Genomic DNA, 115,343 nt, shown 5'->3' with positions numbered 1-115,343 from the left:
ACGGAGTAGTACTCTGCACGTTTAATATCTTTTAGTAATGCGTGTTCCGGACCGACACCGGGATAATCTAATCCGGCTGAAATAGAATGAACTTCGGAAATCTGTCCGTTATCATCCTGCAGAAGATAAGTATGCATCCCTTGGAAAATTCCTTGAGAGCCAACAGTTAAAGTGGCACAGTGTTTACCCGAATCAATTCCATAACCTTCGGCTTCAACGCCGATTAATTTAACCGAATCATCATTTACAAAAGGATAAAATATTCCGATCGCATTAGAACCGCCGCCAACGCAAGCAAGAATGTGAGTCGGTAATTTATTTTCTTTTTCTTGTAATTGCTGCTTAGTTTCTTCACCAATGATTGATTGAAAGTCACGTACTATCATCGGATAAGGATGCGGTCCCACAACTGACCCTATGATGTAATGAGTATCGTGAACATTTGTTACCCAATCACGAATCGCTTCATTTGTTGCATCTTTTAAAGTACGGCTTCCCGATTTAACTGTTCTGACTTCAGCCCCAAGCAACTTCATTCGAAATACATTTAAACTCTGTCGTTCAACATCAACTTCACCCATATAAACAATACATTTCAATCCGAACTTTGCACAAACAGTAGCAGTAGCAACTCCGTGCTGACCGGCACCGGTTTCGGCAATTATTCTTTTCTTACCTAACTTCTTTGCTAAAAGTATTTGTCCAATTGCATTATTTAATTTATGAGCTCCGGTATGGCAAAGGTCTTCACGCTTCAAATATATTTTACCTCTGCCGAAATGTTCGGTTAACCTTTTTGCGTATGTGAGGGGAGTGGGACGACCATTGTAATCTCTCTGAATTACACTTAACTCTTTTAAAAAGTTATCATCATTTCGCAACTCATGATACATGGTTTCCAATTCATAAAGAGCCGTCATTAAAGTTTCCGGAACGAACTTACCGCCGTAAATTCCATACTTACCTTTTTCATTTGGAAAAGCATATTTAGATTTTTGTTCATTCATTATGCTAGCTCCTTTCCGACTATCGGAGCGAGTTCTTTTATTTTTTCGAGTAATGATTTAAATCTTTTCGGGTCAAGCGATTGATAACCGTCCGATAATGCTTCATCCGGACGTTGATGGACTTCAATCATTAGTCCGTCGGCACCGGCAGCAATTGAAGCCAAAGCCATCGGCGGAATTTTATCCCAAATACCGACACCGTGTGAAGGATCTACAAAAACGGGAAGATGACTTTCTTTTTTAAGAACGGGAACTGCATTTAAATCAAGTGTATTACGTGTTGCAGTTTCAAAAGTTCTTATACCTCGTTCACATAGTATTATATTATAATTATCTTGTGAGATAATGTACTCAGCGCTCAACAGCAAATCTTCAACCGTGGCAGACATACCGCGTTTAAGTAGAATCGGTTTTTGTGTCTTACCGGCTTCCTCGAGCAAGGTAAAGTTCTGCATATTTCGTGCTCCAAGTTGAATTATATCGGCAACTTCGGCAACAGCATCAACCGTATGCTGATTTAAGAGTTCCGTGACAATCTTTAAATCAAATTCCTTTTTTACTTCTTCGAGATATTTAAGTCCCTCTTCCTTCAGACCTTGAAATGAATAGGGACTTGAACGGGGTTTATAAGCACCGGCACGCAAAAAGTTGATTCCCATACTTTTCAATATTTCTGCAATTTCAAAAATCTGATCGCGTGATTCAACCGAGCAGGGTCCGGCGATAATCTGTAATTTATTTCCACCGATCGATTTATCTCCGAAATCAATTATGGTATCTTCGCTTTTCATCATTCGAGAGACGAGCTTGTATTTTTTCGAAACCCTAACCACATCTTCAACTGAAGGCATCAAGCTGAAATCCTCTTGTTTTAATTTGTGAGTTGGACCTGTAATCCCGATTGCCAGTTTTGTCGCACCCGGAATTTCGTGTGGTGTACAATTCAATTGTTTAACTTTCTTTTTTACTTTTTCTATATTCTCACGCGGTGCATTCAAATCCATTACGACTAACATTGATGGTTCCTCAGTTTATTAATTTTTAAGAAAAATGATTTAACTTTTTCGTGATCTTTAATTCCAAGTTCTTTTTCAATCGATGAAGAAAGATCAACCGCCTGTGGTTTAACTCTGTTAAAAATATAGTCGATATTTTCTTCCGAAACTCCGCCGGCTAAAATAATTTTGTCCCGATAATTTTCCGGAATAAGTTCCCAATTGAAACGTTTCCCAGTTCCACCATATTCTTTCTCATCTTTTGAATCAAGAAGAATTGTATAGTTTGAATATTTTTCTAGATTCTCATTCAATTTTTCATCAACTCGTATTGCTTTAATAACCGGAAAATTTATTTTTTCGCGATGGTCCAAATTTTCATCACCGTGTAATTGAACAGCACTCAAACCGATTTCTTTTGCAATGGAATCAACCTTTTCAAAATTCTCATTAACGAACACACCAACTTTCATAACTAAGAAGGGCAGTCTGTCAATTATCTGTTTTGCTTTATCAGGTTCGATGTATCTTTTGCTTTTATTATAAAAAATAAATCCAAGCGCATCCGCTCCGCACTCAACGCAAACTTTTGCATCGTCTATATTTGTTATTCCGCATACCTTAACTTTCACGATTGCACCAATCTTTAAATTTTCTTAGTTCATCTGAAATATTTTCCGCTCGCATAAAATGTTCGCCGACTAAGAGAGCATCGATTTTCTCATTCTTAACTTTGTCGACAGAAGTTTTATCACTAAATCCGCTTTCCGCGACAACACAAACATTTCTCGGAATTTGTTTGCATATGTCGATTGAATTATTGATGTCAACTTCAAAAGTTTTGAGATTACGATTATTTATTCCAACTATATTATGAATCTCGAAATCAACTTTATTTAATTGTTCTTCCGAGTGAAGTTCAAGAAGCACTTCTAAATTTAATTCGTTTGCAGCGTGTGTTAATTCTCTTACTTGTTCTTCGGATAAAATTTCACAAATTAAAAGAATAACATCTGCCCCGTTTGCTTTTGCTTCGTACACTTGATATTCATCAATTATAAAATCTTTACGGAGAAGGGGAGCAGATTTGATTTTTGCAATGCTGTTTAAGTATTCTATCGAACCTTTGAAAAAGTTATTATCTGTTAAAACAGAGATTCCGGAAACTTCGTTTTCAAAATAAATTTTTGCAATATCTGTGTGATTAAAATATTCTCTAATAATTCCTTTTGACGGAGATGCTTTTTTTATTTCTGCAATGATTGAAAGGTTTTTGTCGGAAGAAATTCTTTTATACAAACTCATTGTTTCACTTTCAAAAAATTGAAAATCCGAAAAACGGGAGAGCGTAAATTCCCTTCGAAGTTTTTTCACTTCCTCTTTTTTGACTTCAACTATTTCATCAAGAATTGTCATTTGTGATTCTCACCGAATTCTCTTAACTCTTTTAACTTTCTCAAAGTAGCTCCGGATTTTATAGAATCTTCAGCAAGATTTTTACACTCCGCTAAATCATCCGACATGCCGGAAGTTTTCAATGCCATTGCAGCATTTGCAACTACTACTTCATATGCTGCCCCGTTAGTTTCGCTGCTAAATACTTTATAAATTATTTCGGCGTTTTCTTTTGCAGAACCTCCTTGAAGCTGCTCGAGCGTTGCTTTCGGATAACCGAAGTTTTCGTTCGTCAATGAATAGAAATACATTGAATGGTCACGATTAACTTCGTAAACTTTTGTTATGTCGGTAAGTGTAATTTCATCATATTGATTGCTTGTGCAGAGAAATGCAACTTTTTCCATTTCCAATAATCTGATAGCATCGGTCATTAATCTGGCAACATCATCATTGAATGTTCCGATTAACTGGCGCTTAACTCCGGCTGGATTTGTAAGCGGACCGAGTATATTAAAAATTGAGCGGAACTCTAATTCTTTTCTTATCGGTGCAACATGTTTCATTGCGGGATGATATAGAGGTGCAAACAAGAATGCAATTCCGATTTCGTTCAAAGCTTTTTCGGAAAGTTCAGGATTCAACTGCACATCAACACCGAGTTCGTGAAGTACATCCGAACTACCGCTTTTACTTGAAATAGAACGGTTGCCGTGTTTTGCAACACTTACTCCTGCACCGGCAACAACAAATGAAACGGCGGTTGAAATATTAAACGTTCCGGAGCCGTCTCCGCCTGTACCGCATACGTCGATTACTCTTTCGTTTTCACATTTAATCTTAATCACTTTTTCGCGCATTGCCTTTACGAAGCCTGCAACTTCTTCAGAAGTTTCACCTTTTATTTTAAGTGCAGTTAAAAGAGAAGCAATTTTTGAATTGTTTTCATTGCCGCTCATTATAGAATACATAACTTCGTAAGCTTCATCGAATGTTAAGTTGTGTCCATCAATTACTTTTTCTAATTCTACTTTCATAATTCCAACCAATTTTTAATTAGATTGTAGCCTTGTGGAGTTAAAACCGATTCTGGATGAAATTGAATTCCTTCTATCGGGTATTCTTTGTGTCGAATTCCCATTATTACATTATCACTTGTATGGGACGTTATTATTATATCATCTGATAGTGAATGATTTTTTATTGCGAGTGAATGATAACGTCCAGCTTCAAAATTTTGCGGAATGTTCTTATAAATACTTTGATTATCGTGAATAATTGTTGATGTTTTGCCGTGCATTAAAGTAGGTGCGTTTGTTACTATGCCGCCGAATGTTATTCCAATTGCTTGATGACCGAGACAAACACCGAGTATTGGAATTTCTTTTCCCAATTCTTTTATTACATCGAGAGAAATTTTGGAGTCTTCCGGTTTACCGGGACCGGGGGAGATTACAATTTTATCAACATCCATTTTGCGAATCTCACTAACCGTTGTTTTGTCGTTTCTTTTTACGATAATATCGTTCGTAAAACTTCCGATAAGTTGAACGAGATTAAACGTAAACGAATCATAATTATCTATTACTAATATCTTCATCCAAGTCCTCTGCAAACTTTAACGCTTTCTTTAATGCGGCTGATTTATTTTGAATTTCATAGAATTCATTTTCAGGAATACTGTCGGCTACAATTCCAGCTCCGGCCTGCCAATAAATTATCGAACCTTTTGAAAAGAGTGTACGTATTGCAATGCACAAATCTAGATTGCCGTTAAAGTCAATGTAACCGACCGCACCGGCATAAACATTTCGAATTAAATTTTCGTATTCGTTAATTAATTGCATTGCTCTAATTTTCGGTGCACCGGTAACCGTTCCGGCAGGAAAACTTGCTTTGAGTGCATCGATACAGTCTTTATCTTTTTGCAATTTACCCGCAACTCTCGAAACGATATGCATAACGTGAGAGAATCGGTTTACTTTCATATTTTCTGTAATATTTATTGAACCGTAATCACATACTCTGCCGAGATCGTTTCTTGCTAAATCGACAAGCATTGTATGTTCTGCAATTTCTTTTGGATCGGAAAGTAAATCTTTTTCTAATTCGATATCTTCTTCTAAAGTTTTTCCTCGTTTGCGTGTACCGGCGATTGGCAATATTTCAGCGGTTCTATTTTTTACTTTTAACAAATCTTCCGGCGAAGTCCCGATTACGACTTTCGATTCTGGAAATTCCATATAATACATATAAGGCGAAGGGTTGATGATTCTAAGTGCACGGTAAACATTCAGTAAGTCGCCTTCGAATTCTGTGTTGAATCTCTTTGATAAAACTATTTGAAATACATCGCCATTGTATATGTTTTCTTTTGCTTTTGTAACTAATTTTTCGAAATCTGATTTGTCTTCTTCAAAGTACGATTCATTTATTATTTTGAATGATTCGGAATATTCAACTGTCTTTAATAATTGTTTATGAAGGAGATCAATTTCTTGATTAGCTTCTTTAAATAATTGTTCGATATTGGAATCATCTTCAACAAATACATTGCTGATTATAATTATCTGATGTTTATAATGATCGAAAGCAACTATGTTTTTATAAATACCAAATATTGAATCGGGTGAATCGTAGTCTTTTTTACCGGTGAAATTCAGAACGTCTTCAATTAATGCAATGTTTTCATAACCAAAATAACCAACAATACCACCACTGAAATCGGGCAAATCATCAATCTTGGTGCAATTATATTTTTTGATCAAAGATTGTAAATAATCGAGAATGTTTTCTTTACGCGATTCGATTTTATTTTCGGTTGTAATAGTTAATTCATTCCCTACGTTTGAAATTATTTGATGTGGATTCTTTCCAATGAAAGAATAACGCGCAAGTCTACCGATACCTTCAACAGATTCAAGAAGAAATGATGATTCACTTAACGTACGCAGTTTTATATAAGCTAATACCGGTGTAAGTAAATCAGCAGTGATTCTTTTGTAAACCGGAATTACATTATGTTGTAGTGCAAGTATTTTGAATTCCTCAATTGTCATTTAATATCCATATAATAAAAAAACCCTTCCCAGTGCTTGACTGAGAAGGGTTCTTAAAAATTTTATTTGCTCAGTTTTACACAGGAGTCCCGCAGCTTTTATTAAACCAAAACCAAGCCCAAGTAAAACCGAAATATTTATTTTTGTTCTTCATCATGTTGACTGCAAAGATAGAGAATTAATCTCTTTTTTGTCAAGGACTAATTTTCCCGAATCAAATAAAATGTTTGATGTGGTTAAAGCTCTTGTTCTAGCTTGTCTATTCAGCCGTCCACTGAAGTGGACGGCAATAAAAATCAAAATCTCTCTTCATTATTGCCGTCGCTTTTAAGCGACGGACAACTAAAACCACAAAAACATTTGGGCTTTAGCCCCATATTCAAAACCTAAATCTCAAACCACTTCTCAATTACTTTGTGCTGATTGTTACCTGAGATATGATAGTACTCATTTGTTTTGGGAGAATAAGTATAATCCTGTTCCCACGTATTAACATTATCGATTATCTCTTTAATTGCATTGAGAATAAAGTACAATTCATCGTTTGTCATAGTTGGATGAAGTGATAAACGAACCCAACCTGGTTTTTCTGAAAGATCACCATGGTTAATTTTGTCGGTGATTCTTTTTGAACGTGTTGGATCAACGTGAAGTAAATAGTGACCATAAGTTCCGGCACAAGAACATCCACCGCGAACTTGTATACCGAATCTGTCATTAAGAAGTTTTACCATGAGATTGTAGTGAATATCTTCAACATAAAAAGAAATAACACCAAGTCTGTTTTCAAATTCCGGGGCAAGGATATGGACACTCGGTAAATTATGAAATTCTTCAAACGCAATTTTTAGTAACTCATGTTCACGTTCGAGAATATTTTTAGTACCCATTTCTTCTTTCAGTTTAATTGCTAAAGCTGTTTTGATAGTTTGAAGAAAACCGGGAGTACCGCCATCTTCGCGTAATTCAATATCATTTACATATTTATGTTCACCCCAAGGATTAGTCCAATCTACCGTTCCACCTCCTGGATGATCCGGAATTTTTCTTTTGTAAAGAGATGAGTTGAATACAAGAACTCCGCTAGTTCCTGGTCCGCCTAAGAATTTATGAGGTGAAAAGAAAATTGCATCAAGTTTTTCTTCGGGATCTTTAGGATGCATATTCATATCAACGTAAGGAGCTGCAGCAGCGAAATCAATAAAACATAATCCACCATGTTGATGCATTATCTTTGCCATCTTGTGGTAATTGGTTTGCACACCGGTAACATTTGATGAGGCAGTAAATGAACCGATTTTTAGTTTTCTATCTTTATAAACTTCTAATTGTTCTTCAAGATGTTTTAAGTCAATATAACTTCTATCATCCGGTTCAATAATTACGACATCACATATAGTTTCCAGCCAAGAAGTATGATTGGAATGATGTTCCATGTGTGTAATGAAAACAACGGGTTTGTCTTCCTTTGGAAAGTTGAGATAAGTTTCAAGTTGTTCGCATACACGTAAACCTAAAATTCTTTGAAGTTTATTTACCATACCGGTCATACCGGTACCTTGAGTAATTATTACGTCATCATCTGCGGCGTTGACATGCTTTTTTATAATTTCTTTTGCATGATGATAAGCTAATGTCATGGATGTGCCGGTAAAACTAGATTCCGAATGTGTGTTTCCTACATTGGGGTAAAAATCGTTTATTAACTTTTCTTCAATCGGTTTATACAATCTTCCGCTTGCAATCCAATCGGCGTAGATTAGTTTTTGTTTTCCATAAGAAGTGGTAAATTCTTGGTCTATTCCGATTATGTTTGATCTAAAAGCTTTGAAATAATTTTGTAGATTCATATTTATTACATTAAAATCATTTGTCAGATAGGGAAATATAGGCAATTAAAAGATATTTTGAACATTAATCCTATTTGAAAGACTTAACTTTATTTGACAATTTATATAAAAAATTCGTATCTATCAGAAACATACAACAAAAAAAGATACAAAATTTTTTGAGGGATTATATGAAAAGGCAAGCAGAAATTAATTTTAGAATCAATCTTGATGACGATAAAATGCCTTCACAAATTCAATGGGATGCAACCGATGCCGAGAATCCCGGAACAAAATATTGTGAAGCGATGTTAATTTCTCTCTGGGATAGCCAAGTTAAAAACACATTAGGTATCGATCTGTGGACAAAAAACATGCTTATCGATGATATGAACATATTTATTTACCAAAGTATAAAGAAACTCGCTGATACATATTCAAACGCGACTAATGATCCGGAGGTTGCTGATATTATCTATAAATGTGCGTCGGATGTAGCTAACAAATTGAAACTTTTGAACAAATAAGGAGGATATATGCACAATCACGAAAATGACAAGTTCGGTTATTTTGCAAGCGGAATTTTATTAGGTGCAGTTATTGGTTCAGTTGTTGGGTTGCTTTTTGCACCGGATAGCGGTAAAAGAACTCGTAAAAAAATACAACGAAAATCGGACGAACTAATGGACGATGTTGTTGATTATGCAAAATACAGCAGAGATAAAGCAGAGGAGATTTTAGAAGAAGGGAAAAAACGAGTTGAAGAATTAATGGATGAAGCAAAGGCAACTTTGAAAAAGAAATAAAACAAAAAACCCCGACGAAAGTCGGGGTCGTGGTTATCCTAAATAAGCTTTGAGAGCTTTACTTCGAGATGCATGACGCAATCGTTGTAAAGCTTTTTCTTTAATCTGACGAACTCTTTCACGAGTTAAATTTAATCTTTCACCAATTTCTTCTAGAGTTGCGGGATGTTCGGAGTTCAAACCGAAATATAATTTTACAACTTCGGCTTCTCTATCAGTTAAAGTAGAAAGTGCACGTTCAATATCGTTTTTTAATGATTCATCGTTAAGTGCGTGATCCGGTTTTGGTTGTTCTTTATTTTCAAGAACATCTAACAAACTGTTTTTACCATCATCACTTTGAGAGAAGGGTGCATCCATTGAAATGTGTCGGCCTGCCATTTGCATAGCTGCTGCAACTTCTTCAACATCCATATCAAGTTCTTTAGCAATTTCTTCGGGGCTAGCATTTCTTTCGTAATCTTGTTCAAGCTTGCTTGCGGTTTTACCGACTTTAGTTAAAGCACCAACACGATTTAAAGGAAGACGAACAATTCTAGATTGTTCGGCAATTGCCTGCATAATCGATTGACGAATCCACCAAACGGCATAAGAGATAAATTTGAATCCACGAGTTTCATCGAATCTTTTACCTGCTTTAATTAAACCAAGATTTCCTTCGTTAATTAAATCAACCAACGGTAGGCCTTGATTTTGGTATTGCTTGGCAACACTGACAACGAATCTTAAATTGGCTTTAACTAATTTCTCAAGTGCGGCTTCGTCGCCTTTTTTTATTTTTATCGCAAGTTCAATTTCTTCGTCAGGATGAAGGAGATCAACCTTACCAATTTCTTGCAAATACTGATCTAATGATTTACTTTCTCGGTTCGTGAATTGCTTAGTAATTTTCAAGCTTCACCTCTCCAATTTAATGAGTTAGTGAAAATGTTATTTCTTTGTTCGTAGTTTGTGTGAAACAATTCGATTTTATCTTTGTTCCGATTATTTTTGAAGGTTATTTCTGCGGAACTTCAAAATTTACAAACACTAAATATATGTAAAAATTTTCTTAAAATGAAACAGAAAATTTTGTAAATTTCATTCAGGCGACAAAACATCCATTAAATTAGGGGGATATATGGTTACCAGATCATTCCATAGATTTACATCAGTTTTATTTATTCTTATACTCGTCATAAATACCGTAGTTTTGGCTCAAAATCAGTTAACCGTTCCCAGAGTTAGCCCACATGCGTCAATAACTCAAACAATTGGACTTTCAACTATCACGGTTGATTATCACCGTCCTGCTGTGAACGAAAGAGAGGTCTGGGGGAATTTAGTCCCTTATGGTTTAACAAATCTTGGGTTCGGAAACGGGAATCCTGCACCTTGGCGAGCCGGAGCTAATGAAAATACGACAATCTCATTTTCGCATGATGCAATGGTAAATGGAAACAAAGTTGATGCCGGAACTTATGGACTTCACATGATTCCTTCAAAAGGTGAATGGACAATAATTTTTTCCAACCAGACAACCGCTTGGGGTAGTTACTTTTACGATGAAGCCGAAGATTATCTTCGATTTAATGTGTCACCGCAAGAGACAGATTTTACCGAATGGTTGACTTACACTTTCGATGATATCACCTCAAATTCGGTTATCGCTTCTTTACGTTGGGAAAATTTAATGATCCCTTTTAAAATTGAGTTTGATCTTCACAAGATAGTTATTGAAAGTTTTGAGGATGAGTTAATCGGTTCTGCCGGATTTTTTTGGAATGCATATAATCAAGCAGCAACGTATTGCATTAATAATAATGTGTATTTGGATAAAGCAATGGTTTGGGCGGATAAGGCGATTTCGTTAAACAGAACACTGCCGACATTGATTACTAAATCCAGAATTCTAGCTGCTTCCGGCAAGGAAGAAGAAGCAGACAAACTGGTTGACGAAGCGTTACAAATCGGATCAGAAAATGAAGTTAATATGTACGGTTATCAGTTGTTGGCTCAAGGAAATATCGATAAGGCAATTGAAATATTTGAATATAATATTGATCGAAATCCGGAATCATGGAATGTTTATGATAGTTTGGGAGAAGCGCTTAAGAATAAAGGTGAAATTGAAAAATCTAGAGATGCTTACAAGAAAGCAAAATCACTTGCGCCGGAAAGTCAAAAAGCAAGAATCGATCAGATTTTGTCTACACTTTAGTTAAATGAGAGGAGTTATGCTCCTCTCAAAATCTTAACTCAATTGCGAGTTCTATAGATTTTTCTGATGGAAGATCAATACCATTGAAAGAGTTGATATCATAATCAATCAATATTTTATTACTACCGAGAAAATGATAAACTATTCCAAAAATCAATCTCTTTTCTTCATAGAGATGAGAAAAAAAATCATATCTGGCGATTAAACTTGATGAAAGAGGTGCGATTTTTATCTCGCTGAATAAAGAATAGCCATCGGTGGTGACACTATTATTGTTTACCAAGTACAATTTACCAGATTGATCTCCTTCGCCTTTCATATAAGAAAATAACAAAGTAATAAATTCATTTTCAAAGGACATGCTGCCCAAGTCTAAATTGAAATTTGGCGATAATTCAATATTACCTTTACCAAATACTTTTGTATAGCTCAATTGTAATCCGGTTAAAAATTCCGGAAGCGGTCTTATTGATAATCTTCCTTCAAAAAGTTTATTTTGATTTTTCTCGATTGCATGGTAACCACCGCCGTTATAAATACCAATCGTTAAACTGCCATATTTACCGGGGTAATCTTTGTTTACTTTCTTTTTGTAATCGGCATCAACTTCGCCACCTAATAATGATGTAATTGTAATCCCATAATCCGCTGAACTAAGTATGTCATTTCTATCGAGGAACATTGAACCTTGAACTCGATATCGATTTATTTTTTGTTCAAAATCAATCCATGGGCGATGTACAAGACCAAACTCAATAAATGGTTTTGTGAATATGAAAAAGTCATCGGCATAATATCTTAGGTAACCGTACTTAAGTCTTAATTCTACATCGCCTTCACCATCACCTTCCTGATCTACGGAAATATCTTGAGTAATTCTACCAATGAAATTATTAGAAAACTTTTTCTCGAAAGTTATGTAGCCACGTTTGAGTAAGAACTCATTACTTTTTTTATTGTTTATATCATTGGATTGAAAACCTAAGAACCACTGTCCAGAAATATTAATGTCCTCTAAATGCTGCAAAATTTTTGAGATTGCAGTTGAATCAGAATTTACCTGAGCGAGTGAAATGTTGATACTGAGTAGAAAAAAAATGAGTAGAAACAGAAATCTGTTGAATACCATAGTTTACCGTTAAATTTATCAAGATTTCAGCAAACTTAATGATTTCTTAACATTCATAAAAATAAAAAAACCCGTCCAAGGACGGGTTTTTGTTTCCCCAAACAAGAAGAAATTTTAGTTAACTGTTTCTTCTTTTAATAAAACATTGTCAATGGCTTCTTTTAGTGCATCTTTTGGTAATGCTCCTTGAGCCATTTGTGGTTGATCATCTTTTGGGATAAAAAGTAAGGAAGGAATACTTCTTATACCAAATGCAGCGGCTAATTCTTGTTCAACTTCTGTATCTATTTTATAGATATTAATTTTACCGGCATATTCTTCGGATAATTCTTCTAAAACAGGAGCAACCATTTTGCATGGACCGCACCAGTCAGCGTAAAAATCTATTAATGCAGGTAGTTCACCTTGGTATTTCCATTCTTTATTGTTTTCAAAATCAAAAACTTTTTCGAGGAAAGTTTGTTTTGTTAAATGCTCAGTCATTAATACAACTCCATTTTTTGTGATTTTAATGAGTTTGATGAAAGAAAAAAGAAAAGGATTCAGAGTTTATTAACTTTTATCCAAGAATTTTTTCTAGGGGGATTTTTTCGAACACAAAATTATCTGCTAGATCTTTGGCTTTAGCTAATTGCGACTCAGTTTTGATTGTCCATGCTAGTATCGGAATTCCGTAATTTCGGTATAATTCCACCGGTAAATAGGGAAGATCATCAATATTATAATTTATGAAATGTGGTTTCGCCGAAAAGTTAAGAGTGAGATTCCTCAACATGTATTTGTAATGTAAAGGAACCGGCATCTCTCTAAATCTTGATGAAATTTGTCCGCGCGGAATTTCCGGTTTATTAATTTTTAGCCACCTAATCGTCAGCGGATTGAAAGATTGAAGCGCATATTGACCTTGGTAATTACTCAAGGTCTCTATTACAATTTCTTCAAATTTTCCCGGGCGTGCGAAATTTTTTATTTCTATTAGTATTGGAACTCTGCCATTAATATATTCCAGAAATTCAAGAAAGAAAGGAATCTTTTCGGACGTATTTACCAATTGAAATTTTCTAATTTCTTCAGAAGTTACTTGGTTGACTTGTTTATCCAAACCAACCATGCGAAGAAAATTATCATCGTGAAAAACAATTAATTTATTGTCAGAAGTAATTTGTAAATCAATTTCGATGGGTAAATTATTTTTGAGTGCCGCATCAAAAGCTGAAAATGAATTTTCCGGTTTGTCAGTAGTATTATGTAACCCACGGTGTGCAATCGGAGTTTCTTTTATCCAATTTAAAGTAGACTGAAAATTCATAGTTAATTTTGTAAATTGATTCCGGTAAAAGAGATTGTTTTAATGTTTAAGATAAATATTTTTTTCGTAATTCTTCTTTTGTCAGCAATAACAATTTCCGCACAGACGGATACTACAAATTCGTTACAAAATGATCCAGACGAAAGCATTTATCAATTATATATTAATCCTTTACTTAACCAACATAAGCTTTTTTTAGGTCAAGATGAATTCGAAATTTATGAAGAAGAAAGTTTCTACATTGATAAATTTGCAGGCAGGTTATCAGATTCAAAAAGTATAACGGAATTAAAATTGGAGATGACCGAATATCTTAAACGCAGACAAACACTAATTCCAAATTATGATCTTGGTGATTTTGGTAAGTACCTCGGTTACGCTCAAACATTTGCAGTTGTTTTAATGGCTATCGCGCATATTTCAAAATATGGTTTTAAATGAGAATCTTTTTTTATTCTTTCTCATCACATATTCATCATAAACGGAGGTTGTATGAAAGAAAATGTTGGTGGATTTGATAAGTATTTAAGAATTGCAATCGGAGTTGTAATTCTTATTGTTGGATATATCTACGAATCATGGTGGGGATTAATAGGAATTATTCCGCTACTTACCGGTTTAGTTAATCGTTGTGGTTTATACTATTTGATCGGAGCATCTACTTGCAAAACAAGTGACAGCAAAAAATAAATAATTGGGGGCTAATTATGCTCCCAATATTATTTTATTTGTAAAATATATAAGTAAATTCCGATCACTCTTGATTAGTCAAATCTTCTTTAATTTTATCAAGTTCAACCCATCTTTCGTAAAGAGTTTTTACTTTTTCTTGTGAGATCGTGAGTTTGTCCTTTAACTCATTTATCCGGTTGCTATATTCTTCATAAAAATTGGGTGAAGAAAATATTCTTTCAATCTCTTCAACTTCACTTTCTGCTAATACTATCTTTTGTTCAATTTGTTCAAGTTCCATTGCATCTTTATAACTAAGTTTTTTTCGTTTTGGTTTTTCACGGACTACTTTTTTTGTAGAGTCTATTTTGGCTGATTCATGTTCACTTTTACGATTGCTACGTTTTTGAATGTAATAATTATAATCGCCTTCACTATAATAAATCTTTCCATTTCCTTCGAGAGCAATTATTCCATTACATACTCGATTTAAGAAATAGCGATCATGACTGACTATTAAAACACATCCTTCGAATGAGATTAAAGCTTCTTCCAACATTCTAAGGGTTGGAAGATCCAAATCATTCGTTGGTTCATCCAGCATAATAAAGTTGCCGCCTTTGCTTAAAATTTTTGCAAGTGTTAGTCGACTTTTTTCACCACCGGATAAACGTCCAACAAGTGTGTTAATCCTATCATCAGTGAAAAGAAAACGCTTGAGATAAGACCAGATTGATAATTGTTGTTTGCCAAATAAGATAGAATCACTTCCTTCACCAATTGCTTCGACAACAGTTTCTTCATCATTAAGAAGGAGTCTGGCTTGATCAATATAGTTGAACTTAGTTGTCTCGCCAATCTCGACCTTACCATGATAAGTAGTTATTTCACCTAAAATTAATTTTAATAAAGTCGTTTTTCCGGTTCCGTTTCTTCCGACAATTCCTATCTTGCTTTTTGGTTGGAAAATGTGATCAAATCCTTGAAATAGAATTTTGTCACCAAACTTAACTCCGACATCCTTTAGCTCAACAACTTTGTTACCTAATCTTTCTGAAGGGGGAATGATCAAATCAACTTCAAGTTCCGGTTCAAAGTTTGAATTTGACGCAACCTCATAAAAATTATCAATACGGCTTTTCGCTTTAGTTCGTCTTGCTTTCGGTCCCGTTCTTATCCAATCAAGCTCACGTTTTAAAAAGTTTTGGCGTTTTCTTTCCTCAATTTCCAGCAGCTTTTGGCGTTCAGCTTTATTAATTAAGTATGCAGTGTAATTGCCTTGATGAGAAATAAATTTTCCCGAGGAGAGTTCAACAATTCTATTTGCAATTCTATCAAGAAAGTAACGGTCGTGTGTAACAAAAATACAAGTTCCGCTATAGGCAGCTAGAAAGTCTTCAATCCATTCAATCGATTCGGTATCAAGATGATTTGTTGGTTCATCAAGAATAAGTAAATCCGGATTTGAGATAAGCGCACGGCATAAAGCGATACGACGTTTTTCACCACCGGATAGATTTGTTATTAAAATTTCTTTTGCCGGAGCTCCCAATGTTTTAATTAAGTATTCTATACGCTTATTAAGATTCCAAGAGTCTTTTTGAATAATAATTTCTTCAAGCAAATGTTTCTTTGGCGAATCGAATGGAGTTTCTTCATACCTTTTAATTAAATTCAATTCGTTTTCTGCACCGGCTAAAATATTTTCATAAACATTTTTGTCTTCATCAAGGGTAAAGTCTTGAGAAAGGAAACTAACATTAAGCTCTTTCTTTTTACTTACAAATCCGGAATCCGGTTCAATTAAACCGGTAATGATCTTTAAGAAAGTAGATTTCCCGGCACCATTCTTACCAATTAAACCGATGCGGTCTCCTTCATGTACACTTAGAGAAGCTTGATCTAGAATTATATGCTCACCAAAGTGAACTTTTAATTCCAGCGCAGTTAGAATGACCTCAGTTACATCATTAGCCATGTTTTCACAATAAAATGAAAAATTAATTATTTAGAGAATGTTAATATAATCAATGTTGATGTTCCGATTGCCGGTTAGTTTTTTCTTCAGAAGTTTTATAGCTATCTATTGCACTAATTTTTTTTGTAACTTCTCCACAAGTTAACATCATATCACCAAAATATGGATTTCTTATTTCTTCAGATTCACTTAACCAATATGCACCTTTATCGTCAAAAGCCATAGGACAGTATTGAACGTATACCCAATCAATGTTAACTCCAAATAATTCTGTAGCTTTAATTAATGCTTCTGAAACTATTTCAAAATGTTTTCTTTGTTCTTCTATTTCGTTGGTTTCTATTACAGAAGAAAGTGAACTACTTACATTATTTTCTATTTCCATCCATTGATGATGCGGCTCGTCTTCAAGTAAACTCATATTTACATTTTTTAGAGAACGGTTAACTTTTTGTGCTTCTTTTTTTACTTTAGCCACATCGCTTTCTACAAAGGCATTTTTAAGAAGAAAGTAATTATTTACAACATCTGTTAATTGTGTTTTGAATGTATTATTAACTTCAAGACGTTTGCTTTCAGGTTGATTCATCATACTATGTTTGCCACTGAGCTGCGCTGCAGCATCGACGGCGAAGACTCCATTAACAACTATTTCTTCACCATCGGTTAAACCTTTTTCGACTATGTAATTATTCCCGGCTTGTGGACCTAAAATTACTTCACGCATTTCAAAAGTAGGGGATTCGGCTCTTGGTGTTTTTACATAAACTACCGAACGCTTGCCAGTCCACAACACAGATGTTTTAGGAATCATCAATGATTTTGATCCACTGTTCCTGGACATTGTTAAATTTGATGAAGTTGATTTCAAAATTGCATTAACAAACATGCCCGGCTTCAACAATAAACCGGGATTACTGGTTTCGGTTCTTACAGAAGCTGTTCTTGTTTGAAGATTGATTAACGGATCAACGAATGTAACAGTCGAACTAAATTCTTTACCGGGTAGCGAAGCTACATTAAAATTCACTTTACTTCCAAGATTAATCCAAGGAAGATCACTTTCATAAGCATCAAGCATAATCCATACAGAACTCAGGTCTGCAATTTCAAAAAGAATATCTCCTTTATTTGTATAGTCTCCAGTTGAAATATTTCTTTTTGTGACAATCCCGGAAACATCAGCATAAATATCTAATTCTGTAAATACTTCGCCTGCAGATTCAATATAAGAAATCTGTTTTTCTGTCATTTTCCATAAACGAAGCTTTTCTTTAACTGCTGAATAAATAGAAGGATTGCTTTCTTTGTTCTTTGCAGCTTCAAGAAGTTCTTTTTGTGCGCTTACTAATTCAGGTGAATAGATCGTTCCTAGTTTTTCATCTTTTTGTACTGTTTGCCCGGTGAAATCAACAAATAATTTTTCAATTCTACCGGAAAAGTCGGCAGTTATTGAAACAAGTTTTCTTTCATCGGGAAATACTTTACCTGTTAATGCTATTTCATATTCAGGAATATTGTAAGTTACTTTTTTTGTTTGGACATTTGCTAAAGCTGCTGCTTCCGGTGACATTGAATAAGTAAAATTATTTTGAACCTCTTGATTATTATTGGATAGGGGAATCAAATCCATTCCACAGATTGGACATTTGCCCGGTTCATTTTGCCTAATTTGTGGATGCATTGAGCAAGTCCATATTGTTTCTTCAGCAACTTCATTATTATGCAGATGAGTTTCAGAATTATTGCCGCCAAACAGAAACCAGCCGATTAAAAGTCCTGCCGATAGCACCAGAAAAAATTGGAATATCCGGTTTTTAAATATTGTTTTCATAATTTTTTTCTCACTTATTTAATTCATTTCATTGATTTTTTTAATAGCTGAGCATTAATTGCAACGATGATAGTACTCATGCTCATTAATACTGCTCCGATAGCCGGACTTAAAACTATTCCAAAGTTATACAACACACCTGCAGCCAAAGGAATAGCAATAATATTATAACCTGTAGCCCAGACTAGGTTTTGCATCATCTTTTTATAAGTCGCTCTGCCGAATAAAATAAGATCAGCTATATCTTTCGGATTTGAGTTTACAAGAATTATATCGGCTGTTTCGGCAGCCACATCAGTTCCCGAACCAACAGCTATACCAACATCTGCCTGTGCAAGTGCAGGTGCATCATTTACACCATCGCCTGTCATTGCAACAAACTCACCATTGTTCTGAAGTTCCTTAACTTTTTCAAGTTTTTGATGAGGCAGGACATTTGCCATAAATCCATCCATTTTTAATTCATCACTGACTTTCTTCGCAACTTTTTCATTATCACCAGTAAGTAATAAGTTTTTAATTCCCTCGCTCTTTAGAGTTTTTATTGCATCGAAAGATTCCTCACGTATCTGGTCTGCAAATGTGAAATAACCGACAAGTTTGTTACTAATCAAGATATATACGATTGTTGCTGCGGTTGCGTTTTTCGCAGAATCCGGTATCTCAATTTCCTTCTCTTTTAGGTAATTTGGTCCAACAACTTTTATTTCTTTACCTTCAACAATTCCTTCAATGCCTTTGCCCGGAATACTATCGAATTTTTCGGATTCAGGAACTTTAATTCCTTCTTCTTTAATTTTATTCATGAATCCTCTTGCTATATAATGTTCAGAGTGTTTTTCAATTCCTGATGCAAATTTGAGGAGTTCTTTCTCATCATATTGATTATCAATCACTATTATTCCAGATAATTCGTGTGAACCTTTAGTTAAAGTTCCGGTCTTATCAAAAACTATTGTATTAATTAGCCGTGCATTTTCGAATGCAGTGCGGTTACGGATAAGCAATCCTTTTTTTGCAGACATTGTTGTTGAGATTGCAACTACCAAAGGCACAGCAAGCCCTAGTGCATGCGGACATGAGATAACCATAACAGTTACCATCCTTTCCAGTGCATAAACAAATTCAAATCCAAGTGCAAGCCATACAATCAAAGTGATAACACCACCGATTAGAGCTACAAATGTTAAAATTTTTGCAGCACGATCGGCAAGATTTTGAGTTTTCGATTTTACTTTTTGCGCATCTTCAACGAGCTTTATTACTTTATTGAGGTAGCTGTCTTTACCTGTATGCAAAACTTTTATTTTTAAAGAACCGTTACCGTTGACTGAACCACCGATAACGTGATCATCTTTTTTCTTTTTAACCGGTTTGCTTTCACCTGTTAACATACTTTCATCGAGGTGACTTTCGCCGTCAATTACAACTCCGTCAACTGGAATTTTTTCTCCCGGTTTAACTGCTACAATGTCATTTTCTTTTAAATCTTCAACCGGAACGTCTTTCATCTCACCATTTAATACAAGGTGAGCATTCGAAGGCATCATTTTAACTAGAAGTTCCAACGCACGCGATGCACTTTTAACTGATTTCATTTCAAGCCAATGACCGAGAAGCATAATATCAATCAAAGTTGCCATCTCCCAGTAAAAATCCATCCCTGTAAGTCCGAGTGTAACTGCAAAGCTGTAAGCCCAGGCTGCGGTTATAGCAACTCCAATTAAAGTCATCATCCCGATACTTTTTGTTCGGACTTCATCATACAATCCCTTTAAGAAAGGAAATCCGCCGTAAAAGAATATGAAAGTTGCAAGAGCACTCAAAACATATTTATCACCGATGAATGTCAATTCAAAACCAAGCCATTGTTGTATCATATGCGATAATGCAAGAACCGGTATTGTTACGATAGTGTTGATAATAAATTTTTTCAAAAAACCTTCCACCGAATGACCGGCGTGTTTATCATGTCCGCCATGATCATGTCCATTTTGTTTTTTGTTATGCTCTTGCATATCATGTTCATCATGTTTCTTATGATGTGTGTGTTTTTCTGGTTCTTTATTATGAGGATGATGTTCATGACCACTGTCTTTATGATTATGTTCGTCCATATAATTCTCCTTAATTAAAAACACAAATTAATTCTTTAGAAAAACCCTTATTCAAAAACACAAAAAACAAATTCCAAATATCTTTGATTCCATTTCCCATCAACAATTTTTCATTAGTAAGTTTATCTTCCCAACAACCTTTCAAGCATTGCCACAGCTTTTTTTTGATCAACAATAGCATTTAAACTTCGTAAACGATAATCTAATATCTGTTGCTGTATTCTTAGTACTTCTTCAAACTGTGTACCCGATGTTGAATATTGAACAATAAGTAAATCAAGAGTTTGTTGTGCAATATCCCTTTGTTTTTGATACAATGTCATTCGTCTTTCTGCATCATTGAAATATTTTATGATGTTTTCATAGCTCGAAATTAATTGATTACTTGTTTCAAGTCTAAGTTGAGAGATTTCTTTCTGTCGAATTACTGATTCATCGATAGCTCCATCGTACTTGCCTCGCCATAGAGGAATACTAATTGTCGCCATCGGCATTACCATATTATTCGGTTCCATCATCGATCCGGGTCTCTGTTGAAAAATAGAATATTGCAAACCCAGACCAATCATCGGGTAACCCATTTTTTTATTCATTTCCTCTTTTGCAATTAATGCTTCTTCTTCTTTTTGAAGCATGCGAATCATCGGATTTAGAGAGCGAATATTGTTTGCTAATTCATTATCCTTCCCGGGTAATTGAGAAGGTTGGAGTGTATCGGGAATATTTACAAATTCATCTTCTGACCGGTTTAATAAATTATTAAACCGTACCATTAGTGGGTGCATACTATCGTGCATTAGTTCTAATTTATTTTGTAATTCGTTTATTTCAAGCTGCACACGAAGTACATCAATCATTGAATTATCAGCATTCATCGCAGACATACTACTCATACTTGATTTACCGGAAGTGGGCGTTGAGCTGGAACTTTGATTACTCATACTCATTCCACCCATACCGTTTGATGAAGCAGAAGATTGTTTGGAATTCATTGACGGGGTTTTTGAACTTCTTGTTTGACTTGTTCCACCGCTTTTTAATCTATTGATTGCAAGCTTTTCCAATGTTTGAAGGATCTCTAAATTCTCTTCGGTTATTCTTATTTCTTCCTGAAGCAGGTAAAGTTCATACCAAGTTGACTTAACTTCAAAGAATAACATACTTTTTGCATCGTTGAATGCTTCATATTTAGCTTTAGCCATAAGAGCGGCTTCTTCCTCAGCAGCTCCAAGTGTACCAAACCATGGAAACATTTGCATAAGAGAAATATCTGCTACCTGGTTGCCCATATATCTTTCCATCGGTTCAAGGAAGTAACCGAAAGTAAGTTGTGGATCAGGCAGGCTACCAACTTGATTGATTTTTTCTAATGAAGCTTGGTATGAATAAAATTTTGATTTTAATCCGGGGTTATTTTCAGCCGCAATATTCAGGTAATCATTAAGAGTTTGTGAATGAACAGTAATAACATTTACTGAAAATATTATAATAGCAGAAATTGACCATCTGAAAGATTTATAAGGATTAAAACTGTTGAAACAGTTGGAATTATGTTTTTTTTGTTCAATTACCCAACGGATTAATCCGTTGGTTAATAAGAGGTAAATTAAGTTTAAGAACCGTTTCAACGGTTTATAAGTTATTTTTTTCATTATTGATTCTTCCTTAATAAAAATTCTTCACGGGCAGAATAAAGTACGGGTACAACAAACAATGTAATCAACGCAATCGTCATTCCGCCGAAAGCCGGTATTGCCATAGGTATCATAATATCCGAACCTCTTCCGCTTGACGTTAAAACAGGTAACAGCGCTAACAATGTTGTTGCAGTTGTCATCAAACAAGGACGAACTCTTTTAATTCCCGCTTCTAATACTGCGGTATGAATTTCTTCTAAGCTTTCAGGTTTATTTTTTTGAAAACTCTGCTTCAAGTAAGTTGCAATTACTACTCCGTCGTCGGTAGCAATTCCAAACAATGCAATAAAACCGACCCAAACAGCGACACTTAAGTTAAATGTTCGCATTTGGAATAATTCTCTCATGTTAGTCCCGAATAATGAGAAATCCATAAACCAGTTTTGTCCATAAAACCAAAGCATTACAAAGCCACCAGCAAATGCAAGTGCTATTGCTGTAAAAATCATGAGAGATGTGGTAGATGATCTAAATTGGAAATATAATATCAAGAAGATAACAGCAAGAACAAGCGGAACAATGATGCTTAAACGCTTTTCAGCACGAAGTTGATTTTCATAACTTCCGGAAAATTTATAACTAACTCCCGCCGGTATTTCCAATTCACCGGAGGCAATTTTAGACTCAAGGTATTTCTGAGCTTCTTCAACAACTGTTACTTCTGCATAGCCGGGATTTTTATCCAACAAAACATAACCGACAAGGAATGTATCTTCACCCCTTATCATTGCCGGACCTTGGCGAAATTCGATCTTTGCAATTTGTGCAAGCGGAATTTGCGAACCGGTTGGTGTGGGAATTAAAATTCGTCTAATCATTTCGGGATTATCTCGCCATTCTCTTGCATATCTTGCTCGTATATTAAAACGTTCACGTCCTTCAACCGTCTGTGTTAAAGGAATACCACCGATCGCAACTTCGATATACATTTGAACATCACCGATACTTAATCCGTAACGAGACATTTCCGTACGATCAAGATCAATTTCAAGATAAGGCTTACCTAAACTTCGGTCAGCAAATACTGCTTCGGGTTTAACTGAAGGAACTTCTTTAAGAAGCGATTCTAATTTTAGACTGAAGTCTTCAATAGTTTTTAAGTCTGGACCATAAACTTTAATTCCCATCGGGGCACGCATACCGGTTTGCAGCATTACAAGTCGAGTTTCAATCGGCTGCAATTTAGGCGCTGAAGTTACACCGGGAATATCATTTGTAGCTTTTACAATTTCGTCCCAAATATCATCCGGTGATTTAATGTGATCACGCCATTGACGAAAGTATCTACCATTATTATCTTCGATTAAATTATCTTTTTCATCTCTAACGAATTCGTCGTTGTCGTCAATCTTGAAACGGATAGGATAACCGTTTTCATCAGTTATATATTCGTTTTTATAAAGGATAACATTTTCAAACATCGAAAGAGGTGCTGGGTCAAGTGCACTTTCAACCCTACCGGCTTTACCAACAACTGTTTCTACTTCCGGAATTGCTTGTACACGCATATCAAGTTGTTGCAAATATTTTTGGTTTGCTTCAACCCCGGAATGCGGCATTGAAGTAGGCATCAATAAAAACGAACCTTCATCAAGAGAGGGCATAAATTCTTTTCCCATTCCGGGAAATGAATGTGATAGAGTACTCCAAAGAGTTGTAGTGCGAATGTTTAATCCAACTGCATCAAACCCTTTGGGAATGATTCCAAAAAATTTGTCGAATCCGAGCCAAATATTTATCCCGAACAAAATTATAAAGATCGGAATTGTTAAGAATATCTTTTTATTATCAAGACACCATTTTAAAATCTTGGGATAATAATTTATGAATACTTTGAAGATGCCAAGCACGAGAGCAATAATGAGAATTATAAAAAAGAAATTAATTAACAAAGGATTCTTCACACCTAGCGGCATCCACTCTCCGGCAAGTAGCCAAGCAACAGCACCAGTAATTATTGCTACTGTAATTTTTTCGTGATGTTTTATTAGAAAGTCAATGTATAAACGGTATCGGGAAAGATTATATTTTTTGTAAAATGGATTTTCTTTTATTTCCTCATCATTAAATAGATTGTAGAGAGTATTGTTTAATCCAAGTAAAATTAAAACAACACCTGCCCAAGTGATCCAGAATAATGAAATAAATCCGAATACAATCAATGCGATGTTAAGATAAACTCGATGAACATTTTTACGTGTCCTTAACGAAAATAACCAATGAGCAAATGCCGGCATCATAAATAATGTTATAATTAGAGCCGCGACCAATGCAAATGTTTTTGTGAAAGCGAGTGGTCCGAATAATTTTCCTTCTGCTGCTTGCAATGTGAACACCGGAAGAAAACTAACAATTGTTGTTGATACAGCAGTAATTATTGCCGATGATACTTCAGCCGATGCATTGTAAACAGTCATCAACATTGATTGTCCCGGAGGGGCTTCGTCTTTATGCCGAAGAATATTTTCACTAAGAATAATACCGAGATCAACCATTGTACCTATCGCGATAGCAATACCGGAAAGTGCAACAATGTTGGCATCTACATTAAAATATTTCATCATTATAAAGACCATCAACACTGCAATAGGGAGCAGGGCAGAAATCATTAAAGAAGCTCGCAGATGCATTACCATAATAATGATTACTATAATTGTTATTAGAATTTGAAGACTAATTGCTTCATTTAACGTACCGAGTGTTTCATATATTAAATCGGTGCGATCGTAGAATGGAACTATTGTAACTTTTGATATTCTTCCGTCATCAAGTTTTTTAGAGGGAAGTCCCGGAGAAATTTCTTTTATTTTCTCTTTAACATTCTGAATAATCTTAAGCGGATTATCACCATAACGAGCAACAACAACTCCGCCAACCGCTTCGGCGCCGCCTTTGTCCAAGAATCCGCTATGACCTCGCGGTGCTGGCCCAATGTTTACTTTAGCAACATCAATTATTCTAATGGGAATGTTATCTGTTACCTTTACTACTGCCTGCTCAATATCTTCTAAAGATTTTACATAACCCAATCCGCGCACATAATATTCAGCCAAGTTTAACTCGATAGTGTTTGCACCGACATCAAGATTGCTTTGTTTAATTGCGTCAACAACATGCATCATGCTTACATTGTGTGCTTTTAGTGCAACGGGATCAAGATCTACTTGATATTCTTTTATAAATCCGCCAATTGATGCAACTTCTGAAACACCTTCCGATGCTGTCAATGAGTAACGAACATAGTAGTCTTGTATTGTTCTCAATTCGTGAGGATCCCAACCGCCAATTGGGTTCCCATCTTGATCTCTTCCTTCGAGTGTGTACCAAAATATTTGTCCCAATGCAGTTGCATCCGGGCCCAATGTAGGGGAAACTCCTTCTGGCAGCAAATCACTTGAGAGCGAATTTAATTTTTCGAGCACACGAGTTCTACTCCAATAGTATTCAACATCTTCATCAAAGATTATATAAATACTTGAGAAGCCGAACATCGATGTACTTCTTATACTTTTAACTGAAGGCAAACCAAGAAGAGAAGTTGTTAACGGATATGTAATTTGGTCTTCGACATCTTGGGGACTTCTTCCCATCCATTCGGTAAATACGATTTGCTGGTTTTCACCAATATCCGGAATTGCATCTACAGGAACTGGATCACGTGGAAGAAGTTCAATATCCCAATTAAAAGGAGCCGTTACGATGCCCCATCCCACAAACAAAATGAGAAGCAGCACCGTAACAAGCTTATTTTCGAGAAAGAATTTTATTAGTGTATTTATCATTGTCTTCTTAGTTAAATATATAAACGATTAGTTTTCTTCTTGTTTACTTTTACTTTCCTTTTTCTCATCTGATTTTAGTTCTTCTCTATCGAATTTGCAGCAGTTTGGAAGCTTTGAGTAAACTTCATCTGAAGCTTTATATTTTTCTGTATCATGTCCGACTTCTACAACGTTTTTATGTAGTTGATCTTCGCTAATTTTTCCTTTGAGATAAACAACAGTTGCCATCTTGGATTCTTTATCCCAGTCAGCCGATTCAACTCCATCGACCATTAAGGCTTTCTCGATTCTTTTTTCACACATCCCGCAATTACCAAAGACTTTAAACTCTGTGGTAACCTTTGCAACTTCTTCTTGTGCAGAGACATTTATAAATGACAACATTAATAATGATAAAAACAGAACGATAGATTTATTTATAGTTTTCATGGTGATACTCCTTTTTATTTAGTTTGATTGTTAATGTATGTTTGATTGATAACCGCTTAGGCAAGTAATTTTAAAAATTAATTGAGATTAGGATTAAGAGTAAGATTATGATTAACATAAAGACTTAATCAATTTACTAAGATTATGCTCTGAATAGCGATTAAAAACTAGAATACACTCATTAAGTCAATCGGAATAAATAATTCTTACTTACTTAATACTAAGCAGTTATAATTGTGTAAGTATCAAATTAGAAATACGGAAATGGAGAGATAGATTTTATTACTTGAAATCAGTGGGGGAGAGTGAACATTAAAAAATTCATTTCTTGTTAAGTTTAACTCAGTATCAAAACTTTCAGATGAAAGCAATGAAAAAACTTCGTTTGCAATATTCAGTTGAGTTTTGGAAGAAAGGAATGTGTCTTTTATCGAATTATCAACAATCAAATCTTGGCAGCAATTGTCTATATACTTCATCAGTGTGGAAAGTTCATCAGTTTCAGACTCACAGCAAGAAACTTCTTCAACCTTTGGAGAATGCATTGCACATTCTTCCCCAAATTGAATCGAGTCCCAGAAACTGATTGAATCCATCGAACCGCAGAAATGAGCTATTACTGGCATTCCTGTTGTGGATATTGTAAAGAGAGAAATTAGAAATAATATAGATAGTTTTTTCTTGATCATAGCAATAGAATAATATAATCTTTTTTACGTTACAATAAAAATAAAAATACTAACAATTTATTTATGTTTAGGATCGACAGTATAATCTATACAAGTTTTTATAACCTTATATCTGGAAAATATTTATTTTATCAGTAAATTCAAATGCATAAACAGAATTAATTTAACATTCTGAAGAAAGGAAAGTTTCAACAGGAGTTTTTTTGATGACTAAGACGCAGCATAATCTTTATGTTGGAGTTTTCATTTTAGCAGGTGTTGCCTCGTTTGTCTTGTTAATTTATAACGGATTTGATTACTATACCACCTCTCTAGAAGAAAGATTTTTTAATCCTTCACACACTTCTTTAAAACCGAGCGGTTCAGTAGGGCACGGTCTTGGAATTATTGGTTCATTAATGATGCTCATCGGAGTTGGAGTTTATATTGCTAGAAAAAGAATAAGACAATTCGGAAGAATTGGTTTGTTAAAACATTGGCTCGAATTTCACATTTTTTTGTGCAGTGTTGGTCCTATGTTTGTTTTATTTCATACTGCATTCAAGTTCGGTGGAATTGTTGCTGTAAGCTTTTGGAGTATGATCGCCGTTGTTTTAAGTGGTGTTATTGGAAGATATATTTATATTCAAATTCCTCGAAGTATTTCGGGTAAAGAATTATCGTTGAACGAACTCAGATTAATTGATGAAGAAATGGCTGAGAAATTAGAAGGGGAAAAAGGTCTTTCTCAAGATCTAAAAGATGAAATAAATAATTTTGATTTTAAAAATTATATGAAATCCGAGAGCGGTATTTTTACATTTCTTCTGAAAGGATATTGGATAACTTCAAAAATACTTTATAAAGTGAATAAAAATTTAACCTACAATAAAGTTTCAAAACAAAACAAAAAAACAATTTTAAAGCTTACCAAAACTAAACTGACTCTCAATAGAAGGATAAAACTTTTGAGATCAATGCAAAGTATCTTTAGGTATTGGCACATCTTTCATTTACCGTTTGCAATAATTATGTTAATAATAATGTTAGTTCATGTTGGAGTAACATTGGCATTCGGTTATAAATGGATTTTCTAAAAAGGAGTAAAAATGAAAATAAGACCTATTCACATATATCTTGGTGCTTTTATAATTATTATTATTTCACTAGTATTAATAACTTCGGAAGATACCTCATCTTCTTCATTTCAAGGGAATACAAACCAATCTCAATTACCGCAGGATGATATTCATCAAAATCTCGGGAATGCACCGGGCAGCGGAAATGTTTCAAGTGAATTTAAAGAGAACATGGCTCGTCTAAAAGCAGGATATGAGAATAATCCTTCCGATACTCTAAATGCTCTTGAATATGCACGGTTATTAGCGGCAGCACATCAGCCAGATGAAGCATTGGAGGTATATAATAAAATATTAGAATTTGATTCAGGAAGAACAGATATCCGACTCGAAGTTGCCACAGTTTACTACAATATGCAAAACTTTACCGAAGCGAAAAAACAAATGGAAGCAGTTCTGGCAAAAGAACCGGACTCACCCGATGTTCAATATAATTTAGGTGCTATTGAAGCAGCACTTGGTAATCTAGTCAAAGCAAAAGAGATTTGGGAAAAAGTAATGACTGAGTATCCCACGAGTGAAGCTGCAAAAATTGCTAGCTCTTCTTTACAAAACTTGAATTGAGAAATTGGAAGTTATATTAGAAAATACCGCAGCGTATCTATTTGTAATTATTCTAGCCAGTGGCATAATATATTTCTATCTAAGTCAGAATAAAAAGAAATCACAAGTTGTTGAAAAAAAGATTGAACGGGCAAAAGCACTTGGTTTTCATGATCCTGTTTCATTGCATCCAGTTATAGATTATGATATTTGCATCGGTAGCGGTGCTTGCGTGAAAGCTTGTCCCGAACTAGATATCCTTGGGTTGGTTAACGGCAAGGGAAATCCGGTTAATGCATCTAGATGCGTTGGTCACGGTGCTTGTTTCCACTCTTGCCCTGTCGAGGCTATATCTCTCGTGATGGGAACTGAAAAGCGGGGTGTCGAACTTCCTCACGTTTCCCAAAAATTTATGACCAATGTTGAAAACGTTTACATTGCTGGTGAACTCGGCGGAATGGGCTTAATTAAAAATGCAGTAGAACAGGGGAAACAAGCTGTTGAAAATATTTATTATTCTCTCAATAAAAAGCATAAGGCAGAATATGATTTGCTAATAGTTGGTGCAGGTCCTGCCGGTATATCGGCAACATTAAAAGCTCAGGAACTTGGATTAAAATATAAGACTGTCGAACAAGATACTTTAGGTGGGACAATTTATTCATTCCCTAGGGCAAAAATTATTATGACTTCTCCAATGGATTTACCACTCTATGGTAAAATCAAACTTGTAGAAACAAGCAAAGATGAACTTTTAGAACTTTGGAAAAATGTACTCATAAAAAACAAGATTACAATCAGCGAGGAAGAAAAAGTTCAGTCGATCCTAAAAAAAAATGAAATTTTTGATATAGAAACATCAAAAGGAAAATTTAGTGTGGCCACAATTTTACTAGCCATTGGAAGAAGAGGCAGTCCTCGCAAATTAGGTGTACCTGGAGAAAACAAACCGAAAGTTTATTATCGTTTATTGGAACCTGAACATATACACAATAAAAATATTTTGATTGTTGGAGGGGGCGATTCTGCAATAGAATCAGCTTTGCTACTTTCTGAAGAAAATAACAAAGTTACTCTTTCTTATCGAGGTGATTCGTTTAACAGATTAAAGCCACGTAATCTTGAAAAATTGGAGAGTGCCTTGAAAGAAAAATCAATTGATGTGATTCTAAATTCAAACGTTAAAGAGATTAAAGATGATTCGGTTTTACTTGTTACTTCTAATGATGAAAAAGTCCTGGAAATTAACAACAACTTGGTTTATGTTTTTGTTGGTGGTGAATTACCTAATAAGTTTTTAGAATCGATTGGAATAGAAATTACGAAAAAGTATGGAGAAACCGTTTTAACCCATCGAAAGGAGTGAAAAAGTATTTATATATATTATTAGTGTTTTCCGTCTCCCTATTAGCACAAATTTCACCGGGAGATTTGACTGAGGCACACAAGCACCTCGAAGGAATTAGCAATTGCACAAAGTGCCATGAGCTGGGAGAAGAGGTTAAAAATGAGAAGTGTCTGGATTGTCATTCGGATATAAGAAATTCTCTGCAAACCAATTCCGGTTATCACTCTCATCCGATGGTAAAACCAGAAAAATGCTATACATGCCACAGCGAGCATCACGGAAGAAAATTTGAAATAATTCGTTTTGATAGAAATACATTCGATCATTCGGCAACTGGATTTAATTTGACCGGTAAACATTCTTCCATAGAATGTGGTGATTGTCATACTACAAAATTTATCCTACTTGAGGATTACAAGAATAAAAAGGGGACCTTTTTTGGTTTATCACAAAACTGCATCACTTGTCACAATGATTATCATCAAGGTACATTAAGTCGTAACTGTGAAACGTGTCATAATACCGAAAAGTTTATACCTGCACAAAAATTTAATCACGATACTGCAAAATTCAAACTGACGGGTGCTCACATTAATGTTCAGTGTAAGGACTGCCATAAAATTGAAATTAGGAATAATTCTAGTTTCCAACTATTCGCTGGATTGCAGTTTGATAGATGTATTGATTGTCATGAAGATACTCACAAGGGAAAATTTGGACAAACTTGCGAAGATTGCCATTCAACCGTTTCTTTTACCAAAATAAAAAACATAGATAATTTTGACCACGCAAAGACAAATTTCCCATTAATTGGTCGTCATCAATTGGTTGGATGCAAAGATTGTCATAAGACTACTCTGTCAACTAAACCGAAGCATGAAAAATGTATTGATTGCCATAATGATTATCATAAAGGTGAATTTTCTGCGAACGGACAAACCAAAGATTGTTCGCAGTGCCATACAGAACTTGGATTCATGCCTTCTACTTTTACTTTGGAACTTCATCAAAAAACTCGATTCCCATTAAACGGAAGCCATCTTGCTTTACCCTGTTTCTTTTGCCATAAGAAAAATGAAGTCCATCAATTTCGATTTACAAATGTAAATTGTATCCAATGTCATGAAAATATTCATAAAGGATTCATGCAAACAAAGTTTTTAACTGATGAAAATTGCGAACAATGTCATAATACGACACTATGGAGCGATGTTGAATTTGATCATAGTAGAACAAATTTTAGGTTAGAAGGGAAGCATAAAGAAATTTTATGTTCAGATTGTCATTTTGAGAAAAGTGATAAAGAATTCAAGCAAAATTTTGAAAATTTACAAATGGCTTGTGAAAGCTGTCATAATGATGTGCATTTTAATCAGTTTAAAGTTGAGGGTAAAACAAATTGTGAAAGATGCCATACTTCTTATAGCTGGCTTCCTAAAAAATTCGATCATTCGAATACTTTGTTTCCTTTAGGGGGCGCACATTCAAAAGTCAATTGCCAAGAATGCCATAAGCAAATTGAAACACCGGTAGGAAAATTTGTCAAATATAAATTTGAAGAGATAAAATGTATAAACTGTCATTCATCTTAGTGCTGTTTTCACTTTCTCTAATGGCACAAGCGCCGCACGGCGATGGCTTTTCTCTCGATTGCAGCATATGTCATACTGCACAAAGCTGGAAGGTTGACTTTGATAAAATTTCCTTTGACCATTCTCAAACCAAATTTGAATTATTGGGACAGCATAAAATTGTAAATTGTACCGACTGTCATGAATCGCTTGTATTTAAGAATGTAAATAATAATTGTTTCGAATGTCATTTTGATATTCATGAAACGACAGTAGGAACTGAGTGTGAAGTTTGTCATAATAATAATAGTTGGGTAGTAACAAATATTAAGGAAATTCATGACTTAGGTAGATTCCCTTTAGTTGGCAATCATGCGATTGCTGATTGTGAAGATTGTCATATATCCGTTTCAGATCTACGATTTGAACCGCTTGGTTCAGCTTGTTATGATTGCCATAAAGTGGATTACAACAGTACACTGAATCCAAATCATGCTTTGTCTGGTTTTTCAACCGATTGTGAAGAATGCCATAGTTTAACGGATTCTGAATGGTCGGTGGCTGCATTTGCACACGAATTTTTTCCGTTAATAGGTGGACATCAGATAAGCAATTGTTTTGAATGTCATTCACAAAATACCTTTAGCGAGTTAAATTCGGAATGCTTTCAATGTCATCAAGCTGATTATGAAAATGCACAAATAATTAACCACGTTGCTTTAGGATTTGATACTGATTGTTCAATTTGTCATTCATTAAATCCCGGATGGAGTCCGGCCACTTTTGCAAATCACAATGATATTTATCCTTTAATAGGGGCTCATGCTGCTATCGCTTCGGATTGTAATCAATGTCACTCAACGGGTTATAACAATACTCCTAACCAATGTATTGGATGTCATGAATCTGATTATAATTCAACGACTAATCCATCGCACATTACATTAAATTTTTCAACCAATTGTGAAGAATGTCATTCTCAAAATGCCTGGACACCGGCAACGTTTGACCATGATGCACAATTCTTCCCAATATATTCTGGTGAACATAACGGTGAATGGAGTGCATGTTCGGATTGTCACATAGATGCAAACAATTATGCCGTGTTTAGCTGTACCAATTGTCATGAACATAACAAAACAGATATGGATGACGAGCATATTGGAATAAACGGTTATATCTATGAAAGTTCTGCTTGTCTATCATGTCATCCGACGGGTTCGGGTGAGGGGGGATTCAACCATAATACTACCAATTTCCCACTCACCGGTTCACATATAACAGTTGATTGTCAGGCTTGTCATATTTCAGGTTATCAAGGTACATCGATACTTTGCGAAGATTGTCATCAAGATGATTATTTAAACGCACCTGATCACACATCGTTAGGTTATCCGATGGATTGCGAACGATGTCATTCAACAACAGCTTGGGAAGTATCGACATTTAATCATAGTAATACTAATTTCCCGCTAACAGGTGCACATGTTACTCAAATTTGTAGCGATTGTCATTCTGCCGGATTTGAAGGAACTTCTACTTTATGTTTTTATTGTCACACGGATGAATTCAATTCCGCAATGAATCCTAATCATCAAAATTTAGGTTTATCAAATCAATGTGATGAATGCCATACGACGGATCCTGGTTGGAGCCCTGCTCAGTTTCCAAATCACAATGATTATTTTGTTTTATTAGGAGCTCATCTCACTGTTCCAAGTTGCGCCGATTGTCATACAATTGATTATAATACTACACCAAATCAATGTATCGGTTGTCATGAATCTGATTATGATTCAACAACTGACCCTGCACATCGATCTGCAGGTTTTACTACTGATTGCGAAGTTTGTCATAATGAAACTTCTTGGACACCAGCAACATTTGACCATGATGCTCAATTCTTCCCAATATATTCCGGTGAGCATAATGGTGAATGGAATGCATGTTCGGATTGTCATACAAATCAAAATAATTATAGTGAATTTGTTTGTACTAATTGTCACGAGCACAATAAAACTGATATGGATAACGAACATACAGGAGTTGAAGGTTATGTTTTTCTAAGTCAAGAATGTTTTGCCTGCCACCCTAACGGAACAGCAGAAGGGGCTTTCAATCACGCAAATTCAAACTTTCCTTTAACCGGTGCACATACAAATCTTCTGTGCGAAGATTGTCATCAGAACGGTTATCTCGGCACTTCAAGTTTGTGCTTTGATTGCCATAATAATAATTACAATTCAAGCCAAAATCCTTCTCACTCAATATTAGTTCTATCGCAAACCTGTGAAGAATGTCACTCAACAGATGTATGGATTCCTTCTACTTTTAATCACTCAACAACTGGATTTGAATTAATTGGTGGGCATCAGATTCCCGATTGTTCGAGTTGTCATACAACCGATGTCTCAACAACTCAAAATATTTGTTTTGCTTGCCATGAAAATGATTACTCAATCGCTCCTGATCATTCGTCTTTAGGTTATCCTACCGCTTGTGAACAATGCCACGTAACAACTAGTTGGCAAGAAACCACGTTTGATCATAACGGTACAAATTTTCCTTTAACCGGCGCGCATATTGGTGAGAGTTGCGCTAGCTGCCATAGCGATGGATTTTCAGGAACAAGCACAGTTTGTTATGATTGCCACACGAATGATTTTAACTTATCATCCAATCCGGACCATCAACAAATCGGATTAGGAACTCAATGCGATGATTGTCACACGACTAACCCTGATTGGAGTCCGGCTGAATTTCCTGTTCATGATAATTTCTATCAGTTGATAGGTGCACATGCTGCAATTAGTAGTAACTGTATTGATTGTCACAACGGTGATTACAATAATACGCCAAACACATGTTTTCAATGTCATCAAAGTGATTATAATTCAACAACTGATCCGTCTCACTCGGCAGCGCAATTTCCAACCGATTGTGAGCAATGTCATTCTCAAAATGCATGGGAGCCATCTACGTTTAATCACGATGGACAGTATTTCCCGATTTATTCCGGCGAACATCAAAATGAGTGGAATTCGTGCAGCGATTGTCATACGAATGCAGCAAATTATTCAGTATTCTCATGTATTGATTGTCACGAGCATAATCAGACTGAAATGGATAGTAAACACAATGATGTAAGTGGGTATGTTTATGAAAGCGTAGCATGTTATGAATGTCACCCTGACGGTAAAGCAGGTAACGTTACATTCCCAAGTTTAAAAGATAGTGAGTTTTGATGAAGAAACTGGTTTTAATAATTATATTAACTTTTTTACCGTTACTTGCACAGACGGTTACTTACATTAATGGTGAAGTGACCTACAAATCTGCGGAGCATATCTACATTCGATTCGAAAATTTTGATTGGCTGGAAGTAGGCGATTCTGTTTTTACTTTAAAAAATAACCAATATAAGGTTGCGGGAACAGTAAAATTTCTTTCTTCAACTTCGTGCGCTGTTGAGCCTTCAATTGATTTGAATGTCGGTTCGATTGTTTATCGTAAGTATCAACCTAAAATTCAGCCTGAAAAAATTGTAAATAAAGAAATAGATAAACCTATTATTACCGAAACTTCCGAGGAAATTAAAATTCAAGAGATATCAGCAGAAGTTGAAGGAAAGGAATCAAGATTTTATGGGAGAATAGGAGTAACATCTTATTCGAACCTGACAAACAGAGAAAAATCGATTAACACTCAAAGGTGGAAGTATAGGTCTTCATTAAATTACGAGAATATAGGCGGCTCAAGTTTATCTATGACAAGTTATGTAACATTTTCTTACCGTACTCACGAATGGCGAAGAGTAGAGAATAATTTAATGACTGCATTGAAGATATATAACCTAGCGTTTAAATATGATTTTAATAATGAAACTAATATCTGGTTTGGTAGAAGAATCAATTCAAATTTGGCAAACATTAGTACAATTGACGGTGTTCAGTTTGAATCGAAAGTAGATTATTTTGATTATGGTTTGGTGATCGGTTCCCGCCCTCATTTTTCGGATTTCGGTTATAATGCAAAGCTTTTTGAATACGGAGGATACATTGCTCGCACTGATTCGATTAACAATAAGATAATGAAAAACTCATTTGCATTATTTCAGCAGACAAATAATTTCAAAACAGACAGAAGATTTTTATACTTCCAGCATTCAAATAATGTTATAGAAAATATCGATATATTCTTTTCAACTGAAGTGGATTTATATAAAAGAGAAAAAGGGGAGGGAAAAAGTGTATTTGATTTAACGAGTTTTTATTTTTCTTCCCGGTATTCACCATCACGATTTATTTCTCTTACAGCCTCTTATGATGCAAGAAAAAATGTAGTTTATTATGAAACTTATAAATCAGTAGCAGATAGTATCCTTGAATCCGAAACCCGGCAGGGTTTGAGATTAAGAGTTACAGTTAAACCTATAAATTACTTGATGTTAAATTTTGGGACCGGTTATAGGTATGTTCCGGGAGATAATGAACCGACAAAAAATTATGATGGAAGCATCACGTATTCCCGAGTGCCCTTTATTAATTCATCCATAACCGTAAGCGGTAATTACTTGATGACTAACTATTTAGATGGAAAAATAATTGGTGTGCGGATATACAAGGATTTATTTGATGGATTACTAAATCTTGGTCTGAGCTATAGAAATTTGGTATATAATTTTACATCCGGGTTATCGGATTTAAAACAAAATATTTTTGAATCGAATTTATCTGTCAAATTTAGTGATTCAATTTACTTAAACATGAGTTACGAAGGTGCGTTTGAAGAAACTGATAGTTTTGGAAGAATATTTGTTAATTTAACTAAACGATTCAGATAAATGTTGTGAAGTCTTGATTATCTTATATAAAAGTAGTAATCAATAGCATATATGACTATGACTAATCGGTTATAATTTTCGTTATATATTCATTAGGTATTTCTTCAAAATAATAGTTATTAATTTTTATTTTATTCTCTGTTCCAGAATAGATTTCTTTACTAGGCTTCTCATTGTTGTCGATCAAATTGTTTTTACTGAATTTTGTTTTATCAGCAATAACATAAAAGGGTTTACAGAATTCTTTACAAGCTAATGCTAGTAAATTACTTCCGACTTTATTAATTACTTTACCATTTTTTAATACTTTGTCAGCCCCGATAATGCCACAATCAACATTTTGTACTGCATTATAAATTTGTGCTTCTGTTATCAATGTAGTCTTAATTTTCGGAGAACTTAAATTTTCTGCTAAAATTCTTCCTTCAAGAATCGGTCTGCCTTCACTAACAATCACTTCGATTGATTCTTTCTCTGAAGCAGTTAACTTCAATATCTCTAAAATTGTTTTGCTATTTGAAATGGTTATAAATGAGTATAAATCCGAAATGAGTGGTTTGAAGGATCTGTAAATATTGTGGAATAAAATATCGTTATTATATTTATTCAAAAATTCCTTGATTGAATTTTCTTGATACGCAGCTCCGAGATTAGCAAGGAAATTTTGAATTGTTTGAAAATCGTGAAAGTGTTTTTGTAAAGATGAAATTAATTTTGGATTTATCTTATCATGATTGTTTCTTAGATAATGCAAAATTTTATCCAGTAATTCACGGCTTCCCGAAGTATTATCGGAAATGATATTAATTAATTCTTCCGGTAAATGATCAAAACTCATTTTTCAAATCGAAAACCCTTTATAGGTTCACGCAAAGTAAGAACAGGGCATGGTGCTTTACGAACAACCTTTTCAGCAGTACTTCCGAATAGTAAATGTTCAACACCGGTATGTCCGTGTGTAGCAATTATTATTAAATCAACATCTTCTTCGCGAGCGGTTTCAATTATTTCATAAAAAGGTTTACCGGTTTTGATTATTCTTTTTGATTTTAATTCACTACCAATTTCATTTTTTTCTAGTGTTTCTAATTCTGTCTCCACTCTTTCTGTCAGATTTTGATCCGTTGCGGGAATTGCAACTTGACCCATGCTAAAATCTGCGGGATAAATCATTGGTTCAATTACGGATACAAGACTCAACTCCGAATTAAATTGTTTTGCAAAATCAATTGCATATCTCAGCGCACGTTTCGAATAGTCGGAAAAATCGATTGGGACTAATATTTTTTTAAAGTTTGCCATGCTATTCCTCCTATTTTAGTTTTTCAACATAAAGAGAAAAATACTCGTCATTAACTCTTCGTAATCTGGTTGAAATAATAGTAGAAATCCCTTTCAGTATTTTTAAACCAGCTTTAGGATATCGCTCTATAAATTCATCCAAATCCGGTTTGAATATGACAGCTATGCTGCAAGCTTCTAAGGCAACTGCAGAACCCGATCTAACTTCATCATCTAATAAAGCAAGTTCACCAAAAAAATCACCTCGAGTTAGTGTTGCCATATCGATTGGTTCTTTATCATCAATAGATTGTTTTATAACAACTGAACCTTCTCTAACTATATATAATCCGATTCCTGGATCACCTTGATAAAAGATATATTCATTTGCTTCATAAACTCGATTGTGGATAATTTGCATAAGGAGTTTAATATATTTTCCCCTTAGATTTTCAAAAGGCGGCATTGCAAGAAGCAATTCTTCCAAATCGCTTTTTTCACCGGGCGTTTTGAATAAGTTTGCCCAAAAACTGCTTTTGCTTTTAATTAATTCTTGTGTTGTATCCATTTGTTCCTCTAATTAAATATTCCGGATTCGGCAACACGCCAGATTTTTTGACATGGAAATTTATTCTCATAAAGTGCACGGCCAATTATTACTGAATCAACTCTCTCATTCGACTCGTCCTGTACTTTCTTCAAATCTTCATATCCGCCAATTCCACCCGATAATGATACTTTAAGATTTGTGGCTTCCGCAATTTTATTTGATAACTGAATGTTTGGACCGTTCATCATACCGTTTGTTTTAACATCAGTTACAATGACTCTACAAACCCCTAACGATTCAAGATGTTTTGCATATTCAATAGGATTGACACCGGTTCTTTTTGTTCGACCTTTTATTACAACTTCGTTATCAATTACATCAATTGCCGCTGCAACCTTCAGCATTCCAAATTCATTTAGTATTTTAATAAATTCTTCCTCATTTTCAAATGCTAAACTGCCGACTACTATTCTAAAAACTCCTAAGTCGAATGCTCGTTTTGCATCATCGATGTTTGTAATGCCACCGCCGTATTCAATAGGAATTACTACGGACTCACAAATTTTTTTTATAATATTATAATTTTTATGTGAATGAAAATGTGATGAATCAAAATCCACAATGTGAATCGTCTTCGCATTTTCGGCTCTCCAAATCATTGCCATTTCAACCGGATCATCTCCGTAGGCAGAACAATTTAGTTCCGGTATTCCTTGAACGACTCTAACAATTTTACCGTCCTTTATATCTATACTCGGTATAACCAGCAATTTACGCATTTAAATTTTCCACTTACCGCCACTCTTAATCGATTTCCGGCTAATGATTAATTTTTGAATTTCACTTGTACCTTCAAATATACGCAAGATTCTTGCATCACGGTAATACCTTTCAATTGGTATCTCTCGCGAGAATCCCATTCCGCCATGAATTTGTAATGCCATATCTGCGACCTCTGAGACATTTTCTGAGCAGAATAATTTTACGATCGCTGCTTCTTGAGAGATATCTTGATCCCTTTCATATTTTGCAGCACATCTCAATAACATACTTTCCATAGCGTAAATTTTTGTTGTCATATCAGAAATCATAAATTGTATTGCTTGGAATTTTGCAATCTCTTGTCCAAATTGTTTCCTTTGTGTAGCGTAACTAACTGCAAGTTCCAACATTTCTTTTGCAGCACCAACAGAGCAAGCACCAATACCAAGTCTGCCCGCATCAAGCGTTTTCATCGCAATTAAAAATCCACGTCCCTCAGTTCCAATCATATTTTCAGAAGGAATTTCCACATTTTCAAAACTTATAGTGTTTGTTGTGCTTCCTTTTATACCAAGCTTCTTTTCATTAGGTCCAATTGAGACACCGGGGAAACTTTTCTCGACCACAAATCCGGTTATACCTTTTTCCGTTTTTGCAAAAACCGAAAAAACATCGGCAATCGCACCATTAGTTATCCAAACTTTTTCACCATTTAAAATCCATTTATCACCAACTTTTTTTGCAGAAGTCTTAAGATTAATAGCATCAGAACCCGCTTCAGATTCTGTTAATGCAAATGCCGCAATTTTTTTACCGCTACACAAAGAGGGGAGATATTTTTGCTTTAATTCTTCCGATCCTCCGATAAATATTGCATTTGTACCAATAGAAATATGAGCGCCGATAAAAGCCGCAGTTGATCCGCAAGCTCGGGTTACTTCTTCTTGAGCTATGCAATATCCAATTTCGCCAAAACCTCCACCACCATATTCTTCAGGAAACGGAGTGCCAAGGATTCCAACTTCACCTAGTTTTTTTATTAATTCTTTAGGAATTTCTTCATTTTGATCAATTTTTGCAGCAATTGGACGAATTTCTGCATTTGTAAAATCACGAACCATTTTTCTTAGAATTTCGTGATCTTCAGAAAAGGAATAATTCATTAATTTCTCCATTGTTAAAATCTTTCAAAAAATAAGCATTTAAGAGGTAAAAAATAAATTTAATCGATCCAAAGACATTATTTTTATTTTAATATAAAATCTTGACTTTTCAGCGTCTAATAGGCATATTTAAGTCTATGAGCAAAGATTATGTGCTAGAAACAAATGACAATGAAAAGATTCGCATTAGGACATTTGGTAAAAGTGAAAATCCGTGTATAATTTTTGTACATGGATTTAAAGGTTTTAAAGATTGGGGATTTGGACCATATTTATCAAACTTTTTTGCGGAGAAAGGTTTTTTTGTTATTACATTTAATTTTTCGCTGAATGGTGTGGGTGAAAGTTTAACAGAATTTGATGAACTTGAAAAATTTGCACAGAATACATTTTCAAGGGAAATCGATGAATTGAATTTAATTATTCGTTCTTACCGTGATGGTTTTTTCACTGAAAATATTTCTTCTAAAAGAATTGGATTATTAGGACATAGCAGGGGTGGCGCAATATCAATTTTAACTTCCTCTCAAAACGAAAATGTTAATGCGGTTTCTACTTGGTCTGCAATTGCTAAATTAGATCGATATTCAGATCGTCAAAAAAAGGATTGGAAGGAAAAAGGTTATTTTGAAGTGTTAAATTCCAGAACCAATCAGATGATGAGAATGAACTTAACCTTTCTGATAGATATTGAACAAAATCAAAATGACAAATTAAATATTGAGAACGCAGTTAAAAAATTAAAGAAACCTTTGTTCATTGCGCATGGTGATCAAGATTTGGCAGTACCTATAGATGAAGGAAATTTACTGTATAATTGGTCTGATAAAAATAATACCGAAATATTTGTAGTTCATAATGCCGGACACACATTTAATATTCAGCATCCTTTTTCCGGAAGTAACGATAAGTTTGAAAAAGTATTAAACGAAACAAATAAATTCTTCAAAAAGCACTTAAATTAGTTAGGGGTAGAAATGTTAGTAAAAGAGAAAATTAAGCCGAATGTGTTTGTAGAATTATTGAGTAAAGTTACAACTACTCAATTATTCTGGATAGTAAGTTTTTCAATATTGACCGTTTTTGCTGCACAAGTCAGCATTCCAATAAAACCGGTTCCATTTACATTGCAAACTATGTTAGTAATTTTATCAGGCGCATTTCTTGGTGCAAGAAACGGTGCAATCAGTCAAATTTTATACTTAACTGTTGGAGCTATTGGACTTCCAGTATTTGCTAACTTTAGTTTAGGCATCCAAACATTATTTGGTCCTACCGGTGGATATTTGATTGCATTTCCGGTAGCAGCATTTTTAGTCGGTTCAATTCTTGAGAAAAAGAGATCACTTTTAACAATCTCTTTGGCAATGATTCTCGGAACTCTAACCATTTTACTTTCCGGTGCAGCATATCTCTCATTATTCTTTGATGGGAATTTCAATCAAGCTTTGCTTTCCGGAGTCTTAATCTTTTCACTTTGGGATATTGTAAAGATTTCTGCAGCTGTAAGTATTTATTATGCATTTTCTAAAAAATATCCAAAACTTCCGGCATAAATTTTATTAAGGGATTTCCTAAGATGGGAATCCCTTTTGTTTTTGTTCTTTTTGATCACATAAATTAAGGTACGATGGAATTAAAAAATATCATCTTTGTTATTGTATTAATTTCCGCATTCTCATTTCTTGTTTATAATGTAAAGAGATTGATTAGTTATCTTACGATTGGTCAGAATGAAGATCGATTTGATAAACCTTCCGAAAGATTTAAAAATGTTTTAAAAATTGCATTTGGTCAAAGTAAAATTTTGCGAGATCCAATCGCCGGCACAATCCACTTTTTAATATTCTGGGGATTCATGCTTTTCCTTGTAGCCGTGTTAGAAGCATTAATCCAAGGTATTTATTCTCCATTTGATTTAGAATTTTTGGGCCCGTTGTTGGCAGTTATTACTTTAATAAAAGATATTTTTGGTTTGCTAGTCGTTTTTTCAGTTTTATTCGCTTTATATAGAAGGTACATACAAAAAGTTGATAGACTTGACGTGGGTAAAGGCGGACAAATTGATGCAACAATAATTCTATCGATGATCTTACTTGTTGTACTTTCAATGTTCGGACAAAGTGCAGCTCATATTGCAAAAAATGGTTTTGTATTAGCAGAATTTGAAGTTTATCCAATCTCTACTCAATTAGCATCGATGTTTTATGAAAGTGGAAGTTCAAATGCAGATCTTTCATATGAAATATTTTGGTGGATTCACATTCTTGTGATTTTTGTTTTTATGAACTACTTACCTTACTCTAAACATCTCCATGTCTTTAGTTCAATCCCAAATGTATATTTCACAAAACTTGATGATAAAAAATACAGAGTAAAACCGCTTAATTTGGAAGACGAAAATATTGAGCAGTTTGGTGCTGCTGATGTTGAGCATCTATCTTGGAAACAACTTTTAGATGGTTATGCTTGTACAGAATGCGGAAGATGTACTGATGTTTGTCCGGCAGCTAATACAGGCAAAAAATTATCACCCAGAAAAATTATAGTAGATATCAGGCATAGATTAGAAGAAAAGGCGCCATATGTCTTAGCTGGTAATACAGAGATAGAGGGCATATCAGATAAGACATTGGTGCATGATTATATAACCGATGAAGAATTATGGGCTTGCACAACTTGTAATGCTTGTGTGTATGAGTGTCCGGTTACAATTGAACATGTTGATTCAATAATTGATATGCGACGAAATTTAGTGTTGATGGAATCTCAGTTTCCAAGTGAATTGAATACAATATTTAAAAATCTAGAAACTAACTTCACTCCTTGGGCTTTCAATCATCAAGATAGAGCAAATTGGGCTGAAGGGATGAATATCAAGACAATGGCTGAAGATTCTGATACTGAAGTTTTATTCTGGGTTGGTTGCGCAGGTTCTTATGATGATAGATATAAAAAAGTAACAAAAGCTTTTGCATCATTAATGCAGAAAGCCGGAGTTAATTTTAGAATTTTAGGTACCGAAGAAAAATGTAATGGGGATACTGCACGAAGACTAGGGAATGAGTATCTTGCTCAAATGATGATGCAGGAGAACATAGAAACACTCAATAATTATAATGTTAAAAAAATTGTAACAGGTTGCCCGCATTGTTATAATTCAATAAAAAATGAATTCCCGCAATTTGGTGGAAATTATGAAGTATTACATCACACTGAAATGATAGAACAAATGTTGAATGAAGGTAAAATTGAATTAGTAGATGAAGAAATTAAATCAAAGGTTACTTTCCATGATTCTTGTTATCTTGGAAGATATAATGATATTTATGATTCTCCGCGTAATCCGTTAAAAAAAGTAAAAGGTTTAGAACTTGTTGAAATGGAAAGAAATAAGGATAAAGGTTTTTGCTGTGGAGCCGGTGGCGGAAGGATGTTTTTAGAAGAAACCGAGGGACAAAGAATAAACGAAAACAGAACCGAAGAAGCATTAAAAACTAGTGCTGACACAATTGCTTCTGCTTGTCCGTTTTGCATGACGATGATGACGGACGGCGTTAAATCGTTTAGTAAGCAAGAAGATGTAGATGTAAAAGATATTGCGGAAATTATTCTCGCTAATTCAAAATAACTAACTACCATTTCATTAAGGAGGTCTAAATGAGTGAGTCTTATCAAAAACTTTTTGATCATTTAAGAACACTTGAGCAGGACGTAGAAAAATTCTACGTAAAAGGGCAAGCTGCTGCAGGTACAAGAGTTCGCAAAGGATTGAGTGAATTAAAGAAAATGGCTCAAGACATGCGAAACGAAATTCAAGATCTTAAAAACAGTCGTAAGGAAGGTTAATTCTACAAAGTTTTTACGACTATTTTAGTTTAAGACCGTTCGATATATTATATTTCTTCCTTCGAACGGTCTTTTATTTTTTATGAATCTTAATAACAAATTCTTTTCAATATTTCTTCTGTGCGGGATATTAATTTTATTTATCTCTGAGGCGCTCGTTCCGTCTACTAACGATAAAGTAGATCAAATCAATATTAAAGATTCTGTGACAATAGTAAATTTCAGCGTTGTTGGTGATTTAATGTGTCACTCTGTACAATATAAATATGCCAAAAGTGACAGTGGATACGATTTCTCAGAAAATTTTGAAATCATAAAACCTTTTTTAAAAGATGCTGATTTTACTTTCGGAAATCTTGAAACTGTTCTTGCCGGCGAAAAGGTTGGTTATTCTGGTTATCCTTTATTTAACTCGCCGGATGAATATTTGTATGCAATAAAAGATGCCGGATTCGATTTACTAGTTACCGCAAATAATCATTCCCTCGATAAAGGAAAAAAAGGTTTATTAAGAACAATTGAACAAATTAAAGAATCGGGAATTTATCATACCGGTACATTTTCATCACAATTCGAAAGAGATTCGATAATAATTTATGAAGCGAAAGGTTTAAGATTTGCTCTGCTTGCATATTCTTATGGTACCAATGGAATGCAAATTCCAAAAGGGGAGCAATATTTAATTAATCTGATTGATACTACTTTGATTAAGAATGATATTCAAAAAGCAAAAAATTTATTCCCGGATCTAGTTTTGGTTTATTTCCATTTTGGTGATGAGTATAAAACAAAACCGTCTTTGTATCAGCAAGATATCGTAAATAAAACTATAAGTTACGGCGCGGATATTATTATCGGGAGTCATCCTCATGTACCTCAACCAATCGAGTTTTTCAAAACTAATAACGGTAATTTAGATTCAGGATTTGTGGCTTATTCATTAGGGAATTTTATTTCTAATCAACGGTGGAGATATTCCGATAGCGGGCCAATATTAAATTTTAGTATTGTTAAAAATAATCTTGATAAATCAATTCATCTGCATGAAATAAAAGTAATTCCTACATGGGTTTTCAAAGGTAAACGAAACGAAAATCTCGACTATGTAATAATTCCTTCTGATTCTGTCATTAATAAAGATTTGTATCCATTCATGACAGAAAATGATTGGTCGGCATTTAAACAAAGTTATTATGACATAGTGGAAATCTTGAGTTCAATCTCAAATAAGATAAAATTTTATTCACCATATTCTGAGTTTCTTGACTACCTTAAAAGAATTAACATCTACCCAAACTAATCAAATCTGAAAAAAGGGATAATATTTCTTATTTTTGAAATCCTTTTTGGAATTAAATCGCGAAATGAAAAAAGCTTCACTAAGTGTAATATTTATAACTGTTTTTATAGATCTTATGGGATTTGGAATTCTTATTCCAATTCTGCCAACATTTGCATCTAAAGAACTTGCAATATCAGATTTTGGAATCGGTGTCATCATCGCGATATTCTCTTTAGTTCAATTTTTATTTAATCCTGTTCTTGGGAAATTATCAGATAAGATCGGCAGACGACCTGTGATTCTAGGTTCACTTTTATTCACGGTTGTCTCATATATACTGTTCAGCTTTTCAGATACATTTTTAATGTTGTTCGTTTCACGTTTGTTAGCCGGATTTGGCGGAAGTAATATTGGTGTTGCTCAAGCTTATATTGCAGACATAACTTCGAAAGAAGAAAGATCAAAGGGAATGGGATTGATCGGTGCCGCCTTTGGTCTCGGTTTTGTATTCGGGCCTATGATCGGAGGGTTTCTTTCCAAATATGGTTACGATATTGCCGGACTAGGTGCTGCCGGGATTTCGTTTTTGGCATTTATCTTCGCAATCTTTGCTTTACCGGAATCGAACTTAGCCAAAACTGAATCTAAGAAATTCGAAATAAAATTATTTGATTTAAAGTTTACCAAAGAAACGATGAAACGTCCGGTAATCGGTACGATGATTTTGCTTTTTTTTATAATCGTTTTTTCGATGGCTAACATTTACGGAACATTTTCGATTATTGCATATAAAGTTTATCATTTTACTGATCAGGAAATCGGATACTTATTCGGGTTAATAGGAATTATTGGAGCGGTTATTCAAGGTGGCGCAATTCGCTATATTTCCAACAAGTTTTCCGATCGTTCCTTAGTTCTTTGGGGTACTATCCTAATGTCGATCGGGTTAGGCATGATACCTTACGGACAGAATTTTATTGGTGTCGCCATCGTTGCTTCAATTCTTGCAATTGGAACAGGATTGCTTCAACCAACAATTCTGAGCATGATATCAAGATTTTCTCCCGATCATGAACAAGGTGCCATATTAGGATTGAATCAATCTGCGTCAGCGTTTGCCAGAGTATTAGGACCGCTTTGGGGAGGATTTTCTTATGACTTTTTAGGGTATGAAGCACCTTTTTTGACCGGTGCATTTTTTACTCTATTAACTTTTTTGATTGTATTAATATTCTTAAATTCACAACAACTTGAACAAGCTGCAGAAACATAATGTGGAAAATTGGTAATTCGGAAATAAAAAATGCTTTGCTTCTCGCTCCAATGGAAGATGTCACCAATATTGGATTCAGAAAGTTATGCAAAGAATTCGGTGCGGATGTCGTATATACGGAGTTTGTAAATTCGGATGGATTGATTCGCAAGAATGAAAAAACTCATAAAAAACTTCGTATCAGTGATGAAGAGCGTCCTGTTGGCATTCAAATTTACGGTGGTAATTTAGAACCGATGATTGAAGCTGCGAAAATAGCTGAAGTTGAGAATCCGGATATAATAGATATAAATGCCGGATGCTGGGTAAAAAAAGTTGCCGGAAGAGGTGCTGGTGCCGGACTTCTTAAGGATCCGCCATACATGCAAAAAATGGTTGATGAAATTGTAAAAGCAGTAAATATACCCGTAACAGTTAAAACAAGAATCGGTTGGGATCAAGATAGTATTATGATTCTTGAGATAGCTAAAAGATTGGAAGATGTTGGTGCTGCTGCTTTGACAATTCATTGCAGAACCAGGCAGCAAGGGCATAAAGGTGATCCTGATTGGAGTTGGATTCCAAAAATAAAAGAAGTAGTAAATATTCCGGTTGCGGTAAATGGCGGAATAATGACTCCAGAAGATGCAAAACTTGCATTCGAACAAACCGGTGCAGATGCTGTAATGATAGCACGCGGAGCAATTGGTAATCCTTGGATTTTTAGCCAAACAAAAGAATTAATTGAAAATGGAAAACTTCCTTCTGAACCATCTTTAGAAGACAAAATAAAAGTAACACTTCAACATCTTAGATATGAAATCGCAAGAGCAGATAACGAGAGATGGGCTGTAATTCCGTTTAGAAAATTTTATTCCGGTTATCTAAAAGGATTTCATCACGTTTCAAAAATTCGCCAAGAAATTATGAAGTATGAATCTTACGAACCGATTGAAGAATTGTTATTAACTTATTTGGAAGAAATTAAAAACTCTCCTCATTACGAACAAGCGGTTTAAAATTGCTTATTCTTAAAAAAGCTGCCAGAATAATATCGGATTTATTCATTCCACCGACTTTCAATCTTCTCGGATTTATACTAATTGCTTTTCAAACTGAGGAACTCGCATCAAATAGAATTACAATTATTCTTTCATCTGTAATCTTTGGTGTACTTCTTCCAATCATGATCTTTACAATATTGCGAAAGAAAAATTTAATTTACGATAACGATGCGTTAATAAAAGAGCAGCGTTATATACCTTACTATGCGTCAATAGCCTTAAGTATATTAGGAATGATCTATATCGAAATATTTGCAGAGAATGAATATACATTCTATTACTGGTTAACACTTGGTATTTCTACACTAGGATTAACAATTATAAATTATTACTGGAAGATCAGTGCTCACGCAATTGGTGTCGCCGGTTTTTTGGCTTTGTTGTGGTTGTTAGAGAGTGATTTATTTGGGTACTTTATTGTAATACTAATCTTAATCGGATTATCTCGATTTATTCTCAAAGTTCACACACCATTGCAAATTATGATGGGTTCTATTTATGGATTTTTCGTAACATTAGTTTTAATGAAAATTTTTATCGGGAGCTAATATGTCTCTCAAAAAAGAAATAATAAATTTACTTGAAGAGATGGCCGAATTAATGGAATTCGATGGGCAGAATCGATTTAAGGTGAATGCTTTTCGTAATGGAGCGAATGTTATTAGAAGATTGGAAGGGGATATAGAGGAAATAATCAACAATAAATCAATTCAAGAAGTAAAGGGAATAGGTAAGGGACTTCAGCAAGTTATATATGAATTTTATGAAACCGGCAGCGCAAAAGAATATGAAGAATTAATTAAAAATATTCCCTCTGGAATTTATGATATATTAAAAATAAGAGGGCTTGGTGCTAAGAAAGTAAAAACGTTATATAATGAATTGGGAATCGATACATTAGAAAAATTGGAGCAAGCTTGTTCTTCGGGAAGAATTGCTGATCTAAAGGGGTTCGGAGAAAAATCTTCCGAAAAGATTTTGGAGGAAATAAAACGATTAAAAAGAACAAGCGGTTACATGTTATTAAGCTTAGCCTTGGATCGGAGCAAGCAAATTGTTGAGATTCTTTCACAATTAAAATCTATTCAAAAAGTGGAATTAACGGGTGAACTTAGACGAATTCGAGAAATTATTTCACAGATTGAGTTGATTTGTCAAGTTGATAATCAAGAAAAATTTATTGTAGAGATATCTAAGTTGTTTGAATATAATAAAATAAACCCCTCTTCCTCAAGTTCATTTTACCAATTGAAGAGCGAAGAACATGGCGATTTTATTTTACATGTTACATCGGAAAAATATTATGAGATTACCTTGCTCCACACAACCGGATCGTTAGAATTTATTCAAAAAATGCATGATCCCAGCAAAATTAAAGACATAACTGAAAAAGAATATTTCAATTCAAATAATCTGATATATGTGCAACCGGAAATGAGAGAAATAAATTATTTTGATCTTCCAGAGAAGCTGCGGGAGCAAAGCGATTTATCAGCGGAGCACTTCAAAGGATTCTTTCATTTTCATACTACATATTCGGACGGGAATAATTCGCTTCCCGAAATGATAGATGAGGTGGCACGCCAAGGATTTATATATGCAGCGGTTTGTGATCACAGTAAATCAGCGTTTTATGCTAATGGATTGAAAGAAGATCGGATTCTACAGCAAAGGAAAGAAATTGATGATTTCAATAAATCGAGTAAAATAAAAGTTTATCATGGAATTGAAAGTGATATTCTAAAAGATGGTTCTTTGGATTACTCTGAAGATATTTTATCTGAATTTCAATTCATTGTTGCTTCAATACATTCTCTTTTTAATCTAAGTGAAGTTGAGATGACAAATAGAATAATTAGAGCAGTTGAAAATCCTTATACTGATATCTTAGCTCATCCAACCGGTCGACTCCTTTTATCACGTGATGGTTATAAAGTTAACATCAAAAAAGTTATTGATGCATGTGTTGCTAATCGTGTTGCAATTGAAATAAATGCAAATCCTCATCGGTTGGATTTAGATTGGCGAAATCTATATTACGCGCGCGAAAAAGGATGTTTGATTAGTATAAATCCGGATGCGCATTCAACCGAAGGAGTTAGTAATATTGAGTATGGAATTATGATTGCTAGAAAAGCGGGCGTTCAACCTGCAGAAGTACTAAATTGTTATGAAGAAAAAGAATTTATTAAATTCATAAACAGGAAAGTGAAAAGAACAACTTAACAAGAGGTTATCATGGATATTAAATCATTAATCAGAGACGTTCCCGATTTCCCGATTAAAGGAATTGTCTTTAAAGATATTACTACGCTATTAAAAAGCGCTAGAGGATTGAAGGCGGTAAGTGATGAATTATTTGAATTAGCAAAGGGAAAGCAGATTAATAAAGTTGTCGGAATCGAATCGCGCGGATTTATTTTTGGATGTCTGCTTGCCGAAAAATTAGATGCCGGGTTTGTCCCGATTCGTAAACCCGGTAAACTGCCTGCCGAAACTCTTAGCGAAACTTATACTCTTGAATATGGTGAAGACAAAATTGAAATCCATAAAGATGCTATTGAGCCGGGAGATAAAATTCTTTTACACGATGATCTGCTTGCAACCGGCGGTACAATGGAAGCCGCAGCAAAATTAATTCAAAAAATGGGTGGGGAAATTATTCAAATTTCTTTTTTAATTGAGTTGAACTTTCTTAAAGGAAGAGAAAAGTTAAAGAATTATGATGTTCATTCACTGATTCAATACGAAAGTGAGTAACTTTGAAACATTAACTTAATTTTGTAGTAAAATTAGCCCACGATCATCGTGGGTTCTTTGTATAAACTAACGGAATAAAAATGACGACATATGAAGATAAATTTGTAAACAAACACTTAAAAAATCTCGATAATATTTTGGTGAACTGGATGTCCCGTTTCGGACTTTTAGTTCTCAGAATTGGACTAGGAATAGTTTTCTTTTGGTTCGGTGCATTGAAATTCTTCCCGGGATTAAGTCCCGCAGAAGGATTGGTTCGTAACACAATTTATTTCATAAATCCGGATTTATTTTTACCTGTTTTGGCAGCTTGGGAAACTTTGATCGGCATCGGATTAATTTGGGGAAAGTATATGAGATTAACTCTTTTACTACTTTTTCTTCAAATGCCGGGAACTGCTTTACCAATACTTGTTTTACCGGATGTCGTTTGGACAAATTTTCCATTTGGTTTAACGCTTGAGGGACAATACATTATAAAAAATTTAGTATTAATTGGCGCCGGACTTGTATTAGGTGCAACAGTTAGGGGAGAGTCAAAAACAAAGTAACTTCTTACAAGACAAATTCAATATATTTTATTTTTCTTCCTTCTTTCAAGTAATATTTTTCGTAGCGTGTTTTTATCTTTTTTATTTCATCTAATTCATTTACAGAATATAGATCATCGCTGTTGAACAAGATGGTTGCTTTCACCTTATGTAAAACTTCCAAAGCATAATTGTAGAGAAAATCATCATCTGTTTTTAGATGAATATGTCCGCCCGGTATTATAATCTGCTTATAAATTTCCAAAAATCTTGATGAGACCAATCTTTTTCTTTCTGCTCTTCTTTTTACATGAGGTTCGGGGAATGTGATGAAAATTTCTTCAATCTTGGTATTCGTAAAAAACTCGGGTAACTTGTTGGCATTGATCCATAAAAAAGCCCCGTTGGTTATATTTTCTTCTAATGCTTTCTTAGCACCGATATAAATTCTGGCACCTTTGAAATCAATTCCGATAAAATTCCTTTCTGGAAAAAGTTGAGCTAACGAAATTATATAATCTCCTTCACCACAGCCAATTTCTAAGGAAATTGAATTAGAGTTTCCAAAATATTTAAGCAAATCTTCTTCAGTTTTTCCGGCTTTATAATCAAAAACATTTTCGAAAGAAGTTACTTCTTTTAATTTTTTGTGTTTTGTGCGAGCCATATTTCCAACATTTTAAGTGTAAAATTAGTAAGAACATGTTTGTTAAAAAAATCAAAGAACTGTTACCATTAATGTGCATTTAAAACTTCATTTAATTGATTTATTAAAAAGGTATAAAGTGAAATAGAACAGTTATGTCAGAGAAGCAATTTAATAAAGATGGTTTTATTCCTAAACATGGTGGTTATCAGAATCTGTTATCGTATAAAAAGGCTGAAATCATTTATGACGGTACAGTTTATTTTTGTCATCGTTTTTTTGCTAAATACGACCGTGCCATTGGGCAAATGATTCAAGCGGCTCGTTCTGGTAAACAAAACATTGCAGAAGGAAGTATGTTCTCTGCCACTTCTAAAGAAGCTGAAATCAAATTGACGAATGTTGCTAGATCTAGTCTAGAAGAATTATTAAATGATTATAGGGATTTTTTAAGAACAAATAAATATAGTGAGTGGCATAAAGATCATCCTTATGCAAAGCGTTTAAGAGAATTAAACAGAGACCCGGACGCAACTTATGATTCGCTTAAGAAAGGAATTGAACATGAAAATCCTGAGATTTGTGCCAATGTTTTAATAGGTTTAATAAAAGTTGCCAAGTATTTATTAACAAAACAGATAGCAAAACTCGAACAAGAATTTTTAAATGAAGGTGGAATAAAAGAAAGAATGGCTAAATCGAGATATGACAAGCGTAGAAAAGAACGCTAATGACAAAAGGGACATTGCAATTGTCGCTTGAGTCCCTGAGGTCCTTAAAAAATTAGCATAACCAATTTTTCGGAGCAATCAAAACTACAAACTCACCTTTAGTAATTTTGTTTGGTAAATCCTCAAGTAATTCTTTTGCTGTTCCGCGCCATGTTTCTTCGAATTTTTTTGTGAGCTCTCTGCAGACTACAACTATTCTTTCAGGAATGTACTCGTTAAGTTCGATTAAAAGTTTTTCAATTCTATAAGTCGATTCGTACAGAACTATGGTACGGTTTTCTTCCGCAAGTTCTTTTAGTTTTTTCTGTCTTCCTTTTTTCTGTGGGAGAAATCCTTCGAAGAGAAATGAATCAGTCGGCAGTCCGGCGATACTCAATGCTGCTATCGCGGCATTCACACCAGGGATAGATACAACTTCAATTTCTTCTTTAATTGCGGCACTGACTAATCTAATGCCGGGATCTGAAATTGTCGGAGTTCCCGCATCGGAGACAAGTGCGGCGTTTTGCCCGCTTTTTATTCTCTCCAATACTGCTGGAATTTTTCTCTCTTCGGATTGAGCATTAAATGAAAATAACTCTTTTGAGATATCATATTCCTTCAAAAGGAATCCCGTTACACGGGTATCTTCGCAAATTACAAAATCGACTTCTTTGAGTGTTTCAATTGCACGAAAAGTAATATCTTTCAAATTACCGATAGGAGTTGCAACAATATATAATTTACCGGGCTGCATCTATGTTTGAATTACACCGACATTAAATTTCGGCATTACAGGATTGTGATCAGCTACTTCCAAACTCATAGAAATATATTCACGAGTTTTAGCCGGATCGATAACTTCATCAACCCATAATCTTGCTGCTGCATAAAGTGCGGAACTTGAGTCATCGTAAGCTTTTCTAATTTGATCTTCTAATTTCTTTTTGTCAAAATCGGAAAATTCTTTACCTTCTTTTTGAAGTTGTTTCATCTTGATATCTAATAAAACACCCCCGGCTTGTGCAGAACCCATAACAGAAATTTTTGCATTAGGATATGCATAAATGAAACGGGGATCGTAAGCTTTGCCGCACATTGCATAATTGCCTGCGCCAAAACTGTTGCCGACAATAATTGTAATTTTTGGAACGGTCGAATTTGCTACAGCGTTTACCATCTTCGCACCGTCTTTAATTATTCCGCCGTGTTCGGCTTTGCTTCCTACCATAAATCCCGTTACATCCTGCAAGAAAACTAGCGGTATGTTTTTTTGGTTGCAGTTCATTATAAACCGTGTTGCTTTATCCGCGCTGTCCGAATAAATAACACCGCCGATTTGCATTTCACCTTTTGCACTTTTTACAATCTTGCGTTGGTTTGCAACTATGCCAACCGACCAACCGTCAATTCTGGCATAAGCACAAATTATTGTTTGACCGTAATCCGGTTTGTATTCATCAATCTCAGAGTTATCAACAATTCTAGCGAGCAGTTCGTGTGTATCATATTGTTTTAATTGATCTTCGGGAAGTACACCGTAAATCTCTTTTTGATCGAACTTTGGTTTAACGGGTTTTATTCTGTTAAATCCGAAACGGGGAGTTGGTCCTTTTTTATCTACCAAATTTCTAATCATCTGCAGACATTCTTCATCGTTTTTCATCACATAATCTGTAACACCGGAAATGTTTGTTTGAACATGTGCACCACCGAGACTTTCATTGTCGATTACTTCACCAATTGCAGCTTTCACAAGATGTGAACCGGCAAGAAATACCGAACCTTCTCCTTCGACAATTAATGCTTCATCACTCATTATAGGTAAGTAAGCACCGCCGGCAACGCACGGACCCATAATTGCGGCAATCTGAGGAATACCCATTGCACTCATTTGTGCGTTGTTCCTAAAAATTCTTCCGAAGTGTTCTTTATCGGGAAAGATATCTTCTTGTAAAGGAAGAAAAACTCCTGCGCTATCAACGAGATAAATGATAGGGAGGTGGTTTTCCATTGCAATTTCCTGAGCACGTAAATTTTTCTTTGCAGTCAGCGGAAACCATGCACCGGCTTTTACTGTTGCATCATTGGCGACTATTAAATGTTTCTTACCGTGAATTTCTCCAACGCCGTAAACTGTCCCGGCACTCGGAGCGCCGCCCCATTCTTCATAAATTTCATGTGCAGTAAAGGTGTTTAGTTCGTAAAAAACAGATTTCTCATCTATAAGTTTTGCAATCCGTTCTCGAGCAGTGAGTTTGCCTTTTGCTTTCTGTTTTTCAATTGCTTTCTTCCCACCGCCAAGTTCTGTTACTTCACGAACTGCACCAAGTTTACGAACTAAATTTTTGTAGAAGTCTTCTCTTTTTAGGAAGTCTTCTTTTTGGTTTATGTCAGTTCCGATTTTTGTCATTATTTGTATCTCAAAATTTGAATACTATTTATCTTGCTCTTCAGGTTCAGCATCCGCAACTTTTTTTAGTGCTCTTTTGAAGTTAGATTTTTTTGCACGTTTTGCTCTTTCTTCAAGATATTCTTCAGTAAGCAAGGCGGAAATTTTTTCAGCAAGAGCAGAAGAAACAAATTGGTTAATAGATGTATTCTCCCTTTCTGCTAAATCGCGAACTTTTCTATGTAATGAATCGGGTAATCTTAAACTTATTGTACTCATTATATTTCTCCAATCATTTTCAAAAACTCTTTTGGTGTTACAATTTCTATATTAAATTTTTCAGAGCCAGCAAAATCTTTTTTATTGAAACTAATTATAAAATCACATCTAGCTTCTACCGCTAATTCTAAAATCATATCATCTTTGAGATCTTTCAAAAAAGGTCGCCATAAAAAAAATATTTTTCGCTTATCACCGATCAAACAGATATAGTCCAGAATATCATCAATTTCTTCAAGACTCAGTTTAATTGCAGATTTACTTTTCAGAATAGCGTCTTCGTACTCAAGAATTAAAGGAACCGAAATACCCACGTTAAATCTGTCATCATCAATAATTGATAATAAATCAAAAGAATAACCATTTCGTGAGCGTAAAGCCGAAACAATTACATTAGTATCAATAACAATGTTATAGGGAATCATGTGGTATTATATATAATACCAATTAAAAATGCAAGATGAATTTTAGTTCTATATGTTGTAGAATGCCAAAATATGATCAAAACTAGTATTTCTTCTTTTTGGTTTTTAGATGTTCCAATTTTTGTTAATTGAAATCTCTGGATTTTTCACTCTTACCAACGAATTAATTCGCTGGTAAATAAAAAGCTAGTCCCTCAACAAATGACGTGCAATAACAATTCTCTGCACTTCTGAAGTGCCTTCACCGATAGTAAGTAATTTTACATCACGATAAAGTTTTTCAACGGGATAATCTTTTACAAAACCGTAACCGCCGAAAATTTGTACAGCTTCGTTGGATGCTTTTGTAGCAATTTCACTCGAATATAATTTAGCCATTGAAGCGGGGAATGATATATCTCCACCGGAATCTTTAATTCTTGCAGCATCATAAGTTAATAATCTTGCCGCATGAAGTTCGGTTGCCATATCTGCCAACTTAAATTGAATAGCTTGGAACTCGGATAAAGATTTGTTGAATTGCTTTCTTTCTTTTGAATAATTAACAGATGCTTCGAGACAACCAACTGTAAGTCCGCAGCTAAGTGCCGCAATTGAAATTCTTCCGCCTTCCAAAATTTTCATTGCTTGTGTAAATCCATCTCCTTCTTTGCCAATTAAATTTGTGACGGGAATTTTGCAGTTTTCAAAAATCAATTGAGTTGTTTCACTTGCTCGCATTCCGAGTTTATTCTCTTTCTTTCCGACGCTGAAACCTTCGGTACCTTTTTCTACTACTAATGCTGAGATACCTTTTTTACCTTTTTCTTTATCGGTTATTGCCATTATAACCGCTGTCTCACCACTTTTACCATGAGTAATAAAAGTTTTTGTGCCATTTAATATATAGTAATCACCGTCTTTCTCCGCTGTTGTCTGCATTCCACCGGCATCACTTCCCGAAGCCGGTTCAGTCAATCCCCAAGCACCGATTTTTTTACCGGTTGCAAGATCAGGGATATATTTTTTCTTTAATTCATCACTACCAAAAACGTTAATGTGATTTGTACAAAGTCCGTTATGTGCTGCAACAGAAAGAGCAACTGAAGGATCAATACGTGCAATTTCTTCAACAACTATTGTATATTCAACATAGCCTAAACCTGCACCGCCGAGTTCCTCGGGAACGAGTATTCCGAGAAAACCTAACTCACCAAGTTCATGCATCAAATCAATCGGGAATATCTGATCTTCATCCCATTCCATAACATGGGGTCTTATTTTAGTTTCAGCAAATTCTCTAATTGTATCTCTAATCATCTGTTGATTTTCACTTAGTTCAATATGCTTTGTTATGTCCATTGCATTCCTTTAATTATTGAATTGTGTTTTGTAATGATCTACAATTTTATTTGCAAGATTGTAAGGTGAAATATTGCCAAGCACAACATCTTCAATTGCTTCGTTAAGATTGTGAATTCTTTCGTCGGTCCAAAGTTCTCTTTGCAGAACTAATTCTACAATCTCTTTAATTCTGGTTTTGGATCTTCGTTCTCTAAGTTTTTTAAGTAACCCTCTTTGTTCAAGATGAATTTTATGATTTTCAATTTCGTTCACGATTTCATTAATTCCTTTATTTTCAGACGCGATTGATTTAAGAATCGGGATCATCCAAGAATCGGCATCATGATCTCTGAAAGAAAGGATTGTTCTTAAAGCTGCAGCAGCGGATTCAGCTCCCGGTCTATCACTTTTATTAAGCACAAACAAATCGGCAATTTCCATTAAACCGGCTTTCATTGCTTGAACCGCATCACCTGATTCGGGAACAAGGACGACAACAGTTGTATCTGCTGCTTGAGCAATATCAAGTTCGGATTGACCGACACCAACGGTTTCAAAAATAACATAATCATATCCGGCTGCATCGAGAATATCAGCACCGTCAATTGCTTTTTTACTCAAACCACCGAGGCTTCCTCTTGTTGCCATGCTTCTTATAAATACATTTGGGTGAGTTCCTATTTCACTCATACGGACACGATCACCAAGCAGCGCCCCGCCGGTGAAAGGAGATGTTGGATCTACTGCTATTATACCAACGGATTTATCTTGTGCAGTAATCAATTTTGTTAATTGATTTGTTATCGTTGATTTACCCGAACCCGGAGGACCGGTTATTCCGATTCGATAAGCATTCCCGGTTTTATGGAAAATTCTATTTAATAACTCTGCTGATTTTATTTGATCTGATTCTACTATTGATATAGCCCGAGATACTATTCTTTTATCTCGGTTGTATAATTTTTCCAGAAATGAATTATCGAACATATATATGGGGTTTATTTATATAATCCGTTTTTATAAATATATTCTTTTACTTTAAGAGGAACAAGGTAATCGATTTGTAAATTATTTGAAACTCGGTTTCTTATCTCAGTTGAAGAAATTTCAATTGTAGGTGTATCTAAAATAACTGCTTTATCATAAAACTGATTTTTCTTTTCGGGTATTTTATCAACTTCACGATGCAAAACAATCAGTTTACAAAGTTCCAAAATCTTTTCCGGTTTATACCATTTATGAAAAACCAACAAATTATCATAACCAATAATAAGTTCTATATCTGTATAAGATTTCTTAAGTTCTAAAAGAGTATCAATAGTGTATGAAACGTTTTTTCGATCTAATTCAAGCTTGCTTACGGTTAAGTATTTATTCTCTTCGATTGCTAATTCTAACATTTTAATTCGATGTTCGGATGAGGAATGTTTCATTTCTGTTTTGAGCGGTGAAATGTAGGCCGGAATAAATACTATTTTTTCTAAATTTCTCTTTTCAAAAACTGCTTGCGCTGTTATTAAATGACCATGATGAATTGGATCAAACGTTCCACCATAAATTCCGATTGCCATTATTTAGTTCCTTCATAATCGTTTCTAATCTTTGCGACCAACTGTGCTAAGGTAATTCTCAATTTCTCAACTTCTGTTTGATAAAAAGCAATGTTTGTATACTTTGCATTTCTTAACTGATGTTTTCTAAAAGCAAATCTAATTGCAGTTTCAATATACTGCTTTCTATATTCTTCTTTAATCCAACCTTTTTTGCTGCGTTTTAGAGATGATACAATTTCAATTTCATCCGGTATTAAAAGAGAAATGTTTTCTTCCGATTTTAGTTCTTTTAAGATAATTCTTTTTTCGTGTGCAAGTGATGCTAAAAAAACTGCGAAGAAGAGAAAGATCATCAACAATAGAAATAAAAACCCGAGAAAATATGTAGCTTCAAAACTTACACTTAAATTCCACATAAAATGAATTAACACAGCAATCGCATAACCGGAAAGAGGTAACATATATCTAATTCCGGAAATGTTGAATTTATACATGGCAATAAACGCACCGAATGTAGCGGTTGCAATGCAATGCATCACCGCAGAAAATGTTGATCTGATAATTACCAAACCTAGCCATGATTCGAAATCTACTCCATATGTGAAGAAGTACATAAAGTTTTCAGTCATACCGAATCCAAGTCCGATTGCTCCACCGTAAACTAATCCATCAGTAATATTATCAAAATGATTTGTTCGACTAGTGTTGAATAAATATATACCTTTCATTAATTCTTCAATAAGTGGGGCGACAATTACAACTTCAAAAAGACCGATTGCAATAATTGTCGGGAATAAAATTTCAACAGCAGAAGTAAAAATTGTTGCTCCGATTAGAGTCAGAATTATAGCACCGACTGCACCCCAAAGAAAATGTTTTAGAACTTGTTTGAATGGTTCTTTTTCATATTTATCAAGCCGCCATAAAATGATCATGTAAAACGTCATTGGAACCACGGCAGCTATAAGTGAGGCTAAAACCGGCATAAGTTTATCTTCTCGTTTTTTTATTGAATTGCGACAAACCTTTAGCAAAATACTTTGATGCAATCATTATAACAACAGTTATTGATATAATTTGTATGAGAATTGTGAGGATAATCTCTGATACACTAGTGTCACTAACATTTATTTTCATCAGCATCACCGGTGCAGTTGTGAGTGGAAAATAAGTAAAGATGCTGCTTAGTAAAGAATCTGGTGAAACAAAAATTTGTGCAGATATAACTACTGGAATTATCAAGAACAAACTGGTTAAAGTTGTAATTTGCTGAGCTTCGTTTTCGGTAGTTACTTGAGCACCGAGAGCAAGAAAAATTGCGCTATACAGAAGATAACCCAGAAAAAAATAAATAATCAACAATGGTAAATTAGTTACAATTTCTAGATGTGTGGAATTTCCCCCGAAGAACATGTAACTAAATCCGAACCAAAATAAAGTTTGTAAAATTCCAAGTAAAGCTAAGCCAAAATATTTTCCAAAAAGAATTTCATTAGGAGAAACGCTAGAAAGTAAGATTTCATTGATATGTGTATTTTTTTCTTCCGCCAAAGCTCTTGTAAAACTTGAACCCGAATATATTATTACAATTATTAAAAGAAATAAAAAGGCAAAACCGGCGAAGAATAATTTGTTAAACTCGTCAATTGTACTTGTTGATTGATTTTTTAATAACTGCTGAAAATCAAATTTGGGTAATAGTATTTCCGAATTTTGTTTTTTTATATAATTCTCAGTCAAACCGGTTTTAATTGCATCCTCAATTTTGTTCAATTCCAAAGGGGAGAGTGTATAACCGTAATTTAATTCAATAATGAATTGGTTTTCGATTTCGGTGATGCGAACAAGACAATCAACTGAGTTTTGAGAATATTCTTTGTCTTCTCCTAATAAAACACCTATAAACGCCGGTTGTCCATCATCAAGAATAAGCTGATTTAATCTATTGTCGATCGAGTTAAAATATTTCGGATTATCAATTCTGAATCCGATGACTTTAGTGTAGTCAAGACTAGCTTCAGATAATAATCCGGCAGCTGTTCCGACCATTAAAACCAATAACGGAGCCGCAATTAGGGTGATTACAAATAATCGATCTTTAACTCTTTGCAAAAATTCCCACTTAATAATTGTCCAGATTTTTCCCATATTTTCAATAAAATATTATAATTGACTAAATTAATGACTTTATATAACCAAAATAACTTATTAAATAACAATATTTTAAGATAATCTTTCCTGTGGAAAAATAATTGATTATCAAAAACCCAATAAGTATATTTCCAACTTACATTTTTTGATATTCCCATGATAATTAAGTTTACAAACTTTGCTGACGGGATTCACGAACTGGAATTTAGAGAATCGGCAGAAAAGTTAAATCTTGGTTCTGATTTTGTTGATGATGTTCTTCTAAATTGTGAGATGGATAAGTCAGCGCATCAAATTGTTTTAAGATGCAATACGCAAGCAACTGCACACTTAATATGTGATAGGTGCACAAAAGAATATGATCAATCGATTAATCATGATTTTAACATGATTTATTTGATTGATAAAAGTGGTGATTCTGAAGATGATACAAATATTCATTTTCTTTCACCCGATCAAGATAAAATCAATTTATCAAAGGATGTTAAAGAATTAACACTGCTAGCAATGCCAATGAAGCATCTATGTAGTGAAGATTGCAAAGGTCTTTGTCCAAAATGTGGTAAAGACTTGAACAGTGGTGAATGCAATTGTAATAAAGATGAAATAAATCCCGTTTGGGAACCGTTACTAAAATTGAAAGATAAATTAAATAACTAAGAAGGGATAAAATGCCACATCCAAAACGTAAAATATCTAAGACTAGAAGGGATAAAAGAAGAACACATTACAAGGCAAGTGCTCCTTCATTAGGTAAGTGTTCTAATTGCGGTGAAATGAAATTGAACCACCGTGCATGCCCTAACTGCGGTTACTATGCCGGCAGATCAATGTTCGTACCTGAATCATAAATCTTCGGATTATGACAAACCTACAGAATAATTCAAATTGCAAGATAGCAGTTGACGCGATGGGGAGTGATTTCGCTCCCCATAACGACGTCGTTGGTGCAATACAAGCATTTCAAGAGAGTAAAAGCTTTGAATTATTTCTAGTTGGCGATATAGTCAAAATAAAAGAAGTTATAAATAAAAATGGTTTTAAATTTTCCGATGAATTCATAATTCACGCACCCGAACAAATCACAATGACAGATACTCCTACAGCTGCAATTCGTACGAAGAAAAATTCGTCAATCGTAGTTGGTGCAAATCTGGTCAAAGATAAAAAAGTCGATGCATTTGTTAGTGCAGGTAATACCGGTGCAATGTTAGCAGCTTCAACTTTGATTATGGGAAGAATCCCTGGAGTAGGAAGACCGACTATTGGCGCCTCTTTTCCGAATGCCGAAAATAAATTCACTATGCTGTTCGATGCCGGTGCAAGTGTTGATTCTAAACCACAGCATCTTTTAGAATACGCCGCATTAGGTACAATAATTTCACAAGAGATTTATAAAGTTCAAAACCCAAAAGTTGGTTTACTAAGTGTCGGCGAAGAAGAGGAAAAAGGGAATGAATTAACTTTTGAAACTCATAAACTTCTTAAAGCTTCCAAACTAAATTATATTGGAAATGTTGAGGGTAGAGATGTTATGAACGGAAAAGTTGATGTAATTGTTTGTGATGGTTTTGTCGGAAATATTATTCTGAAATTTGGTGAAAGTGTTTTAGGTTTGCTTCGTTCTAAAATCAGAACATATGCTGGTAAAGGAATAACCAATAAAATTAAAGCTCTTGTCACAAAAGGAGTATTAAAAGATTCACTAAAAGATATGGATTACCAATATCATGGCGGAGTTCCATTATTAGGTGTAAATGGAATTAGTATTATCGGTCATGGTTCAAGTTCACCTCTAGCCATTAAGAATATGGTACTTCGTGCAAAGGAAATGTACGATCTAAATATTCTCCAAAAATTTGAGGAATCGTTAAAGTATTATGCAAACAAATAGAATAAAGGCTGCAATTACCGCTGTCGGAATGTATGTTCCCGAAACGGTAATGGATAATAAATATTTTGAAAGTATTGTTGACACTAATGACGAATGGATTAAAACACGTACCGGAATTAGTGAACGTCGTAAAATGGAAGACGGTGCAACAAGTGATATGGCTGCACTCGCAATTGAAGATCTACTTAAATCAAAAAATATCGATAGAAACGAAATCGAAGTCATTATAGTTGCAACGGTAACACCCGATATGTTTTTCCCGGCAACAGCTTGTTTGGTGCAAGAGAAATTAAATATTCCGGATGCATGGGGATTTGATCTTTCAGCCGCGTGTTCGGGATTTCTATTTGCTCTTCAAACCGGTACTTCATTAATTGAAAGCGGTAGGTATAAAAAAGTAATTGTCGTTGGTTCTGATAAAATGAGTGCAATTACCGATTATACCGACAGAAATACATGTATTTTATTTGGTGATGCTGCTTCTGCGGTTTTACTCGAACCAACCGACGATGATAATCTGGGAATTCATGATTCCATATTAAGAGTTGACGGAAAAGGTAAAGAAGCACTTTATATGAAAGCGGGTGGTAGTGCTTTACCGGCATCTCATGAAACCGTGGATAATAAATTGCATTATATCTATCAGGATGGTAAAGCTGTTTTCAAAGTCGCAGTTAAAGGTATGGCTGATGTATCAGTTGAAATTATGGAAAAGAATAATCTCAAATCTGAAGATGTTGCCTATCTCGTTCCTCATCAAGCAAATTTGAGAATAATCGATGCCACCGCTAATAGAATGGGTATCGGTAAGGACAAAGTAATGATTAATATTGATAGATACGGAAATACAACCGCAGCGACAATCCCTTTATGCTTGACCGAATATTACCGTAACGGTAAATTGAAAAAAGGTGACAATTTAATTTTGGCTGCATTTGGCGCAGGATACACTTGGGGTTCTATGTATTTGACGTGGGGTATTGATTAATGGGTAAACGTGCATTCTTATTTCCTGGACAAGGTTCACAATATGTCGGTATGGCAAAAGATTTATATGAGAAATCTGTAGAAGCCAAAGAAATGATATTGACTGCCGAAGAAGCAACAGGCGTTAAACTCTCACATATAATGTTCAATGGTCCTGAAGATTCTTTAAAACAGACCGATGTAACTCAACCTGCAATATTTGTTCATTCAGTAGCACTCGCGAGTATAATTAGAATATTAGATGCCGATATGGCTGCGGGACATTCTCTGGGTGAGTATTCAGCGTTAGTTGCATCTAAAGCAATTCAATATTATGATGCCGTAAAACTTGTTCGTAAAAGAGGTGAATTGATGTTAAGAGCAGGGATTGAACAACCCGGTACAATGGCTGCTGTATTAGGAATAGAAGCTCTAAAACTTGAAGAAATATGTAATTCCGTCTCGGAAAATTATGTTGTTCAATGTGCGAATTTTAATTCTCCCGGACAAATTGTTATTTCGGGTTCGGTTGAGGGTGTGCATGAAGCTATGAAATTAGCGAAAGAAAATGGCGCAAAACTCGTCAAAGAGTTAGTTGTTAGCGGGGCTTTTCATTCTCCACTTATGAGAAGTACAAAAGAAGAATTTAAACAAGAACTCGATAAGACTAATTTTTACGATGCTAAATTTCCAGTATACGCTAATGTTACTGGCAAACCCGTTACAAATAAATTAGAAATAATCGATTTACTTTACAGACAACTAGATTCACCGGTTCGTTGGGAAGAAACGATTAACAATATGATTTCCGATGGTGCTGATGAATTTATTGAAATTGGACCCGGTAAAGTTTTACAAGGTTTGGTTAAAAGAATAAATCCCGATGTTAAATTCTTCGGCATTGATAAATTCGAAGACGTTGAAAGGTACCTTTAATGCCCGAACAAAAATTCGAGAAAAAAATTAATGGACTCTGGATCGATCCGTTAATTTTTACACATAAATTTGTTAAAACTTGTGATGTATGCATCTGTTCCGGAGAGTGTTGTTATTATGGTGTTTACACTGATCTTGCGGAACACAAAAACATCATGAAGATGAAAAAAAGAATTATTCAATCGATGGATGATTCGCAGACAAAAGATGTTAAAAAATGGTTCGAAGATCCTGAGGAAGACTCAGATTTTGATTCCGGTTGGGCAGTTGGTACAGAGGTTCATAACGGGAAATGTGTCTTTCTTGATAGACAAGGCTATTGTACTCTTCAAAAAATTGCGATGGAAGATAAAGTTCACAAGTGGAAATATAAACCATTATATTGTATATTATTTCCCTTAGTAATCTATGAAGGTGCTTTAACAGTCGATGATGACCATCTTAACAGATTGCATTATTGTAACAAACCGGAGAATCAAAATTCCACCATTTATGATTGTTGCAAAGAAGAGATTCAACATCTTCTAGGTAAAAAAGGTTTTGCGGAACTAGAAAAATATCGTAATCAATATTTGAAAACTAACAGTAGAAATAAAAAGTGATATTAAAAGATAAGCGAGCTATTGTAACCGGCGGAACACGTGGTATTGGAAAAGCTATTGTTGAAGAACTTCTAAACGAAGGCTGCTCGGTTGTCTTTACTTACCATAGTTCTGACGAAAAAGCAAATGAATTGATTAATACTTTCCCAAATTCCAAAGTTTATGCTCTAAAAGCCGATGCTGGAAAGTTTCAAGACGCTGAAGAAACCATAAAATTTGCTTTGGAAAAATTGGGTGGTGTTGATATATTAGTTAACAACGCCGGAATAACAAAGGATAATTTGCTTCTGAGAATGACCGAAGCGGATTTTGATCATGTTATTGAAAGCAATTTGAAAAGTGTATTCAATTATACTAAGTCTGTTTTGAAACCGATGATGGGGCAACGTTATGGAAAAATTGTGAATATTACATCGGTTGTAGCATTAATGGGCAATCCCGGACAGGCAAATTACGTGGCATCTAAAGCCGGAGTTATAGGTTTAACAAAATCTAATGCAAAAGAGTTGGCTTCAAGAAATATTTGTGTAAATGCAATTGCACCGGGATTTATTGACACAGATATGACTTCAAAATTGAATGATCAGCAGAAAGAAGCTATAACTTCCAATATACCATTAAAAAAATTAGGCAGCGGGGAAGACGTTGCAAAACTTGTCGTATTTTTAAGCAGTCCGGCTTCCGATTATATCACCGGACAAGTAATCGCCGTTGATGGCGGTTTGGCAATGTGATTTCTAAACATAATAAACCAAAAACTTATAGGAGTAAATATGGATATTGAAGCAAAAGTAAAAGAGATAATTATGGATAAACTTGGTGTTGAAGAATCTCAAATCACACCAGAAGCTTCTTTTACTAACGATCTAGGCGCAGATTCTCTTGATATCGTTGAATTAGTAATGGGTTTTGAATCCGAATTCGGATTATCAATCCCAGATGAAGATGCAGAAAAAATCTCTACGGTTGGTGATGCAATAAAATATTTAACTGAACATAAAGGTTAATAGTTTTTCTGAAGGACCACGTTTTCGTGGTCTTTCCTCTCTTACTCAAAGTATTCAATAATTTTTAGGTCGAATAATGCAAAATAGAAGAGTTGTAATTACAGGGTTAGGTGTGCTAACGCCAATTGGTAATAATGTAACAGAATTTTGGAAAGCTCTAAAAGCCGGGGTGAGCGGGGCTGGCCCAATTACATATTTTGATGCATCTAATTTTGCAACTCAATTTGCTTGTGAGGTAAAAGGTTTTGATCCTGAAAAATATATTGATAAAAAAGCTGCCAAAAGAATGGACCTATTTACTCAATTTGCATTAGCTACAGCAATAATGGCAATGGAGGATTCTGAACTCGATCTTGAAAAAGAAGATAGGGAAAGAATTGGCGTTGTTTTCGGCAGTGGAATTGGAGGTATGGATACTTTTGAAAATCAAACCAAAGCATTTTTTGATGGAGGACCAAGGAAAATAAGTCCTTTCTTTGTACCCATGATGATATCAGATATTGCAGCCGGACAAATTTCAATTCGTTACGGATTGAAAGGACCAAATTATGCTACAACTTCCGCATGCGCTACTTCCTCTCATGCTATCGCGGATGCATTCTTTCTTATACAAAGAGGTTCGGCTGATTTAATGGTAACCGGTGGATCCGAAGCGGCAATTACTCAAATGTCTATTGGTGGCTTTAACGCATCAAGAGCTATTTCAACTTGGAATGATAGACCGAAAGAGGCATCCAGACCATTTGATAAAGACAGAAATGGATTTGTCATGGGAGAAGGTGGTGGTACAATCCTTTTGGAAGAACTTGAGCATGCAAAAGCTCGCGGTGCGAAAATTTATGCTGAAATAATCGGTGCAGGTTTAACCGGAGATGCTTTCCACGTTACTGCTCCGCCTCCGGAAGGTGAAGGCGCCTTCCGTTCGATGCGTGAAGCATTAAAAGATGGTGGAATTAAACCTGAGCAAGTCGATTATATTAATGCACATGGAACTTCTACTCCGCTGAATGATGAAAACGAAACTGCGGCAATACGAAATTTATTTGGCGAACACGCCTATAAGTTAGCGATCAGTTCAACAAAATCTATGACCGGTCATCTTCTTGGCGCTGCCGGTGCAGTTGAGGCGGTAGCTACTGTCCTCGCAATAAAGAATAGTTTTGTTCCACCAACCATAAACTTAGATGAGCCGGATCCACTATGCGATCTTGACTACACTCCTAAAGTCGGGAAAGAACGCAATATTGATTATGCGATTTCCAATACATTTGGATTTGGGGGACACAATGCATCTCTCTTGTTCAAAAAATATGACGAATAATTTTGTTTGGTAAATTATTTTCCGGTATAAAATCTATTTTTTCAAGTAACAAAGATTCAAAACAAGAGAAAAAACTTGAAAAAATTGTAGCTTTAAAAACCGAACAGTTAGAAAAGTTTTTCGGTTTCCAAATTAATAACTCTCAATACTTTATAAAGGCTTTAACCCACAGGTCTTATCTCGAAGTTTTACCTCAATTGACTAAATCAAATGAACGGCTTGAATTTCTCGGAGATTCTGTCCTATCATTAATTGTTTCACATCATCTTTTTGAGACATTTGAGGATGAAGAGGAAGGTTTTTTAACAAAGTACCGTTCACTCATGGTAAATAGAGATGCATTAGCTAAAGCGGCTACAGCCATGAATTTAAAGGAATTCATACTTTATGACGGACGTTTTGTGAGTGGTTCAAGTTCGGGTCTTAAAACAATTTTAGCCGATGCGTTGGAAGCAATTATTGGAGCAATTTATTTAGACCAAGGATTTGAGACAGCAAAAGAAGTTGTCCACAAATGGATCATAGAGCCAAATACCTTAGATGGATCTTTACCGGTTGATAAAAACTATAAAGGAAGATTACTCGAGTTAGCTCACTCACAAGGTATGGAATCACCAATTTATAAAGTAATTAACGAAGAAGGTCCGGAGCATGATAAAAAATTTACCGTGATTGTAAAAATAAATGGTGAAATTTATGGTTCCGGTGAAGGAAAAAGTAAAAAAACGGCTGAACAAGCCGCAGCAAAATCTGCTTTAGATAAAATGTGATTTTTTATTACTCCCACTAAAACTTATATCCACAAAAAGTTGTTCTACATTTTATAGTCTCCTAATTTCATTATATTTACAAATTATATTTTTTTAAATAAGTCCGTCAATTAAACTAAAAGAAAACTTTATGGAAAAATTTGAATTTTATGATCGTTTTGTTGACCGCCATATCGGTCCAAGTGAAGAAGAAATTAGAGAAATGCTTAATGAACTCAATCTTTCATCTGTGGATGAACTGATCGAGAAAACAGTTCCAAGTGGTATAAGGTTAAGTGAAAGATTGGATTTGCCAAAAGCACAAACCGAATTCGAGTTTCTTCATCATTTAAAAAGTGTTGCATCAAAAAACAAAGTATTCAAATCTTATATTGGAATGGGATATTATCCAACAATTACACCCGGTGTAATTCAAAGAAATATTCTTGAAAATCCCGGTTGGTACACACAGTACACACCTTATCAAGCTGAGATTTCACAAGGCAGATTAGAAGCCTTGGTGAATTTTCAAACTATGATTTCCGATTTAACAAAAATGGAGTTAGCAAATGCATCTTTACTAGATGAGGGAACGGCTGCTGCGGAAGCAATGGGTATGTTCTTTGCTTCGAGAAAAGGTGGAAGAAAATCAGCTAATGTTTTTCTTGTAGATGAAAAGACTTTTCCACAAACTATTGATGTGCTAAAAACAAGGTCAGAACCATTCGGAATAGAATTAAAAATTGCTAATATAACGGACGAGCTTTTAACCGATGACGTTTTTGGAATTTTATTACAATATCCGAATGATGATGGTGAGATTAAAGATATTTCATCTATTATTAAAAGTGCAAATGAAATAGGCATTTATGTGAGTGTTGCAACTGATTTATTGAGTCTGACATTATTGACTCCACCGGGAGAAATGGGTGCAGATGCTGTTGTAGGTTCAGCTCAAAGATTTGGAGTTCCGATGGGTTATGGCGGACCTCACGCGGGTTATTTTGCCACTAAGGAAGAATTTAAAAGACAGATTCCTGGAAGAATTATAGGAGTTTCAGTCGATTCGCACAATCGTCCGGCTTATAGAATGGCTTTGCAAACTCGTGAACAACATATTAAACGTGAACGCGCAACGAGTAACATTTGTACTGCTCAAGTATTATTAGCTGTTATGGCCGGTATGTACGGTGTTTATCATGGTCCCAAAGGGTTAAAAAAGATAGCCGAAAGAATTCATAATTTTACATTGTTGCTTAATGATGCAATCAATTCACTCGGTTTGAAACAAACTAATAAATATTTCTTTGATACTCTTAAAATTGATCTTGGTTCAGCTGAACTGAAACAAAAAGTTAAAGAGATTGCGGAAAGTAAAGAAGTTAACTTTAGATATTTCGGAGATAGTAATATTGGTATTTCTCTTAATGAAAAAGTATTAATGGAAGATGTACAAGAAATTGTTGACATTTTTTCTGAAGCAGTTGATAAATCAAAAATAGATTTAGGAACTATTTCCTCAAATGTTCAAACAAATTGGGAAGAATCTTTATTAAGAAAATCGGAATACATGATTCATCCAAAATTCAATTTATTTTATTCCGAACATGAAATGCTGCGCTACATTAAGAGTTTAGAGAAAAAGGATCTTTCGCTTACTACATCAATGATACCACTTGGTTCATGCACAATGAAATTGAATGCATCTTCAGAAATGTTCGGAATATCTTGGCCCGAGTTCGCAATGCTTCATCCTTTTGCTCCAAGAGAACAAGCACAAGGTTATACGCAATTATTTGAAGAACTTGAACAATACTTAAACTCGATTACCGGTTTCACAGCGACATCACTTCAACCCAATTCAGGTGCACAAGGCGAATATGCCGGATTAATGGTAATTCGTGCTTATCATAAGGATATGGGAGATCATCATAGAGATGTTGTGTTAATTCCATCATCTGCACATGGTACAAATCCCGCAAGTGCAGTTATGGCCGGTGGGAAAGTGGTAGTTATTAAATGTGATGATGAAGGTAATATTGATATTCCGGACTTAAGAGAAAAAGCTGAAAAGTATAAAGATAATTTATCCGCATTAATGGTAACCTATCCTTCTACCCATGGTGTTTTTGAAGAAGGTATAAAAGAAATTTGTCAAATCGTTCATAATAATGGCGGTTTAGTTTATATGGACGGTGCTAATATGAATGCACAAGTTGGTTTAACAACTCCGGCTGAAATTGGCGCAGATGTTTGTCATCTTAATCTTCATAAGACATTTACAATCCCACATGGCGGCGGCGGACCTGGCATGGGTCCGATTGCCGTGAATGAAAAACTTGCAAAATATTTACCCGGTCATTCTGTAATCAATATTAACAAAGAAAAATCAATTACCGCAGTTTCTGCTGCACCTTGGGGAAGTGCGTCAATTTTGATTATTTCTTATGCCTATATCAAGATGATGGGTGTAAATGGTTTAACTAAAGCTACTGAAATTGCAATACTCAATGCAAATTATCTTAAATCAAAATTATCGCCGTATTATAAAGTCTTATATAGTGGAAAAAATAATTTTGTCGGACACGAATTGATTTTCGATTTACGTGAGTTCAAACATTCCGTAAATATTGAAGCTGAAGATATTGCAAAACGTTTAATGGATTACAGCTATCATGCACCGACAGTTTCTTTCCCGGTACCTGGTACCTTTATGGTCGAACCAACTGAAAGTGAATCAAAAGCAGAACTTGATCGATTTATTGATGCAATGATTTCAATCCGAGAAGAAATAAAGGAAATTGAAAACGGGATTGCCGATAGGGAAGATAATGTTCTTAAAAATTCACCGCACATCGCAGTCGAACTTATTTCTGATAATTGGAACCATTCATACACTAGAGAGAAAGCATGTTTCCCGGTTTCATGGATTAAAGAGAATAAATTTTGGCCTTCAGTCGGCAGAGTAAATAATGCTTACGGTGATAGAAATTTAGTCTGCAGTTGTCCGCCAATGGAAGAATATGAACAAGAGGTTATTATATAATGAACAATCTTAAAAGATATTGTGAGATATTTAATAACTCAAAAACAATCGCCGTTTATGGTATTTCACGACATCCATATAAGACAAGCAGAGAAATTGCAGAGTATTTAGTTGATAACGGTTTTGAGGTGGTGGGTGTAAATCCCGCCATCTCAAAAGCCGGTGATATTGTTGTTTATCCAACTTTAAAAGATATTCCGTTCGAAATAGATATCGTCGATGTTTTCCGAAGATCGAATGACATTCCTTATCTAATTGAAGATGTATTAAATAAAAAGCCAAATGTACTTTGGCTGCAGCAGGGTATCAGAAACGATGAAGCAGTTAAATCCGTAATCGAAAATGGTATCGAAACAATTCAAGACACATGCATTGCTGTTATGCATTCACTTTGCAAATCGAAATAAAAATCTATCCAATAAATGAAAATTTATATTTATTCATTTCTATTTGTTCAGCAATTCTTGTTTGCACAATTTGCGGATACTCTTAAGCTTACCGACCCAAATCAATTTGCTAGAATTGATTCGATTATTATTCAAGGGAATGAAATCACGGAAGAATTTATCATAACCAGAGAACTCACATTCTTTCCGGGTGATGAAATTAATCAGACTTTATTAAAATATAATCGCGAACGAGTTTACAGCTTAGGACTTTTTAACTATGTTGAGTTTTATCTAATTCAAGATGAAGAAAAAATTAACTTAGTAATTGATGTCCTAGAAAAGTGGTATTTGTATCCTTTACCATTCGTATACCTTAACGAGGATGATTTCGATAAAGCTACTTATGGAATTAATTTTAAATTGGAAAATTTTCGAGGAAGAAACGAAACACTAAGTGCTTATCTTGGATTGGGTTATGATCCGCGAGTTCGTTTTAGTTATACGATTCCTGCTTTTTTATATAAAGAGGGAATAGGATTAGGTTTCCAAATTGCTTATCAAGATTTCTCAAATAAAAGTAATATTGCAGAGACGCTTGTTGGAAATGATTTTGATTATACAATTTATACCGGTGCGATTTCAATTAATAAACGATTGGATCAGTTTAATCTCTTTGAGTTAATGACCGGGTATTCATATATCGCCACTGATGGTATATCTTATAAAGGGATTACGGCAACTGGTAGCACTATCGATAGATATCCATTTATGAGTCTTGCGTATGTCTATGATTCGCGTGATCTAAAACAGTTTTCGAAAACCGGATTATTGACTTCTGCACAAATATCACACAAAGGATTTGGAATTGAGGGAGTTGCATATCAAATATTTGAATTAGACTTACGTCAATACAATCAAGTGGGTGAAGACATCACTGCAAGATGGAGAGTAAATTATCGTAGTACTTTTGGCAAAACAATTCCATTTTATGATTATTCATTTTTAGGTTATTCGGAATATATTCGAGGTCATCGCAAAAATGAAATGGAAGGTCTACAATATTTACTCGGCTCTTTCGAAATGAGTTACTCAATAGTTGATGAATGGCATTTAAGTCTGGATTTACCGCTGCTGCCGAAAAGTCTTACTTCAACTCGTATCGGAGTTAATTTTAATATATTTACGGATGCGGGAGTTACATTTGATCATTTCAACGAACTAAAGCTTAACAATTTTATTTCCGGATATGGTTTCGGACTAAACATTTTATTCTTACCATTTAATGCTGTTCGATTTGAATATGCATTTGATGAATATATGAACGGAGAATTTATAATTGGCGTCGGTTTTTCATTCTGATATTGAACTTTACTTCTCACTTTACACAACCGATTCAAAGGTTTCAGTTGTCGGTGAGGAATGTCATCACATAATGAAAGTTATGCGTCATTCGGTCGGTGATTCAATTTATGTAACAAATGGAAACGGTAAGATATTTCTTATCAACATTACATCGATGGCGAAGAATGAAATTAAAGGTGAGATTGAAAAATCATTTCAATATGAAAACAAACTAAAACAATTCACTATTTGTATTCCTCGATTAAGAGTGATCGACAGATTTGAATTTGCTTTAGAAAAATGTGTTGAACTTGGTTTCACGAACTTCATAGTATTTGAGACTGATAGAACTCTTGCACGAGGTGATAAATCGGACCGTTGGCAAAAGATTGCAATGGCAGCGATGAAACAATCTTTACAAAGTTATTTGCCAAATATTACATATTTGAATAAAGTTAATAAATTTAATGAGTTGGAAGGACTGAAAATTACATTCGATCAAAACTCGGAGAAACATTTTTCCGATGTGATTAAGACTTTTCACCAAAATGAGAAATACTATTTAATATTCGGTCCCGAAGGTGGCTTGACTGAAGATGAAACTACACTTCTTGGAAAATCTAACGTTTATAAACTCACATCTAATCGACTTCGCACTGAAACCGCGATTATAACTGCAGCATCGATCATATCAACAAATTTCTAAGAATTATTTGTAAAAAGATTACAAAAGCGAAATGGTTTTCTTAATTAATCGCTCGAACATCACTTTTGAATGATCGGCTGTTTCCATTACTTCTTGATGAGATAATTTTTGAGGGGAGATTCCGGCAGCGTGATTTGTTATCAATGAAATTGCTCCGACTTTTAATCCTAACTTCATTCCGAATATAGCTTCATGAACAGTTGACATTCCGACGGCATCAATTCCTAATTTCCCATACATTTTAATTTCAGCCGGACTTTCATAACTCGGTCCTTTTGTCAATATGTATGTGCCTTCTTTTAATGGAATTTTTTCATCCAACGCAGCTTCTCGAATCGCTGATTTAATTTTCTTCGAAGGAAAGTCTTGTAAGTAATTTTTTTCTTCGGCAGTAGCTATACCAAATAATTCGGTGATTTCTTTTTTGAGATTTAGAGAATTAAAATCCAACGTCAGCATTAAATCACCGGGTGAAAAGTTTGGATTTACTCCACCGGCAGCATTTGTGATTATCAGATTTTTACAACCTAATTCGGAAGCAATTAAAACCGGGAGCACGCATTCGGATAATCGATAACCTTCGTAATAATGAATTCTGCCTTGGAAGATCAATAAATTTTTACCGGCATATTTCGAAAAGTGAATAAATCCCTTGTGTCCTTCAACAGTTGACTTTGGATAATTCGATAACGATTCGGTCGGAATTGATAAAGATGTATCTACTTTAGTTGCAAAATCACCTAATCCACTGCCAAGAATTAAGCCGATTTCGGGTGTAAAAGGAGCTTTTGATTTAATTTGATTTAAGAGTTCTCGATATTTTTCCGTTAAGTTTATCACTAAAATAAAATTCCTGCTAAAGTTGCCGTCATCAATGTAGCCAAGGTTCCGCCAATAACTGCTTTTATTCCTAGTGATGCGATATCTGTCCCACGATTGGGAGCAAGCGGTGTAATTCCTCCCAATTGAATTGCAATAGAACTGAAATTAGCAAATCCGCATAACGCGTATGTAGCCATAACAATTGCTTTTTCATTAACTAGAGTTTTTAATTCTATCAACCGGCTCATATCAAAATATGCCACAAATTCATTTAGAACTACTTTTGTACCTATCAAGCTTCCAAATTCTAATGCATTTTCCCATGGAACTCCGATAGCAAATGCTAAAAATTGGAGCACGAGACCAAACAGCAATTGCATACTTAGTGGTTTTCCAAACTCAGTCTCAAAAAATGTATTAATTCCAAAAACATCACCAAGTCCAATCAAAATATGATTAACTAAAGCGATTAAAGCTATGAAAGCAATCAACATAGCGCCGACATTTAAAGCTAATTTTAGACCATCTCCCGCACCAACTGCGGCCGATTCAATCAGATTAGACGCATTTTTCTCAATATTTACTTTTACATCACCTTTCGTTTCGGGTGTGTCAGTTTCCGGAAAAATAATTTTAGAAATTAAAAGAGCGGCTGGAGCAGCCATTACGCTTGCTCCCAATAAATGTGTAGCGAACATTAATTGTGCTTCTTCGAGTGGTAATCCCATAGATTGTGAGAATGAATAACCGAGCATTTGAATGTAAGCTGCCATAACGCCACCTGCAATTGTCGCCATTCCACCTGTCATGATGGTGAGTAATTCACTTTTTGTTAAACCCTTCAAAAATGGTTTTATCATTAGCGGAGCTTCGGTCTGGCCTACAAAAATATTAGCTGTAACTGAAAGAGATTCTGCTCCACTGGTTCCCATTAACTTGGCCATAACCCACGCCATTCCTTGCACTACTCTTTGCATAATGCCGAGATAGTAAAGAATTGACATTAAACTGGCAAAGAAAATTATGGTAGGTAAAACTTGAAATGCGAAGAACATTCCTAGACTACCATCTTGTCCCGGACTAATTGCTAAATCACCAAAAACAAATTTTGCTCCTTCTCCGGTAAAATTTAAAACCAGAACAAAGAAACTACTAACCCAACTGAAAAATTGTTTTGGCCAACCGAGCGGGGAAAAATAGGAACCAAGTAATTCCCCCTTTATAATTAGAATGGCAAAAAGGATTTGCAATCCTAAACCGGTACCGACTAATCGCCAGTTAACTTTTGTACGATTGTTAGATAATAGGAAAGCGATTCCAATTAATACTCCGATTCCAATAATTCCTCTAAGTATGGCAATAAAATCCATATTAATCCTTATTCAGTTTCAGGGATATAATGACATCTGCGGCATCTGGCTTCATAACTATCGGAAGCACCGACTAAAACTCTGTCTGTCGATTTAATTTTTCTTTGAGTTCTATCTGCTGGGTTTCCGCAGTTAACACAAATTGCTAATGTTTTTGTAATGTATTCTGCAATCGCTAAAAGTTGAGGCATCGGTTCAAATGGAATTCCTCTATAATCTTGATCGAGTCCTGCTACAATCACTCTTTTTCCGCTATCGGCTAATCTATTGCATACTTCAACTAAATCACTTTCATAAAATTGTGCTTCATCAATTCCGATAACTTGAGCATCGGAAGAAAGTTCTAAAATTTCTTGTGCCGAAGAAACAACTTCTGACGGCAATGATTGCTCACTGTGCGAAACGATTTTATTTTCGGAATAGCGATTATCGATCTTCGGTTTAAAAATTTTTACACGAAGTTTTGCGATTTGTGCCCGTCTTAATCTTCTAATTAGTTCCTCGGTTTTACCGCTGAACATACATCCGGCCACAACTTCTATCCAGCCGGTTTCTTTTGGGGTTGCGTGTGGTTGAAATTCCATCATAATTATTTTAAGAAATCTTCCCCGAATGAATGGGGAATAAGTTCGGTAATTTTATATTTAATAATTTCTTCTTTTGAATTGATTAAAATAATATCCAAATCTTTACCGCAAAGATCTAATAATACTTGTCGGCAAGCTCCGCAGGGTGGACAAAATTCTTTAGCATCACTCGCTATTGCGATTGAATCAAATTCTCGTTCACCTTCTAATATAGCTTGAAAAACAGCTGTTCTTTCCGCGCATATCGTCAAGCTGTATGAAGATGATTCAATATTTGCACCTTCATAAATTTTTCCACTTTTTGTTTTAAGTGCGGCGCCTACATGAAAATTTGAATATTGAGCTAATGATTTTGATTTAGCTGCGATTGCTTTTTTACCTAGTGCTAATGAATCCATAAAGTTCTCTGATAAATAAAAAATTTAGTATACTTAATTATGAAAATTGATTAAAAACTTTCCTAAAATAATTTATTTTGATGCTAATTCAAACAAAATCACTTCCACTTTGTACCCCCATAAGTACCGCGTATATAATTTACAATTAATAAAAATTCATAAATAATTTGTAGATAAAAAGCCTCAATTATTGTAAATCGATAACCAAATTTACTCTGTGAAATTTGTATGAGCAAAACATCAAAGCCCATCTTAAGAGCAAATGGTATAAAGAAGGTAGGATTAAAGAAACCGCCTATGAAACTAAAAAGTAAAATGAGATTTATTAAATGCCAAACTGCCAAAAAGATTTGATGCTTTAATAAATAATAATTTGATGTAGATGTGTGACGTGCTTTTTGAATTAAGTAATCATTCCAATTTTCTTTTGTTTTTGAATAAACAAATGCATCCGGATATTCAACTGTTCCGATTTTCATTTTATTTTTTACAGCTTCACGAATCAATAAATCGTCATCGCCGCAGAGTGTCTGAAGTGTTTTGCTGTAACCATCTAATTTTTCAAAAGCGATTTTATGAAATCCGAAACTTCTTGCAGCAGCCGAATAGGGAAAACCAAATCTTGTAGCAGTGAACGTTAGAATGTGTGAGCGAAGATTTTCGAATGTAGCAACTTTATTAACAAAACTACCGGTTTGTTTGTAAGGTGAAATGCCGAAAAGAAAATCATAACCTTTGCTAAACTTTTCGGAATAACGAATTAACCAATTTGGCTCCGGTTCGCAGTCCGCATCCGTAATTAAAATGAAATCATTTTTTGCATGAGCAATCCCAATATCAAGAGCACCTTTTTTCCCTGGATGCTTTTTACCGAGTGAGTCAAATAATTTTGCGTTGGGATTTGTCTGAATAAATTCATCAATTACACTTTTTGTGTTATCGGTTGATTGGTCGTTAACAAAAATGATCTCATAATTTTCTTTCGGATAATTTAATTTTTTCAATGACTCAAAAAGGGAAGCCATAGTTTTTTCTTCATTGTGCGCAGCGATTATTATTGAGAATTTTAAAAGATGGTTATTGGACATTTTATCTTAAGAGATCAATTTATATATTGACAAATTTTTGTGAAAAATTCATTTTTATAGAGTGAATATAATTACTAAAATATCATATTCCGCAATAATTATTTTATTATTTCTCACCTCAGCAGCAAAAGCACAACAAAATAGATTATCATCTTATCATTTTAGCGATTATGCAGATACAAAAAGTTCAGCAATGGGTTTTACTGCAGTATCTAATCCATTTACTCCAATGAGTTATAAATCAAATCCGGCAAATTTAAGTTTTGACTCCGACATAAATTTATATGGAGGTGGGGTTGAAGATGAAAATGTATTATCATCTTCTGTAAGTATCAACGGTTTAGGGATTGCAGTAGATTATTCCTATGCAAGTTACCATGCGTATTTGACTCCAAGTTTTGATTTCACCTCGCAATATTACTCAAATGATTATCAGAATAATTTTTATTCACTATCCTTAAGCAAATTTATTCTGGCTGATTTTGCTATCGGAACATCCGTTACAATGTTTGATCTTAATAATAACATATCATATAAAATTAATATTGGGAGTATTTATAAAATTGAAAATCCCTTCAACAGTTCGATTCTAAAAAACGAAATATATTTTGGTTTTGCGATAAATAATATTGGACCGGATATTGAAACAGAATGGGATAATGTTTTTCTGCCAATTTATGGATCGATAGGTACAACATTAAGGTTAATCTCCGGAGATAAGTCTTTATTTGCCTACTCATTTGAAGCTTCGATGAAATATAAAAACTATTTAAATCCTTCTTCAAATAGCAGTGAGTATTTTTTAAGTGATAGAAGTGAAAAAAAAGAAAGAGATTATTGGGGGGTTGGATTTGAACTCACCTTATTCAAGCTAATTTCTATTAGGGACGGATATTACAAATCACCGTTCAGAGACAATATAATTCATACTGGTGGAATTGGAATTCATTTTCCACCAAAAGTTACTAAGTTTTCAGTTTCTATTGAGTACATGCGTTACTGGAATGATCGTCCATATTACTGGAGAATAGGACCTTATTCAGGTTCAATAAATTTTGCATATAGATTAGATTAATCAGTGCTCTTCTTCCAGCAAATACTCATCAGCTAACTCATCTGAGATACCGTCAATAAATCTTGATCGCTTTGATAATGTAGTCCCGGTTATTCGATCAAAAATATTCATCGGATACGATACAAATAAATTTTGCTTAGCTCTTGTTGATGCAACATACATTAATCGTCTTTCTTCTTCCAAAGCTTCAATACTTTCGTAAGATTGACCGGAAGGAAACATTCCTTCAAGTGCGTGAATTATAAATACGGAATGCCATTCCAATCCTTTTGCGGAATGAATAGTTGAAAGAATTAACTTTTCATTTTCTTTATCTTCTTCAATTACATCGGTCACAGAATCTTGAGGTGGTTCCAAAGCCATATCGGCAAGAAAACTGTCTAAACTTCTATAGTTTTCAGCAATATTTGTAAAAACTTCTAAATCCTTTTTGCGTTTGTTAAAATCATCATACTTATTAATAAAAAGGGGATCATAGTAATTAATTGCACGTATAGCTTTTTCTGCCGGAGTCTGTTTGGTTGAATGAAGATCATGTAATACTTCGAAGAGCGGATAGAGTTTATCGCCAAGCGAAGACTGTTCGGCAATTGCATCCGGTTTTGCTTTGAAATGAATTTTATTTTGCGAAATTTCATCTAAAATAATTTGTGCTTTCTTTGGACCAATACCTTCATGCAGTAATAAAATTCTGTACCAGCTAACAAAGTCCCGTGGGTTTGCGGCTATGCGAAGAAAAGCCAAAACATCTTTTACGTGTGCTGTTTCGACAAATTTCATTCCGCCGAATTTAATGAAAGGGATATTTGCTTTGTTTAATTCTATTTCTAAATCAAATGAGAAATACGAATTGCGAAACAATACTGCAATCTCATTCAACGGGACATTTTCTTCACGTAACTCTAAGATTCTATCGACAATAAACCTCGATTGCATATTTTCATTTGCTGCAGAAATTATTGCGGGCAATTCACCAAATGGTCTGCGTGTGAATAAATGTTTTTCATACTTTTCTATCGCCGCATCTATAATGTAATTGGTCAATTTTAAAATTGCTTGTGTACTTCTATAATTTTCTTCCAGCTTAATGATTTCAACATTTTTAAAGAGGTTAGGGAAGTCCATGATATTTTTAAAGTTCGCACCACGAAATGAATAGATTGATTGCGAATCATCACCGACAACCATAACATTATTATGATTTTGTGCCAAACCCATTACGATATCAGCCTGAAGTTTATTAGTGTCTTGATATTCATCAACCATTACAAATTTTATTGATGAAAGTAGATTCTTAGCACCGGGCGAAAGATCAAAAAGAAATTTTCTCAAATAAATTAGAAGATCATCGTAGTCCAATAAACTATTTTGTTTCTTATAAGATTCATAGATTTTCTTTATTTCTAAAATTTGATTAACATACTTTGCAAAATGAGGATAATCAAACTCAAGAATTTCTTGTATCGTTTTACTAGTATTTACACTTAAAGAGAATACTTTATTTAGTGTCTGCTTATTTGGAAATCTCTTTTTCAGTTCTTGCAAATTTAACTGACCACGGATGAGATTAATTACATCTTCACTATCACCCTGATCGAGAATAGTAAAACCGGAATGAAGTCCAAGATCCTTTGCATATTTTCTTAAAGTGAGATTTGCGAATGAATGAAAAGTTCCGCCATTAATTTTCGAACATCGGTTATCAAGAAGAATTGCAGCTCGATTCATCATTTCACGTGCAGCTTTTCTTGTAAATGTTAAAAGTAAAATCGATTGTGGGTCATATCCCATTTCAACTAAACGAGCAACTCGATATACGAGAGTTCTAGTTTTACCAGTTCCGGCACCGGCAATAAGAAGATAAGCTCCTTCGACTGCTTTTACCGCGTCAAGTTGAGCGGGGTTTAATTCATTGTCATAATCTATAGTAAAACGGGCTTCATCAACTTTTGCATTGAAGCCCGCTTTATTAACTCTGGTAAGCTTATATTTTTTAGCCATTATCTGCGATAAGCTTTGGGTTTGTTTAATATTTCCGATACTAAAATATATTCTCTAATTGTATCCGGGTTACTGATATTCTTTCTGATGTTTTTAACATACTCAACAGTTTCCGTCATTGATTGACCGACATCTTCAACTTCGATTTTATCCGGTAATCTTTTTAAACTTTCTTTTGCTTTTTTGATTCTAGCCTCTAGCCGAGCATTTGGATCAATGAATTCGGATTCAACTTTTTCTTGATCTACTTTTTTTTGCTCATATCGAACAGTCTCGACTCCAACTGAGTCTTCAAACTCTTCCTCAGGATTCCATGTTGTATCATGATATCCACTTGGATCGAAGACTTCGGTATTTCTATCGGACGGATATTTTGTCTGAGAGCCAGTTTGATCCGGAATTTTAAGACCAAATAATTGTTCTAGAATATCTTGTGTAGTTTCCTTTTTCTTCTCAACTTTTTGTTGTGACTGAGTCGATTGAGTCCTAGCTGTTTCATCTCTATTACGTTGTTCGGTTTGCTTTTTTTTCTTTTTGCCGAAAAAACTTTGCAAAGCAGAAACAATAAAGAAAATTATTATAAGATATTCAAAAAGATTACTGTCCATCTTGGTCCTTATCCCGCTTTTCATCAGGTTTTGCTATTGTATTTCGCATATCTGTATCAGATTGAATGTTACGTAAATTATAATAATCCATAACACCAAGATTTCCTGATCTAAATGCTTCGGAAATTGCTTTCGGAATTTCAGCTTCGGCTTCAACAACTTTTGCACGCATTTCGGCAACTCTGGCTTTCATTTCTTGCTCAGTTGCAACCGCTGCGGCTCTTCTTTCTTCGGCTTTAGCTCTTGCAACTTTTAAATCGGCTTCAGCTTGATCTGTTTGTAAAATAGCACCGATGTTTGTACCTATGTCAACATCCGCGATATCAATTGATAGAATTTCAAATGCTGTTCCGGAATCCAATCCTTTTGCTAAAACAACCTTAGAAATACTATCCGGATTTTCTAATACTGCTTTGTGAGTTTCGCTTGAACCAATTGTTGATACAATACCTTCACCCACACGAGCTAATATTGTTGCTTCACCGGCACCACCGACTAATCTTTCTATATTTGCTCTAACGGTAATACGTGCAATCGCCTTCAATTGAATACCATCTTTCGCAACAGCAGCAACTAATGGTGTTTCAATAACTTTCGGAAGCACGGACATTTTTACGGCTTCTAATACATCACGTCCCGCAAGATCAATAGCTGCGGCTTTTTCAAAATCTAATTCTAGATTTGCCTTATTTGCAGAAATCAAAGCGTTAACAACTTTAATTACATTACCTCCTGCAAGGTAATGTGCTTCAAGTAACGAAACTTGAACATACAAGCCAGCTTTTGTTGCAGATATCATACTTCTAACAATTACAACTGGCGAAACTTTTCTAAGTCTCATTCCTACTAAATCTTTAAAGATTTTTAGTTTTACACCAGAAAAATAGGCTGTAATAAATAACCCTATCGGGACGAAGTAGAAAATGAGGAATAAAAATAATATGGCACCGATTATAATAAATATTGAAATACCTGAGACTGCATCCATTCTTGTTCTCCTTAATTTGACTTATTAATTGAAAATTAACAAAAAATTATTACAATGTTTCAAAAATAGGTAACATCTTTAATACTTGTTATAGTTCAAGTTGTTTAGTATTGTTGAATAGAGGATACTTTATATGTATTTTTGAAACAATTTTAATAGAAATTCTGTTAAAGATTTAATTCAATTTACGCAAAGGATAATATTATGGATGGTAATTTTTCTGAAAGAGTACAGGAAGTCATCAGATTAAGCAGAGAAGAAGCCCTGCGGTTAGGTCATGATTATATCGGTACTGAACATTTGCTTCTAGGAATAATTAGAGAAGGACACGGTGTTGCTGTTAAAATTCTTAGAAATTTGGATGTTGAGTTAGTAAAATTAAAAAAAGCAATTGAGGATACAGTTAGAAGTTCGGGTGGTACATTAACAATTGGAAATATTCCACTGACTAAACAAGCTGAAAAAGTTTTGAAGATTACACAGATCGAATCAAAAATATATAAATCAGATGTAATTGGGACAGAGCATATACTGCTTTCTTTATTGAGAGATGAGGATAACATTGCTACACAAATTCTTCATCAATTCAATGTTAATTATGATAGTGCTCGGGCTGAACTAAATAGCATTCTAAGCAGTAAAGATCCCGACGAACCAACAAAAGGTTTTCCACATCCGGGAGCTCCTCAATCGCCTAAAGGTGGTCAAAAAGCCGAGAGAACTAAAACACCTGTATTAGATAATTTTGGGAGAGATCTAACCAAATTTGCAGCTGATGATAAACTCGATCCTGTTATAGGGAGAGAAAAAGAAATTGAACGTGTTGCTCAAGTTTTAAGTCGAAGAAAGAAAAATAATCCTGTATTAATTGGTGAACCCGGAGTTGGTAAAACAGCAATTGCGGAAGGTTTAGCATTAAGAATTCATCAACGCAAAGTTCCTAGAATTCTGCAAGATAAAAGAATTGTTACTCTTGATTTAGCCGGATTAGTTGCCGGAACAAAGTATCGTGGACAATTTGAAGAAAGAATGAAAGCCTTAATGAATGAATTAGAAAAAGCCGATGATGTAATTTTATTCATTGATGAATTACATACAATTGTCGGTGCCGGCGGAGCATCCGGTTCGTTGGATGCTTCAAATATGTTTAAACCAGCTTTAGCAAGAGGTGATATACAATGTATCGGTGCAACAACTTTGGATGAGTATAGAAAATACATCGAAACTGATGGTGCGTTAGATAGAAGGTTCCAAAAAGTAATGGTTGACCCTCCGTCAATTGATGAAACTATCGAAATTCTTGAGCACATAAAAGTTAAATACGAGGAGCATCACAGAGTTAAATATTCAAGTGAAGCTTTAGCATCCGCAGTTAAAATGAGTGCGCGTTATATGACGGATCGGCATCTACCTGATAAGGCTATTGATGTTATAGACGAAGCGGGTTCTCGGGTTCACATGGGTAACTTTACCGTGAGTGACGAAATTCTAAAACTTGAAGAAGAAATAGAAAAAGTAAAACACGAGAAAATAAAAGTTGTTAAAGAACAAGATTACGAACAAGCTGCTAGACTTCGTGATAAAGAGAGAACATTACAATCTGATCTTGAAGTGGCTAAAAGAGAATGGGATGCAAAAACTAAAGACATTATCCATGATGTTTCGGAAGATGATATTGCTACAGTCGTTTCGATGATGACAGGAATACCCGTAACTCGTGTTGTTCAAGCTGAATCCGAAAAACTTCTTAAAATGGAAAATGCTCTCAAGGCAAAAATTGTTGGTCAAGATGAAGCAGTTATTAAACTAACTAAAGCAATAAGAAGAACAAGAGCCGGGCTAAAGAACCCGCATAGACCAATAGGAAGTTTTATTTTCTTAGGTCCAACCGGTGTAGGAAAAACTGAATTAGCTAAGGTACTTGCCAGATACTTATTTGATTCTGATGAAGCATTAATTAGAATTGACATGAGTGAATACATGGAGAAGTATTCAGTTTCCCGGTTAGTTGGTGCCCCTCCCGGATATGTCGGTTATGAAGAAGGTGGTCAACTTACTGAAAAAGTGAGACGTAAACCTTATTCAGTTGTTCTGTTCGACGAAATAGAAAAAGCTCATCCGGATGTATTCAACATTTTATTGCAAGTCCTTGATGATGGTATGTTGACTGATAGTTTAGGACGAAGAGTTGATTTCAAAAACACAATTATAATAATGACATCAAACGTCGGAACAAAAGATATTAAAGCTACCGGCGGAATTGGTTTTGCCGATGAGTCTGAAGCGAATGCATATGAAAAGTTAAAAAACACTGTAGAAGATGCGATGAAAAAACTTTTCAACCCGGAATTCTTAAATAGAATTGATGAAGCGATTGTGTTTAGAAATCTTGAAATCGAAGATATCAAACAAATTATTGAAATCGAGATGAAAGAATTAGTTAAGAATGTTGAAGATAACAAAATGGAAATCGAACTTGATAAGTCGGCCCTTGCTTTCTTAGCTGAAAAAGGATTTGATCAAAAGTATGGGGCTCGACCGTTAAAACGTGCAATTCAAAAATATATTGAAGATCCACTCGCTGAAGAAATGCTCTTGGGTAATTTTAAAGAAGGTAGTAAAATACTCGTAAAGCACAAAAAGAATACTGAGGAACTTTATTTCATTTCCCCTAAATTATCGGATAAAAATGATGATGATAAATCAGAGTCCAACGAAGAGACAAGCGGAAATAAAAAAGAAGAGAAAGTCGATTAAAAGCAGAATATAGAATTAAGAAACAAACAGTAAAAAAAGCTCGGTTATTCCGGGCTTTTTGGTTTTTGTTAGGTTATTCTTTTTATTGTCATTCGATGATAAGCTGGAAACAACATAATTTATTCAAGAATTCACAAATTTAGAGGACCTTTCAACAATTAATTAAAACGCATAGATAATTCTTTAAAATAATTGAAAGGAAAATTTTATGTCATTACTCAGCAACAAAGCAATCAACGAATCATTGAATAAACTTGATGGATGGAAGCTCGAAAATAATTCCATTTTCAAGGAATATGAATTGAAAGATTTTTCAGCAGCGATTGGATTTGTAACACAAGTAGGTATTGTAGCTGAAAAAGTCGATCACCATCCGGATATTCTAATTAACTCATGGAATAAAGTGAAAATTACTTTGTCCACCCATAGTCAAGGCGGAATTACCAATAAAGATATTTCACTAGCCGAAAAAATTGATAACTTATAAATGAATTTTACTGATATGTAAAGAGGCGATCCATCGTCGCTTACTTTTTCAAATTGAATAAGCCCAAACCAAGCGAACAAGGAAGTTCGCTTTACAGTGAAGTATTCTAGACTTGTTTACCAAAAGTATGACCAAGAGAATCTTTTTAATTTTATAACTACCGTAAAATGATTAATTTTACAACACTCATTCACCTTACTCTAATCTAGGGATATATGGAACAAAGGAAATTATACAAGACATTAGACACAATTGCATCTCGTCGGTTTAAAAGTGAAGAAGAAATGCTAATCGAAGTATTAAACCAAGTTGTTGCGAGAGAACAAATCAACGTAACCGGCGGGCGAATTTGGAGACTCAACAAACTTGCGAAAGCATATACTCTAGTTTATCAAACCGGTGATGTTCAAAAGATTCCTGCGGATTTCTTACTACCTGTAGAAGAATATCCTATCTTCAAAGAAATAACTAAAGAAAGGACAATTCTCGCTGATGAAACAAACCAAATTCTAAAAAGCAAAGGTATTTTTAAGTATTCTGCATCGGGTGTTGGTTTAAAAATAAAAATAGGTGCCGATAGATATTATGAATACATGCTTGCTGTTAACAGTGAAGAAAAAAATGAAGATCTTAGCTACACATTGAACATTGTTGCTACAGTACTTACATCCAAATTAAACGCATGGCGATTGTCCAATTCAAGAAAAGATTTAATTGAAGATATTGATAGAGCAAAACAACTTCAAAAAAGTATTCTTCCGGAACATGAATATAGTTTTCATAATTATGATCTTTTTGGCATTACCTTACCGGCATATATAGTTGGCGGTGATTTTTTCGATTACCTCGAAATTGGTCCGCATGGTGATAGACTTGGTATAGCTGTTGGTGATGCTGCTTCAAAGGGTTTGGCTGCTGCGGCAGAAGCAATGTACATTTCGGGTGCATTAAGAATGGCATGTACATTTGAAATAAAAATTTCACCTTTATTTTATCGTATGAATGAATTGGTGAATAAAATTTTTGAAGATGATAAATTTTCTTCACTCTTCTATTGCGAAATATCAACTGATAAAAAAGGATTATGTTTATATGCTAATGCCGGTCATAATCCGCCGATATTTTTTGATAAAAGTAAACAAGAACTTTTCTATCTTGATCCTACGGGTCCTTTAATTGGACCGGCTCCGCACTCAACTTACAGCACTGATAGCTTTAATTTTAGTGAGGGAGATATTTTAGTTATTTACTCCGATGGAGTAACAGAAGCCGCAAATCAAAACTTTGAGTTTTATGAAGAAGAAAGATTAAAAGAAATTATCAAAGCTAATGTTGCCAGAACACCCAAAGAAATTGCGATGACAATTATTGAGGATGTTACAAAATTTTCCACAACCGATAGCAAATATCAAGACGATAAAACCATAGTAGTGATTAAACGAAAGGGATAAAATGTCGTTAGACCAAAAAATGTTTGAAGCCGGAGTTGTTGGTGCGGGCGGTGCCGGTTTCCCAACACACATTAAAGCAAAATCAACCGTAGAATTTGTGTTAGCAAATGGTGCCGAGTGTGAACCGTTGATTCATAAAGATCTTGAGATTATGAAAAATTTCCCGAAAGAAATTGTTAATGGCATGGAATTAATGATAAAACAGACAAAAGCGAAGAAAGGTTTTTTTGGAATAAAATCAAAGAACACGATTGCGATGGAAAAAATTCAAAATGAATTCACCAACGGAAAAATTGATTTGACAATTCTTGGTGACTTTTATCCATCCGGTGATGAATACGAGTTAGTTTACGAAGCTACAAAAAGATTAATTCCGCCTCATGGAATTCCACTCGATGTTGGATGTGTTGTCAACAATGTGGAAACATTTTATAATGTCAGTCGTGCATCTGAAGGAATACCCGTAACTGAGAAATTTGTTTGTGTTGCCGGAGCGGTGAGAAATCCATCAACATTTTTTGCTCCGGTTGGGACCAGTTTTGAAGAACTAATTAAACATGCTGGCGGAGCTACTGTTAATGATTATGGAATATTCATCGGTGGTTTACTGATGGGTACATTAACGTTCGATCTCTCTGAAGTTGTAACAAAAACAACGGCAGCGATAATCGTTCTCCCTAAGAATCATTATATGATTAATAGAATGGAACGACCGAAAGAGGACATGAATCGTATAGGTAAATCGGCTTGCGATCAATGTAGTTATTGTACTGAATTCTGTCCGCGTTATTTACTCGGCTATGATGTTCAACCTCATAAAGTGATGCGGTCATTACAATTCACAGCATCGGGTAAGGATTTATGGAATCAATATGCGGATCTTTGTTGTGCTTGCGGGCTTTGTTCATTATACGCTTGTCCCGAAGATTTATATCCACGTGAAGCATGTGTGCAGAGTAAAGAAGAAATGCGCGTGAATGGCGAAAAATATGAACAACAAAAACCTGTTAAAGTTCATCCTATTAAAGAGGGAAGACGGGTTCCATTGAAGCAGTTGCGGAAGAGATTAAATGTAGAGGAATATGAAAAAGACACACCTTATAATAGCAATAGACCGCAACCCAATTCGGTAAAAATAAAGTTGAAGCAGCATGTTGGTGCACCGGCAATTTCCTTGGTTAATATCGGAGATATAGTCAAGGTTGGGGATGTAATAGCGAAACCTGAAGAAGGAAAACTTGGTTCAACCATTCATGCATCGATTAGTGGAAAAATATCACATATTAATGAAGAATTTATAAGAATTTCAAAATAGAAAGGTATCATTATGCAAATGAATTCACTTGGATTGATTGAGATGACAAGTATTGCAGCGGGAATGCAAGCAGCTGATATTATGTTAAAAACATCGCAAGTCGAACTTGTTCTTTCACGTACGATATGTTCAGGTAAATATATGGTTTTAATCGGTGGTGAAGTCGCAGAAGTTCAATCAGCGATCGATGCTGCCTCAACACAGATTGATTTTGCAGTAATTGATACTTTTGTTATTCCTCATGTTCATCCGGATGTTTTCCCGGCACTTTCCGGTCATACTCTCGCAACTGAATTGGAAGCATTAGGAATTATTGAATCATTTTCGGTTGCCTCCTTGATTGAAGGAGCCGATGCCGCCGTTAAAGCCGCAAGTGTTCAATTGATTGAAATAAGATTGGCAATGGCACTCGGCGGAAAAGCATTTTGTACGTTGACAGGCGAAGTAGCCGCAGTAAGAAGTGCGGTTGATGCTGGTGCTCAAGTTATTGCAGATAAAGGTTTGCTCGTTAACAAAGTTGTAATCCCGCAGCCACGCAAAGAATTGATGAGTGAGATGATTTAATTTGCTTTGTGTAATACTTGATAATACATTTCACCACAAAGAACTCAAAGTAGCACAGAGATTAAATCAGTGTTATCATATACAGAAGAAAGGACAGTACTGATTAATATTTACTTTTTCTTGAATCTCCAATTTTCGTAGTACTCCCAACTAACAATGGCATTTAGTGCTTCTAGTTCTTTTGTTTTTTCGTTTAAGTTTGCTTTAATAACATCACCCATGGAAAGTAGCCCAACGTATTCGTCTTTTTTTTGAATGAGAAGATGCCGAAATCTCTTACCTAAGAAAATGTCAAGCAGCGAATACAATGATGCGTTGTGAGGGGCTGAAGTTATATTTCTTGTCATATATTTTTCTACAGTATCATTATTTATATCGAATGACTCGAGCAAAGAGTTTCTTAAAAAATCTCTTTCGGTCCAAATACCAACTATTTTATTATTCTCGGTGACAAGTATTGACCCGATTTTATTATCAACCATCTTCTTAATTGCATCTTTAATCTTTGTATCAGAGGGTGTTGTAATCATTTCAGTATCTTTTTCTTTCAATACATCTTCGGCAGTATACATATTTCCTCCGTTATTGATTTTTCGGATTAGGTTTTGTTTTCGAAGTTTACATTAAAGATAAATAAATTTATCAATAAAAGAAGTCTTATCGGTTCAACGAGAAAAATTACTGTTATCGAATATAGAGCAAAATTTAAATGTGAAAATGAACAAATTCGTAATCTATTATCTTTTATAGAGAAGAAGTTTCTAAAATAAATTCTTTACAATTTCAAACATTCCAACATAAGTACCTAATGCGCTTCCAAGACTCGCAAGAATAAATACTAATAAGATTCTTAGTAATCGATTCTTCCACCAATTCTTTGCTTTTAGAACATCGACACTTACTGTTTCAAATTCTTTTACTTTTGGAGGGACCAACATTAATTGCACGAATGCGGCAACATAACCGGCACCGATTAATGGTGTTAAGCTGGTAAATGGTGCAGCTATAAATGAGATAAGAATGGTCAATGGATGTCCCCAAGCAATTGCTGAACCAAGAGCACTAGGGATTCCATTTGCCAATATCCAATAAATTGCGTTATCACTTGCAGCTTGGGTTCCTTGAGAAATTCCGATATAAACAATAGCTCCGATAATTATCAACGGGATGGCATAACCAATAGTTTTCCAGAGAGGGGAGACAGGTGGAATAACTTCATATTTTGCTAAATCTTCAGTCACATCACTTTCCATCATTTTTACGATGCCGCTGAGGTGACCTGCACCGACTACAGCAACAATTTTATTTCCTTTGGATTCTTTAATTTTTTGGGATAAGTAAACATCGCGCTCATCAATTAAAACTGTTTTAAGAACCGGCATGGCTTTACCCAACTCCGACATTAATTCGTTCAGAATATCTGAATCACGCAGTTCTTTTAGTTTTTCTTCGCTGAGTTCTTCTTTTTCCAAAGTACCGGCTATACCGGCTGTCAGGAATTTTAATTTTTGCCATAGAGACATTGAGTTCCAAGCTCGTCGTAAAGTGATTCGAACATCTCTATCACAAAGTTCAATGGGAATATTATTCTCTTTTGCAGTGTTAGCTGCTTCCAACAATTCTACTCCCGGATTAACACCAAGTTTTTCACCAAGTTTTTTTTGATATGAAGCTAGTAAGATATTTATAAGTAATGTGGCAAGCTGTTTTTCTTTAATAATATTTTTTAAATCAAGTTCTTCCCACTTTTTCTTTTCACTTAATGATTTATACCTTTTTTCATCGAGCTCAATACAAACGACATCCGGTTTTTCTTCTTCAATTACTTTTCTAACTAAATCAGCAGAATCCCTTGAGATGTGAGCAGTTCCGATTAGAATAAATTCTCTGCCGTTTCTTGATAAATGAATTACATCCGTACCGTATTTTGTTTCAACAGTTGATTCCAATATTTCCTCTAAGTAATGAAATGAGAAGCAAAACTACAATTTTTTTAATTAGAATAAAAAGGCATATCCAATTTCGGTGTCAATAAAAATGGCATAAATAGAATATTTAACGAAAAATAGATATATTATCTTTATTTCGTAACCATGAGGTTAATATGAATGATACTAAATTAGAATGGGGATCGTTTACCAAACGAATCATACTGAATAAAAATTTTGAAGATGTCTATAAGTGCTGGACTATACCTGAGCTATTAACAGAATGGTTTCTTGAGAAGGCAGATTACTTAACCAAGGAAAATAATCCGAGAGACAAGAAAGATTTCATTCAGTCAGGTGATACTTTTACTTGGAAGTGGCACAATTGGGATATTTTAGAAACTGGTGAAGTTTTCACAGCCAATGGTAAGGATAAAGTAAGCTTTTCATTCGGTGCAGCTGGCAATGTACATATAAATTTGAAGACTTTTGACGATAAAACCGAAGTAGTATTAATCCAAGATAAGATACCTGTCGATGATCAAGCTAAAATGAATTACTATTGCGGCTGCTCAACCGGGTGGACATTTTGGTTGACCAATTTAAAAGCGTGGCTTGAGTATGGTCTTAAACTTAATGCAACGGGTTTAGCTCAAAGCGAGGTTCATAACTTGGTTAATGGTTAATTAATCATTTACAAATGGGGGAAAATATGATAAACTATTTCAAAGTATTCTTTATGATTGTTTTTATTGTTGGCTGTAAATATTCGCAGGCCAATACCGAAGAAGAGTATCAACTTATCGGCGGTCAATGTGAAGGTTGTGAAGCTGTCTTTGAATTTGGTAATGATGAACTTTCTCCAACTGATACTCTACCGGATTTTTTCAATAGCACACAAAAATTAAAACTATCAGGTAAAATATTTCAACCCGATGGAATTACGCCCGCAAGTGATGTAATTCTTTATATCTACCATACTGATGAAAAAGGAATCTACACAACCGCTGATTATGAATCCGGTTGGGGAAAACGTCATGGCTACAATCGTGGATGGATTAAAACGGGAATTGATGGTCAATATACATTCTATACAATTGTTCCGGGCAGCTATCCAAACAGAACTCAACCTGCCCATATTCATCCAACAATACTTGAACCTGATGGCAAATATTATTGGCTTGATAGTTATTTTTTCGACGGTGATCCTTTACTTGAGAATTTTAATCATATTAGTAAAAATCCAAGAGGTGGAGGTTCAAATATAATTTCTCTTGAAAGAGAGGGCGATTTGATGGTAGGAGAGCAAAATATTATTCTAAGAAAAAATGTGCCTAACAAATAAAAAAAGGCAGCTATAAAAGCTGCCTAAATATACATTATTCAAAAAATTTACTATTTCTTTCTATTAAATGTTATTTCCATATTTTTCATTTCCTTGCCGTCCGGACCTTTCATATACATTTCAAACATGTATTGATTTTCATTGACTGGGTGAACGGTTTGTTTAAACCAAACTGGTTCTTTCGTCATCGGATCGGTCATTTTTCCTTCATATACTAATATATTTTTCTCTTTATCATAATCACCTTCAGCATAAGTTATGCCGGTACCAAGATTATCAACCCAGATAGAAATATATTTACCGCGAGCATTATCATAACCTTCAAGACTCATTCCTTCAAAGGGCATTCCCATAACAGATCCCTTGTGATCAAACTTTAGATATCTTCCACCCATTAGCATTTCGGCATGTGCTGTTCCTTCACTGATTGTCGGTTCAGCACCGGGAGCAAACCAGTATTTGTTTGTAATTTCCCAATCACCGACAGCTTTTGAAAACCATGTATGAGGATCACCCGGAGTCATGAATTCCATCCAGGCTTTGGTCGCTTCGTCTTGCATTTGTTGTGAAACTTCTTCTTGTGCGAAGAGTATTGAGACAAACATTAAAGATAAAAAGAGAGCTGTTATTTTTTTCATTCCTACTCCTAATTATTATAAAAGATAAGATGTCCGATAATATAAGTGTTTTTGAATATCAAGGCAATTAAAATCTAATCATTAGGAGTATTATTTTTTGCAAAAAGATCAAGAGCTTCAAAAATAGCGGGATAGTTTTCATGATCATGTCCATACATAATCATTTCTTTCTTTAAATCTTCGATAGGAATATTATAGTGTTTGAATCTGTACATTGCCGAAATCAATCCCGTACGATCTTTACCGCCGAGACAATGAATTAATACAGGTTGATATGATGTATCTTCAATAATATCTAATATTTGTTGTAAGTAAGATAATTTCTGTGGAAAACGTGAATCCATTTTTTTGCTAAAGTAATTAATTCCGAGGCTGTCCGAAAGTGAACTCTCCCATAAATCGGTTTCCTCATCACCACGAAGATTGATAATAGTTTTCAATCCATGTTCTTTCATCCTGATGAGAGATTCTTTATTCGGTTGGGATGAACGCCAAAGATTTTCGTCGACAATATGAAAATTAAATTGTTTATCAACAACTGACTGTGGTGGGGGAATATAATTATCAACAACATCTTCCGGTACTCTTTGCGTACAACTAAGTAAAAGTAAGCTTCCTAACAAAACTATTAAAAAATTTTTCATTATTTCCCCAAGTAATAATTCTGTAAAATATAAAAAGCTTTCTTTTTATCACCGTTATTTGAAATCAAACCTTTTCTATTCCAGTAATCTTGAATGTTTGGTAAGACTCTGCGTGGTGAGCGAAAATCCATTAGAATCCAAGGACTCATACCTTTTAAAAAATGAACTTTCTCAAACATTTCTAATTGTTTGATATAAAGTTCTTCCTGGTATTCTTCACTCCATCGTGTTTCCTTATCCGCATGATAACCTTGAAGTGCACCGGCACCAAATTCACTTATGACTAGGGGTTTTTCAAAACTAATTTTCCAATTATGATTTGGAATATCTTCTACTTTACCGCCATACCATCCAAGATATTCGTTTGCGCCAATCACATCTAAATATTCCGAAAGGGGATCGTCTAGTAAAATATTATTATTCCCAGAATATGTTAATTCAGTTGCTGCAGAGATTAATCTTGTGGGATCAAGTGTTCTTGCAGAATCAATTAAATTACGAAGAAATTTAAGTCGTGATTCACTTCTAGGTGTTTCATTTGCAACTGACCAAATAATTACGGATGCTCGATTTTTATCGCGGGTTATCATTTCAGTCAGTTGATTTGCAGCGTTCTTGTATGTTTCATCATTATCCCAAAGTATTGTCCAATACACGGGAATCTCAGACCAAACCATTAGCCCTAGTTCGTCAGCAAGTTTCAGCATATGTTCATTGTGAGGATAATGCGCCAGTCTTACAAAATTGCATCCGAGTTCTTTGGCCCAATTTAAAAGTATTTGTGCATGTTTTGGATTTGTTGCACGGCCTCCGGTAATTGGAGCCTCTTCATGAATTGAGATCCCTCTTAGAAATATTGGTTTACCGTTTAATAAAATATCATAACCGGATGTTGAGATTGTTCTAAAACCAATTCTATCCTTTATGATTTCATCGTTATACTCAATTAATACATCATATAATTTTGGATTTTCGGGTGACCATAATTCTAATTCACATTGGAAGGAAAAAGCAACTTTACCTAGCGAGTTGGTTCCAACTAATGTATCTAGCTTGATTTCTGGAATGGAAATATTAATTAATTCTTCACTTATCTGTTCAGATAGATTTAGTCCAAATTGGATTTGTTGAATGTTCTTAGGATTTAATTGTATCGAATAATCTTGAACAAAAAGCTTTGGAGTTTCAACTAAAGAAACATCTCTTGTTAATCCTCCGTAATTCCACCAATCAGTATTTTTTGTCGGAACTCCTTCTCGTTTTCTTGTATTGTCAACTTTAAGAACAACGATGTTATTTTTCACTTTAACTAAATCAGTGATTTCAAAATTGAATGGAGTAAAACCACCTATGTGAGTTCCAAGATAATGACCGTTGAAATAAACTTTGGCTTCATAATTTACTCCGCCAAAATGGAGAAATAATTTTTTGTTCTCCGGCAAAACGTAATTAAAAGAATTCTTATACCAAATAGTTCCTTCATAGAAAAATAGATCAGTTCTTTGTGAATTCCAGTCACCGGGGACTTTAACAGTAGGAGATAGATCAAAATCATATTCAACTAAATCTGATTTATCTTTTGGTTTCTGATTTTTGAAATACCCGTTTGGGTTTGGTTCATAGCGATAATTGTAATAGCCGTTTTCAAAAGGATCAATTATAATGTGCCAATCACCGTTTAAACTAACAGTTTTTCTCCCGCTAATATTCTGTATTAACTCATCTTGTGAAATGATTTGTAGATTTACGAACAAGAATATTAGGCAGAATGTTTTGAACATTTTAATTTCCTGAGTAATAAATATTTTTAGAGATATCTCATATTCTTAAAATTGTTTTTAAAACTTTTCATCATATTTTGTCCACAGTTCATCGCCAAGTTTCCAAGCTCGTTCCGTAGCTTTGATTCCCCATTCATTGGTATAGTCGGTCATTAATTTTATTGCGGCATTGCGATCGGCTTTTAGCAGATCAATTACTTTTTCTTCAAATGATTTTTGATTTGCAAAAAGTTCTTCTTGCATCGGATCCCAAACTGCACGAACATCATGACGCATATCGCCCCAACGTTGTGCTGCTAATGTTCCTAATCTGTTAAAAGCCCACCAAGCCGAATCATGTGTATATCCATGAACTCTACCCGGTGTTTTAAAATATTTATTTACTTCGGTTATGTTTGCATAGATTGGAGTGTATACCGAAGTTGCTACGTTATCCCAAGCCAGCCAAACAACACCGCCGACTTCATCGGGAAGCCAATCGCGTGACTGTGTAATTGTTGCATACATTGTATACCATCTTGCGATTGTTCTTTCACCACGCCAGCTCCATCCGCCATTAATTTTGAAAAGTTTATTCATATCATATGGCATAAAAGGATTTGCTAATGGTGATATTTCAACTTCGCCATCAGGATTAACCCAAGTTAAGTCTTTAATAAAATTGTAATCGGTTCCTTCATAATAATCTTGAAACATTTCGACCATTTTTTCTTTCGTGATCGGCTCATCCGGTTTTACCGAGAAAGGATAGTTCTCTGAATTTGGGTGAAGATTAAGTGAAGGTGCAGCTAAAGATAAAACCCGCCATTCTCTTCTTCTCGTCGAAAATGTTTCTCTACTATCGGGTGAATAAGCATAGCAGAATTCAAATTCTCCATTCTCCGGATTCCACCAACCGCTGTCTTGGGCTACCTGATATATGTTTTCCGATGCCATAAAATAATCGGGATCATCTAAATCTATTTGTCTTATTCTGCTTCCGTTTGCACCGACAGATATGTGATCATCCGGAACTCTTTGAGCGACCCAGATTGAACCGACATTTCCTTTTCCGGGACCTACAATTTCTAAATGCCATACTTCTTTCGTGTCGGCAATTGTTAACATTTCTCCGGCATCATTCCATCCATATTTTTTTGTCAATTCTCCTGCTAATTTTATTGCATCACGCGCGGTAGTTGTTCTTTCCAACATTAATTGGCAGAGTCTTTGACAATCGATCAGACCTTTATCGGATTGAAGAGATTCACGTCCTCCGAAGGTAGTTTCACCAATTGCTAATTGATGTTGATTCATACTAGGGTAGGCTGTATTTATAAATTGATATGTATGTTCAATTTGTGGAATTTCACCAATGGGAGTGTGCATGTAAGTAGGCATAGCGAGAGAATCGTAAGGTTCTCGTTTATACATAGTCGTCGTAGCACCTTCGGGATGATCTTTTGCGTGAGTAATATCCAGCCATGATCTTGTTCTGTGCGAATCGTCCGTATGCGAGGTCATCACAGAACCGTCATAAGTAGCTAATTTACCGACGGTGATAGTTGTACAACCTTCGGGAACTCCGCCTTCCCAATCAGGTTTATCCTGTGCGACTAATAAAGTTGATAAGAGTGAAATTAATAAAACGAAAACAAGTTTTTGTTTGTGTGTCAAAATCATTACTTCTCCTAATTTATTAAGTAACCGGCTTTGTGAATGTCTTCAAAAGTATTAATTGGATTTGGCGGATTTAAGTATTTTGCCAAATGTTTGTAAATCTTAATGCGAATTTCTTTTGCTTTTTTTGTATCCATTCTATCGAAAGAATGTCCACCCGGAAGATCTTGAAATATTTCGTACTCAAATTTTTTGTCATCTGCTTTAAGTGATTTGATTAGATGTTCAACCTCAAGCACATTAACATCTTCGTCGTTTGTATTTGTGTGAATTAGTAAAGGAGTGTTTTGGAATTTGTGAGTATTCCATGCGGGTGATCGTCTTCTATATTCTTGAACATTATCATCCGCACTTTCACCAATGTGATAATCTGCTTCATATAAATCGCGATAGCTTTGATCTTTATATCCCATTCTTGCAATAACATCACTTACCGGAACTCCGGCAAATGCGACTTGATAATCATCAGGATGTTCAAAAATATTGAACAATGTAATCATACCGCCATGACTCCATCCGATAATTCCGACTCTATTTTTATCAACAAATTCATAATTATCAATCATATAATTTCTGCTGTAATAAACATCTTCGTTTTCCAAACCACCGTAATCTATTTTTTCATAGTGTGATTTTCCATAACCGGTACTTCCTCTATATTCTGCAGCGACAATAATGTATCCTTGACTTACAAGCTCACGAACAATGTGTGTATAATAAGTTGAAAAATCAGCATGAACACCGCCGTGGGGGAAAACAATTAGAGGATATTTCTTATTATAATCAATATTTTTTGGAATGAATACATAACTCCAAAATTTTACCGGATTCCCTGCGCCTTGCGCATTCGGGTTTTTTTCTTTCCATAACGGTGGTCCGTACATAAATACTTTATCAACATTAGCAATGTCACCGACACGTTCATACCAAATAATATCATCGATTTTCTTTTCTAAAACATCTAACCTGTGGTTAAAATTTTCATTACTGTTTTTAAGTGAATTCAGATCGGACTGTAAATCGGAATTAGTCACTTGACCAAATAATACCGAAGCAAAAAACAAAAGAAGTAGAAATAAAATTAATTTTTTGAAAAGCATTTTCGTCCTCATTTATTATTCATTTATAACCGGAATTATTTTCATCAAATAATATTAGAAATCTCTGACTAAACATTTTTTCAAAATAATCAACGAAATACTCACAACTATCAAAGCTATAGATAAAATAATTAGTGCTGCATAAAAAAGATAAGAAATTTCCGACTCACCATATCTTATAAAGTTATTAAAATAAATATTAATTGGTAGATAAAATACCACAATCAATAAAACCATATAAATTAAATTGAGAAGAAATGAAAGAGAAGCCCCTTGAGATGAAGCAATTCTAATTGGATTTCTTTCGTTATAATTAACGAATAATGAACCGAGTGAGAAATTCATCATGACAATAGTGGCTGTAATTAATAGGTTGCAGACAAGCATGATCAGTATTAATTCTATACTGAAAAGTCTATTTACTATCACTGTTAATATAGTAGAGATGAAAAGTATAAAAGCAAAATATGGAGTTAGCTTAAGTTTAATAAAGTGTTTAACGGAAATTGGTGCTGATTTAATTTTCCAGAATGTTTTGCCCTCCAGACTTATTAAAGGAAAAACAAATCTAAGTGCAAGTGTTGATACCATAAATGTATTAAAAATGAAAACCGATAAATAAATAACGGTCTGTAAGAAAATATTTAAACCGCCTAGCTTAACAAGACTAGAAACACTCGAAAGAAAAACAGCTATCAAAACGATTAAAACTATCATGTGAAACATTTGCGTCGGTTCACGTAAAAATAAATGATGTTCTCTTTTGAAAATAACTTCGGATAAGTTGGAAAGTTTGGAATGATTTTTAAATGAAAAAAATCTATCCAAATCATTAATAGTTTTGTTGCCTCTTAGTTTTATTTCGTAAAACCATGTTTTATGATACCATCTCATTCCAAGAACTAATGCTAACAGTAATAAGAGTGAAGCAGATAAAACTTGCAAGTAAAAATATTTACCAGCAGCAATAGAATTATCACGTGCAATCCAATATAGAGATTCAGAAAGCCAATGGTTTGGCAAATAATGTAATCCGATCGGCAGATACTCTCCAAAATATAAATCCACATTTGGATAGTATTTCATTACCTGATTAACTAAATCGACCGGTGAAACTAAATTGAAGAAAAGAAATATACTGGTTAAATAAAGAATCAATAAACCAAATAATACAATACGCGGACCAACGATCGTGGATAATTTCACAATAGTTAATAATGTAATTATTCCTAATGCTGCGGCAGATAACATGAACGGGATAAAATTTAGAAAGAAAATTAGCGATACATCTACAAATGATAATCCTAAGTAATAAGCGTATCCTCCAAGTATCGAAAGCAAAATTAGTATAAGAGTTGAAGAACTATAGAAAAAATTATCGAAGAATTTTATTACAAAAATCGCAGATGGCCGGATAGGTTTGTTAAATAAATATGTCACCTCAGCAGATTTATATAACGTAGAATATGAAACAATAATATTCCCAATGTTTACTGCAATAAAAAAAATGAACAAGGTGATGGAGAAAAATTCATGCAGTAAAAATAAACCGATCTTTAATTCTTCAAGTAGATATTGAACAGTCGAATATGAGAAAAAAAAAGCTCCTATTGCGAATGAAGAATAGACAAGAAAGCTACCGGTATTTTTTAACACATTTGAGAATTCAAAGGAAATATTGAGCTTGATAAATGATAGAAATTTATACTTAAGTATGTGGACTATTATTGCCATCAATTTGTTAATTGTATGAAAATTTGTTCGAGATTACGATCCATATCCTTTTGTAATTCATATAGTTTGTCGATCTCATCATTAAAAATGATTTTCCCGTTATTAATTATTGCAACTTTATTACAAATTTCTTCAACCACATTTAGTGAATGTGTTGACATGAAAATGGAAGTTCCATTTTTTGTAAGCTCCTTAAATAACTTTTTAATCACATGAGCACTTTGCGGATCTAATCCAACCATCGGTTCATCTACAACAATTAATTTCGGATCGTGTAAAAGGGCAGAGGCAATAGTAATTCGTTGCCGCATTCCTTGTGAGTATTCTTCAGTACGTTTATTTACCCAGTCACCTATATTGAGAACTTCGATCACTTCATTAATTTTTTTTCGAAGTAGTATCTTGGGAATTTGATAAAGTCCGCCTGAAAAAAATAGAAACTCTTTTCCGGTTAATTTTTCATAAAGGAAAGGTTGATCCGGTATATATCCGATTATTCTTTTTGCTTCAATATGATTTTTTGAAATATCAATTCCGTCAATTTCAACACTTCCGGAAGTTTGAGTATAAAGTCCCGTGATGATTTTAATAGTAGTGGTTTTCCCGGCTCCGTTTGGTCCGAGAAATCCGTATAAGTCACCTTTATTTATTTCAAGTGAGATATTATCAACTGCGGTGAAACTTCCGAATGTTTTTGTTAAGTTTTTTATTTTTAACATTTAGCGGGGGAGAGTTATCAAATTAATTCTTTTTTAACTTTTTCTACGTCCTCAAAGCGAATCGTCATTAAATCATCTTTACTGTGTTCAAACATTTGAGAAATTCGTTCTTCTTGGTAACTAATTGCTTTATATAAAATATTCTTAGCGGTACGGGCGTTCCCGAAATTTTTATCACGTTCACTATAAAGTGATTGAAAGATTTCCAACAATAATTGTAAGGCACCTTCGTCAAGATTATACCCGTGCTGAACGGCTATCTCTGCGGAAATTTCTAAAAGTTGTCTCGCGTTATAATCTTCAAAATCAAGAATATTTTCGAAGCGAGATTGAAGTCCCGGATTTGAAGAGATAAACTTTTTCATCTCAGCCGGATAACCAGCAACAATTACTACGAATTGTCCGCGATTATCTTCCATTCTTTTTAACAGAGTATCAATTGCTTCTTGACCAAAATCATTAACACCACGAGATAGAGTATAAGCTTCATCAATAAAAAGAGTTCCGCCTAGAGCTTGTTGAATAACATCATTGGTTTTTATAGCGGTTTGTCCTTGATATCCGGCAACAAGTCCGGCTCTATCAACTTCAACAAGATGACCTTTTTCTAATAAACCGAGTTCTTTATAGATGTTGCTCAAAATTCTGGCTACGGTTGTTTTACCGGTTCCCGGGTTTCCGACAAACACAGCATGTAAACTTTTTTCAATTACTTTTAAGCCTTGTTGTTTACGTAACTGCGAAACTTTTATAGAACTAATTAATTTTTCAACACTAGTTTTAACCGATTCCAAACCCGTAAGGGAATTTAGTTCAAGCAATTCTTTTTCTAACTTTTCCGGATCGCCAATAATTTGGTAAGTTTCTCTCTGTTCCTCTGTTGATATTATTGATTTAATATCTTCACAGATTATTAAATTTTCTTCAACTTTTTTCGAATCGTTTTTTGGCTCTGCTTTTCTTAATAAAGCATTCTGTTTAGCTTTATCTACAATCGCTCTAACGATTCTTGCATTACCGAAATTTTTATCTCTGTTCCGATACATTTCATTATAGTAAATCATTAATTTCTCGTAAGCATCCTCAGAAAGTTTTAGATTGGATTTATTAAAGTTATATGCCGTTATTTCCATTAGTTCATTTGGATCATAATCTTTGAAGTGAAATGTTTTTGTAAATCGTGATTGAAGACCAGGATTGCTTTCTAAAAATCTTTTCATTTCATCCGTGTAACCGGCAGCAATGACAATAAATTTACCACGATCATCTTCCATGCGCTTGATTAGAACATCTACTGCTTCGTTACCGAAATCATTACCGCCGCCATCTTTTTTTACCAGAGCATATGCTTCATCAATAAATAATGTTCCGCCGATTGATTTATCGATTATGGATTTTGTCTTCTCTGCAGTTTGTCCAACATAACTAGCAACCAATCCTTGGCGATCGGTTTCGATCATGTGACCTTTTTTAAGAATTCCTAATGCGGCATATATTGAACTTACTAATCGAGCTACGGTTGTTTTACCAGTTCCGGGATTTCCAACAAACAGAATATGCGAAGAAAATTTATCGCTTACATCTTCATTCTTTTCATGATAGTATCGGACAAGTTTTACTATATCTTTTATATCATTTTTAACTGATTCAATTCCGGTGAGACTATTTAGTTCGCTTAATGCTTCTGTTAAAGCTTCTTCGTTAATAGGAATTTTTACATCATCAGTAGTTTCTTCAACTAACAACCTTTGAACATCATCTGCAAAAATTGTGGTCATTTGTTCTTTGGTTTTCTGATCATCGGGTAAACTTAAATAACGTTTGCCAATGTTAATCTTAGAATCCTCAAAAAACTGAATGCAAAGACGAGCATTGCCAAATGATTTGTCACGCTTTCGGTAGAGGTTGATTAAATGTTTTTTAACAACTTCTTTTGCATCATCTTTTATTTTGTATTCTTCGGATTCAAGCTGCTTTAAATAAATTTGTAAAAGTTCATCAGGTGAATAATCTTCGAACATAAATGTTCTAGCAAAACGCGATTTCAATCCCGGATTTGAATCCATAAAGATTTGCATCTCTTCCGGATAACCGGCTGCTATCACAAAAAATTCACCTTTTTTATCTTCCATTCGCTTTAATAAAACATCGATTGCCTCTTGACCGAAATCTTGTCCGCTTCCGCCTTTTTTTGAAAGTGTATAAGCTTCATCAATAAATAAAACTCCACCTAAAGAAGCAGCTATAACTTTCTCGGTTTTTTGAGCAGTCTCACCAATGAATTGCCCGACTAAACCGCTTCTATCGACTTCAACTACATGACCGCGATCAAGTATTCCCATAGTCTTAAAAATCTGACCGAGTAATCTTGCAATTGTAGTTTTACCAGTTCCGGGATTTCCTAGGAATAAAGTGTGAAGCGAAAGTTTTTCTGTTGATTTCAATCCAAGTTTTTGTCGTTCTTGCATAAACTTTAGGTAATCGACAAAATCTTTTAAAGAATTTTTTACGTTATTCAATCCAATAAACTTGTTAAGTTCTTCAAGTAGTTCTTCGAGTGATTTTGTTGAATCCGATTCATGTATTTGTGCAGAGATTTCAACTTTATTTTTATCTTCCGTTGTTTCTGTTTTCGGTGGTTTGGAATCACGAGGAACATTTGGTGATTCGATATGCTGTTTAATATTACGATCGCCAAGTATAAACCATTTTTCACAAACTTTAAAATTATCAATATAGACATCGACTCTAGCTTGACCGGTTGTAATTTTGACCTTACCGTTTGATTGAAGAGTTTGAACAAAAATAACCGAGTCCCAACTTTTCTTAACATTAAGTTTGAAAGGCGATTGAGCAATTTCAAAATCATTCAGATACCAAATCAGTTTACAATCGTAATCCTTATTCTTTTCATCATAGTATGGATTGTTAAATATGACCTCTAAACCAATGTTCTTAACTGAATCCGGATCGAGTGCAAGATAATATGTTTTATTGCCAGAACTTTCATCATCATCACCGTTAAATATTTTTGCGGAAAAAACATCAGCATTTTTATTTGGGAAAAATAATGCGTGAGTTTTCCCGTTAATCTCCGATGTTCTGGTTTTGCGATTAGGATCACTTGGTGAAGTTAATGATGTTGACGCAAGTTCTTTATCAATTTTGTCGGATTCTGATTGTGAAGTTAATTTTATAAGAGAATTATATAAACTGTTGAACTTGTCATCTTTCTTAAACTTGCTCTTAAGTTTTTCGGCCTTTTTAAGAGCTGGTCTAAATTGATAAAGATAAAACATCGCTTCCAGCTCAACATATTCAGCAGCTAACTTTTCATCTTTTTTAACCGCTGAATCATTTTGTATTAGACGAGATATTTTTAACGCATACCAATATTCTTTTTGTTTAATTGCATCTGAACATCTAAGTAAATATTCCTTTATCTTTTTGTGATCAAATTTTTCAATACCCTTGTTAATGTTTTTGGCGGAAGCGTACCATTTCTTAATATCATTCCATGCCGGATTTTTACCGCGATCAATTAGTATAGCAAGTTCTAATGTCTTCTCGGCTTCGGAAAATTTTTCCATTCCGGCGAGTGTTCTAGCTTTGTTTAAGTAAGCCCATGCAAGAGATTCTTTTTGTTGATTGATGGCAAAATCAAAATCGGAAACCGCACCTTCAAAAATACTCATTCTCATTAAGAGATAACCACGGTAAAGATGGGCCTTAACTGAATCACCTTTTAATTCAACGGCTAAATTTGCAAACTCCATAGCTTTAACCGGGTTACCGTTTTCTAATAAAGCCCAGGCTAGACAAATTGCAGATTCGCTATCATCCTGACGGTCACGGTAAACCTTTTTGGCAGCTTCAAGTGCCATTCTGTATCTACCGTTCCAAAGATGGTCGTATGCTTCTTCTTGGAGTTGATTAAGTTCTTCAGTTGTCATATTAGGTTTTTATATCAACAATTAATCGTAAAGATAGGAATTTGATTTGTAATATTAAATTTAATTATCTGATCAAAATATATACTTGAAATATCGATCTAACATTTTTAATATGCAGGCGTCTAATTTCGAAAAGTGAGTGGGTGATGAAAAAAATAATACTTTTCTCCGGTTTAATATTATTAGTACTATTTGTTGGATGCCGCGAAAGAGGAGTGAAGGGAAGTGGTAATCTTAAAACCGAAACTCGTCAAATTGATGATTTTGATGAATTAGCAGTTAGTGGTGCTTACAACATTGAGATAGAAGTAGGACCAGAAACCAGTTGCGAGATTAGTGCGGAAGATAATTTACTTACTTACATTACAACTGAAGTTATTAATGGTAAATTAGTTATTGAAAATTCCAGAAGTATTTCACCTAAAAGAAAAATTAGAATAACATTACAAACTCCTTCTTTGGAACTGATTGAAGGCTCAGGAATTAGCAATGTTTACGCATCCGGAATAGATGAACGAATTTTTAATCTTGATTTAAGCGGTGCCGGTTTTATTGAACTTTATGGAAAAGTAGAACAATTTAATGCTGAACTTTCCGGAGCGGGCCGTTTAGAAGCCATTGAACTTTTTTCAAGATTTGTAAATATTGACGCAAGCGGAGCCTCATCTGCCGAAATTTATGTCTCGGAAAGTTTGGTCGCTGATTTATCAGGTGTTGGAAATATAGAATATTACGGTGATCCTCAGGATGTAAAAACAAATATTTCAGGAATCGGCAGAATTGTTAGACGAGAATATTAATATAAATTTTTAGTCTGCCCACTTACACTTGTTGTTTATTATCTCATTATAATCTAATTTTGAACAATTCTAAACATCCATTCATAAGCACTTGAAAACTCAAAAAATAATTGGAATTTTAGGCGGCGGCCAACTTGCTAGAATGTCCGCATATCAAGCATATAAACTCGGTTTTAATGTTGCAATTCTAGAGAAAGAAAAAAACTCACCAGCCGGTCAACTAACACATAATGAATTTGTTGGTTCGATTGAAAATGATAAACTGCTAAAAGAGTTTGTCGATAAATCTGATATATTCACTTTGGAAAATGAGTTTATTGATGCAGACAGATTGAAGTTTATAGAGTCACTCGGCAAAAAAGTTATTCCTTCTTCTAATACCATTAGACTAATCCAGGACAAATACATTCAGAAGAAGACATTAGCTAAACATAATATTCCACATCCTAAATTCATCGAAGTAAAATCAGAAATTGATTATCAAAAAATTTCAGCAGTATTAGGAAAGAGGTTTATAGTCAAATCCAGAAAAATGGGTTACGATGGATATGGTAATGCAGATGTAAAAAATGAATCTGACTTTAAAGATGCGTTTAAAAAATTAACAACTCGTCATGTAAATCTTTATGCTGAAGAATTTATAAAATTCAAAAAAGAATTAGCCGTTATGGTTGTGCGGACTAAAAGGGAAATTAAAACTTATCCGGTTGTTGAAACAATTCAGAAGAACCATATTTGTCATACTGTGATTGCACCGGCTCAAATCTCCAAGCGTAAATTAAAGGAAGCCGAAAAAATTGGAATTGATTGTGTTAAAGCCGTAAAAGGATTTGGTTTATTTGGAATTGAAATGTTTATCGATGAGAAAGATAAAATATTAGTTAACGAAATGGCTCCGCGTCCTCATAACTCAGGTCATTATACAATTGAAGGATGTGTAACTTCACAATTTGAAAATCATATTCGTTCAGTACTTAGTTTACCTCTTGGTTCAACTGATTTAGTTAAAAAATATGCTGTAATGGTAAATCTTCTTGGTAAAAGAGATGGAAAAGGTGTAGTCCAAAATTATCAAGAAAGTTTAAGTGAGCCCGATTTACATCTCCACATTTATGGCAAAGCAAACTCAAGAATTGGACGAAAGATGGGGCACATTACAATTATTGGTGATAAATTGAATACGATTCTTCATAAAGCAAAGCAGATGGAGAAGAGGGTAATAATTTAATTCTTTGCGGAACTCTGTGTCCTTTGTGGTGAAACGGTTTACCGCAAAGAGCACAAAGAAAATCGGAGATTAAAAATGTCAGACAAACCACTAGTCGGAATAATAATGGGAAGTGATTCAGATCTTCCCACAATGGAAAAAGCCTTTGAACCACTAAGAGAATTTGGAATACCGTTTGAGGTAAAAGTTGTTTCCGCTCACCGCACACCGGACGTAATGGCAGAATACGGAAAAACCGCGCACGAAAGGGGATTGAAAGTAATTATTGCCGGTGCAGGAGGAGCAGCTCATTTACCTGGTATGACCGCATCATATACACCTTTGCCTGTTATAGGAGTTCCGGTTGAATCAAAATCTCTAAAAGGATTAGATTCACTTTTGTCTATTGTTCAAATGCCGGGCGGTGTTCCGGTTGCTACAGTTGCAATAGGCGGATCAAAAAATGCCGGAATTCTTGCCGCAGAAATAATTGCAGCATCGGACGAAAAACTTCAAAAAAAAATTATTGCCTACAAAAAGAAGATGGCTGCAGAATCGATGGCGAAGAATGATAAGATAAACGGTTAAAACCGTCAATAGGTTTTACTTTTCTCGTTGTTGTGCGAGCAAAAAATTTGTTGGTTAACTTAGAAAAAGATATAGTCAAATCCCATCATTAACCCACAGATTCAACTGTGGGCTACAGAGTAACAAAGTAAAACACTTTAACCTTTTCAACGATTACCTCGCCCATCTTTACGATAAGAAGGTCTTTAATATCTCATAAAATTATCGTATTATTAAAACTGCATTTGAATTTGGATTCTCAATATTAAGAGTAAAAGACTCATTTTTCTTAATAAATCCAGATAAACTGTCTCATTATAAATTAAAAAATGCATTTTTGCGCAAAATAACAAGATATAGTACTCTTAAATGTGGCTCAATATTTGAAATTTAGTACAAGAACTTAAGATAATTCAGTAAACAATAAATAAATACAGGTATGCTTTATGGGCAGAAAAATGATAACAATTGATGGAAACGATGCTGCCGCTTATGTTGGTTTTCATAACAGTGAAGTAATCGCAATTTATCCAATTACTCCTTCTTCGGGTATGGGTGAATTATCCGATGCTTGGGCTGCAGCCGGAAAGAAAAATATTTGGGGAACAGTTCCTCACGTTGCGGAATTACAAAGTGAAGGTGGTGCTTCCGGAGCAGTGCATGGTTCATTACAAACCGGAGCATTAACCACAACTTTTACAGCTTCTCAAGGTTTATTATTGATGATCCCCAATATGTATAAAATTGCCGGTGAATTAACTTCTACAGTTTTTCACGTTTCGGCAAGATCATTAGCTGCTTCAGCTCTTTCGATTTTTGGTGATCATAGTGATGTTATGGCAGCTCGACAGACTGGTTTCGCATTATTAGCTTCAGGTTCAATTCAAGAAGTTATGGATTTAGCAGCAATTGCTCACAAATCAACCCTCGAATCAAGAATACCATTTGTACACTTCTTTGATGGTTTTAGATCATCTCACGAAGTCAATAAAATAGAACAACTTACAGTAGAAGACTTAAAAGCACTTATTGACGATAAATTTGTTCATGCTCATAGATCCAGAGCTTTAAATCCGGAAAAACCATTTATACGCGGCACTGCTCAAAACCCAGATGTTTATTTCCAAGGAAGAGAAGCGGTTAATAAATATTATGATGCTTGTCCGAATGTTGTTCAAGAAGCAATGAATAAATTTGCTGAATTGACAGGAAGACAATATAAGTTATTTGATTATTATGGTGCTCCCGATGCAAAACGTGTTGTAATTCTTATGGGTTCCGGAGCAGAAACTGTTCAAGAAACAGTCGACTACATGAGTGAAAGATTAGAGGAAAAAGTCGGAGCAATCAAGGTAAGGTTATACAGACCATTCTCAATTAAGCATTTAATGGAAGCACTTCCTTCAACCGTTGAGAAAATTGCTGTGCTCGATAGAACAAAAGAACCCGGCGCACTTGGCGAACCTTTGTATCTTGATGTAGTTTCCGGTTGCTATGAAGCAATGGACGGTGGATTTGCTCCTTTCAAATCTATGCCTAAAATTATTGGCGGTAGATATGGTTTGTCATCAAAAGAATTCACTCCCGCAATGGTTAAAGCCGTTTTTGATGAATTAAAAAAAGATAATCCAAAGAATCACTTTACAGTTGGTATTAATGATGATGTTACTAATACAAGTCTTGACTACGATCATTCATTCATAATTGAAGGCGAGGATGTGTTTAGAGGAATGTTCTTTGGTCTTGGAGCAGATGGTACAGTTGGTGCAAATAAAAACTCAATTAAAATTATTGGTGAAGAGACTGATAACTTTGCACAAGGTTACTTTGTTTACGATTCTAAAAAATCCGGATCAACAACAATTTCTCACCTAAGATTTGGTAAGAAACCGATTCATTCTACTTACTTAATTCAAAGTACTAATTTTGTGGGTTGTCATCAATTTCACTTACTAGAGAAATTTGATATGCTTTCAAAAATTGTTGAAGGTGGAACGTTTTTATTGAACAGTCCTTACTCAAAAGACGAAGTTTGGGATAAGATGCCGAAGAAAGTTCAAGAGCAGATCATTAATAAAAAATTAAAATTCTATGCTATCGATGGTTATGATGTAGCTCAAGCTACCGGAATGGGTGCAAGAGTTAACACAATTATGCAAACATGCTTCTTCGCAATTTCCGGTATTCTTCCAAAAGAAGAAGCAATAAATAAAATTAAAGAAGCAATTAAGAAAACTTACGGAAGTAAAGGCGAAGAAATAGTAAATAAAAATTATCGTGCCGTCGATCAAACTCTTGAGAACTTGCATCAAATTGAAGTTCCATCTAAAGCATCAAGTTCAATCGAACTTCCTCCGATTGTATCAAATAAAGCTCCGGAATATGTAAAAAATGTTCTTGCCAAATTAATGGAAGGACAAGGCGATACTGTTCCGGTTAGTGGAATGCCGGTTGACGGAACATTTCCTGCCGGTACTACAAAATGGGAAAAGAGAAATATAGCATTATCAGTTCCCGAATGGGATGAAGAAGTTTGTATTCAATGCGGTAAATGCGCGATGGTTTGTCCACACGCTACAATAAGAATAAAAGCATATCCAAAATCATTTACTGAAAATGCTCCTGCAACTTTCAAATTTACTGAAGCAAAAGGTAAAGAATGGGATGGATTAGCTTACACCATTCAAGTTGCAGTTGAAGATTGTACCGGATGTGAACTTTGTGTTGAAGTTTGTCCTGCTAAGAATAAAAAAGAAACAGGAAGAAAAGCTCTTAACATGATTCCTCAACTACCGGTTAGAGAACAAGAAAGAGCAAATTGGGATTATTTCTTAGAAATTCCTGAATTCGATAGAAAAGAAGTAAAAATAAACACCATTAAAGGCAGCCAATTACTTGAACCATTATTCGAATTCTCCGGGGCTTGTTCAGGTTGCGGTGAAACTCCTTACGTTAAATTAGTTTCGCAATTATTCGGTGATAGAACAATTGTTGCGAATGCAACAGGCTGTTCATCTATTTATGGCGGCAACTTGCCAACTACTCCTTGGACAGCTAATAAAGAAGGCCGAGGACCTGCTTGGTCAAATTCATTGTTTGAAGACAATGCTGAGTTCGGTTTTGGTATGAGACTAGCTGTTGATAAAAATAATGAATACGCGAAAGAATTATTGGTAAGACTGGCTGATACTGTTGGTAAAGAATTTGCCGATCAAATTCTTACTGCTGATCAAAGCGATGAAGTCGGTATTCATGAACAAAGAGACAGAATAACTGAGTTAAAAGATAAACTAGCAAAAGTTGATTCAGATGATGCAAGAAATCTACTTGCAGTTGCGGATTACTTACTCAAAAAATCTATTTGGATTATGGGTGGTGACGGTTGGGCTTACGATATCGGTTTTGGCGGTTTAGATCACGTACTTGCCTCAGGTAAAAACGTAAATATTCTTGTACTTGATACGGAAGTCTATTCAAATACCGGTGGTCAAATGTCAAAAGCAACCGGTACCGGAGCCGTGGCAAAATTTGCCGCAGCTGGTAAGCCAACAGGGAAGAAAGATCTTGCTGCAATGGCAATGAGTTACGGAAATGTTTACGTTGCTCAAATTGCAATGGGGGCAAATGATCTTCAAACATTAAAAGCAATTCTTGAAGCTGAAGCTTATGACGGTCCATCGTTGATAATTGCATACAGTCACTGTATTGCTCATGGTATTAACATGGGTAAAGGAATGGAAAATCAAACTCTGGCTGTTGAAAGCGGACACTGGCCATTATTCAGATATAATCCGGACAATAAAAAAGAAGGTAAAAATCCATTGAAGTTGGATTCAAAAGCTCCAAAGATCAAATTGGAAGATTACATTTACAGAGAAACTCGATATAAAATGTTAACGAAATCTCATCCTAAAGAAGCAAAAGAGTTATTAAAAATAGCTCAGGATAATGTTATAAAGAAATGGCATTATTATGAACAACTTGCAAACATGGATTATTCGATTGATGGAAATGGAAAAGAGGAAGAGAAAGTAAATTAATTGAATGAACTTTGATCCGAATCTTGTTTACACAGGATTCGGATTGATTAATGAAATAAATTTTGAAAAATAAATTGGAGTGAAAATGGATTTATCGACGACTTACATGGGATTGAAACTGGAGAATCCGATTGTTCCTTCTGCTTCTCCATTATCCGAAAGTGTAGATTCGGTAAAAAAATTAGAAGATGCCGGTGCTGCGGCAATTATTTGTTATTCTTTATTTGAAGAGCAAATTTCGCACGAATCCGGTGAACTTGATCATTATTTATCCTATGGTACAGAATCTTACGCAGAAGCTACATCATATTTTCCTGAACCGGATGAATTTAAATTAACACCTTACGAATATCTCGATCATATTGCCAATCTTAAAAAAGAAGTCAAAATTCCCGTTATAGGAAGTCTAAATGGAGTTAGTACTGGTGGTTGGATTAAATATGCTAAGAATATAGAAGATGCCGGTGCAGATGGATTGGAGCTAAATATTTACTACATCCCGACAAACCCCAATTTAACGGGATCAGAAATTGAAAATATGTACATCGATACTTTAACGGCAGTAAAACAAACAGTGAAAATTCCGGTTGCCGTTAAATTAAGTCCTTATTTTACCTCGATGGCAAATATGGCTAGACGTTTAGATAAAGCTGGTGCAAATGCTCTAGTTTTATTTAACAGATTCTACCAACCGGATTTCAATTTGGATACATTAACCGTTGAGCCAAATTTAAAATTAAGCACTAATGTTGAAATGAGATTACCACTTAGATGGATTTCAATTCTCTACGGAAATATCAATGCAAGTATGGCATTAACTAGTGGCGTGCATTCATCGGAAGACATCATTAAAGTAATGATGGCCGGCGGAGATGTTGCTCAGATTGCTTCGAACTTGTTATTAAACGGTACTTCTCGTGTAAAAGAATTACTAGATGGAGTGAAGAACTGGATGGAAGAACATGAATATGAATCAATCCAAATGATGAAGGGAAGTATGAGCCAAAAGAAAGTTGGTGAACCAGCAGCTTTTGAACGAGCTAACTACATGAAAACTTTACAAAGTTATAGATCACTTCTTTAATTAGTCTCAAATTTGAATCCCCGGTTCGGTTAATTAGCCGGGGATATCCTCTAAGTTTATTTTCATTTCTTGAAACATTTTTACATTTTAATCATCTAACGAATTAACAAAACGGGATAATAATATGTTTAAAAATATATTCTTTTTTATGACATTAATTTTATTTACATCAGTCAGCGCAAACGAATTAAAATGGTTAAGTTTAGAAGAGGCAGTGAAAATTGCCGAAAAAGAAAACAAGACTATACTCATAGATTTTTATACCGATTGGTGCGGCTGGTGTAAAAAGATGGATAAAGAAACTTATACTGACAAAGGCATAATAAAAATATTGAACGCAAATTTTGTCGTGGTAAAGATCAATCCGGAGAAACAAGGAACAGTTAAACTCAAAAGTGGTGAGATGTCTTATAGAGAATTAGCCAATGAAGTCGGTGTTCGAGGTTATCCGGCAACAGTATTTTTTACACCGGATTTCAAATTTATCGAGTTAGTCAGTGGATATTTCGATCCTGAGAATATGAAAACTGTATTAAACTTTATGGAAGAACAAAAATATAATTCAATTTCATTTCAGGATTATAGACTATTTACGGAAGTTAAAAAATTATCAACCGCTCAAAAAGATAATCCAAAATATGATTTTATCCTCGGATATTTTCATTTAACATTTTTTAATGAATATGAAAAAGCACATGCAAGATTTCAAAAAGCCCTTAATAAAGATCTAAAATCAAAAGAATTATATGCGGCGCTTTCTTTGTCAACACCAAATAATTCTGAATCAACTAATAAATGGTTAGAACAAGCTAAAAAGCTCGGTTATAAAGATAAGTCTGAAATTGATGATCTGGTTGTAACCTATGTCCGAGAGATATTTGCCAAGAACTAATTAACAGATAGTGCAACTTAATTTCCCCTTCAGTATATTTCTGCTTCAATATACTCGAGGGCAATTTCTTGACTGAAAATTTTCATAAGTGGTATTCACAATGGATTGGTGAAGATTTTAAAATGCTGGTCTTTGGTGAAAAAGGAATACCATTAATTTTATTTCCGCAAAAGTTTACCAATTATTACGATTATAAAGATTTCGGTGTTGTCGAAAGTTTAGGAAATCTGATTGATGATGGTATAATTAAAGTTTATTGCCCCGATAGCTACGATTCCAAAATTTGGTTTGATTTCAAACTAACCCCAGAAGAACGAATTGAGAAGTATCAAAAATTCGAACAAGTAATTCTACATGATATTGTTGGCTTTGCAAATTACGAAACCGAAGAAGATAAGCTAATATTTGGTGGTTTTGGATTTGGAGCATATTATGCTCTCAATACTGTTTTAAAATATCCCGATCTTGCAAAAGGATTAATCACGATTGGGGGAGAATTTGATATTAAACAAAATATTCACGGCCACTTTGATGAACAAGCATATTATAACAGTCCGCTGGATTATTTATTTGGTTTAAGCGATTCGAGATATATGAATCAGTATAAGAAAATAAATATTATACTTGCTTGTGGTGCATCGGATGATTCATTTGAGCAGACTAAATATATATCAAAGTTGTTATTCGAAAAAAATGTTAATCATCTGTTTGATGTCTATCCTTTCAAAATAAACACTTATGATGATTGTAAATTGACTCTGTACAATAATATTAATTATTTAATACAAGAATAGCGGGAAATTATTATGAAAAAAATTGGAATACTTTTCGGGCAAGAAAATTCTTTTCCTCAGGCATTTGTCGATAGAGTTAATTCAAAAAAGGAACCCGGAATATCCGCCGAGTTAGCAAGTATTAATAAAGTGATTCAAGGTGAACCGACAGATTATGCAGTAATGATTGATAGGATTTCGCAAGACATTCCTTTTTATCGTGCGTACTTAAAAAATGCCGCGTTATCCGGAACTGCAGTATTAAATAATCCTTTCTGGTGGAGTGCCGATGAAAAATTCTTTAACAATGCTTTGATGACAAAACTTGGTGTTCCGATTCCTAAGACTGTTTTGCTTCCATCAAACCAACATCCACCTGATACAAATGAGTTCTCTATGAGAAATTTAGAATATCCGTTGGATTGGTCGGGTATTTTCAATTACGTTGGTTTTCCGGCTTTCTTCAAACCATTTGCCGGTGGTGGCTGGAAAAATGTTTACAAACTTGAGAATGCCGATGACTTTTTCCGGGCTTATCATGAAACCGGTCAACTTGTGATGATGCTCCAAGAAGCAATTGATTTTACTGAATATTTTAGATGTTATTCGATCGATAGAAAAGATGTTAGAATAATGCAATATGATCCAAAACAGCCTCACCATTTAAGGTATGTTAAAAATCCTAAACCAATTGAAAGTAAACTGCTTAAACAAATTGAAGAATACGTGCTTGTGATTAATAATGCATTAGGCTATGATTTTAATACTGTTGAGTTTGCGGTTAGAGATGGAATACCTTACGCTATTGATTTTTGTAATCCCGCTCCCGATGCGGATGTTCATTCAGTAGGAGAAGAGAATTTTGAATGGGTTGTAGAAGCAGCTGCAAACATGGCAATTAGAAAAGCTAAGAACCATGTAGACAGACAAAACAATTTAATATGGGGTGACTTTATAACTTCTTTTACAGGTGGTAAGCAATTAAAACCAAACAAAAATATAAACAAGTGAAATATATGAGCGATAACAAACTGTTTACTATTGGTATAGAAGAAGAATTCCAAATTATTGATCCCGAAACTCGAGAGTTAAAATCGCATATACAGGAATTACTCGATGAAGGAAAAATGATTTTAAAAGAGCATGCCAAAGCTGAAATGCATCAATCAGTTGTTGAGGTGGGCTCAAACATCTGTTACAATATTAAAGAAGCAAAAGAGGAAGTTAAAAGACATCGCTATAATTTGCGGGAAGTTGCTGCACGTAAAGGATTAAAAATCGGTGCTGCCGGAACTCATCCGTTTAGCAAATGGGAAGAGCAGCAGATAACTCAGCGAGATAGATATCAGGCAGTTGTTGAGGAAATGCAGCAAGTAGCCCGGGCAAACTTAATCTTTGGTTTACATGTACATATTGGTATTGATGATAAAGAAAGAATAATTCACATCATGAATGCAGCAAGATATTTTCTTCCTCATATATTTGCGCTCTCGACAAATTCACCTTTTTGGAAAGGGAGAAATACGGGTTTCAAATCATATCGTTCGAAAATATTTGACCGTTTTCCAAGAACCGGAATCCCGGATCATTTTAATAGTCATGGCGAATATTTAGCTTACGTTGATTTACTTGTCAAAACAAAATGTATCGAAGATCCCAGCAAGATTTGGTGGGATATTCGTCCTCATC

Annotated in this window: 106 protein-coding genes (2 of these 106 running past the window's edge); 54 read left to right on the top strand and 52 right to left on the bottom strand. The window is 34.7% G+C overall.

From position 1 onward, the window contains the following. The 8 genes from trpB to QY331_09710 form a co-directional block, all read right to left on the bottom strand. Positions 1–1,007, bottom strand: partial view of a tryptophan synthase subunit beta gene (trpB, locus tag QY331_09745; protein ID WKZ68236.1) — the 5' portion only. The gene continues 205 nt to the left of window position 1, outside the view; 1,007 of the gene's 1,212 nt are visible here — the first part of the coding sequence; the start codon lies at positions 1,005–1,007; the stop codon falls past the left edge of the window. Then, on the bottom strand, positions 1,007–2,023 hold the full coding sequence (gene aroF / locus QY331_09740; protein ID WKZ68235.1) for a 3-deoxy-7-phosphoheptulonate synthase: 1,017 nt from the start codon (positions 2,021–2,023) through the stop codon (positions 1,007–1,009). The genes trpB and aroF overlap by 1 nt, the downstream gene beginning before the upstream one ends. Next, complete coding sequence (locus tag QY331_09735) at positions 2,017–2,634, bottom strand: phosphoribosylanthranilate isomerase (GenBank protein WKZ68234.1); 618 nt, start codon at positions 2,632–2,634, stop codon at positions 2,017–2,019. Before QY331_09735 ends, aroF begins: the two co-directional genes overlap by 7 nt. Beyond that, positions 2,624–3,418: an indole-3-glycerol phosphate synthase TrpC gene (trpC, locus tag QY331_09730; protein ID WKZ68233.1), complete on the bottom strand. Its 795-nt coding sequence runs from the start codon at positions 3,416–3,418 to the stop codon at positions 2,624–2,626. Before trpC ends, QY331_09735 begins: the two co-directional genes overlap by 11 nt. Continuing rightward, on the bottom strand, positions 3,415–4,434 hold the full coding sequence (trpD, locus tag QY331_09725; protein ID WKZ68232.1) for an anthranilate phosphoribosyltransferase: 1,020 nt from the start codon (positions 4,432–4,434) through the stop codon (positions 3,415–3,417). The genes trpC and trpD overlap by 4 nt, the downstream gene beginning before the upstream one ends. After that, complete coding sequence (locus tag QY331_09720; GenBank protein WKZ68231.1) at positions 4,431–4,997, bottom strand: aminodeoxychorismate/anthranilate synthase component II; 567 nt, start codon at positions 4,995–4,997, stop codon at positions 4,431–4,433. The genes trpD and QY331_09720 overlap by 4 nt, the downstream gene beginning before the upstream one ends. Then, positions 4,975–6,456 (bottom strand): anthranilate synthase component I, encoded by a 1,482-nt coding sequence (gene trpE, locus QY331_09715; protein ID WKZ68230.1) that lies wholly within the window; start codon positions 6,454–6,456, stop codon positions 4,975–4,977. Before trpE ends, QY331_09720 begins: the two co-directional genes overlap by 23 nt. A gap of 386 nt (positions 6,457–6,842) precedes the next feature. After that, complete coding sequence (locus QY331_09710) at positions 6,843–8,306, bottom strand: aminotransferase class V-fold PLP-dependent enzyme (GenBank protein ID WKZ68229.1); 1,464 nt, start codon at positions 8,304–8,306, stop codon at positions 6,843–6,845. A 170-nt stretch (positions 8,307–8,476) separates the two neighbouring features. On the opposite strand from QY331_09710, the gene gldC reads away from it, so the two are divergent. Both gldC and QY331_09700 read left to right on the top strand, forming a co-directional pair. Further along, a complete protein-coding gene (gldC, locus tag QY331_09705; protein ID WKZ68228.1) occupies positions 8,477–8,812 on the top strand; it encodes a gliding motility protein GldC in 336 nt (111 codons plus the stop codon). Positions 8,813–8,821: 9 nt separating this feature from the next. Beyond that, a complete protein-coding gene (locus QY331_09700) occupies positions 8,822–9,091 on the top strand; it encodes a YtxH domain-containing protein (GenBank protein ID WKZ68227.1) in 270 nt (89 codons plus the stop codon). A 33-nt stretch (positions 9,092–9,124) separates the two neighbouring features. On the opposite strand, the gene QY331_09695 is transcribed toward QY331_09700, so the two are convergent. Beyond that, the gene (locus QY331_09695) at positions 9,125–9,985 is read right to left on the bottom strand and encodes a sigma-70 family RNA polymerase sigma factor (GenBank protein ID WKZ68226.1); all 861 of its coding nucleotides are present in this window, start codon (positions 9,983–9,985) and stop codon (positions 9,125–9,127) included. A 226-nt stretch (positions 9,986–10,211) separates the two neighbouring features. Here QY331_09695 and QY331_09690 point away from each other — a divergent pair, with 226 nt between their 5' ends. Next, positions 10,212–11,291, top strand: a complete 1,080-nt coding sequence (locus tag QY331_09690; GenBank protein ID WKZ68225.1) for a DUF2911 domain-containing protein — start codon at positions 10,212–10,214, stop codon at positions 11,289–11,291. 25 nt (positions 11,292–11,316) lie between these two features. Here QY331_09690 and QY331_09685 read toward each other — a convergent pair whose 3' ends face one another. The 3 genes from QY331_09685 to QY331_09675 all read right to left on the bottom strand — a co-directional run bounded on the left by QY331_09685 (position 11,317) and on the right by QY331_09675 (position 13,729). Continuing rightward, positions 11,317–12,420: a hypothetical protein gene (locus QY331_09685; GenBank protein ID WKZ68224.1), complete on the bottom strand. Its 1,104-nt coding sequence runs from the start codon at positions 12,418–12,420 to the stop codon at positions 11,317–11,319. Positions 12,421–12,534: 114 nt separating this feature from the next. Next, a complete protein-coding gene (gene trxA / locus QY331_09680) occupies positions 12,535–12,903 on the bottom strand; it encodes a thioredoxin (protein WKZ68223.1) in 369 nt (122 codons plus the stop codon). A 76-nt stretch (positions 12,904–12,979) separates the two neighbouring features. Further along, positions 12,980–13,729, bottom strand: coding sequence for a glycerophosphodiester phosphodiesterase family protein (locus QY331_09675; GenBank protein WKZ68222.1), 750 nt, complete (start codon positions 13,727–13,729; stop codon positions 12,980–12,982). A gap of 42 nt (positions 13,730–13,771) precedes the next feature. Here QY331_09675 and QY331_09670 point away from each other — a divergent pair, with 42 nt between their 5' ends. Continuing rightward, complete coding sequence (locus tag QY331_09670) at positions 13,772–14,170, top strand: hypothetical protein (GenBank protein ID WKZ68221.1); 399 nt, start codon at positions 13,772–13,774, stop codon at positions 14,168–14,170. 51 nt (positions 14,171–14,221) lie between these two features. Then, positions 14,222–14,419 (top strand): DUF2892 domain-containing protein, encoded by a 198-nt coding sequence (locus QY331_09665; GenBank protein WKZ68220.1) that lies wholly within the window; start codon positions 14,222–14,224, stop codon positions 14,417–14,419. A 64-nt stretch (positions 14,420–14,483) separates the two neighbouring features. Here the strand turns inward: QY331_09665 and QY331_09660 are convergent, their stop codons facing one another. The 7 genes from QY331_09660 to QY331_09630 all read right to left on the bottom strand — a co-directional run bounded on the left by QY331_09660 (position 14,484) and on the right by QY331_09630 (position 26,834). Next, on the bottom strand, positions 14,484–16,379 hold the full coding sequence (locus QY331_09660) for an ABC-F family ATP-binding cassette domain-containing protein (protein ID WKZ68219.1): 1,896 nt from the start codon (positions 16,377–16,379) through the stop codon (positions 14,484–14,486). A 49-nt stretch (positions 16,380–16,428) separates the two neighbouring features. Further along, entirely contained in the window at positions 16,429–18,213 is a 1,785-nt protein-coding gene (locus tag QY331_09655) for an efflux RND transporter periplasmic adaptor subunit (GenBank protein WKZ68218.1), read from the bottom strand. A gap of 23 nt (positions 18,214–18,236) precedes the next feature. Then, on the bottom strand, positions 18,237–20,330 hold the full coding sequence (locus QY331_09650; GenBank protein WKZ68217.1) for a copper-translocating P-type ATPase: 2,094 nt from the start codon (positions 20,328–20,330) through the stop codon (positions 18,237–18,239). A 122-nt stretch (positions 20,331–20,452) separates the two neighbouring features. Next, a complete protein-coding gene (locus tag QY331_09645) occupies positions 20,453–21,982 on the bottom strand; it encodes a TolC family protein (GenBank protein WKZ68216.1) in 1,530 nt (509 codons plus the stop codon). Beyond that, positions 21,982–25,809, bottom strand: coding sequence for an efflux RND transporter permease subunit (locus QY331_09640; GenBank protein WKZ68215.1), 3,828 nt, complete (start codon positions 25,807–25,809; stop codon positions 21,982–21,984). The genes QY331_09645 and QY331_09640 overlap by 1 nt, the downstream gene beginning before the upstream one ends. 27 nt (positions 25,810–25,836) lie before the next feature. Continuing rightward, entirely contained in the window at positions 25,837–26,238 is a 402-nt protein-coding gene (locus tag QY331_09635) for a heavy-metal-associated domain-containing protein (GenBank protein WKZ68214.1), read from the bottom strand. Positions 26,239–26,483: 245 nt separating this feature from the next. Further along, positions 26,484–26,834 (bottom strand): hypothetical protein, encoded by a 351-nt coding sequence (locus QY331_09630; protein WKZ68213.1) that lies wholly within the window; start codon positions 26,832–26,834, stop codon positions 26,484–26,486. Positions 26,835–27,133: 299 nt separating this feature from the next. Between QY331_09630 and QY331_09625 the strand changes: the two genes are divergently transcribed. Genes QY331_09625 through QY331_09600 form a run of 6 tightly spaced genes read left to right on the top strand, consistent with a single transcriptional unit; the run spans position 27,134 to position 36,350 of the window. After that, positions 27,134–28,003 carry a hypothetical protein gene (locus QY331_09625; GenBank protein ID WKZ68212.1) on the top strand — a complete coding sequence of 290 codons (870 nt, stop codon included), beginning with the start codon at positions 27,134–27,136 and terminating at the stop codon, positions 28,001–28,003. 12 nt (positions 28,004–28,015) lie between these two features. Continuing rightward, positions 28,016–28,609, top strand: coding sequence for a tetratricopeptide repeat protein (locus QY331_09620; protein WKZ68211.1), 594 nt, complete (start codon positions 28,016–28,018; stop codon positions 28,607–28,609). A gap of 4 nt (positions 28,610–28,613) precedes the next feature. Next, positions 28,614–29,954, top strand: coding sequence for an NAD(P)-binding domain-containing protein (locus QY331_09615; GenBank protein WKZ68210.1), 1,341 nt, complete (start codon positions 28,614–28,616; stop codon positions 29,952–29,954). Beyond that, positions 29,951–31,528 carry a cytochrome c3 family protein gene (locus QY331_09610; protein ID WKZ68209.1) on the top strand — a complete coding sequence of 526 codons (1,578 nt, stop codon included), beginning with the start codon at positions 29,951–29,953 and terminating at the stop codon, positions 31,526–31,528. Before QY331_09615 ends, QY331_09610 begins: the two co-directional genes overlap by 4 nt. Next, complete coding sequence (locus QY331_09605) at positions 31,504–34,752, top strand: hypothetical protein (protein ID WKZ68208.1); 3,249 nt, start codon at positions 31,504–31,506, stop codon at positions 34,750–34,752. The genes QY331_09610 and QY331_09605 overlap by 25 nt, the downstream gene beginning before the upstream one ends. After that, positions 34,752–36,350, top strand: coding sequence for a hypothetical protein (locus QY331_09600; GenBank protein WKZ68207.1), 1,599 nt, complete (start codon positions 34,752–34,754; stop codon positions 36,348–36,350). The genes QY331_09605 and QY331_09600 overlap by 1 nt, the downstream gene beginning before the upstream one ends. Before the next feature lie 61 nt (positions 36,351–36,411). Here QY331_09600 and QY331_09595 read toward each other — a convergent pair whose 3' ends face one another. The 5 genes from QY331_09595 to QY331_09575 are packed head-to-tail and all read right to left on the bottom strand — an operon-like array spanning position 36,412 to position 40,106. Then, a complete protein-coding gene (locus tag QY331_09595; protein WKZ68206.1) occupies positions 36,412–37,188 on the bottom strand; it encodes a hypothetical protein in 777 nt (258 codons plus the stop codon). Next, complete coding sequence (locus tag QY331_09590; protein WKZ68205.1) at positions 37,185–37,652, bottom strand: universal stress protein; 468 nt, start codon at positions 37,650–37,652, stop codon at positions 37,185–37,187. Before QY331_09590 ends, QY331_09595 begins: the two co-directional genes overlap by 4 nt. Before the next feature lie 10 nt (positions 37,653–37,662). After that, complete coding sequence (locus tag QY331_09585) at positions 37,663–38,199, bottom strand: cyclic nucleotide-binding domain-containing protein (protein WKZ68204.1); 537 nt, start codon at positions 38,197–38,199, stop codon at positions 37,663–37,665. 8 nt (positions 38,200–38,207) lie between these two features. Continuing rightward, the gene (locus QY331_09580) at positions 38,208–38,960 is read right to left on the bottom strand and encodes a 1-(5-phosphoribosyl)-5-[(5-phosphoribosylamino)methylideneamino] imidazole-4-carboxamide isomerase (protein WKZ68203.1); all 753 of its coding nucleotides are present in this window, start codon (positions 38,958–38,960) and stop codon (positions 38,208–38,210) included. Then, positions 38,961–40,106 carry an acyl-CoA dehydrogenase family protein gene (locus QY331_09575; protein WKZ68202.1) on the bottom strand — a complete coding sequence of 382 codons (1,146 nt, stop codon included), beginning with the start codon at positions 40,104–40,106 and terminating at the stop codon, positions 38,961–38,963. A gap of 137 nt (positions 40,107–40,243) precedes the next feature. On the opposite strand from QY331_09575, the gene QY331_09570 reads away from it, so the two are divergent. The 11 genes from QY331_09570 (at position 40,244) to QY331_09520 (ending at position 50,864) form a co-directional block, all read left to right on the top strand. Next, positions 40,244–41,071: a dienelactone hydrolase family protein gene (locus QY331_09570; protein ID WKZ68201.1), complete on the top strand. Its 828-nt coding sequence runs from the start codon at positions 40,244–40,246 to the stop codon at positions 41,069–41,071. A 12-nt stretch (positions 41,072–41,083) separates the two neighbouring features. Then, entirely contained in the window at positions 41,084–41,662 is a 579-nt protein-coding gene (locus QY331_09565; GenBank protein ID WKZ68200.1) for a biotin transporter BioY, read from the top strand. Positions 41,663–41,736: 74 nt separating this feature from the next. Further along, the gene (locus QY331_09560) at positions 41,737–43,737 is read left to right on the top strand and encodes a (Fe-S)-binding protein (GenBank protein ID WKZ68199.1); all 2,001 of its coding nucleotides are present in this window, start codon (positions 41,737–41,739) and stop codon (positions 43,735–43,737) included. A gap of 29 nt (positions 43,738–43,766) precedes the next feature. Then, positions 43,767–43,955, top strand: a complete 189-nt coding sequence (locus QY331_09555; GenBank protein ID WKZ68198.1) for a histone H1 — start codon at positions 43,767–43,769, stop codon at positions 43,953–43,955. Positions 43,956–44,160: 205 nt separating this feature from the next. Then, positions 44,161–45,255 carry a CapA family protein gene (locus tag QY331_09550; GenBank protein ID WKZ68197.1) on the top strand — a complete coding sequence of 365 codons (1,095 nt, stop codon included), beginning with the start codon at positions 44,161–44,163 and terminating at the stop codon, positions 45,253–45,255. Positions 45,256–45,319: 64 nt separating this feature from the next. Continuing rightward, a complete protein-coding gene (locus QY331_09545; protein ID WKZ68196.1) occupies positions 45,320–46,510 on the top strand; it encodes an MFS transporter in 1,191 nt (396 codons plus the stop codon). After that, a complete protein-coding gene (dusB, locus tag QY331_09540; GenBank protein ID WKZ68195.1) occupies positions 46,510–47,508 on the top strand; it encodes a tRNA dihydrouridine synthase DusB in 999 nt (332 codons plus the stop codon). Before QY331_09545 ends, dusB begins: the two co-directional genes overlap by 1 nt. Before the next feature lie 2 nt (positions 47,509–47,510). Continuing rightward, a complete protein-coding gene (locus tag QY331_09535; protein ID WKZ68194.1) occupies positions 47,511–48,101 on the top strand; it encodes a phosphatase PAP2 family protein in 591 nt (196 codons plus the stop codon). 1 nt (position 48,102) lies between these two features. After that, complete coding sequence (polX, locus tag QY331_09530) at positions 48,103–49,779, top strand: DNA polymerase/3'-5' exonuclease PolX (GenBank protein ID WKZ68193.1); 1,677 nt, start codon at positions 48,103–48,105, stop codon at positions 49,777–49,779. 12 nt (positions 49,780–49,791) lie between these two features. Beyond that, the gene (locus QY331_09525; protein ID WKZ68192.1) at positions 49,792–50,313 is read left to right on the top strand and encodes an adenine phosphoribosyltransferase; all 522 of its coding nucleotides are present in this window, start codon (positions 49,792–49,794) and stop codon (positions 50,311–50,313) included. Between the two features lie 80 nt (positions 50,314–50,393). After that, positions 50,394–50,864: a DoxX family membrane protein gene (locus QY331_09520; GenBank protein ID WKZ68191.1), complete on the top strand. Its 471-nt coding sequence runs from the start codon at positions 50,394–50,396 to the stop codon at positions 50,862–50,864. 4 nt (positions 50,865–50,868) lie between these two features. Here QY331_09520 and trmB read toward each other — a convergent pair whose 3' ends face one another. After that, the gene (trmB, locus tag QY331_09515) at positions 50,869–51,510 is read right to left on the bottom strand and encodes a tRNA (guanosine(46)-N7)-methyltransferase TrmB (GenBank protein ID WKZ68190.1); all 642 of its coding nucleotides are present in this window, start codon (positions 51,508–51,510) and stop codon (positions 50,869–50,871) included. Positions 51,511–51,644: 134 nt separating this feature from the next. Here trmB and QY331_09510 point away from each other — a divergent pair, with 134 nt between their 5' ends. Next, positions 51,645–52,220 (top strand): four helix bundle suffix domain-containing protein, encoded by a 576-nt coding sequence (locus tag QY331_09510; GenBank protein WKZ68189.1) that lies wholly within the window; start codon positions 51,645–51,647, stop codon positions 52,218–52,220. Positions 52,221–52,272: 52 nt separating this feature from the next. Here QY331_09510 and rsmI read toward each other — a convergent pair whose 3' ends face one another. From rsmI to QY331_09465, 9 genes are all read right to left on the bottom strand, one after another. Beyond that, positions 52,273–52,956 (bottom strand): 16S rRNA (cytidine(1402)-2'-O)-methyltransferase, encoded by a 684-nt coding sequence (gene rsmI, locus QY331_09505; GenBank protein ID WKZ68188.1) that lies wholly within the window; start codon positions 52,954–52,956, stop codon positions 52,273–52,275. Further along, positions 52,957–54,612, bottom strand: coding sequence for an acyl-CoA carboxylase subunit beta (locus QY331_09500; protein ID WKZ68187.1), 1,656 nt, complete (start codon positions 54,610–54,612; stop codon positions 52,957–52,959). Between the two features lie 24 nt (positions 54,613–54,636). After that, entirely contained in the window at positions 54,637–54,870 is a 234-nt protein-coding gene (locus QY331_09495; protein ID WKZ68186.1) for a DUF6290 family protein, read from the bottom strand. Then, positions 54,870–55,295 (bottom strand): putative toxin-antitoxin system toxin component, PIN family, encoded by a 426-nt coding sequence (locus QY331_09490; GenBank protein WKZ68185.1) that lies wholly within the window; start codon positions 55,293–55,295, stop codon positions 54,870–54,872. Before QY331_09490 ends, QY331_09495 begins: the two co-directional genes overlap by 1 nt. A 186-nt stretch (positions 55,296–55,481) precedes the next feature. After that, positions 55,482–56,636: an acyl-CoA dehydrogenase family protein gene (locus QY331_09485; protein WKZ68184.1), complete on the bottom strand. Its 1,155-nt coding sequence runs from the start codon at positions 56,634–56,636 to the stop codon at positions 55,482–55,484. Between the two features lie 9 nt (positions 56,637–56,645). Then, positions 56,646–57,605, bottom strand: coding sequence for a methylmalonyl Co-A mutase-associated GTPase MeaB (gene meaB / locus QY331_09480; GenBank protein ID WKZ68183.1), 960 nt, complete (start codon positions 57,603–57,605; stop codon positions 56,646–56,648). A gap of 11 nt (positions 57,606–57,616) precedes the next feature. Beyond that, entirely contained in the window at positions 57,617–58,189 is a 573-nt protein-coding gene (gene nadD / locus QY331_09475) for a nicotinate-nucleotide adenylyltransferase (protein ID WKZ68182.1), read from the bottom strand. Next, the gene (locus QY331_09470) at positions 58,189–59,157 is read right to left on the bottom strand and encodes a PrsW family intramembrane metalloprotease (GenBank protein ID WKZ68181.1); all 969 of its coding nucleotides are present in this window, start codon (positions 59,155–59,157) and stop codon (positions 58,189–58,191) included. The genes nadD and QY331_09470 overlap by 1 nt, the downstream gene beginning before the upstream one ends. 4 nt (positions 59,158–59,161) lie before the next feature. Next, positions 59,162–60,283 carry an ABC transporter permease gene (locus QY331_09465; protein ID WKZ68180.1) on the bottom strand — a complete coding sequence of 374 codons (1,122 nt, stop codon included), beginning with the start codon at positions 60,281–60,283 and terminating at the stop codon, positions 59,162–59,164. A gap of 195 nt (positions 60,284–60,478) precedes the next feature. On the opposite strand from QY331_09465, the gene QY331_09460 reads away from it, so the two are divergent. From QY331_09460 to QY331_09395, 14 genes are all read left to right on the top strand, one after another. Continuing rightward, complete coding sequence (locus QY331_09460; GenBank protein WKZ68179.1) at positions 60,479–60,982, top strand: DUF177 domain-containing protein; 504 nt, start codon at positions 60,479–60,481, stop codon at positions 60,980–60,982. A gap of 11 nt (positions 60,983–60,993) precedes the next feature. Further along, positions 60,994–61,173, top strand: a complete 180-nt coding sequence (gene rpmF / locus QY331_09455) for a 50S ribosomal protein L32 (GenBank protein ID WKZ68178.1) — start codon at positions 60,994–60,996, stop codon at positions 61,171–61,173. Between the two features lie 11 nt (positions 61,174–61,184). Next, a complete protein-coding gene (gene plsX / locus QY331_09450; protein ID WKZ68177.1) occupies positions 61,185–62,216 on the top strand; it encodes a phosphate acyltransferase PlsX in 1,032 nt (343 codons plus the stop codon). Further along, a complete protein-coding gene (locus tag QY331_09445) occupies positions 62,203–63,204 on the top strand; it encodes a beta-ketoacyl-ACP synthase III (protein ID WKZ68176.1) in 1,002 nt (333 codons plus the stop codon). The genes plsX and QY331_09445 overlap by 14 nt, the downstream gene beginning before the upstream one ends. Further along, the gene (fabD, locus tag QY331_09440; GenBank protein WKZ68175.1) at positions 63,204–64,118 is read left to right on the top strand and encodes an ACP S-malonyltransferase; all 915 of its coding nucleotides are present in this window, start codon (positions 63,204–63,206) and stop codon (positions 64,116–64,118) included. The genes QY331_09445 and fabD overlap by 1 nt, the downstream gene beginning before the upstream one ends. Next, on the top strand, positions 64,118–64,720 hold the full coding sequence (locus tag QY331_09435; protein ID WKZ68174.1) for a DUF3109 family protein: 603 nt from the start codon (positions 64,118–64,120) through the stop codon (positions 64,718–64,720). Before fabD ends, QY331_09435 begins: the two co-directional genes overlap by 1 nt. Further along, positions 64,717–65,454: a 3-oxoacyl-[acyl-carrier-protein] reductase gene (gene fabG / locus QY331_09430; protein WKZ68173.1), complete on the top strand. Its 738-nt coding sequence runs from the start codon at positions 64,717–64,719 to the stop codon at positions 65,452–65,454. Before QY331_09435 ends, fabG begins: the two co-directional genes overlap by 4 nt. Before the next feature lie 39 nt (positions 65,455–65,493). Next, entirely contained in the window at positions 65,494–65,727 is a 234-nt protein-coding gene (locus tag QY331_09425) for an acyl carrier protein (protein WKZ68172.1), read from the top strand. A gap of 76 nt (positions 65,728–65,803) precedes the next feature. Continuing rightward, on the top strand, positions 65,804–67,048 hold the full coding sequence (fabF, locus tag QY331_09420) for a beta-ketoacyl-ACP synthase II (GenBank protein WKZ68171.1): 1,245 nt from the start codon (positions 65,804–65,806) through the stop codon (positions 67,046–67,048). A 2-nt stretch (positions 67,049–67,050) separates the two neighbouring features. After that, positions 67,051–67,818, top strand: a complete 768-nt coding sequence (gene rnc, locus QY331_09415; GenBank protein WKZ68170.1) for a ribonuclease III — start codon at positions 67,051–67,053, stop codon at positions 67,816–67,818. 130 nt (positions 67,819–67,948) lie between these two features. Next, positions 67,949–70,843, top strand: coding sequence for an aminomethyl-transferring glycine dehydrogenase (gene gcvP, locus QY331_09410; protein WKZ68169.1), 2,895 nt, complete (start codon positions 67,949–67,951; stop codon positions 70,841–70,843). Next, positions 70,843–71,250, top strand: coding sequence for a CoA-binding protein (locus QY331_09405; protein WKZ68168.1), 408 nt, complete (start codon positions 70,843–70,845; stop codon positions 71,248–71,250). The genes gcvP and QY331_09405 overlap by 1 nt, the downstream gene beginning before the upstream one ends. Positions 71,251–71,265: 15 nt before the next feature. Next, a complete protein-coding gene (locus tag QY331_09400; GenBank protein WKZ68167.1) occupies positions 71,266–72,591 on the top strand; it encodes a POTRA domain-containing protein in 1,326 nt (441 codons plus the stop codon). Beyond that, the gene (locus QY331_09395) at positions 72,569–73,279 is read left to right on the top strand and encodes an RsmE family RNA methyltransferase (GenBank protein WKZ68166.1); all 711 of its coding nucleotides are present in this window, start codon (positions 72,569–72,571) and stop codon (positions 73,277–73,279) included. The genes QY331_09400 and QY331_09395 overlap by 23 nt, the downstream gene beginning before the upstream one ends. 18 nt (positions 73,280–73,297) lie before the next feature. Here the strand turns inward: QY331_09395 and QY331_09390 are convergent, their stop codons facing one another. The 5 genes from QY331_09390 to QY331_09370 form a co-directional block, all read right to left on the bottom strand. Beyond that, complete coding sequence (locus QY331_09390) at positions 73,298–74,119, bottom strand: purine-nucleoside phosphorylase (protein WKZ68165.1); 822 nt, start codon at positions 74,117–74,119, stop codon at positions 73,298–73,300. Next, positions 74,119–75,471 carry a nucleoside transporter C-terminal domain-containing protein gene (locus QY331_09385; protein WKZ68164.1) on the bottom strand — a complete coding sequence of 451 codons (1,353 nt, stop codon included), beginning with the start codon at positions 75,469–75,471 and terminating at the stop codon, positions 74,119–74,121. The genes QY331_09390 and QY331_09385 overlap by 1 nt, the downstream gene beginning before the upstream one ends. Positions 75,472–75,479: 8 nt before the next feature. Further along, positions 75,480–76,058 carry a thymidine kinase gene (locus QY331_09380; GenBank protein ID WKZ68163.1) on the bottom strand — a complete coding sequence of 193 codons (579 nt, stop codon included), beginning with the start codon at positions 76,056–76,058 and terminating at the stop codon, positions 75,480–75,482. A gap of 2 nt (positions 76,059–76,060) precedes the next feature. Continuing rightward, a complete protein-coding gene (cdd, locus tag QY331_09375) occupies positions 76,061–76,456 on the bottom strand; it encodes a cytidine deaminase (GenBank protein WKZ68162.1) in 396 nt (131 codons plus the stop codon). A 98-nt stretch (positions 76,457–76,554) separates the two neighbouring features. Next, positions 76,555–77,544, bottom strand: coding sequence for a glycosyltransferase (locus QY331_09370; GenBank protein WKZ68161.1), 990 nt, complete (start codon positions 77,542–77,544; stop codon positions 76,555–76,557). 61 nt (positions 77,545–77,605) lie between these two features. Here QY331_09370 and QY331_09365 point away from each other — a divergent pair, with 61 nt between their 5' ends. Continuing rightward, complete coding sequence (locus QY331_09365) at positions 77,606–78,619, top strand: hypothetical protein (protein WKZ68160.1); 1,014 nt, start codon at positions 77,606–77,608, stop codon at positions 78,617–78,619. On the opposite strand, the gene QY331_09360 is transcribed toward QY331_09365, so the two are convergent. The 3 genes from QY331_09360 to floA are packed head-to-tail and all read right to left on the bottom strand — an operon-like array spanning position 78,620 to position 82,216. Next, positions 78,620–80,620 carry an ATP-dependent helicase gene (locus QY331_09360; GenBank protein ID WKZ68159.1) on the bottom strand — a complete coding sequence of 667 codons (2,001 nt, stop codon included), beginning with the start codon at positions 80,618–80,620 and terminating at the stop codon, positions 78,620–78,622. It lies immediately after the preceding gene. Continuing rightward, positions 80,620–81,228 carry a hypothetical protein gene (locus QY331_09355; GenBank protein ID WKZ68158.1) on the bottom strand — a complete coding sequence of 203 codons (609 nt, stop codon included), beginning with the start codon at positions 81,226–81,228 and terminating at the stop codon, positions 80,620–80,622. Before QY331_09355 ends, QY331_09360 begins: the two co-directional genes overlap by 1 nt. Next, on the bottom strand, positions 81,218–82,216 hold the full coding sequence (gene floA / locus QY331_09350; protein WKZ68157.1) for a flotillin-like protein FloA: 999 nt from the start codon (positions 82,214–82,216) through the stop codon (positions 81,218–81,220). Before floA ends, QY331_09355 begins: the two co-directional genes overlap by 11 nt. Before the next feature lie 204 nt (positions 82,217–82,420). Between floA and QY331_09345 the strand changes: the two genes are divergently transcribed. From QY331_09345 to QY331_09325, 5 genes are all read left to right on the top strand, one after another. Then, positions 82,421–84,973, top strand: a complete 2,553-nt coding sequence (locus tag QY331_09345; protein WKZ68156.1) for an ATP-dependent Clp protease ATP-binding subunit — start codon at positions 82,421–82,423, stop codon at positions 84,971–84,973. A gap of 208 nt (positions 84,974–85,181) precedes the next feature. Further along, positions 85,182–85,460 carry a 4a-hydroxytetrahydrobiopterin dehydratase gene (locus QY331_09340; GenBank protein WKZ68155.1) on the top strand — a complete coding sequence of 93 codons (279 nt, stop codon included), beginning with the start codon at positions 85,182–85,184 and terminating at the stop codon, positions 85,458–85,460. 215 nt (positions 85,461–85,675) lie between these two features. After that, positions 85,676–86,911 (top strand): PP2C family protein-serine/threonine phosphatase, encoded by a 1,236-nt coding sequence (locus QY331_09335; protein ID WKZ68154.1) that lies wholly within the window; start codon positions 85,676–85,678, stop codon positions 86,909–86,911. A 1-nt stretch (position 86,912) separates the two neighbouring features. Next, complete coding sequence (locus tag QY331_09330) at positions 86,913–88,226, top strand: 4Fe-4S dicluster domain-containing protein (protein ID WKZ68153.1); 1,314 nt, start codon at positions 86,913–86,915, stop codon at positions 88,224–88,226. A gap of 12 nt (positions 88,227–88,238) precedes the next feature. Beyond that, positions 88,239–88,790 carry a BMC domain-containing protein gene (locus QY331_09325; GenBank protein WKZ68152.1) on the top strand — a complete coding sequence of 184 codons (552 nt, stop codon included), beginning with the start codon at positions 88,239–88,241 and terminating at the stop codon, positions 88,788–88,790. Positions 88,791–88,900: 110 nt separating this feature from the next. Here the strand turns inward: QY331_09325 and QY331_09320 are convergent, their stop codons facing one another. Both QY331_09320 and QY331_09315 read right to left on the bottom strand, forming a co-directional pair. Further along, a complete protein-coding gene (locus tag QY331_09320) occupies positions 88,901–89,362 on the bottom strand; it encodes a CBS domain-containing protein (protein WKZ68151.1) in 462 nt (153 codons plus the stop codon). 189 nt (positions 89,363–89,551) lie between these two features. After that, complete coding sequence (locus tag QY331_09315; GenBank protein ID WKZ68150.1) at positions 89,552–90,739, bottom strand: TraB/GumN family protein; 1,188 nt, start codon at positions 90,737–90,739, stop codon at positions 89,552–89,554. A gap of 155 nt (positions 90,740–90,894) precedes the next feature. On the opposite strand from QY331_09315, the gene QY331_09310 reads away from it, so the two are divergent. Together QY331_09310 and QY331_09305 are read left to right on the top strand one after the other, a co-directional pair. Further along, on the top strand, positions 90,895–91,404 hold the full coding sequence (locus QY331_09310; GenBank protein WKZ68149.1) for an SRPBCC domain-containing protein: 510 nt from the start codon (positions 90,895–90,897) through the stop codon (positions 91,402–91,404). A gap of 26 nt (positions 91,405–91,430) precedes the next feature. Beyond that, positions 91,431–92,063: a hypothetical protein gene (locus QY331_09305; protein ID WKZ68148.1), complete on the top strand. Its 633-nt coding sequence runs from the start codon at positions 91,431–91,433 to the stop codon at positions 92,061–92,063. Between the two features lie 50 nt (positions 92,064–92,113). On the opposite strand, the gene QY331_09300 is transcribed toward QY331_09305, so the two are convergent. From QY331_09300 to QY331_09265, 8 genes are all read right to left on the bottom strand, one after another. Further along, a complete protein-coding gene (locus QY331_09300; protein WKZ68147.1) occupies positions 92,114–92,701 on the bottom strand; it encodes a DUF1579 domain-containing protein in 588 nt (195 codons plus the stop codon). Between the two features lie 74 nt (positions 92,702–92,775). After that, positions 92,776–93,345, bottom strand: a complete 570-nt coding sequence (locus QY331_09295; protein ID WKZ68146.1) for a tyrosine-protein phosphatase — start codon at positions 93,343–93,345, stop codon at positions 92,776–92,778. Continuing rightward, positions 93,345–95,126: a glycoside hydrolase family 2 TIM barrel-domain containing protein gene (locus QY331_09290; GenBank protein ID WKZ68145.1), complete on the bottom strand. Its 1,782-nt coding sequence runs from the start codon at positions 95,124–95,126 to the stop codon at positions 93,345–93,347. The genes QY331_09295 and QY331_09290 overlap by 1 nt, the downstream gene beginning before the upstream one ends. Before the next feature lie 57 nt (positions 95,127–95,183). Then, entirely contained in the window at positions 95,184–96,788 is a 1,605-nt protein-coding gene (locus QY331_09285; GenBank protein ID WKZ68144.1) for a C69 family dipeptidase, read from the bottom strand. 8 nt (positions 96,789–96,796) lie between these two features. Then, positions 96,797–97,885: a prolyl oligopeptidase family serine peptidase gene (locus QY331_09280; GenBank protein ID WKZ68143.1), complete on the bottom strand. Its 1,089-nt coding sequence runs from the start codon at positions 97,883–97,885 to the stop codon at positions 96,797–96,799. A gap of 54 nt (positions 97,886–97,939) precedes the next feature. After that, the gene (locus QY331_09275; protein WKZ68142.1) at positions 97,940–99,619 is read right to left on the bottom strand and encodes a hypothetical protein; all 1,680 of its coding nucleotides are present in this window, start codon (positions 99,617–99,619) and stop codon (positions 97,940–97,942) included. Continuing rightward, positions 99,619–100,338 (bottom strand): ABC transporter ATP-binding protein, encoded by a 720-nt coding sequence (locus tag QY331_09270; GenBank protein WKZ68141.1) that lies wholly within the window; start codon positions 100,336–100,338, stop codon positions 99,619–99,621. Before QY331_09270 ends, QY331_09275 begins: the two co-directional genes overlap by 1 nt. 17 nt (positions 100,339–100,355) lie before the next feature. Beyond that, entirely contained in the window at positions 100,356–104,291 is a 3,936-nt protein-coding gene (locus QY331_09265; GenBank protein WKZ68140.1) for an AAA family ATPase, read from the bottom strand. A gap of 146 nt (positions 104,292–104,437) precedes the next feature. Between QY331_09265 and QY331_09260 the strand changes: the two genes are divergently transcribed. From QY331_09260 to QY331_09220, 9 genes are all read left to right on the top strand, one after another. Then, positions 104,438–105,091, top strand: a complete 654-nt coding sequence (locus tag QY331_09260; protein ID WKZ68139.1) for a head GIN domain-containing protein — start codon at positions 104,438–104,440, stop codon at positions 105,089–105,091. A gap of 91 nt (positions 105,092–105,182) precedes the next feature. Next, positions 105,183–106,319, top strand: a complete 1,137-nt coding sequence (locus QY331_09255; protein WKZ68138.1) for a 5-(carboxyamino)imidazole ribonucleotide synthase — start codon at positions 105,183–105,185, stop codon at positions 106,317–106,319. A 75-nt stretch (positions 106,320–106,394) separates the two neighbouring features. Continuing rightward, positions 106,395–106,886 carry a 5-(carboxyamino)imidazole ribonucleotide mutase gene (gene purE / locus QY331_09250; protein WKZ68137.1) on the top strand — a complete coding sequence of 164 codons (492 nt, stop codon included), beginning with the start codon at positions 106,395–106,397 and terminating at the stop codon, positions 106,884–106,886. Between the two features lie 425 nt (positions 106,887–107,311). Beyond that, complete coding sequence (gene nifJ / locus QY331_09245) at positions 107,312–110,905, top strand: pyruvate:ferredoxin (flavodoxin) oxidoreductase (protein ID WKZ68136.1); 3,594 nt, start codon at positions 107,312–107,314, stop codon at positions 110,903–110,905. A gap of 85 nt (positions 110,906–110,990) precedes the next feature. Continuing rightward, a complete protein-coding gene (locus QY331_09240) occupies positions 110,991–111,989 on the top strand; it encodes a dihydroorotate dehydrogenase-like protein (protein WKZ68135.1) in 999 nt (332 codons plus the stop codon). A gap of 124 nt (positions 111,990–112,113) precedes the next feature. Continuing rightward, positions 112,114–112,881 (top strand): DUF255 domain-containing protein, encoded by a 768-nt coding sequence (locus QY331_09235; protein WKZ68134.1) that lies wholly within the window; start codon positions 112,114–112,116, stop codon positions 112,879–112,881. Between the two features lie 68 nt (positions 112,882–112,949). Further along, the gene (locus QY331_09230; GenBank protein WKZ68133.1) at positions 112,950–113,675 is read left to right on the top strand and encodes an esterase; all 726 of its coding nucleotides are present in this window, start codon (positions 112,950–112,952) and stop codon (positions 113,673–113,675) included. 12 nt (positions 113,676–113,687) lie between these two features. Further along, the gene (locus tag QY331_09225; protein WKZ68132.1) at positions 113,688–114,665 is read left to right on the top strand and encodes a hypothetical protein; all 978 of its coding nucleotides are present in this window, start codon (positions 113,688–113,690) and stop codon (positions 114,663–114,665) included. Positions 114,666–114,670: 5 nt separating this feature from the next. Then, positions 114,671–115,343, top strand: partial view of a carboxylate-amine ligase gene (locus QY331_09220; protein WKZ68131.1) — the 5' portion only. The gene runs 440 nt beyond the window's last position; 673 of the gene's 1,113 nt are visible here — the first part of the coding sequence; the start codon lies at positions 114,671–114,673; its stop codon lies beyond the right edge, outside the window.

Source organism: Melioribacteraceae bacterium, from assembly GCA_030584085.1.
Taxonomy (GTDB): domain Bacteria; phylum Bacteroidota; class Ignavibacteria; order Ignavibacteriales; family Melioribacteraceae; genus SURF-28.
This window is presented reverse-complemented; position numbering and strand designations above follow the sequence as displayed.

Excerpts from the sequence above, each read along its gene's own strand:
- aroF (WKZ68235.1), bottom strand. The coding sequence starts at position 2,023 with ATGTTAGTCGTAATGGATTTGAATGCACCGCGTGAGAATATAGAAAAA.
- trpC (WKZ68233.1), bottom strand. The coding sequence starts at position 3,418 with ATGACAATTCTTGATGAAATAGTTGAAGTCAAAAAAGAGGAAGTGAAA.
- trpD (WKZ68232.1), bottom strand. The coding sequence starts at position 4,434 with ATGAAAGTAGAATTAGAAAAAGTAATTGATGGACACAACTTAACATTC.
- QY331_09720 (WKZ68231.1), bottom strand. The coding sequence starts at position 4,997 with ATGAAGATATTAGTAATAGATAATTATGATTCGTTTACGTTTAATCTC.
- trpE (WKZ68230.1), bottom strand. The coding sequence starts at position 6,456 with ATGACAATTGAGGAATTCAAAATACTTGCACTACAACATAATGTAATT.
- QY331_09710 (WKZ68229.1), bottom strand. The coding sequence starts at position 8,306 with ATGAATCTACAAAATTATTTCAAAGCTTTTAGATCAAACATAATCGGA.
- gldC (WKZ68228.1), top strand. The coding sequence starts at position 8,477 with ATGAAAAGGCAAGCAGAAATTAATTTTAGAATCAATCTTGATGACGAT.
- QY331_09700 (WKZ68227.1), top strand. The coding sequence starts at position 8,822 with ATGCACAATCACGAAAATGACAAGTTCGGTTATTTTGCAAGCGGAATT.
- QY331_09690 (WKZ68225.1), top strand. The coding sequence starts at position 10,212 with ATGGTTACCAGATCATTCCATAGATTTACATCAGTTTTATTTATTCTT.
- QY331_09685 (WKZ68224.1), bottom strand. The coding sequence starts at position 12,420 with ATGGTATTCAACAGATTTCTGTTTCTACTCATTTTTTTTCTACTCAGT.
- trxA (WKZ68223.1), bottom strand. The coding sequence starts at position 12,903 with ATGACTGAGCATTTAACAAAACAAACTTTCCTCGAAAAAGTTTTTGAT.
- QY331_09675 (WKZ68222.1), bottom strand. The coding sequence starts at position 13,729 with ATGAATTTTCAGTCTACTTTAAATTGGATAAAAGAAACTCCGATTGCA.
- QY331_09670 (WKZ68221.1), top strand. The coding sequence starts at position 13,772 with ATGTTTAAGATAAATATTTTTTTCGTAATTCTTCTTTTGTCAGCAATA.
- QY331_09665 (WKZ68220.1), top strand. The coding sequence starts at position 14,222 with ATGAAAGAAAATGTTGGTGGATTTGATAAGTATTTAAGAATTGCAATC.
- QY331_09660 (WKZ68219.1), bottom strand. The coding sequence starts at position 16,379 with ATGGCTAATGATGTAACTGAGGTCATTCTAACTGCGCTGGAATTAAAA.
- QY331_09655 (WKZ68218.1), bottom strand. The coding sequence starts at position 18,213 with ATGAAAACAATATTTAAAAACCGGATATTCCAATTTTTTCTGGTGCTA.
- QY331_09650 (WKZ68217.1), bottom strand. The coding sequence starts at position 20,330 with ATGGACGAACATAATCATAAAGACAGTGGTCATGAACATCATCCTCAT.
- QY331_09645 (WKZ68216.1), bottom strand. The coding sequence starts at position 21,982 with ATGAAAAAAATAACTTATAAACCGTTGAAACGGTTCTTAAACTTAATT.
- QY331_09640 (WKZ68215.1), bottom strand. The coding sequence starts at position 25,809 with ATGATAAATACACTAATAAAATTCTTTCTCGAAAATAAGCTTGTTACG.
- QY331_09635 (WKZ68214.1), bottom strand. The coding sequence starts at position 26,238 with ATGAAAACTATAAATAAATCTATCGTTCTGTTTTTATCATTATTAATG.
- QY331_09630 (WKZ68213.1), bottom strand. The coding sequence starts at position 26,834 with ATGGATTCAATCAGTTTCTGGGACTCGATTCAATTTGGGGAAGAATGT.
- QY331_09625 (WKZ68212.1), top strand. The coding sequence starts at position 27,134 with ATGACTAAGACGCAGCATAATCTTTATGTTGGAGTTTTCATTTTAGCA.
- QY331_09620 (WKZ68211.1), top strand. The coding sequence starts at position 28,016 with ATGAAAATAAGACCTATTCACATATATCTTGGTGCTTTTATAATTATT.
- QY331_09605 (WKZ68208.1), top strand. The coding sequence starts at position 31,504 with ATGTATAAACTGTCATTCATCTTAGTGCTGTTTTCACTTTCTCTAATG.
- QY331_09600 (WKZ68207.1), top strand. The coding sequence starts at position 34,752 with ATGAAGAAACTGGTTTTAATAATTATATTAACTTTTTTACCGTTACTT.
- QY331_09595 (WKZ68206.1), bottom strand. The coding sequence starts at position 37,188 with ATGAGTTTTGATCATTTACCGGAAGAATTAATTAATATCATTTCCGAT.
- QY331_09590 (WKZ68205.1), bottom strand. The coding sequence starts at position 37,652 with ATGGCAAACTTTAAAAAAATATTAGTCCCAATCGATTTTTCCGACTAT.
- QY331_09585 (WKZ68204.1), bottom strand. The coding sequence starts at position 38,199 with ATGGATACAACACAAGAATTAATTAAAAGCAAAAGCAGTTTTTGGGCA.
- QY331_09580 (WKZ68203.1), bottom strand. The coding sequence starts at position 38,960 with ATGCGTAAATTGCTGGTTATACCGAGTATAGATATAAAGGACGGTAAA.
- QY331_09575 (WKZ68202.1), bottom strand. The coding sequence starts at position 40,106 with ATGAATTATTCCTTTTCTGAAGATCACGAAATTCTAAGAAAAATGGTT.
- QY331_09570 (WKZ68201.1), top strand. The coding sequence starts at position 40,244 with ATGAGCAAAGATTATGTGCTAGAAACAAATGACAATGAAAAGATTCGC.
- QY331_09565 (WKZ68200.1), top strand. The coding sequence starts at position 41,084 with ATGTTAGTAAAAGAGAAAATTAAGCCGAATGTGTTTGTAGAATTATTG.
- QY331_09560 (WKZ68199.1), top strand. The coding sequence starts at position 41,737 with ATGGAATTAAAAAATATCATCTTTGTTATTGTATTAATTTCCGCATTC.
- QY331_09555 (WKZ68198.1), top strand. The coding sequence starts at position 43,767 with ATGAGTGAGTCTTATCAAAAACTTTTTGATCATTTAAGAACACTTGAG.
- QY331_09545 (WKZ68196.1), top strand. The coding sequence starts at position 45,320 with ATGAAAAAAGCTTCACTAAGTGTAATATTTATAACTGTTTTTATAGAT.
- dusB (WKZ68195.1), top strand. The coding sequence starts at position 46,510 with ATGTGGAAAATTGGTAATTCGGAAATAAAAAATGCTTTGCTTCTCGCT.
- polX (WKZ68193.1), top strand. The coding sequence starts at position 48,103 with ATGTCTCTCAAAAAAGAAATAATAAATTTACTTGAAGAGATGGCCGAA.
- QY331_09525 (WKZ68192.1), top strand. The coding sequence starts at position 49,792 with ATGGATATTAAATCATTAATCAGAGACGTTCCCGATTTCCCGATTAAA.
- QY331_09520 (WKZ68191.1), top strand. The coding sequence starts at position 50,394 with ATGACGACATATGAAGATAAATTTGTAAACAAACACTTAAAAAATCTC.
- trmB (WKZ68190.1), bottom strand. The coding sequence starts at position 51,510 with ATGGCTCGCACAAAACACAAAAAATTAAAAGAAGTAACTTCTTTCGAA.
- QY331_09510 (WKZ68189.1), top strand. The coding sequence starts at position 51,645 with ATGTCAGAGAAGCAATTTAATAAAGATGGTTTTATTCCTAAACATGGT.
- rsmI (WKZ68188.1), bottom strand. The coding sequence starts at position 52,956 with ATGCAGCCCGGTAAATTATATATTGTTGCAACTCCTATCGGTAATTTG.
- QY331_09500 (WKZ68187.1), bottom strand. The coding sequence starts at position 54,612 with ATGACAAAAATCGGAACTGACATAAACCAAAAAGAAGACTTCCTAAAA.
- QY331_09495 (WKZ68186.1), bottom strand. The coding sequence starts at position 54,870 with ATGAGTACAATAAGTTTAAGATTACCCGATTCATTACATAGAAAAGTT.
- QY331_09490 (WKZ68185.1), bottom strand. The coding sequence starts at position 55,295 with ATGATTCCCTATAACATTGTTATTGATACTAATGTAATTGTTTCGGCT.
- QY331_09485 (WKZ68184.1), bottom strand. The coding sequence starts at position 56,636 with ATGGACATAACAAAGCATATTGAACTAAGTGAAAATCAACAGATGATT.
- meaB (WKZ68183.1), bottom strand. The coding sequence starts at position 57,605 with ATGTTCGATAATTCATTTCTGGAAAAATTATACAACCGAGATAAAAGA.
- nadD (WKZ68182.1), bottom strand. The coding sequence starts at position 58,189 with ATGGCAATCGGAATTTATGGTGGAACGTTTGATCCAATTCATCATGGT.
- QY331_09470 (WKZ68181.1), bottom strand. The coding sequence starts at position 59,157 with ATGCCGGTTTTAGCCTCACTTATAGCTGCCGTGGTTCCAATGACGTTT.
- QY331_09460 (WKZ68179.1), top strand. The coding sequence starts at position 60,479 with ATGATAATTAAGTTTACAAACTTTGCTGACGGGATTCACGAACTGGAA.
- rpmF (WKZ68178.1), top strand. The coding sequence starts at position 60,994 with ATGCCACATCCAAAACGTAAAATATCTAAGACTAGAAGGGATAAAAGA.
- plsX (WKZ68177.1), top strand. The coding sequence starts at position 61,185 with ATGACAAACCTACAGAATAATTCAAATTGCAAGATAGCAGTTGACGCG.
- QY331_09445 (WKZ68176.1), top strand. The coding sequence starts at position 62,203 with ATGCAAACAAATAGAATAAAGGCTGCAATTACCGCTGTCGGAATGTAT.
- fabD (WKZ68175.1), top strand. The coding sequence starts at position 63,204 with ATGGGTAAACGTGCATTCTTATTTCCTGGACAAGGTTCACAATATGTC.
- QY331_09435 (WKZ68174.1), top strand. The coding sequence starts at position 64,118 with ATGCCCGAACAAAAATTCGAGAAAAAAATTAATGGACTCTGGATCGAT.
- QY331_09425 (WKZ68172.1), top strand. The coding sequence starts at position 65,494 with ATGGATATTGAAGCAAAAGTAAAAGAGATAATTATGGATAAACTTGGT.
- fabF (WKZ68171.1), top strand. The coding sequence starts at position 65,804 with ATGCAAAATAGAAGAGTTGTAATTACAGGGTTAGGTGTGCTAACGCCA.
- gcvP (WKZ68169.1), top strand. The coding sequence starts at position 67,949 with ATGGAAAAATTTGAATTTTATGATCGTTTTGTTGACCGCCATATCGGT.
- QY331_09405 (WKZ68168.1), top strand. The coding sequence starts at position 70,843 with ATGAACAATCTTAAAAGATATTGTGAGATATTTAATAACTCAAAAACA.
- QY331_09400 (WKZ68167.1), top strand. The coding sequence starts at position 71,266 with ATGAAAATTTATATTTATTCATTTCTATTTGTTCAGCAATTCTTGTTT.
- QY331_09385 (WKZ68164.1), bottom strand. The coding sequence starts at position 75,471 with ATGGATTTTATTGCCATACTTAGAGGAATTATTGGAATCGGAGTATTA.
- QY331_09380 (WKZ68163.1), bottom strand. The coding sequence starts at position 76,058 with ATGATGGAATTTCAACCACACGCAACCCCAAAAGAAACCGGCTGGATA.
- cdd (WKZ68162.1), bottom strand. The coding sequence starts at position 76,456 with ATGGATTCATTAGCACTAGGTAAAAAAGCAATCGCAGCTAAATCAAAA.
- QY331_09370 (WKZ68161.1), bottom strand. The coding sequence starts at position 77,544 with ATGTCCAATAACCATCTTTTAAAATTCTCAATAATAATCGCTGCGCAC.
- QY331_09360 (WKZ68159.1), bottom strand. The coding sequence starts at position 80,620 with ATGGCTAAAAAATATAAGCTTACCAGAGTTAATAAAGCGGGCTTCAAT.
- QY331_09355 (WKZ68158.1), bottom strand. The coding sequence starts at position 81,228 with ATGGACAGTAATCTTTTTGAATATCTTATAATAATTTTCTTTATTGTT.
- floA (WKZ68157.1), bottom strand. The coding sequence starts at position 82,216 with ATGGATGCAGTCTCAGGTATTTCAATATTTATTATAATCGGTGCCATA.
- QY331_09345 (WKZ68156.1), top strand. The coding sequence starts at position 82,421 with ATGGATGGTAATTTTTCTGAAAGAGTACAGGAAGTCATCAGATTAAGC.
- QY331_09340 (WKZ68155.1), top strand. The coding sequence starts at position 85,182 with ATGTCATTACTCAGCAACAAAGCAATCAACGAATCATTGAATAAACTT.
- QY331_09335 (WKZ68154.1), top strand. The coding sequence starts at position 85,676 with ATGGAACAAAGGAAATTATACAAGACATTAGACACAATTGCATCTCGT.
- QY331_09330 (WKZ68153.1), top strand. The coding sequence starts at position 86,913 with ATGTCGTTAGACCAAAAAATGTTTGAAGCCGGAGTTGTTGGTGCGGGC.
- QY331_09325 (WKZ68152.1), top strand. The coding sequence starts at position 88,239 with ATGCAAATGAATTCACTTGGATTGATTGAGATGACAAGTATTGCAGCG.
- QY331_09320 (WKZ68151.1), bottom strand. The coding sequence starts at position 89,362 with ATGTATACTGCCGAAGATGTATTGAAAGAAAAAGATACTGAAATGATT.
- QY331_09310 (WKZ68149.1), top strand. The coding sequence starts at position 90,895 with ATGAATGATACTAAATTAGAATGGGGATCGTTTACCAAACGAATCATA.
- QY331_09305 (WKZ68148.1), top strand. The coding sequence starts at position 91,431 with ATGATAAACTATTTCAAAGTATTCTTTATGATTGTTTTTATTGTTGGC.
- QY331_09300 (WKZ68147.1), bottom strand. The coding sequence starts at position 92,701 with ATGAAAAAAATAACAGCTCTCTTTTTATCTTTAATGTTTGTCTCAATA.
- QY331_09295 (WKZ68146.1), bottom strand. The coding sequence starts at position 93,345 with ATGAAAAATTTTTTAATAGTTTTGTTAGGAAGCTTACTTTTACTTAGT.
- QY331_09290 (WKZ68145.1), bottom strand. The coding sequence starts at position 95,126 with ATGTTCAAAACATTCTGCCTAATATTCTTGTTCGTAAATCTACAAATC.
- QY331_09285 (WKZ68144.1), bottom strand. The coding sequence starts at position 96,788 with ATGATTTTGACACACAAACAAAAACTTGTTTTCGTTTTATTAATTTCA.
- QY331_09280 (WKZ68143.1), bottom strand. The coding sequence starts at position 97,885 with ATGCTTTTCAAAAAATTAATTTTATTTCTACTTCTTTTGTTTTTTGCT.
- QY331_09275 (WKZ68142.1), bottom strand. The coding sequence starts at position 99,619 with ATGGCAATAATAGTCCACATACTTAAGTATAAATTTCTATCATTTATC.
- QY331_09270 (WKZ68141.1), bottom strand. The coding sequence starts at position 100,338 with ATGTTAAAAATAAAAAACTTAACAAAAACATTCGGAAGTTTCACCGCA.
- QY331_09265 (WKZ68140.1), bottom strand. The coding sequence starts at position 104,291 with ATGACAACTGAAGAACTTAATCAACTCCAAGAAGAAGCATACGACCAT.
- QY331_09260 (WKZ68139.1), top strand. The coding sequence starts at position 104,438 with ATGAAAAAAATAATACTTTTCTCCGGTTTAATATTATTAGTACTATTT.
- purE (WKZ68137.1), top strand. The coding sequence starts at position 106,395 with ATGTCAGACAAACCACTAGTCGGAATAATAATGGGAAGTGATTCAGAT.
- nifJ (WKZ68136.1), top strand. The coding sequence starts at position 107,312 with ATGGGCAGAAAAATGATAACAATTGATGGAAACGATGCTGCCGCTTAT.
- QY331_09240 (WKZ68135.1), top strand. The coding sequence starts at position 110,991 with ATGGATTTATCGACGACTTACATGGGATTGAAACTGGAGAATCCGATT.
- QY331_09235 (WKZ68134.1), top strand. The coding sequence starts at position 112,114 with ATGTTTAAAAATATATTCTTTTTTATGACATTAATTTTATTTACATCA.
- QY331_09225 (WKZ68132.1), top strand. The coding sequence starts at position 113,688 with ATGAAAAAAATTGGAATACTTTTCGGGCAAGAAAATTCTTTTCCTCAG.